Annotated in this window: 111 protein-coding genes, 3 tRNA genes and 2 pseudogenes (1 of these 116 running past the window's edge); 64 read left to right on the top strand and 52 right to left on the bottom strand. The window is 42.1% G+C overall.

Annotated features, from left to right (window positions below; all coding sequences use genetic code 11):
* The 6 genes from NSP_RS17750 to NSP_RS17725 all read left to right on the top strand — a co-directional run.
* Positions 1-559, top strand: the final stretch of a protein-coding gene (locus NSP_RS17750) for a CO2 hydration protein (protein ID WP_006194882.1). 575 nt of this gene lie to the left of the window's left edge; 559 of the gene's 1,134 nt are visible here — the last part of the coding sequence; its start codon lies off the left edge, out of view; its stop codon occupies positions 557-559.
* A gap of 462 nt (positions 560-1,021) precedes the next feature.
* On the top strand, positions 1,022-2,005 hold the full coding sequence (locus NSP_RS17745; protein WP_006194881.1) for an alpha-ketoacid dehydrogenase subunit beta: 984 nt from the start codon (positions 1,022-1,024) through the stop codon (positions 2,003-2,005).
* Positions 2,006-2,204: 199 nt separating this feature from the next.
* Positions 2,205-3,623, top strand: coding sequence for a protein translocase subunit SecD (secD, locus tag NSP_RS17740; RefSeq protein WP_006194880.1), 1,419 nt, complete (start codon positions 2,205-2,207; stop codon positions 3,621-3,623).
* The gene (gene secF / locus NSP_RS17735) at positions 3,620-4,597 is read left to right on the top strand and encodes a protein translocase subunit SecF (protein ID WP_006194879.1); all 978 of its coding nucleotides are present in this window, start codon (positions 3,620-3,622) and stop codon (positions 4,595-4,597) included. The genes secD and secF overlap by 4 nt, the downstream gene beginning before the upstream one ends.
* 111 nt (positions 4,598-4,708) lie before the next feature.
* Complete coding sequence (locus tag NSP_RS17730; RefSeq protein WP_006194878.1) at positions 4,709-5,122, top strand: hypothetical protein; 414 nt, start codon at positions 4,709-4,711, stop codon at positions 5,120-5,122.
* 103 nt (positions 5,123-5,225) lie between these two features.
* On the top strand, positions 5,226-5,699 hold the full coding sequence (locus tag NSP_RS17725; protein ID WP_006194877.1) for a GNAT family N-acetyltransferase: 474 nt from the start codon (positions 5,226-5,228) through the stop codon (positions 5,697-5,699).
* Here NSP_RS17725 and NSP_RS17720 read toward each other — a convergent pair.
* The 4 genes from NSP_RS17720 to NSP_RS17705 all read right to left on the bottom strand — a co-directional run bounded on the left by NSP_RS17720 (position 5,662) and on the right by NSP_RS17705 (position 9,244).
* A complete protein-coding gene (locus tag NSP_RS17720; RefSeq protein WP_006194876.1) occupies positions 5,662-6,582 on the bottom strand; it encodes a sensor histidine kinase in 921 nt (306 codons plus the stop codon). The two genes, NSP_RS17725 and NSP_RS17720, sit on opposite strands and share 38 nt — an antisense overlap.
* A gap of 219 nt (positions 6,583-6,801) precedes the next feature.
* Positions 6,802-7,392 (bottom strand): L-threonylcarbamoyladenylate synthase, encoded by a 591-nt coding sequence (locus NSP_RS17715; RefSeq protein ID WP_173403302.1) that lies wholly within the window; start codon positions 7,390-7,392, stop codon positions 6,802-6,804.
* A gap of 136 nt (positions 7,393-7,528) precedes the next feature.
* Entirely contained in the window at positions 7,529-8,443 is a 915-nt protein-coding gene (gene prmC, locus NSP_RS17710) for a peptide chain release factor N(5)-glutamine methyltransferase (protein ID WP_006194874.1), read from the bottom strand.
* A gap of 3 nt (positions 8,444-8,446) precedes the next feature.
* Complete coding sequence (locus tag NSP_RS17705) at positions 8,447-9,244, bottom strand: Tic22 family protein (protein ID WP_006194873.1); 798 nt, start codon at positions 9,242-9,244, stop codon at positions 8,447-8,449.
* A gap of 134 nt (positions 9,245-9,378) precedes the next feature.
* Between NSP_RS17705 and NSP_RS27030 the strand changes: the two genes are divergently transcribed.
* Positions 9,379-9,588: a hypothetical protein gene (locus NSP_RS27030; RefSeq protein ID WP_107806788.1), complete on the top strand. Its 210-nt coding sequence runs from the start codon at positions 9,379-9,381 to the stop codon at positions 9,586-9,588.
* A 144-nt stretch (positions 9,589-9,732) separates the two neighbouring features.
* Here NSP_RS27030 and NSP_RS17700 read toward each other — a convergent pair.
* Together NSP_RS17700 and NSP_RS17695 are read right to left on the bottom strand one after the other, a co-directional pair.
* A tRNA-Pro gene (locus tag NSP_RS17700) sits at positions 9,733-9,806 on the bottom strand.
* A gap of 353 nt (positions 9,807-10,159) precedes the next feature.
* Complete coding sequence (locus tag NSP_RS17695) at positions 10,160-10,711, bottom strand: GNAT family N-acetyltransferase (protein ID WP_006194872.1); 552 nt, start codon at positions 10,709-10,711, stop codon at positions 10,160-10,162.
* Between the two features lie 450 nt (positions 10,712-11,161).
* Here NSP_RS17695 and NSP_RS17690 point away from each other — a divergent pair, with 450 nt between their 5' ends.
* Together NSP_RS17690 and NSP_RS17685 are read left to right on the top strand one after the other, a co-directional pair.
* Complete coding sequence (locus tag NSP_RS17690) at positions 11,162-11,881, top strand: hypothetical protein (RefSeq protein ID WP_006194871.1); 720 nt, start codon at positions 11,162-11,164, stop codon at positions 11,879-11,881.
* A 259-nt stretch (positions 11,882-12,140) separates the two neighbouring features.
* A complete protein-coding gene (locus NSP_RS17685; RefSeq protein ID WP_006194870.1) occupies positions 12,141-13,049 on the top strand; it encodes an alpha/beta fold hydrolase in 909 nt (302 codons plus the stop codon).
* Positions 13,050-13,260: 211 nt separating this feature from the next.
* Here the strand turns inward: NSP_RS17685 and tsaD are convergent, their stop codons facing one another.
* Positions 13,261-14,298, bottom strand: coding sequence for a tRNA (adenosine(37)-N6)-threonylcarbamoyltransferase complex transferase subunit TsaD (tsaD, locus tag NSP_RS17675; protein WP_006194869.1), 1,038 nt, complete (start codon positions 14,296-14,298; stop codon positions 13,261-13,263).
* 177 nt (positions 14,299-14,475) lie between these two features.
* Here tsaD and NSP_RS17670 point away from each other — a divergent pair, with 177 nt between their 5' ends.
* The 3 genes from NSP_RS17670 (at position 14,476) to NSP_RS17660 (ending at position 15,938) form a co-directional block, all read left to right on the top strand.
* Complete coding sequence (locus tag NSP_RS17670) at positions 14,476-14,970, top strand: photosystem I reaction center protein PsaF, subunit III (protein WP_006194868.1); 495 nt, start codon at positions 14,476-14,478, stop codon at positions 14,968-14,970.
* A 40-nt stretch (positions 14,971-15,010) separates the two neighbouring features.
* Positions 15,011-15,163 (top strand): photosystem I reaction center subunit IX, encoded by a 153-nt coding sequence (gene psaJ / locus NSP_RS17665; protein ID WP_006194867.1) that lies wholly within the window; start codon positions 15,011-15,013, stop codon positions 15,161-15,163.
* Positions 15,164-15,416: 253 nt separating this feature from the next.
* Positions 15,417-15,938, top strand: a complete 522-nt coding sequence (locus tag NSP_RS17660; RefSeq protein WP_006194866.1) for a photosystem I reaction center protein subunit XI — start codon at positions 15,417-15,419, stop codon at positions 15,936-15,938.
* 176 nt (positions 15,939-16,114) lie between these two features.
* Here NSP_RS17660 and gmk read toward each other — a convergent pair whose 3' ends face one another.
* On the bottom strand, positions 16,115-16,714 hold the full coding sequence (gene gmk, locus NSP_RS17655; RefSeq protein WP_006194865.1) for a guanylate kinase: 600 nt from the start codon (positions 16,712-16,714) through the stop codon (positions 16,115-16,117).
* A gap of 74 nt (positions 16,715-16,788) precedes the next feature.
* Between gmk and NSP_RS17650 the strand changes: the two genes are divergently transcribed.
* Entirely contained in the window at positions 16,789-16,968 is a 180-nt protein-coding gene (locus NSP_RS17650) for a guanylate kinase (protein WP_231859492.1), read from the top strand.
* A 125-nt stretch (positions 16,969-17,093) separates the two neighbouring features.
* Here the strand turns inward: NSP_RS17650 and remA are convergent, their stop codons facing one another.
* Complete coding sequence (gene remA, locus NSP_RS17645) at positions 17,094-17,360, bottom strand: extracellular matrix/biofilm regulator RemA (protein WP_006194863.1); 267 nt, start codon at positions 17,358-17,360, stop codon at positions 17,094-17,096.
* 906 nt (positions 17,361-18,266) lie between these two features.
* Here remA and rnc point away from each other — a divergent pair.
* Positions 18,267-18,947: a ribonuclease III gene (rnc, locus tag NSP_RS17640; RefSeq protein WP_006194862.1), complete on the top strand. Its 681-nt coding sequence runs from the start codon at positions 18,267-18,269 to the stop codon at positions 18,945-18,947.
* Between the two features lie 54 nt (positions 18,948-19,001).
* Here the strand turns inward: rnc and NSP_RS17635 are convergent, their stop codons facing one another.
* From NSP_RS17635 to hetZ, 3 genes are all read right to left on the bottom strand, one after another.
* A complete protein-coding gene (locus tag NSP_RS17635) occupies positions 19,002-21,323 on the bottom strand; it encodes a transglutaminase TgpA family protein (RefSeq protein ID WP_173403301.1) in 2,322 nt (773 codons plus the stop codon).
* A gap of 425 nt (positions 21,324-21,748) precedes the next feature.
* The gene (locus NSP_RS17630) at positions 21,749-22,729 is read right to left on the bottom strand and encodes a hypothetical protein (RefSeq protein WP_006194860.1); all 981 of its coding nucleotides are present in this window, start codon (positions 22,727-22,729) and stop codon (positions 21,749-21,751) included.
* Complete coding sequence (hetZ, locus tag NSP_RS17625; RefSeq protein ID WP_006194859.1) at positions 22,722-23,942, bottom strand: heterocyst differentiation protein HetZ; 1,221 nt, start codon at positions 23,940-23,942, stop codon at positions 22,722-22,724. The genes NSP_RS17630 and hetZ overlap by 8 nt, the downstream gene beginning before the upstream one ends.
* Positions 23,943-24,151: 209 nt before the next feature.
* On the opposite strand from hetZ, the gene NSP_RS17620 reads away from it, so the two are divergent.
* Positions 24,152-24,625: a hypothetical protein gene (locus NSP_RS17620; protein ID WP_006194858.1), complete on the top strand. Its 474-nt coding sequence runs from the start codon at positions 24,152-24,154 to the stop codon at positions 24,623-24,625.
* An 86-nt stretch (positions 24,626-24,711) separates the two neighbouring features.
* Here the strand turns inward: NSP_RS17620 and sds are convergent, their stop codons facing one another.
* Positions 24,712-25,683 carry a solanesyl diphosphate synthase gene (gene sds / locus NSP_RS17615; protein WP_006194857.1) on the bottom strand — a complete coding sequence of 324 codons (972 nt, stop codon included), beginning with the start codon at positions 25,681-25,683 and terminating at the stop codon, positions 24,712-24,714.
* Between the two features lie 1,190 nt (positions 25,684-26,873).
* Between sds and NSP_RS26370 the strand changes: the two genes are divergently transcribed.
* Entirely contained in the window at positions 26,874-27,050 is a 177-nt protein-coding gene (locus tag NSP_RS26370; protein ID WP_006194856.1) for a hypothetical protein, read from the top strand.
* Positions 27,051-27,107: 57 nt separating this feature from the next.
* Here NSP_RS26370 and murI read toward each other — a convergent pair whose 3' ends face one another.
* The 4 genes from murI to NSP_RS17595 all read right to left on the bottom strand — a co-directional run bounded on the left by murI (position 27,108) and on the right by NSP_RS17595 (position 32,883).
* Entirely contained in the window at positions 27,108-27,962 is an 855-nt protein-coding gene (gene murI / locus NSP_RS17610) for a glutamate racemase (RefSeq protein ID WP_017804287.1), read from the bottom strand.
* Between the two features lie 385 nt (positions 27,963-28,347).
* Positions 28,348-30,273 carry an N-acetylmuramoyl-L-alanine amidase gene (locus tag NSP_RS17605; RefSeq protein ID WP_006194854.1) on the bottom strand — a complete coding sequence of 642 codons (1,926 nt, stop codon included), beginning with the start codon at positions 30,271-30,273 and terminating at the stop codon, positions 28,348-28,350.
* A gap of 609 nt (positions 30,274-30,882) precedes the next feature.
* The gene (locus NSP_RS17600; protein ID WP_006194853.1) at positions 30,883-32,373 is read right to left on the bottom strand and encodes a cation:proton antiporter; all 1,491 of its coding nucleotides are present in this window, start codon (positions 32,371-32,373) and stop codon (positions 30,883-30,885) included.
* Positions 32,374-32,469: 96 nt separating this feature from the next.
* Positions 32,470-32,883, bottom strand: a complete 414-nt coding sequence (locus tag NSP_RS17595; RefSeq protein ID WP_006194852.1) for an EVE domain-containing protein — start codon at positions 32,881-32,883, stop codon at positions 32,470-32,472.
* A gap of 240 nt (positions 32,884-33,123) precedes the next feature.
* Between NSP_RS17595 and NSP_RS17590 the strand changes: the two genes are divergently transcribed.
* Entirely contained in the window at positions 33,124-33,870 is a 747-nt protein-coding gene (locus NSP_RS17590; RefSeq protein ID WP_006194851.1) for an SIMPL domain-containing protein, read from the top strand.
* A gap of 55 nt (positions 33,871-33,925) precedes the next feature.
* Here NSP_RS17590 and NSP_RS17585 read toward each other — a convergent pair whose 3' ends face one another.
* Positions 33,926-34,288: a single-stranded DNA-binding protein gene (locus NSP_RS17585; RefSeq protein WP_006194850.1), complete on the bottom strand. Its 363-nt coding sequence runs from the start codon at positions 34,286-34,288 to the stop codon at positions 33,926-33,928.
* Positions 34,289-34,657: 369 nt separating this feature from the next.
* On the opposite strand from NSP_RS17585, the gene NSP_RS17580 reads away from it, so the two are divergent.
* The 4 genes from NSP_RS17580 (at position 34,658) to ribD (ending at position 38,793) form a co-directional block, all read left to right on the top strand.
* Positions 34,658-35,665 (top strand): rod shape-determining protein, encoded by a 1,008-nt coding sequence (locus tag NSP_RS17580; protein WP_006194849.1) that lies wholly within the window; start codon positions 34,658-34,660, stop codon positions 35,663-35,665.
* Positions 35,666-35,759: 94 nt separating this feature from the next.
* A complete protein-coding gene (gene mreC, locus NSP_RS17575) occupies positions 35,760-36,524 on the top strand; it encodes a rod shape-determining protein MreC (protein WP_006194848.1) in 765 nt (254 codons plus the stop codon).
* 45 nt (positions 36,525-36,569) lie between these two features.
* Positions 36,570-37,175, top strand: a complete 606-nt coding sequence (gene mreD / locus NSP_RS17570; RefSeq protein WP_071839328.1) for a rod shape-determining protein MreD — start codon at positions 36,570-36,572, stop codon at positions 37,173-37,175.
* Positions 37,176-37,698: 523 nt separating this feature from the next.
* Positions 37,699-38,793, top strand: coding sequence for a bifunctional diaminohydroxyphosphoribosylaminopyrimidine deaminase/5-amino-6-(5-phosphoribosylamino)uracil reductase RibD (ribD, locus tag NSP_RS17565; protein WP_231859604.1), 1,095 nt, complete (start codon positions 37,699-37,701; stop codon positions 38,791-38,793).
* Between the two features lie 47 nt (positions 38,794-38,840).
* On the opposite strand, the gene NSP_RS17560 is transcribed toward ribD, so the two are convergent.
* Together NSP_RS17560 and dpdE are read right to left on the bottom strand one after the other, a co-directional pair.
* Positions 38,841-39,053, bottom strand: coding sequence for a hypothetical protein (locus tag NSP_RS17560; protein ID WP_006194845.1), 213 nt, complete (start codon positions 39,051-39,053; stop codon positions 38,841-38,843).
* A 541-nt stretch (positions 39,054-39,594) separates the two neighbouring features.
* Positions 39,595-42,897, bottom strand: a complete 3,303-nt coding sequence (gene dpdE / locus NSP_RS17555; protein WP_006194844.1) for a protein DpdE — start codon at positions 42,895-42,897, stop codon at positions 39,595-39,597.
* A gap of 318 nt (positions 42,898-43,215) precedes the next feature.
* On the opposite strand from dpdE, the gene NSP_RS17545 reads away from it, so the two are divergent.
* The 5 genes from NSP_RS17545 to NSP_RS17525 all read left to right on the top strand — a co-directional run bounded on the left by NSP_RS17545 (position 43,216) and on the right by NSP_RS17525 (position 46,235).
* Positions 43,216-43,551: a hypothetical protein gene (locus NSP_RS17545; protein WP_006194842.1), complete on the top strand. Its 336-nt coding sequence runs from the start codon at positions 43,216-43,218 to the stop codon at positions 43,549-43,551.
* Positions 43,552-43,665: 114 nt separating this feature from the next.
* Complete coding sequence (locus tag NSP_RS17540; RefSeq protein WP_006194841.1) at positions 43,666-44,007, top strand: YtxH domain-containing protein; 342 nt, start codon at positions 43,666-43,668, stop codon at positions 44,005-44,007.
* A gap of 20 nt (positions 44,008-44,027) precedes the next feature.
* Positions 44,028-44,489: a hypothetical protein gene (locus tag NSP_RS17535; protein WP_006194840.1), complete on the top strand. Its 462-nt coding sequence runs from the start codon at positions 44,028-44,030 to the stop codon at positions 44,487-44,489.
* 217 nt (positions 44,490-44,706) lie between these two features.
* A complete protein-coding gene (locus NSP_RS17530; RefSeq protein ID WP_006194839.1) occupies positions 44,707-45,516 on the top strand; it encodes a TPM domain-containing protein in 810 nt (269 codons plus the stop codon).
* 92 nt (positions 45,517-45,608) lie between these two features.
* Positions 45,609-46,235 carry a precorrin-8X methylmutase gene (locus NSP_RS17525; protein WP_006194838.1) on the top strand — a complete coding sequence of 209 codons (627 nt, stop codon included), beginning with the start codon at positions 45,609-45,611 and terminating at the stop codon, positions 46,233-46,235.
* A 103-nt stretch (positions 46,236-46,338) separates the two neighbouring features.
* On the opposite strand, the gene NSP_RS17520 is transcribed toward NSP_RS17525, so the two are convergent.
* The 3 genes from NSP_RS17520 to NSP_RS17510 all read right to left on the bottom strand — a co-directional run bounded on the left by NSP_RS17520 (position 46,339) and on the right by NSP_RS17510 (position 48,696).
* Positions 46,339-47,028 (bottom strand): hypothetical protein, encoded by a 690-nt coding sequence (locus NSP_RS17520; protein WP_006194837.1) that lies wholly within the window; start codon positions 47,026-47,028, stop codon positions 46,339-46,341.
* A 128-nt stretch (positions 47,029-47,156) separates the two neighbouring features.
* Entirely contained in the window at positions 47,157-47,993 is an 837-nt protein-coding gene (gene dapB, locus NSP_RS17515; RefSeq protein WP_006194836.1) for a 4-hydroxy-tetrahydrodipicolinate reductase, read from the bottom strand.
* A 163-nt stretch (positions 47,994-48,156) separates the two neighbouring features.
* The gene (locus tag NSP_RS17510) at positions 48,157-48,696 is read right to left on the bottom strand and encodes a Uma2 family endonuclease (protein WP_006194835.1); all 540 of its coding nucleotides are present in this window, start codon (positions 48,694-48,696) and stop codon (positions 48,157-48,159) included.
* A gap of 108 nt (positions 48,697-48,804) precedes the next feature.
* Between NSP_RS17510 and NSP_RS17505 the strand changes: the two are divergent.
* Positions 48,805-49,580: pseudogene (locus NSP_RS17505) on the top strand (CobW C-terminal domain-containing protein).
* Here the strand turns inward: NSP_RS17505 and NSP_RS17500 are convergent.
* Positions 49,566-49,835: a hypothetical protein gene (locus NSP_RS17500; protein ID WP_006194832.1), complete on the bottom strand. Its 270-nt coding sequence runs from the start codon at positions 49,833-49,835 to the stop codon at positions 49,566-49,568. The pseudogene NSP_RS17505 and the gene NSP_RS17500 overlap by 15 nt on opposite strands.
* Before the next feature lie 138 nt (positions 49,836-49,973).
* On the opposite strand from NSP_RS17500, the gene NSP_RS17495 reads away from it, so the two are divergent.
* Positions 49,974-50,258 (top strand): DUF427 domain-containing protein, encoded by a 285-nt coding sequence (locus tag NSP_RS17495; RefSeq protein ID WP_006194831.1) that lies wholly within the window; start codon positions 49,974-49,976, stop codon positions 50,256-50,258.
* A gap of 121 nt (positions 50,259-50,379) precedes the next feature.
* On the opposite strand, the gene NSP_RS17490 is transcribed toward NSP_RS17495, so the two are convergent.
* The 7 genes from NSP_RS17490 to alr form a co-directional block, all read right to left on the bottom strand.
* The gene (locus NSP_RS17490) at positions 50,380-53,259 is read right to left on the bottom strand and encodes a hybrid sensor histidine kinase/response regulator (protein ID WP_006194830.1); all 2,880 of its coding nucleotides are present in this window, start codon (positions 53,257-53,259) and stop codon (positions 50,380-50,382) included.
* 293 nt (positions 53,260-53,552) lie between these two features.
* A complete protein-coding gene (locus tag NSP_RS17485; RefSeq protein WP_017804286.1) occupies positions 53,553-55,706 on the bottom strand; it encodes a methyl-accepting chemotaxis protein in 2,154 nt (717 codons plus the stop codon).
* Between the two features lie 281 nt (positions 55,707-55,987).
* Positions 55,988-56,485 carry a chemotaxis protein CheW gene (locus NSP_RS17480; protein ID WP_006194828.1) on the bottom strand — a complete coding sequence of 166 codons (498 nt, stop codon included), beginning with the start codon at positions 56,483-56,485 and terminating at the stop codon, positions 55,988-55,990.
* A 4-nt stretch (positions 56,486-56,489) separates the two neighbouring features.
* Complete coding sequence (locus NSP_RS17475) at positions 56,490-56,867, bottom strand: response regulator (protein ID WP_006194827.1); 378 nt, start codon at positions 56,865-56,867, stop codon at positions 56,490-56,492.
* Positions 56,868-56,936: 69 nt separating this feature from the next.
* On the bottom strand, positions 56,937-57,998 hold the full coding sequence (locus NSP_RS17470; RefSeq protein ID WP_042201719.1) for a response regulator: 1,062 nt from the start codon (positions 57,996-57,998) through the stop codon (positions 56,937-56,939).
* Between the two features lie 549 nt (positions 57,999-58,547).
* Positions 58,548-58,629, bottom strand: a tRNA-Leu gene (locus NSP_RS17465).
* A 79-nt stretch (positions 58,630-58,708) separates the two neighbouring features.
* Entirely contained in the window at positions 58,709-59,896 is a 1,188-nt protein-coding gene (gene alr, locus NSP_RS17460) for an alanine racemase (RefSeq protein ID WP_006194824.1), read from the bottom strand.
* Positions 59,897-60,245: 349 nt separating this feature from the next.
* On the opposite strand from alr, the gene NSP_RS17455 reads away from it, so the two are divergent.
* The 4 genes from NSP_RS17455 (at position 60,246) to NSP_RS17440 (ending at position 64,558) form a co-directional block, all read left to right on the top strand.
* A complete protein-coding gene (locus NSP_RS17455) occupies positions 60,246-60,743 on the top strand; it encodes an HNH endonuclease (protein WP_017804285.1) in 498 nt (165 codons plus the stop codon).
* Positions 60,744-61,301: 558 nt separating this feature from the next.
* Positions 61,302-62,585, top strand: coding sequence for a DHH family phosphoesterase (locus NSP_RS17450; protein ID WP_006199072.1), 1,284 nt, complete (start codon positions 61,302-61,304; stop codon positions 62,583-62,585).
* Positions 62,586-62,791: 206 nt separating this feature from the next.
* Entirely contained in the window at positions 62,792-63,286 is a 495-nt protein-coding gene (sixA, locus tag NSP_RS17445) for a phosphohistidine phosphatase SixA (protein WP_006199071.1), read from the top strand.
* Between the two features lie 135 nt (positions 63,287-63,421).
* Positions 63,422-64,558, top strand: a complete 1,137-nt coding sequence (locus NSP_RS17440; RefSeq protein ID WP_006199069.1) for a citrate synthase — start codon at positions 63,422-63,424, stop codon at positions 64,556-64,558.
* A 15-nt stretch (positions 64,559-64,573) separates the two neighbouring features.
* On the opposite strand, the gene NSP_RS25570 is transcribed toward NSP_RS17440, so the two are convergent.
* Complete coding sequence (locus NSP_RS25570; protein ID WP_144360562.1) at positions 64,574-64,825, bottom strand: hypothetical protein; 252 nt, start codon at positions 64,823-64,825, stop codon at positions 64,574-64,576.
* Between the two features lie 216 nt (positions 64,826-65,041).
* Here NSP_RS25570 and nuoH point away from each other — a divergent pair, with 216 nt between their 5' ends.
* The 5 genes from nuoH (at position 65,042) to NSP_RS17415 (ending at position 68,927) form a co-directional block, all read left to right on the top strand.
* Positions 65,042-66,160, top strand: a complete 1,119-nt coding sequence (nuoH, locus tag NSP_RS17435) for an NADH-quinone oxidoreductase subunit NuoH (protein ID WP_006199068.1) — start codon at positions 65,042-65,044, stop codon at positions 66,158-66,160.
* 86 nt (positions 66,161-66,246) lie between these two features.
* Positions 66,247-66,840 carry an NAD(P)H-quinone oxidoreductase subunit I gene (gene ndhI / locus NSP_RS17430; protein ID WP_006199067.1) on the top strand — a complete coding sequence of 198 codons (594 nt, stop codon included), beginning with the start codon at positions 66,247-66,249 and terminating at the stop codon, positions 66,838-66,840.
* A gap of 173 nt (positions 66,841-67,013) precedes the next feature.
* Positions 67,014-67,628: an NADH-quinone oxidoreductase subunit J gene (locus tag NSP_RS17425; RefSeq protein ID WP_173403299.1), complete on the top strand. Its 615-nt coding sequence runs from the start codon at positions 67,014-67,016 to the stop codon at positions 67,626-67,628.
* A gap of 66 nt (positions 67,629-67,694) precedes the next feature.
* Entirely contained in the window at positions 67,695-68,000 is a 306-nt protein-coding gene (gene nuoK / locus NSP_RS17420) for an NADH-quinone oxidoreductase subunit NuoK (RefSeq protein WP_006199065.1), read from the top strand.
* A 6-nt stretch (positions 68,001-68,006) separates the two neighbouring features.
* Positions 68,007-68,927: an NAD(+) kinase gene (locus tag NSP_RS17415; RefSeq protein ID WP_017804282.1), complete on the top strand. Its 921-nt coding sequence runs from the start codon at positions 68,007-68,009 to the stop codon at positions 68,925-68,927.
* Positions 68,928-69,238: 311 nt separating this feature from the next.
* Here the strand turns inward: NSP_RS17415 and NSP_RS24420 are convergent.
* Positions 69,239-69,655 (bottom strand): annotated as a pseudogene (locus NSP_RS24420) (transposase); the annotation flags it as partial.
* 36 nt (positions 69,656-69,691) lie between these two features.
* Positions 69,692-69,853: a hypothetical protein gene (locus tag NSP_RS26060; RefSeq protein WP_157133663.1), complete on the bottom strand. Its 162-nt coding sequence runs from the start codon at positions 69,851-69,853 to the stop codon at positions 69,692-69,694.
* A 155-nt stretch (positions 69,854-70,008) separates the two neighbouring features.
* Here NSP_RS26060 and treS point away from each other — a divergent pair, with 155 nt between their 5' ends.
* Positions 70,009-73,392: a maltose alpha-D-glucosyltransferase gene (treS, locus tag NSP_RS17405; RefSeq protein WP_006196903.1), complete on the top strand. Its 3,384-nt coding sequence runs from the start codon at positions 70,009-70,011 to the stop codon at positions 73,390-73,392.
* Positions 73,393-73,672: 280 nt separating this feature from the next.
* Here the strand turns inward: treS and NSP_RS17400 are convergent, their stop codons facing one another.
* Together NSP_RS17400 and NSP_RS17395 are read right to left on the bottom strand one after the other, a co-directional pair.
* Positions 73,673-74,515, bottom strand: a complete 843-nt coding sequence (locus NSP_RS17400) for an alpha/beta fold hydrolase (RefSeq protein ID WP_006196902.1) — start codon at positions 74,513-74,515, stop codon at positions 73,673-73,675.
* A 4-nt stretch (positions 74,516-74,519) separates the two neighbouring features.
* Positions 74,520-75,125, bottom strand: coding sequence for a CAP domain-containing protein (locus tag NSP_RS17395; protein WP_006196901.1), 606 nt, complete (start codon positions 75,123-75,125; stop codon positions 74,520-74,522).
* A gap of 362 nt (positions 75,126-75,487) precedes the next feature.
* Here NSP_RS17395 and NSP_RS17390 point away from each other — a divergent pair, with 362 nt between their 5' ends.
* Positions 75,488-76,012: a DUF192 domain-containing protein gene (locus tag NSP_RS17390; protein ID WP_006196900.1), complete on the top strand. Its 525-nt coding sequence runs from the start codon at positions 75,488-75,490 to the stop codon at positions 76,010-76,012.
* Positions 76,013-76,481: 469 nt separating this feature from the next.
* Complete coding sequence (locus tag NSP_RS17385; RefSeq protein WP_006196898.1) at positions 76,482-76,709, top strand: DUF2949 domain-containing protein; 228 nt, start codon at positions 76,482-76,484, stop codon at positions 76,707-76,709.
* A 290-nt stretch (positions 76,710-76,999) separates the two neighbouring features.
* Here NSP_RS17385 and NSP_RS17380 read toward each other — a convergent pair whose 3' ends face one another.
* The 3 genes from NSP_RS17380 to lpdA all read right to left on the bottom strand — a co-directional run bounded on the left by NSP_RS17380 (position 77,000) and on the right by lpdA (position 81,284).
* The gene (locus NSP_RS17380) at positions 77,000-78,154 is read right to left on the bottom strand and encodes a pyridoxal-phosphate-dependent aminotransferase family protein (RefSeq protein WP_006196897.1); all 1,155 of its coding nucleotides are present in this window, start codon (positions 78,152-78,154) and stop codon (positions 77,000-77,002) included.
* A gap of 385 nt (positions 78,155-78,539) precedes the next feature.
* Entirely contained in the window at positions 78,540-79,421 is an 882-nt protein-coding gene (gene trpC / locus NSP_RS17375; RefSeq protein WP_006196896.1) for an indole-3-glycerol phosphate synthase TrpC, read from the bottom strand.
* Between the two features lie 435 nt (positions 79,422-79,856).
* Positions 79,857-81,284, bottom strand: a complete 1,428-nt coding sequence (gene lpdA / locus NSP_RS17370; protein ID WP_006196894.1) for a dihydrolipoyl dehydrogenase — start codon at positions 81,282-81,284, stop codon at positions 79,857-79,859.
* Positions 81,285-81,641: 357 nt separating this feature from the next.
* On the opposite strand from lpdA, the gene NSP_RS17365 reads away from it, so the two are divergent.
* The gene (locus NSP_RS17365; RefSeq protein ID WP_006196893.1) at positions 81,642-82,979 is read left to right on the top strand and encodes a murein transglycosylase A family protein; all 1,338 of its coding nucleotides are present in this window, start codon (positions 81,642-81,644) and stop codon (positions 82,977-82,979) included.
* A gap of 199 nt (positions 82,980-83,178) precedes the next feature.
* On the opposite strand, the gene NSP_RS17360 is transcribed toward NSP_RS17365, so the two are convergent.
* Positions 83,179-83,376 carry a hypothetical protein gene (locus tag NSP_RS17360; RefSeq protein ID WP_006196892.1) on the bottom strand — a complete coding sequence of 66 codons (198 nt, stop codon included), beginning with the start codon at positions 83,374-83,376 and terminating at the stop codon, positions 83,179-83,181.
* A gap of 739 nt (positions 83,377-84,115) precedes the next feature.
* Between NSP_RS17360 and NSP_RS17355 the strand changes: the two genes are divergently transcribed.
* From NSP_RS17355 to NSP_RS17345, 3 genes are all read left to right on the top strand, one after another.
* Positions 84,116-86,413 carry a sensor histidine kinase gene (locus NSP_RS17355; protein WP_006196891.1) on the top strand — a complete coding sequence of 766 codons (2,298 nt, stop codon included), beginning with the start codon at positions 84,116-84,118 and terminating at the stop codon, positions 86,411-86,413.
* Positions 86,367-86,813, top strand: coding sequence for a response regulator (locus tag NSP_RS17350; protein WP_006196890.1), 447 nt, complete (start codon positions 86,367-86,369; stop codon positions 86,811-86,813). Before NSP_RS17355 ends, NSP_RS17350 begins: the two co-directional genes overlap by 47 nt.
* A 187-nt stretch (positions 86,814-87,000) precedes the next feature.
* Positions 87,001-88,161, top strand: coding sequence for a hybrid sensor histidine kinase/response regulator (locus tag NSP_RS17345; protein ID WP_006196889.1), 1,161 nt, complete (start codon positions 87,001-87,003; stop codon positions 88,159-88,161).
* Between the two features lie 77 nt (positions 88,162-88,238).
* On the opposite strand, the gene NSP_RS17340 is transcribed toward NSP_RS17345, so the two are convergent.
* The 3 genes from NSP_RS17340 to trmFO all read right to left on the bottom strand — a co-directional run bounded on the left by NSP_RS17340 (position 88,239) and on the right by trmFO (position 91,011).
* A tRNA-Arg gene (locus NSP_RS17340) sits at positions 88,239-88,311 on the bottom strand.
* A gap of 26 nt (positions 88,312-88,337) precedes the next feature.
* Positions 88,338-89,522, bottom strand: a complete 1,185-nt coding sequence (locus NSP_RS17335) for a murein hydrolase activator EnvC family protein (protein WP_006196888.1) — start codon at positions 89,520-89,522, stop codon at positions 88,338-88,340.
* A gap of 175 nt (positions 89,523-89,697) precedes the next feature.
* A complete protein-coding gene (trmFO, locus tag NSP_RS17330) occupies positions 89,698-91,011 on the bottom strand; it encodes an FADH(2)-oxidizing methylenetetrahydrofolate--tRNA-(uracil(54)-C(5))-methyltransferase TrmFO (RefSeq protein ID WP_006196887.1) in 1,314 nt (437 codons plus the stop codon).
* Positions 91,012-91,296: 285 nt separating this feature from the next.
* On the opposite strand from trmFO, the gene NSP_RS17325 reads away from it, so the two are divergent.
* From NSP_RS17325 to trpD, 3 genes are all read left to right on the top strand, one after another.
* Entirely contained in the window at positions 91,297-91,479 is a 183-nt protein-coding gene (locus tag NSP_RS17325; protein ID WP_006196886.1) for a hypothetical protein, read from the top strand.
* A 526-nt stretch (positions 91,480-92,005) separates the two neighbouring features.
* On the top strand, positions 92,006-92,278 hold the full coding sequence (locus NSP_RS17320; protein WP_006196885.1) for a DUF7219 family protein: 273 nt from the start codon (positions 92,006-92,008) through the stop codon (positions 92,276-92,278).
* Between the two features lie 443 nt (positions 92,279-92,721).
* Positions 92,722-93,798, top strand: a complete 1,077-nt coding sequence (trpD, locus tag NSP_RS17315) for an anthranilate phosphoribosyltransferase (protein WP_006196884.1) — start codon at positions 92,722-92,724, stop codon at positions 93,796-93,798.
* Here trpD and NSP_RS17310 read toward each other — a convergent pair.
* Complete coding sequence (locus NSP_RS17310; RefSeq protein WP_017804280.1) at positions 93,728-94,822, bottom strand: retropepsin-like aspartic protease family protein; 1,095 nt, start codon at positions 94,820-94,822, stop codon at positions 93,728-93,730. The genes trpD and NSP_RS17310 overlap by 71 nt on opposite strands.
* A 305-nt stretch (positions 94,823-95,127) precedes the next feature.
* Here NSP_RS17310 and carA point away from each other — a divergent pair, with 305 nt between their 5' ends.
* The 9 genes from carA (at position 95,128) to NSP_RS17265 (ending at position 103,641) form a co-directional block, all read left to right on the top strand.
* Complete coding sequence (gene carA / locus NSP_RS17305; RefSeq protein ID WP_006196881.1) at positions 95,128-96,270, top strand: glutamine-hydrolyzing carbamoyl-phosphate synthase small subunit; 1,143 nt, start codon at positions 95,128-95,130, stop codon at positions 96,268-96,270.
* Positions 96,271-96,511: 241 nt separating this feature from the next.
* Positions 96,512-96,907 carry an STAS domain-containing protein gene (locus NSP_RS17300; RefSeq protein ID WP_173403298.1) on the top strand — a complete coding sequence of 132 codons (396 nt, stop codon included), beginning with the start codon at positions 96,512-96,514 and terminating at the stop codon, positions 96,905-96,907.
* A gap of 309 nt (positions 96,908-97,216) precedes the next feature.
* Positions 97,217-97,735, top strand: coding sequence for a Mini-ribonuclease 3 (locus NSP_RS17295; protein ID WP_006196879.1), 519 nt, complete (start codon positions 97,217-97,219; stop codon positions 97,733-97,735).
* Between the two features lie 98 nt (positions 97,736-97,833).
* The gene (gene rlmB, locus NSP_RS17290; protein ID WP_006196878.1) at positions 97,834-98,805 is read left to right on the top strand and encodes a 23S rRNA (guanosine(2251)-2'-O)-methyltransferase RlmB; all 972 of its coding nucleotides are present in this window, start codon (positions 97,834-97,836) and stop codon (positions 98,803-98,805) included.
* A gap of 99 nt (positions 98,806-98,904) precedes the next feature.
* Complete coding sequence (locus NSP_RS17285; protein ID WP_006196877.1) at positions 98,905-99,207, top strand: DUF1816 domain-containing protein; 303 nt, start codon at positions 98,905-98,907, stop codon at positions 99,205-99,207.
* A gap of 630 nt (positions 99,208-99,837) precedes the next feature.
* The gene (locus NSP_RS17280) at positions 99,838-100,920 is read left to right on the top strand and encodes a class I fructose-bisphosphate aldolase (RefSeq protein ID WP_006196876.1); all 1,083 of its coding nucleotides are present in this window, start codon (positions 99,838-99,840) and stop codon (positions 100,918-100,920) included.
* A gap of 219 nt (positions 100,921-101,139) precedes the next feature.
* On the top strand, positions 101,140-101,460 hold the full coding sequence (locus NSP_RS17275; protein WP_006196875.1) for a hypothetical protein: 321 nt from the start codon (positions 101,140-101,142) through the stop codon (positions 101,458-101,460).
* Between the two features lie 262 nt (positions 101,461-101,722).
* Positions 101,723-102,385 carry a CAP domain-containing protein gene (locus tag NSP_RS17270; protein WP_006196874.1) on the top strand — a complete coding sequence of 221 codons (663 nt, stop codon included), beginning with the start codon at positions 101,723-101,725 and terminating at the stop codon, positions 102,383-102,385.
* A gap of 89 nt (positions 102,386-102,474) precedes the next feature.
* Positions 102,475-103,641 (top strand): pyridoxal phosphate-dependent aminotransferase, encoded by a 1,167-nt coding sequence (locus NSP_RS17265; protein WP_006196873.1) that lies wholly within the window; start codon positions 102,475-102,477, stop codon positions 103,639-103,641.
* Positions 103,642-103,814: 173 nt separating this feature from the next.
* On the opposite strand, the gene NSP_RS17260 is transcribed toward NSP_RS17265, so the two are convergent.
* The 4 genes from NSP_RS17260 to trxA all read right to left on the bottom strand — a co-directional run bounded on the left by NSP_RS17260 (position 103,815) and on the right by trxA (position 107,110).
* Positions 103,815-104,012, bottom strand: a complete 198-nt coding sequence (locus NSP_RS17260) for a hypothetical protein (RefSeq protein ID WP_006196872.1) — start codon at positions 104,010-104,012, stop codon at positions 103,815-103,817.
* A 77-nt stretch (positions 104,013-104,089) separates the two neighbouring features.
* Positions 104,090-104,926: an Rpn family recombination-promoting nuclease/putative transposase gene (locus NSP_RS17255; protein ID WP_006196871.1), complete on the bottom strand. Its 837-nt coding sequence runs from the start codon at positions 104,924-104,926 to the stop codon at positions 104,090-104,092.
* 102 nt (positions 104,927-105,028) lie between these two features.
* On the bottom strand, positions 105,029-106,252 hold the full coding sequence (locus tag NSP_RS17250) for a glycosyltransferase family 2 protein (RefSeq protein ID WP_173403297.1): 1,224 nt from the start codon (positions 106,250-106,252) through the stop codon (positions 105,029-105,031).
* Between the two features lie 531 nt (positions 106,253-106,783).
* Entirely contained in the window at positions 106,784-107,110 is a 327-nt protein-coding gene (trxA, locus tag NSP_RS17245; RefSeq protein WP_006196869.1) for a thioredoxin, read from the bottom strand.
* Between the two features lie 205 nt (positions 107,111-107,315).
* Between trxA and NSP_RS17240 the strand changes: the two genes are divergently transcribed.
* The 7 genes from NSP_RS17240 (at position 107,316) to NSP_RS17215 (ending at position 110,925) form a co-directional block, all read left to right on the top strand.
* A complete protein-coding gene (locus tag NSP_RS17240; protein WP_006196868.1) occupies positions 107,316-108,032 on the top strand; it encodes a cyclase family protein in 717 nt (238 codons plus the stop codon).
* A gap of 460 nt (positions 108,033-108,492) precedes the next feature.
* Positions 108,493-108,858: a VOC family protein gene (locus tag NSP_RS17235; protein ID WP_006196867.1), complete on the top strand. Its 366-nt coding sequence runs from the start codon at positions 108,493-108,495 to the stop codon at positions 108,856-108,858.
* A gap of 343 nt (positions 108,859-109,201) precedes the next feature.
* Entirely contained in the window at positions 109,202-109,570 is a 369-nt protein-coding gene (locus NSP_RS17230; protein ID WP_006196866.1) for a cyclic nucleotide-binding domain-containing protein, read from the top strand.
* Between the two features lie 168 nt (positions 109,571-109,738).
* Entirely contained in the window at positions 109,739-110,017 is a 279-nt protein-coding gene (locus NSP_RS17225) for a ribbon-helix-helix domain-containing protein (RefSeq protein ID WP_006196865.1), read from the top strand.
* Positions 109,956-110,126, top strand: a complete 171-nt coding sequence (locus NSP_RS26055) for a hypothetical protein (RefSeq protein WP_157133662.1) — start codon at positions 109,956-109,958, stop codon at positions 110,124-110,126. Before NSP_RS17225 ends, NSP_RS26055 begins: the two co-directional genes overlap by 62 nt.
* A gap of 53 nt (positions 110,127-110,179) precedes the next feature.
* The gene (locus tag NSP_RS17220; protein WP_006196864.1) at positions 110,180-110,497 is read left to right on the top strand and encodes a hypothetical protein; all 318 of its coding nucleotides are present in this window, start codon (positions 110,180-110,182) and stop codon (positions 110,495-110,497) included.
* Between the two features lie 5 nt (positions 110,498-110,502).
* The gene (locus NSP_RS17215) at positions 110,503-110,925 is read left to right on the top strand and encodes an HNH endonuclease (RefSeq protein WP_071839325.1); all 423 of its coding nucleotides are present in this window, start codon (positions 110,503-110,505) and stop codon (positions 110,923-110,925) included.
* 161 nt (positions 110,926-111,086) lie between these two features.
* Here NSP_RS17215 and NSP_RS17210 read toward each other — a convergent pair whose 3' ends face one another.
* Positions 111,087-111,470: a hypothetical protein gene (locus NSP_RS17210; RefSeq protein WP_017804278.1), complete on the bottom strand. Its 384-nt coding sequence runs from the start codon at positions 111,468-111,470 to the stop codon at positions 111,087-111,089.
* 478 nt (positions 111,471-111,948) lie between these two features.
* Between NSP_RS17210 and NSP_RS17205 the strand changes: the two genes are divergently transcribed.
* A complete protein-coding gene (locus NSP_RS17205; RefSeq protein WP_017804277.1) occupies positions 111,949-112,386 on the top strand; it encodes a helix-turn-helix domain-containing protein in 438 nt (145 codons plus the stop codon).
* 166 nt (positions 112,387-112,552) lie between these two features.
* On the opposite strand, the gene NSP_RS17200 is transcribed toward NSP_RS17205, so the two are convergent.
* The 3 genes from NSP_RS17200 to ahcY form a co-directional block, all read right to left on the bottom strand.
* On the bottom strand, positions 112,553-112,882 hold the full coding sequence (locus tag NSP_RS17200) for a XisI protein (protein ID WP_017804276.1): 330 nt from the start codon (positions 112,880-112,882) through the stop codon (positions 112,553-112,555).
* Positions 112,870-113,286 carry a XisH family protein gene (locus NSP_RS17195; RefSeq protein ID WP_017804275.1) on the bottom strand — a complete coding sequence of 139 codons (417 nt, stop codon included), beginning with the start codon at positions 113,284-113,286 and terminating at the stop codon, positions 112,870-112,872. The genes NSP_RS17200 and NSP_RS17195 overlap by 13 nt, the downstream gene beginning before the upstream one ends.
* Positions 113,287-113,397: 111 nt before the next feature.
* Positions 113,398-114,675, bottom strand: coding sequence for an adenosylhomocysteinase (gene ahcY, locus NSP_RS17190; RefSeq protein WP_017804274.1), 1,278 nt, complete (start codon positions 114,673-114,675; stop codon positions 113,398-113,400).
* Positions 114,676-115,343 lie beyond the last annotated feature (668 nt).

Here is a 115,343-nt window from a genome sequence, read left to right as displayed (position 1 = left end):
AGACCACATTAAACAAGCATTGGTAGCAGATGCTTTAAAGCCTATTACCTACGCTGTCAAAATTAAAGATCAAGTCTATGACATCATTCCCAAATCTGCGGGTTTAACTTTTTTAGCAGATACAGCCATCCCTTATGTCGAAGCGGTATTCTTTCGGGGAACTCCTTTTCATGGCACAGTTTCTTACAATGCCCAAGCATATCAAATCCCCCTAGACCAATCTCGATTTCAATATGGCGCACTATATGCCGATCCTTTGCCTATAGGTGGTGCTGGTATTCCTCCCACTTTGCTGATGCAGGATATGCGTCATTATCTTCCTGATTATTTACATGAAATTTATCGTCGCAGTCTTCGGGGTGAAGATGATTTACGCGTGCAAATTTGTATCAGCTTCCAAAAATCCATGTTTTGTGTAACTACAGCTACGATTTTAGGACTGATGCCTTATCCTCTGGATACTCAAGATGTATCTGAACAAACTGCTAATCAACTCTATTTACAAAAATGGATGACTCGGCTGGAAACTTCGCGGTTAGAGGATGTGAATCAGAATTGATGGAGTTAACGTTCGCGTAGCGTGCGCGCAGCGCATACCACACCAGGCACAGAGAACACTGAGAAATGAGGAAGAGAGCGGTTTTTTTTTATTTGTCGGTCTCTGATTCGGTTTTGATGTTGTAGCTGTATAAAATCAGGTTAGTTAGAAAATATTCCCAAAATCACAAATTTGGTAGATTGGAACAGCCAAAAAATTGGCTACACTCACTTAGATGATGGCTAAATTATGGCGGGACTTGGTATGACTTTCTGATAGCCATCAACCTGGAGTCAGAAATATTTCGGTTGTTTCTGGGTTGGGAGAACGACAAGAACAAGGGATAATTCTTTGACAATTCGCGTATCTTTGCCTAGAGGAATATCTGGCAAAAATCAATCTCTCATCTAGTGCGATCGCTAACGATATTTGCTACGGTGGCACGATAAGATTCTAAAACAATAGTTTTACTATAAGGTCTAAATGGCAGAAACACTATTTTTTAACGCTCTGCGGGAAGCCATTGATGAAGAAATGGCGCGTGATGCAACTGTATTCGTTCTGGGTGAAGATGTAGGACACTATGGCGGTTCCTACAAAGTTACTAAAGACTTATACAAAAAGTATGGCGAACTCCGAGTTCTTGATACCCCCATTGCCGAAAACAGTTTTACTGGAATGGCTGTGGGTGCAGCCATGACTGGGTTACGACCGATAATTGAAGGCATGAATATGGGCTTTTTGCTCTTAGCCTTTAACCAAATATCCAATAACGCGGGAATGCTACGCTACACTTCCGGCGGTAACTTTAAAATTCCGATGGTGATTCGTGGCCCTGGCGGTGTGGGTAGACAGCTAGGTGCAGAACATTCTCAACGTTTAGAAGCATATTTTCAAGCGGTTCCTGGGTTAAAAATTGTTACCTGTTCTACACCCTACAACGCTAAAGGATTACTCAAATCGGCGATTCGTGATGATAACCCGGTGTTGTTCTTTGAACACGTTTTGCTTTACAACTTAAAAGAAGATTTACCAGAAGAAGAATATTTCCTACCTTTGGATAAAGCAGAAGTTGTGCGTCAGGGCAAAGATGTCACAATTCTCACTTACTCACGGATGCGCCATCATGTATTGCAAGCCGTGAAAACTTTAGAAAAACAAGGTTTTGACCCAGAAGTTATTGATTTAATATCACTCAAGCCTTTAGATTTTGATACCATCGGGGCATCCATACGCAAAACCCATCGAGTGATTATTGTGGAAGAGTGTATGAGAACTGGCGGTATTGGTGCAGAATTAACCGCTTCTATTAATGACCGCTTATTTGATGAATTGGATGCGCCAGTGCTGCGACTTTCTTCTCAAGATATCCCCACACCTTACAACGGTAATTTGGAACGGTTAACAATTGTTCAACCAGAACAAATAGTGGAAGCTGTGGAAAAAATGGTAGCTATGCGAGTTTAAGAATTGGGGGGAGTGGGGCGTGGTCCGTGGTCCGTGGTCCGTGGTCCGTGGTCCGTGGGGAAGAGGAAAGGTTGTTAAAACCGTCCGTGTAAAGTAATTTCCAACTCTCCCTGCCCCCCTGCCCCCTGCCCCCCTGCTCCTTCATTCATAACTCGTGAAAATAACGCTATTATAGCCTTTGTCAGTTGCGAGTTATGGTATGCAAAGACAGCGATCGCTATTAGCTTTAATTTTTGTGTTGCTCATTGCCGCTATTGCGGTGATAGTAACAATTCCAGTCTCCTTGGGGTTAGACTTACGGGGAGGTTCACAGTTAACCATTCAGGTGAAACCAGCACCAGGAATGAGAGAAATTACTGAACGAGATTTAGAAGGCGTTCAGAAAGTTTTGGAAGGTCGAGTTAATGGCCTGGGGGTTTCTGAGCCAGTAATTCAAACTGTGGGTGCAGATAAAATCCTGGTACAGTTACCAGGGGTGAATGATCCAGAGCAAGCAGAACGTGTGCTAGGTGGCACTGCACAGCTAGAATTTAAACAACAAAAGCCGGGTACAGAAACTCAACTTTTTGCTTTTCAAGCATCACGAGCCGAGTTGAGAGCCAAGCAAGAAGAATTACGCAGCAGCGATGATGAAGCTTTAATTATTAAAAATCAAGAAGAATTACAACAAAATAATCAAGCGATCGCCGAATTGTTTGAAAGTACAGATCCACCACTGGATGGTAAATATCTCCAGGATGCCTACGGTGAACCGACTCAAAATAGTAGTAACTGGAACGTTGCTATTCGCTTTGATCAAAAAGGTGGTGAATTGTTTGCCAATCTCACCAAAAACCTCGCAGGGACTGGGCGGAGCATTGGTGTATTTTTAGATAATGAACTAATCAGCGCTCCTGTAGTAGGGATAGAATTTGCCGCCACAGGAATTACTGGCGGTGCCGCCGTGATTACAGGTAGATTTACCCTACAAGAAGCCAACGACTTGGGTGTGCAGTTACGTGGCGGTGCGTTACCCTTACCAGTGGAAATTGTCGAAAGACGGACAGTGGGCGCTACTTTGGGTAGAGACAGTATTCAAAGCAGCATTTATGCTGGTGTTGGCGGTCTGATTTTAGTATTAATATTTATGGTGGTGTACTATCGCCTACCAGGATTGATTGCGGATGTGTCTTTAGTCATTTACTCTCTCCTGACTTGGGCGAGTTTTGCCTTATTAGGGGTGACATTAACTCTGCCCGGAATCGCTGGTTTTATCCTCAGTATTGGCATGGCAGTTGATGCTAATGTGCTAATCTTTGAGCGCACGCGGGAAGAATTGCGCGCCGGAAAATCTCTGTATCGTTCTGTAGAATCTGGTTTTTTCCGGGCATTTTCAAGTATTTTAGACAGTAACGTCACTACATGGATTGCTTGTGCCGCTCTGTTTTGGTTTGGTTCTGGATTAGTTCGAGGCTTTGCCCTCACCTTAGCTTTAGGTGTCGCAGTGAGTATGTTTACAGCAATTACTTCTAGCCGCTCACTGATGTTTTTAGCAGTGACCAATGCTGCTGTCAAAAATAAGCGCGAACTTTTCTGTCCGAACCTGCCAGCATTAAATAAGGCAGAGGTGGCTAAATGAAACTGAGTATTAACAAATCGCGATCGCTATGGTGGACTATTTCTAGTGCCATTATTCTCATTAGTATCATCTCAATGGTGATTTCGTGGCAAAACCCCCAAATTGGCGCACCCCTACGCCCCGGTTTGGATTTCATTGGTGGTACGCGATTACAGTTTGAACGTGATTGTACAGAACTAGGTAACTGCGACCAACCAATAGACATAAACACAGTCCGGGAAGTAGCGCAAGCGCAAGGTTTAGGCGATAGCAGCATCCAAATAGTTGGTGAGAATGGCATCTCAATTCGCAGTAAGGACTTAGATGTTGATCAGCGCACCAATTTACAAACTGCTTTAACCGAAAAAATTGGCACTTTTGACCCGCAAAAAAACCAAATTGATACTGTTGGCCCTACCCTGGGAGCAGAATTATTTAGGTCTGGGATTATCGCCCTGATTGTTTCCTTTGCGGGCATTATTATTTACTTAACCTTCCGCTTCCAGTTAGACTATGCCTTATTTGCCATTGTGGCGCTGTTCCACGATGTCTTGGTGACTTTAGGCGTTTTCTCAATTTTCGGGTTAGTGCTAGGCACAGAAGTGGATAGTCTGTTCATTGTTTCCCTGCTGACAATTATCGGTTTCTCCGTCAATGATACAGTGGTGATTTATGATCGCATTCGGGAAACTATTAAAGTCAATCCTGAGCGCCCAATTGCTGACATTGTGGATGATGCTGTCAACCAAACATTAGGAAGGTCGATCAACACCAGCCTGACCACGATGCTGCCATTGTTTGCTATCTATTTCCTTGGTGGCGAAACTCTCAAAAACTTTGCTTTAGCTCTAATTATTGGCTTTACTGCGGGCGCTTATTCCAGTCTTTTTATCGCCAGTACCCTCCTAGCTTGGTGGCGAGAACGCACCGGAAAATCTCCAGTCTTAGTAAGTACTGAGGCAGTTGATACATCTGCTAGTTCCCAGGATGGTTAAAATGAGGTTAAAGAAATGCTTGCTGGTAGAAAATCTTTGGTTATATAAACCAAAACTGTCCTGAATGCGTCATTCCCATACCCCAAGGGTTTCATTGATTTGGAATTGGTTATGGATCAACCAGAAGAACCATCAGTAAATGGCAAAAATGCCCATAGCATTGATACAAATTTTACCCAACAAGTACAAAGGCTACATCAGCTGACTGTATGCGGTAGGTGGTTTTTTGTTGGCTGTTTATGGCTGACTATTGCACCTTTCTCATTGTGGAATTTACGGGGAGAATTTGCTCTTTTACAACAATATTTTACCTGGGCAGCAGTAAGATATGGACTGTTAGATCATCCACTGTCTACCCTCGGTTTAGCCGTTTGTATTGGTACTACCGTTTCTACTTTAGTTTGGCAAAGCCGAAATATTCTGCTGGGACTACCGCAGAGGGAACAACAACGTTTAGAAAAACAAGTTTTGAGAATCAGACAGCAAGGCCAAACTCATCCTCTGTGGAAGTGGATTTATGATTAAATCATGACAATTAAACTTGAAGATAGTGGCAGACAGATAGACGTATTCAAAAATTGCTAGCACAATATGACAGAAATGAACCTGCCAAATTGGGGTGTAAAACATGAACTATCCTCAAATTCAATTTAGCGAACATCGCCAGTGTGAAATAGACCTTGACAAACTCCAAGAACTATTCAATCTTGCAGCTTTTTGGGCAAAAGGACGTAGTATTGAGGAATTAGGTATAGCGATCGCTAATAGTGATCCAGTAATTAGCATTTGCGATGGAGACCGACTAATTGGTTTTGCCAGAGCCACTTCTGATGGTATCTATCGCGCTACGATCTGGGATGTCGTGATTCACCCAGAGTATCGCGGTACAGGTTTGGGGCGCAAGTTAGTCGAAACCGTTTTAACTCATCCCCGCGTCAGTCGGGTTGAGCGGGTATACTTGATGACTACTCATCAGCAGGAGTTTTATGAAAAAATTGGTTTCCAGTCCAATGTCAGCACAACAATGGTACTAAATAACCAATCTCACATTGAAAACCTTCCTGTTACTGAAGTCCAACTTCAGGAATCACTGGGGGGATAGAAACTTGTAATCGAGTCAACTCCTCAGTTGTTTCCTCAATGATTGGAGATGGCAAAATTTCCAGCTTTCCTCCCATCACTTCTAGTAAAGTGTGGTTGACTAATAGATTCATTCCTGGCGAAAAAGTCGTTTGATCTTCATTTACCTGAGAACTGTGAACCATTGATTTGATCAGATCAATGGACTCACTGGCAGTTAAAGTATGGGTAGGCACATCTAGCCAAATGTAAAGAGTATCATTTGTAGGTGAGAAGTTACTGGAAAGACAGATACTGCCGAACTGCATTTGAGCAATGGCAGTGTCTACTAAATTTACCAATATTTGGCGTAACCATCGGTAATCTGCCAAAACATAAATTTCTGGATCGGGAAGCACAACACGCAAAGGAAAATTGCGATTTGCTGCCAACATATAAGTTAAATTATTAACTTCCTGCAAAACTGTAGCCAGGGAGTGGGGTTGAATATCTAATTTATTAGTACCGTGTTCTGTTCTGGCGATTTTCAGAATTTCATCAATCAGGTGTAGTAATTTCAGCGCTCTCTCGTGAGCTTGAGTAATAAATTCTCGCTCTTCTTCGGGATTTTCACACAAATCTTCCAAAATTAACTGATGTAAGCCGATTAAACCATTCAGAGGCGATCGCAATTCATGGGTAGTCCGCGCCAAAAATCCCGCTTTAAACAGGCTCATTTCTTGCGCCATTTGGTACGCTAGCTGCGTTTGCTTGATCTGTTGCTGGAGTTCTAAAACTTGCGGTTGCTCTCCCAATTTGACTGGGGATAAGCTAGAGGAATTTTGTAATGACCGAGTAAATAATCCCCGAACACCCAACCCTAGTATTAGTCCTACCCCTAAGTATATAAAGTTGCTCCAATTCATAATTTGGCAATTATTAACTGATTAATTGACCACAATGGCGCAAAGTAAATTTACCGATTTACTCGTGAATTAGTTTGATTCATGAGGAAAATCTCTAATCTGATCCGGTGATTTATAGCCACCGCCAAGGAGGTTAAGACATAAACGGATAATAAAACTTAGACACAACAAGGGTTTTAACCCATTCCCCACTCCCTACTCCCTACTCCCCAGCTATATCTAAAAACTTAATTTAACTGTACCTTGGCGCAAGATTTCCCAGTTTCTTCCCGTCCATTTACTCACAGTGGAAGGTACACCAATTCCTGAAAATTCGCCGTTAAATTGTGTCGGTTCCAGAGTCAGAACTTCAGGAAACTGCTCGGCAATTTCTGCTAACTTGAGTAAGGGCTGTTGACCGGAAAAATTGGCGCTAGTGGTGGCAAGAGCGCCTGTTTGTGCCAAAATAGTTTGAGCGATCGCACTCTGAGGAACTCGAATCCCAATTGTACTAGGATCAGTGGGATTCATCTGTTTTGGAACTTTCTGGCTAGCTGGTAAGACCAATGTCAACGCTCCCGGCCAATGTCTATTTGCGACATCTTGCCAAATTTTCAACTCATTTTCACTACCCTGAACATAAGGCCATAAATCCTCTGCACTAGCCCCCATCAAAATTAGCGGTTTATCTTGGCTGCGCTGTTTAGCCGCAAAAATTAATCCGGCTTTTTCTGGTAGAGCTGCGAGTGCGGGGACGGTATCTGTAGGAAAACTGACTAATAAGCCAGCACGTGCGCCGGCGATCAAATCAACTAAAGAAACGTGAGTCATTTGTAATACCATTTCTGTGTAAAGCTGCGCTGAATTCCTTTCTTTCTTTCTTTCTTTCTTGCTTCGTGTTCTTCGTGTTCTTTGTGGTTCGTTCCTCCTATAATTCAGCGCATCCTCATAAAGAATTGGTATAAAGTTATTTTATAGAAGCGATCGCAAAGCGTTCAATCCCCGCTAAATCGGCGTGAATTTGAATATTACAGTAGCTACCTTGTTTTGCTAAAAGTGTCCGCACAGTATCCGCTTGTCCCGCCATCATTTCAATCAGCCACACACCACCAGGGCGCAAATAGCCAGGAGAGATTTCTATTAACTGGCGAATACAATCCAAGCCATCACTACCACCATCCAGCGCTAGATGTGGTTCATGCTTGACTACTTCTGGTTGCAGGGTAGCCACGGTACTGGTGGGAATATAAGGTGGGTTAGACACCATCCCACTAAACTCACCTTTTAGGGCTGCTAGCGGCTCCCACCAGGAACCTTGGTAAAATTTGATTTGGTTGTCAAAACCTAAATTACGAGCATTGTCACGGGCAATTTTTAAAGCTTCTGGGCTGTAATCAACGGCGTGAATTGTCGCTTTTGGGAAAGCATCTGCTAAACCCAAGGCGATCGCACCGCTACCAGTACCCAAATCAGCCCAGTGTCCGGAATTGAGGAATGGGGCTGCACCACTCTTAGTCGCAGCCGCCACAGCTAAATCAATTAAATACTCAGTTTCCGGTCTGGGAATCAACACCGCATTTGACACGGCGATTTTAAACTGTCGCCAAGGCGTAACTCCAGTAATATACTGCACCGGCAAGCGTTCATTTAATCGTCTTTGCCACAACTGTTCTAAATCCTCTAAAGGTAACGCCATTTGAATTTCAGGACTTTCTTTAAAAGATTCTAAACGCAGTGCCAAACGGTCTAACCCAGCTACTTCCAGAAGTAACCAATCTACCTCAGCAGGTGAAATGTCACAGGAAATGGCTTGGGCGATCGCACTATTACGCCACCGCCAAAGCTGTACACCGGAAACTACCTTTAGCTGTTTATCTGTCATTCCTTAACGTTGCTGGGGTCTCCCAGGCTTGGAATTATTCCCGTTCTCTGTAGGCAAAGTTTTGATATATTCTCTAGATTCTTGGGATGGTACTAAAACAACTTGGTTTAGCCAACTATCATTTTTATCCTGCAAAGTTTTAATCACCCCGTCTATGTCTATTACCTGAATATCCGCTTTGGGAAACTTTGGCTTCACTTGGGTTAACAAGCCTTGTGCATCTTGCTTACTTAAAAACAAAGGAATCAGTTGCTCTTTGTCAGATTTCAGTTGAATAGGCACATAACCCTGGTCTGGGGAAAATCTCACAGCAAATACAGGCACACTGGTAAACTGATTTACCTGTTGACCACTTTTACGCAGTAATTCCATTGCCCCCTTGATTTCCTGTTCTACAGGTTTAAAGGCAAATAGCAGGCGTTCTGACTGGTTTTTACTTTGTTGTAATTGCTGATAAATAACTCCTAGAGGCACTGCTGTTACTTGTAGGCTTTTCACCATTTGTTGCGTTTTCGGATCTTTGCCTTGGGCCCCTTGCAGTTCCTTAATAAAACTTTGAGCTTCCTGGCGACTCATATAAACACCTGTTACCGAACCACCAGGTTTTTCAGCATTTGGTAAGGGACGACTCAATGGTAAACCTTCTTTATTCGTAATTAGATATACAGGAACTGCATCCAATTTGATTTTTATTTGCTCTTCTGACAAAGCCAGCACTGGTAAATTCCCCACAAAAACCGATCCCACTAATGTACTTCCGACTAGCCCTAATGTTGCGCCCCAGCGCACTAATGCTTTCATGATTGCTCCTCGCCTCAATAGTTAAATTAAGCCAGACAAATGGTTGGATTAGCACCACACTAACTAGTTTTAGTTATATAGCAATCCATTTAAAATGTGAAAAATGTATTTTGGCGCTTCAATATTAACAATTTATGCTCAAAAAGCGCTGTTTTCCCACCCTTAACAATTTCTCTAGTAATGCGATCGCGGTGTGTTGTTTTCGATTTACCCTTGCTATTCACTGCAAAATGCTGTTAATACTTGCTGAGTTTGCTCTTGAGAACCAAAAACTTCCCCGGAGATTTGAGATGCTCAATGCCACGTTATTGGTTTTCTTAAATCTAGATGACGACATGACATAATTAATCGTTCCACCCGATGCTGCTTTAATCCGAAGTCCTCAAACTCACGACAGCAATGAGCCAAAAAAATAAACTTCTTGGCTAACAGCTAAATTTTGAAAGACTTTGATATTTCGGCTAATAGTTGGAAAACAACATTTTAAATCGGGATGACAGGATTCGAACCTGCGACATCCTGCTCCCAAAGCAGGCGCGCTACCAAGCTGCGCTACATCCCGGACAAATTAATCTCACTCCAGCTGGTTGGGTTTTAAATTTACCGAACAGCTAGGAAAATCAAATTATAGCCTAAATGGTAAAACTGTGTGGAATCTTTTCCAATTATTAACTTACCAGGGCAATAATAATACTATAGCAGGTTTAAGATATCTTGGCTAGCCAATTTTATCTTTTATCTAAGCAAAATCAATTGCTTGACAAAAAACATTTGGGCTGTGCGGCTGAATCGGCATTACAAGACAGATAATTGTTTGCCTATCAGCAGCTCATATGCTCCAAAAACATAGCAATATTGACAATTGCACCATTATAGGCGCTTTTTTGTAGCCAGATGCTCTCTTGTTGCTCAAAATTAGTGCGGATACCAAAACATACCTTTAATGCCTTCTGGGTCTGACATGAAACCCATACCCCGATAAAAATCGAGAACATGAGGGTCAGCAAAGAGAGTAACATTGCTAATTTCCTCACTTCTGAGTTTTTTGAGTACGTATTTCATCAGCGCCTTACCCAGTCCTTGACCTTGAAAGTCCGGGTGAACTACCACATCCCAAATAGTGGCATTAAACGCATGATCTGAAGTAGCACGAGCGAAACCAATGAGCCGTCTTTTGTTTCCTCGCACTTGCCACATAGAGGCTACAAGAAAACTATGCTCAATGGCTTTTTTTACTTTTCTTAAAGGACGACGCGACCAACCTACTGCATCACAAAGTTCCTCTAGTTCATACAGGTCAATATCTCGCTCCGTACTAAAAACGATGCGAGTTTCTTTCCCAGAAGCTTCACTAGCGCTATTACCGCTAGACTCGCCCGAAACAGAACCTGTACGTTCTTCAAAAGAGGTAGTTTTACTTGTTGCTACAGACTCAGGACTATTAAACCAAGTTTTCCAAAAACCCATGCCAACGTGGTTCGGGTAGTATAACTAAATTGGTTTCCACTTTCAAAGGAGTGTTGATTCACGTTTTACAAAGCTGAAACCTTAAATACCCTTCGCACGTAAATTTTTTTAGATGTTTCCGGGATTTTTAATGGCAACCGCTTTTTATGGCGTGTTTCAGACCAATCATTTTCAAGTCTAGCATTTTGTTGTGGAGCCTAGGAGAAATTTCCCAAAAAGCGAAAAAGATTAGGTAAATTGTCTGGGATTTTAAATTAGGAATTGGAGATTGGGGAATAATTACCTGCAAACCCCTATCTTTAAGATATGGGAAAGAAAAAATTGTGTGCCGCACGCTACGCGTCTCCACACAAAACCTAATTATCTCAGTCAAAGAATTTAAGTAATTTTTTGGGATTTTCTAGTCCCCAATTCCCTGGTGATGAAAGCAAGCGAGTCCTACACCCAACGATGGCTTCTGGTTTAAAATCTTCGACACTGGAACTTCTAAAGCGCTTTAACCGAGCCTTTCCCCAGTTTTATGAGCAATTTGTGAGTAGTGAGATTCAACTGCAAAATTTGCGGCTAGCCTACCGTCTTTATAAAACCAAACGTGCCGTTATCGAATTAAAGTCGGAAGGTAGCAAAAGCGCCCTGCATTTTGCTTACCGCAACCAGTCGTTTCTTCTGAGTGATATTTTTGGTGTCCTAGCAGCTTATGGGCTAACCATTCATGGTTTAAGTCTATATGGTCAAATCCGACCACCGATGTTGGTTTTTATCAAACTTCTGGTATCTCGTGGTAGTCAAGCCCTAACCGAGAAAACCGCCGAAAATGTCTGCCGCGCCATTCGTGAGGCTCTAGGTGGGCGGTTTGAGGTAGAAGAAATGCTGGCAGTAGAATTTAATTTAGATACTGGACTAGAACAAGTACAGACAGAGTTTTATGTTGATCCAGTATTTCATCTCCCCGCCCTGGTAATTGAAGCCGACAATCAACCGGGATTATTTTACAAAGTCATGCACACTATTTGGCAGGAAGACCTATTAGTGGTCAATGCCAATTTGCTGGTTTGGCGCGGACGCACCCGGCTCATCCTCTATTTGTTAGGGCCGAATGAAAGCCTGATTCCTGAATATTTGGGACACAAAATTGCTGAAGGGGTGAGATTGAGGTTGTTGGATAGGTAAATATACAATCAATTGGTTGCGGTGAGCAGTCCCCCACCAGATCAAAGGTTCGTGGTGGGAAAAACCCCGTTTCGGGACTGGGTAATGGGTAATTGTGAATAAATATGTCCGGAGTCACAGCCCTGGCATAATTTTTTCTTTGAAAACCCAGTCCCATTCCCCATTCCCCATTCCCCATTCCCCAGTCCTTTTGAAAAATTAATTGGTTTGCTCCATTCCGTATTTAGTCGCGTCCGTTCTTAAGGGTACGATATTAAGTATGGCAACCATTGAAATATTGGGCGTTCCACACGCATACGAGCTGACTGCTCCTACTTCCTATCCCCATGCTTTAGTGTTTATCCACGGTTGGCTAAATAGCCGTGGGTATTGGCAACCTGTAATTTCCCGCCTGTCAGTTGATTTGCAGTGTCTGTCTTATGATTTGCGCGGTTTTGGTGAGTCGAAATCCCAGCCAGAAGCAGATTTTAGTCAGGCACAAACCAATGTCACCTTGAGTTCTCACTCAATTGATGACTTGAGTTTGCCTTTTGATTCTATTTATACACCAGCTGTTTATGCTCAGGATTTAGCCGCCCTTCTCGAACAGATGAATATTACTAGTGCTTGGCTGATTGGGCATTCCTTGGGAGGCACAATTGCCCTTTGGGCAGCTGCTCAAATACCTGAATGTGTTCAAGGAGTCATCTGTATTAACGCCGGTGGTGGTATTTATCTCAAAGAGGCCTTTGAGCAGTTTCGTTCAGCCGGTCAAAAATTTTTGCAGGTCCGTCCGCGCTGGCTGTCTCATATGCCTTTAATTGATTTGTTGTTTACCAGAGCGAGTGTAGCCCGTCCATTAGATCGACATTGGGCGCGTCAGCGAGTGATTGATTTTGTGATGGCTGACCCAGAAGCTGCACTAGGAGCATTGCTAGATTCCACAACTGAGGAAGAAGTCAACCGTTTACCTCAGCTAGTGTCTCAATTGCAGCAGCCAGTTTATTTTTTGGCTGGTACTGATGACAAGGTGATGGAACCCAAGTATGTTCGCCATTTAGCTAGTTTCCATCGGCTTTTTCAATATACTGGCGACAATGTGATTGAAATTCCTGATTGTGGTCACTTGGCAATGTTAGAACAGCCCGATGCAGTTGCTGCTCATATTAGGTCAATAGTCAATGGTTGAATTGGGGAGTGGGGAGTAGGGAGTGGGGAGTGGGGAATGGGGAATGGGGAATGGGGAATGGGGAGTGGGGAGTGGGGAGTAGGCTGCGTTATAGATGTTAGTCCTAAAGCACTGAGAATCTGGGATGGTGCGTTGCGCTACGCGACAACACACCCTACAAAAAAAATAGACTTTTTCCTGCAATTACGAATTACGAATTACGAATTACGAATTAATACAATTTCATTATTTGGCTGAGTGGCAATCTAGACTCAACACCTAATGTTATGGGTGATGTATGACCAAGTTTTAGGTGATGAGAGGCGGCGCAGGCTATCATGGCGGCGTTATCGGTACAGTATTTGAGGGGTGGGAACAGAACACGCAGGTTATGCTCGGCAGCAGCTGCCTGTAAGATTTTTCTGAGGCTGCTGTTAGCTGCTACTCCTCCACCCACGGCAATGGTGTTGAGATTATAGTCGAGGGCGCAGGCGATCGCTCTTTTGGTCAGCGATCGCGCTACAGTTTCCTGAAAGCTAGCCGCTAAATCAGCCACTGGCAGTTGTTTTTCATCTTTCTCTAATTGCTGCACTAACCGCAGTACCGCCGTCTTTAACCCACTAAAACTGCTGTCATAGCGATGATATCCCCCACCAGGTAAAGAAACTTTACCTTCTGGCAAAGCAAAGGCGCGGGGATTACCCGTTTGTGCTAATTGGTCAATGACTGGACCACCGGGATAACCCAGTTTTAATAACCGTGCTACTTTATCAAAGGCTTCACCAGCCGCATCATCACGAGTTGACCCCAGGGTTTCGTAAATACCACAATCCTTTACATAAATCAAGCTTGTATGTCCACCGGAAACGAGTAAGCTAAGAAATGGGGGATTTAAAGTTGGCTCACTCAAATAAGTCGCGTAAATGTGACCTTCAAGGTGATGCACTCCCAAAAATGGCTTGTTGTGTAACATTGCTAAGGTTTTAGCAGCAGTTAACCCTACCAATAGCGCTCCTACGAGTCCAGGGGCGCAGGTGGCGGCGATACCATCGATTTGCTCCCAGTTCAGTTGGGCTTGCTCTAGTGCTTGAGCGATCGCCTCATTGATCGTTTCTAGATGTTGCCGGGATGCCACCTCTGGCACTACCCCGCCATATTGACTATGAACTAGGATTTGGGAAGCTACGATACTGCTATAGACTTGACGATTATTTACAATTGCGACGGCAGTTTCATCGCAGCTGGTTTCTATTGCTAAAACAGTTGCCATTGTCAGGTTGTGTTAAGTAACGATTTGTTGGAGAAGCTTTAACTTTTATTTACTTAAACTTTACTCGGTTCCCGGCCAAGAGTATGATTACTAGCTAGTTATGCAAATAAAGAAATGTACAAGCCGCTTCGTTTTGTACAAAGAACTTTTTGTTTTGTAATAAAAGGAAACAAATCTATGAGACGATTGTTTGCTTTGATTTTAGCGATTTGTCTTTGGTCTAATTTTGCCCCCCCAGCCCAAGCGCTTGGAGCTAACTTAGTACCCTGTAAAGACTCTCCCGCCTTTCAAGAGCTAGCAAAGAATGCCCGTAACACCACCGCCGATCCCGAATCTGGGAGAAAGCGGTTTGAGCGTTATTCTCAGGCACTGTGTGGTCCAGAAGGTTATCCTCACTTGATTGTTGATGGTCGCCTAGACCGGGCTGGTGACTTCCTAATTCCCAGCATTCTCTTTTTGTATATTGCTGGTTGGATTGGCTGGGTAGGCCGTGCTTACCTGCAAGCTATCAAAAAGGAATCCGATACCGAAGCCAAAGAAATCCAAATCGATCTCGGTTTGGCACTACCCATTATCGCCACAGGTTTTGCTTGGCCTGTAGCAGCGATTAAAGAACTCCTTTCAGGCGAATTAACCGCTAAAGATTCAGAAATCACTGTTTCTCCTCGTTAATTTTTCCTAACTCAATTCATTTGTTTTGGAGACTAAATTCATGGCAGAAGAAAAAGGCGCTCAATCGTCCTATTTCATGACATTTCTTTCTACTGCTCCAGTAGCAGCTACTATCTGGCTCACCATTACAGCCGGGATTTTAATTGAATTTAACCGCTTTTTCCCTGACTTACTTTTCCACCCACTACCATAAGTAGAAAATGGAATTTACTGCTGAATATTGTGTAATTGGATTACTGAATCTAATTAGGCGAAAGTCTCACTCAAATTAGCAGGAAATATAGGCTGTGAAACTCGTATTGCTGTAAATAGCTTGCGAGTTTCGTAGTTTAATAAAGCAGGTAAATTAATTTTTCTAAACTTCCCAGCTAAAAAACATCTTTGGCAACAAATAATATTAATAATATAAAAATGCCACCATTCTAATTTAGAGGCGAACAAAAAATATGGCGCAAGCAGTAAATTCAGCGAAAAATCGCCCCAGCGATCCCAGAAATCGTGAGGTTGTTGCTCCAGCAGGACGTGACCCCCAGCAAGGAAACCTAGAAACCCCGATTAATTCCTCTCCCTTGGTGAAGTGGTTCATCAATAACTTACCCGCCTATCGTCAAGGTCTCAATCCTTCTAGACGTGGATTAGAAGTGGGTATGGCTCATGGTTACTTGCTATTTGGGCCTTTTGCTAAATTGGGTCCTCTACGTAATGCAACTAACGCTAATTTAGCTGGGTTACTGGGAGCAATCGGTTTGGTTGTGATTCTCACCGCCTGTCTATCCCTGTATGCCAATAGCAATCCCTCTAAAGCACTTGCCAGTGTAACTGTTCCTAACCCTCCCGTAGATGCTTTTAACTCCAAAGAAAGCTGGAATAATTTCGCCAGTTCTTTCTTAATTGGTGGGATTGGCGGTGCAGTAGTGGCTTATTTCTTGACTAGCAATTTGGGAGTCATTCAAGCTCTATTTGGTTAATTTAATTTTTTGATAATTAGGCATTAGGCATTGGTAATAGCTTAATTTTAATTAAGTTTTATTACCCATGCCTAATGTTCTATTTTTTATTGCCAGGAAACAAGGGAAAAGCTTCGCTCTTCTTCTGTGTGCTTTTTTGTTTGGTGTAAAAAATGCTTAGTATCAAAGAGTTTCAACTATCCAAATAAAGTGGCTTCTATGGCTTTGAGAGCGGTTTCTAAATCGTCATTAACGATTTGAACATCAAATTCGTCTGCTGCTTGAATTTCTTCTTGGGCGCGGCGTAGGCGACGAGCGATCGCTTCTTCAGAATCTTGGGCGCGTCCACGTATCCGGCTCTCTAATTCATTCAGGGAAGGCGGTAAAATAAAAATGCTCAGAGCGCTAGGGAAGGAAGTGCGGATTTGTCTTGCCCCTTTGAGTTCAATTTCCAGCACCACCAAGTTGCCAGATCGAACTTGGTTAAGCACAGCTTCACGGGGAGTACCGTAATAATTCCCCGCAAATTCTGCCCACTCCAAGAATTCACCTTGGGAAACTAATTGTTCAAACTTAGTGCGGCTAATAAAGTAATAATTTTCGCCGTTAATTTCTCCTGGACGAGGAGAACGAGTCGTCACGGATACAGAATAGTAAAGTTCAGGATGACGTTTTAACAGCGCTTGCATTAAAGTGCCTTTACCAACCCCACTGGGGCCAGTTAAAACAATTAGCCTGCCTGGAGAGGGACTTTCTTTGGTGGGAGCATCACTGTGGATAGGTAAAACTTGCATCATCCGTTCAAACTGTGAATTAATTATTAGACATTATTCATGAGTCATTAGCTGTGTTTTCGTTATCAGAAAAACTTTTGACCAACGAATTTGTAGCACGGGTGACAGAAAACTTGTCTAATTCACATGGTACTGCTGATGTGGTGCAAATAGGTGTAGGGTTATTGACAGTACAAATTTTAGATTTAGGATTTAGGATTTTGGAATTGGTTTTTTTTCGGTTTGAGCAAGGCTGCTATGCCTACTCTCAAATCTAAAATACTCACTGCCCAGCGTCAGCAGCGCTCACGCTAATCTAAAATCCCCAAGGTATATTCCCCTGGTTGATGCAGTCAATCTAAAATTACAAATCTAAAATCCCAAATTCTTTTACCTATATGAATCAGTTCTCTACACTATGATGCTCGCGGGAAATCACAAACCGATTCGCTACTGTTTCCGGTTGAATCGCTGAAAGAATGACGTGGCTGGAATCAGTGATAATTACGGCCCTAGTCCGACGACCGTAAGTTGCATCCACTAGCTGACCTCTGTCCCGTGCATCGGTAATGATCCGTTTAATGGGGGCAGATTCTGGACTAACGATGGCAACTACTCGGTTGGCAGACACGATGTTACCGAAACCAATGTTGATTAATTGTATTTCCATAAAAAAAATTGACACCAAATCTGGTGTGACAAGCTGGTAAGGTAATTATTCCATGTTATCGCCAAAAAACGGTAGTTACAACGCTTTACGTTTAGTAAGCCTGAGTTTTTAAAAGACAAATGGTTTGTTTAGCTGGTAAATAGCTGGATATACTTAAAATATGCCCCAGGAGATATGCGAAATTATAAAAAAACAATCTAATTAACTGAGCCAATTTATTTTGAGTAAAATTTAGATTTAAATTAGACGTAGTGATAATTTTCCTACATCTGAAGATTGTCATCAGCAAATATTGTTTCTTCGACAATACATTAGGGAACACTAGAACATAAATTATCCCATATGGTGGGACATCCAGGTATAGCGACTTCAGACATCACGCCGTCCTTTCCCGTCCTTAGTGATTAGCGGGCAAGGTGCCTGTTCCACAAAACAAATTTGGAAATATTTTTTTATTTGTCAGTTTCTTACTGCGGCGATCGCATTTGTACTCTTGACAAAAATAGAACATTGCCGTTATTCTATACCAGGACTTACGCAAAATATCTCTCAAACCCTCTTTTCTTCTCCCAAGGGGAGACGCTACGCGAACGTGTTCTTCGTTCCTTCGTGTTTCGTTTTTTCATAATTTTGCGTAAGTCCTATATACATTAGAGCAGTTAAGATGTCAAAACAAGCGTAATGCTTGGGTTTTCGTCTCATGAGCCGCACCTTTAGGTACTGCGGATTTTGAGACGGTAATCGTTACCAAAATTAACCTTTCAGATGTGTCTGAGATTTCAGGTTGAAATATAGATTGATCTTCTGATACTGCCTCAGAAATAAATAGAGGCTTTCTATGAGCAAGCAAGCGGTTCAATCGTTTCCCGTGTAGCTATTTTTTGGTATTGACAAAATAGTAGAAAAATGCATGAATTGTTAAATTTTCAGAACGAAAAGCTTTTGCAGCAGGCGTTGACTCACCGTTCCTATGTCAACGAAAATCCTGGCGAAAAGCATAATGAGCGCCTAGAATTCTTAGGTGATGCCTTACTGACATTTATCAGTGGTGAGTATCTCTATACTCGCTATCCAGAGATAGCAGAAGATGAAATGACTCGCCGCAGATCGGCATTAGTGGACGAAAAGCAACTGGCTAAATTTGCGATTGAAGTAGGTTTAGATTTTAAAATGCGCTTGGGAAGAGGAGCCATTCAGGATGGCGGTTTTCAAAGTCCCAATTTATTAAGTAGCGCCTTTGAATCAGTTGTGGGAGCTTATTATTTAGATTGCGATCGCAACATTGAAAAAATTCGCCCAATTATCGCAGATTTATTTAACTCTGTCCCTCAAGCAATTATGGAAATCCGTTCTAATGTCGATTCCAAAAATCGATTTCAAGAGTGGGTACAGGCAAAATTCGGAACTTTACTACCTAAGTATATCACCGAACGCATCGGAGGGCAGGATCATGCTCCAGAATATCTGGCTCAGGTTTTTGTTGGTGAGCAGGTTTACGGATACGGAAAAGCGCGTGGTAAGAAGGAGGCTGAAAAACAAGCGGCGGAAAATGCCTTATCTAATCTCACAAAACAGGGCTTGATTTAGCTGGTGTCTTGGTGGTTAATATAATTTTTCTCACCACCAAGACACAAACAACACTCAATCTTTAGTTGTTTTTTTCAGTTCTTGCCATCTTGCTCGCAGTTGATTCAAGTTAGGAGTATGACCACCATAACGCCAATCTACATAAGCTTGGCAAATTTCATCTATTACCTGAGCCGTTGCTGGGGCGTGATGCTGGTGTGAGACGCTGGCATACTCTAGGGGTGTCTGTGCTGGGTGCTTACCCAAACCTTTTTCATCTACCCATTGCAGCATTTGCTGATACAGACTTTCCATTGGGGGTAACTTTTTCAACCAACGACGTTTCGACCATTCTCGCCACTGTCCCCAACCTAGCCAAGCGAAAAATGCTGTGGTTGTTGCCAAGATTAAGCCAGTTAAAACACCCAGCCATCCTTGAGAAAATAAAGCCAAAAACCGCACCAAAGCTCTCACTAACCAGCCAAATATGGTTCCAAAAAGAGTGTTTAAAAATCCTGTTACCGGGCTTGGTAACCAGCCAGCTACCCATTGCCAAAACTGCCGCATTACACTAAATGTCTGAATATCCTCAATAGAAGGAGGAATCAAAGGATGATTGGGAATGGGGTCAAAAGCAAACCAGCCATATCGGGGGAAATAGACTTCCGTCATGGCGTAAGCATCTGTGTTCCGGACAACGTACATCCCGGTAAAGGGATTAAACTCTCCCGCACTAAAACCAGCCACTAACCTGGCGGGGATACCAATAGAACGCAGCATCACCGTGAGAACTGTGGAAAAGTGGTCGGGATAGCCGCCTTGGTTTTTGAACAAGAAAGCCTCTACTAAGTCTTCGTCTTCGCTTAAAAAAGGCAGTCCTAGAGGATTTTCGGGAATAGAGTAGTTTTGCTTGAGGTACTGCGCTAGGTAGAGAGCTTTTTCATAAGCTGAATCGAGAGTTTTTTGAGAATTTGCTATGCGTTCTTGGTTGTAATTAGTCAGGATTTCTTCAGTCCGTTGACGAATTTTGTCAGTAATTTCCGTTGGAGTTTGTAAATAATAATCTTTAATTTCCGGGGGATATTTAGTAGAAGCCTGTCCTAATGAAGTGCGATCGCGGTATGGTACTTGGGAAACCACAGTGTAGGTGAGGCCTTCTGATAATCCTACAGGCGATCGCAGACCATTTTCTTGATCAACAGCAATAATCGGCGCGGGATAATAGACTTCTTTGGGATGAGCCATCGCCGGAATCAAGTTAGGCAAATCTGACACCACTGTGTAAGTTTGCACTATTTCTCGACTCAGACCCATAACTATTGGCAAAGGCAGACGAATTTGGTAAGACCAAGGCGCTCGCCTGTGGGTAGTAACGTCATCATTGCGGGAAATCTCCCATCCTTTCCCGGTGTAGCGGTCAAAAGCCAGCACTCGCCAAAATCCTTCAATTTGCGATCGCACCCGCATAACTATCTTGGGTGTCATTTCTCCCCGCAGGTTTTGGTTCATCTGGCTATTAAAACCGTAATAAAAATTATTATCAACGCTGCCTGGTTCACCGTTTTCGCCTTGTCCATCCCCAGTTCCAGTACCTTGATTACTGCCCCTACCTTGACGGACATAACCAGGATTAAGAATCGTCTGACCTGTAAAATCATCCTGGACACTAATGGGGGCGCTGACAGGAAAACTCCGGAGTTGATAACCAGGGAATCGGGGTAAAACTGCAAAAATTGCCAGACCCAGCCCGACAATCACCAAAAAATTGAAAGTTAAGAATTTAAAATTTAAAATTGCCGAATTTTGCTGCGGGAACTTTTTATTTTTTAGTTTTAATTCCTGAATACCGAGTTGAGAGCGATAGTTTAAGACTAAAGTGGGTAAAGCGATCGCTAGAAATAATAGCAGCATGGGCGCAAACTCCAGAGTTTGGCTGATTGTTGCGGCCACACCCAATAAAATCAAACCTATAACTATGGAATAACCCAAGCTTTTGCGGCGAGGCGTATCAAAGCTGTGGAGTATTTGTAGTTGAATTAATAACTCTGCTAAAGCCAGTCGCGTATCATGCAATTCTCCCACCAAGCGCCCAAAAAAAGCACCTAGCGCAATTAACATTCCGATGGCGATGCAGAACTTAACGGGAACATTAGCACTGAGACGATGGTAGTAACTCCAGGCCGTACCTACCATACTTAACGGTACCGCCCACAGACTGAATTGAGTCCCAGCCGCAATGTCAGTTGCTACAACTCCGACAATTACCAACCCTAGCACCAGTACCCGTAAGGAAAGGGCATTTTCCACTTCCCTTGACGCTGACCCCCGGACATTTTGCCGCCAGTAACGACCTATAGGTAGAAGCGAAACCTGATTGATCCTAGATAACTTAAACATTGAGAATATAAACAAAGGATGTTGTAGATGCCACAGACACAATATTGGGGATGTCAACTGATACCAATTTGAAAAAAAAATTCGACAGATACAATCATGTGGTCACCCAGATTGAGTCTGACTTTTTTAATTACAAATCATGAATGACAAATTGGTATGACTACCTTGCTTGTTCCTGGGTGATTTTTCCCGCGAATTCATCTCAAGAAAAAAAACTCCCCGAAGGCAAGCTATATCAGTTTTAGTATCTGAATAAATGTGTCATTTTCGCTGCGGTTTTGAAAGAAAAACTCATGAGCGGTTGTGAATAAAGTAGAAACCCTAATGATCGATGTTGCTAAAAGATCAGATTGAAACCACCATAACCATCTGATATATATATATCGGTGTTAATCAACCTCAAAAAATCACAGTGGTGATTTCAACTAAATTGTGGGACTAATGACAAACAGTAAAGGCTGTTGGTCTAGTTCAGGAAAATCAACTTCCAGAGTATAAATGGGAGTTGGCTGATTACAGTATAATTCTACACTCAAATTTCCCGGAGTGTGAGAATTTGCTACTGCTTGGTTGCCATTTCCTTGCAACTTCAAAATTCCTGGACAGGGTAACTTACAATTAACACTCAACTGTGTCAGCTGATTTTGAGACTGGTATTCTACCCTCAAAGTCAGAGTGCCAGCACTAGTGAGCCATTGTCTTTCTACCACTGGATGAGCGGATGATACGGGTAAAGTCAAATTATCTAGCAGTTGTTGAGCTGCTAGTAACGACAATGCCATCTGCTGGCGTGGTTGTAAATCTGAGTAATCCTCCTGAATCTGAGGCATAGTTTCCGGAGTATTCACAGACCGATAGGTGCTTCTCAACACCAATCCAGCGAGATCATTGATTGTCTGTGACTCATTGGGGAAGAAGCTCTCAACCACCTGAACTAGTTTTGCCCCTAGAGGTAGCGAAGATGTGATCAACCCTTGACATTTTGTCAACAATTCTTGGAAAACTTTCTCTGGCAAAGGAATAGGCAGATTCAGCTTTGTCTGCTGTGCTATCCATCCCCAGTTGGGACTTAATGCCGGCGATCGCTCTTCCACAAAATCTGAGTACTCTACTAATTGTGACTCCCAAGGAAATAAAGGAGGCTGCTTTTCGACTTCGAGTTGTAACCGACGCTTAAGGACGGCTTGGAAACGTTCTTGCACAGTAGGAATTTCTCCCAATTGAAAGGTTTGGGGCATTCCTCCCAATTCAGGCTCACCGCCTGTAAAGGCGGCTACCTCCTTGAGAGGGTCTTCTACCCCGTAAATTTCCTTACAATTTAGCAATTTAGCCTCATTGGTGTTAGCTTTATTTGCCAACAACCAATGGATTAAATTGGTTTGTAAAGATTCTGAGTCACTATTCATGAGTAGATGCACTTGATCCGGATACTAGGGAGTTACGAATTTCCCATGCTTGTTCGAGCATTTTAAACCACCGTTTTTGCAGTTGCGCTGTGGACAACCCTAAAGTTTTGGCAATTTTTTCATCTGGTTGTCCAAGTTGTTTCAATTCTAGTAACGAGCGCTGCTTGTCGTCCAATTGCGTTGTATAATCTTGCCATTGCTGGGGCGTTAAACCTAAATTAGTGTGCAGTGAGGCTTCCAACCACTCGTGAACTAATTCCCAACGGTGTAACAAGGCAAACCGAATCAGATGATATTTAAAGCGTTGCTGTAAGTAGTCGCGCTGACGGGGGGTTAAACCCAAAATTGACTCAATTTCCTGAGTTGATAAATCTTGAAGACGGAGAGCGAAATAATCAGCACAATCAGATTGTTGCCGTTGTGCGAGATAATCCATTAATTCTGTAATCACAACCGAACGCAGAGTATCTTCTTCTGGTTCCGGTTCTGGTTGCATGGCCATTGCTGAACGCAATTGCTGTACTGCTGGTTCTTCCCAAGAACCGTCATTATCGTTAGAACTACCTTCTGCGGCTTGTTCTATATCTACGCTGGTTTCCTGGGGTTGCTGTTGCGAAAAGGTTTGCGCCCGCAGGATAATTAGTTGCTGCTGTCGCCCTGGTAAGGGAATTCTTCGCTTACCATAGCGTTCAGTAAATGCCATGTACTCTGCTAATTCCAGGAGACTTTGGGGACGATAAGTGGGACCCATTTGGTTTTCCCGCCGGAAAGCATTTAAGGCTTCGAGATAAAAACCTTGGAGGAAATCTTCAATAATGGTTAATCGCCCTTGATAGCTCAACTGCCTTTGAGGAGGATTAATGTAGCGATAAATAATTGCACTCAGAGTGCTGTGTAACTCTACCCTACCCCGACTCGAACCCAACTGATAGTACCTGAAACACTGTTGTAGCCGATGTCTCGCCAGGGAAATAGCCGAGCTTTGGATATCACCCGAAGCCTGAATACGTTTACTTTCTTGGCAAATTCTGTATACTTCGGTGGTAATTCTGGTGGCGACATCATGGCAATTCTGCTTGGAAGCTTTAGTTGATTCCTGAAGTTCCTTGTATAGCAGTTGGAATGTCCCCTCAAAGCCGATAGAATTTTCTTCCTGAACGGTTGGGGTGGGAACTGTTGTGGTGGGAATTGTTGCGGTTGCGGCTGAATTCATAGTCTCGGTTTTCAAAAGACCCTAAAATACCTAAGTAAAACCTGTGACGACTGTGGGTGTTGGCTGGCTGTTTAAATTTGCGTATAAGCTAAACGCAGGCTATTCCAATGATTCGGATGTGCCTATTTTTATGTTTCCCACTGTGATGGGATAGTTCAGAATTTGATAGATGCTTTTGCCATTACCCACCGAGCCGTTTACAAGTCATTATGGATTTAAAAAAACAAATTCAATTGCTGATTAATAATGCACCCCGCGATGGCATAACACCACATCTTGTTTCAGCAATTAGCCCTGTATTGCTTGCGATCGCTAAAAGGTTACGCCATTCCCAGTACTATATTCTTCAGAGTTCGGAACAGAACTGGGTTTTAACTACATTGAGCAATCGGGCCAATCCAGGATTGGAAAGGCGTGTTATCTACGCTTTTCCTACCATACAGGATGTCTCCCTAAGTTCACCTGCTGGGCTTGACCCTCAAATGCTAGCTAAAATTGTTCCCGTCACCCATATTTTGTTCCAATTGGTGGCATTAGAACCCGTAGATAGTATCGTTTTTTTGGAAACGCCGGGTCAGACCACTCATACCTGTGAAATCCAACGTTCAGAATTGCTTCATCTCCTACAACAACAGATGAAACAACAGCAAACGGGTAAACAGATACCTCCGAATATTGCATAAATAAATTTTGCAGTTGGGATTCATTAGATACATCTCAAATCCCAACTGCAAAGACTAAAATTTTTAATTTAAAAATCTCAAATTTGTTAATAAAGCCGACTAAGTACGTAGTCAGCGATGTTAATTAGTGCCTCCCGTGATTCGGAGGGTGCAATCACCTGAAGATGATCAACTGCTAACTTGGCATGGTAAGCCGCTAATTCCCGCGCTTGCTGGATACCTTGACTGTCTTGAATCAGCTCTAGGGCTTGCTCTAAGTCTCCTTCTTGCTCAAACTTCCGTTCAATGAGCGCTTCTAGGTCTGGTTTTTCCCCTAAAGCAAATAAAACGGGTGCGGTGAGATTACCACTTTTGAGATCAGATCCGGCTGGTTTACCCAAAGTATCAGTTGTGCTGGTGAAATCTAAAATATCATCGACAATCTGAAATGCCAGGCCTAGATGACGGCCGTAGTCGTACAGATTTTCGGCAGTTTCTGGGGAAGCGTCACTGAGTAACGCAGCTGCTTTGGAACTGTTGGCAATTAAGGAGGCTGTTTTGTAATAGCTCTTTTTGAGGTAAGTCTCTATAGAGATGCCATTATCAAAACAATTTATTCCTTGCTGGATTTCGCCTGTAGCCAGATCCATAATCACTTCTGAGAGTAGTTTCACCACCTCCAAATTATCCAAGTTGGCTAAATACCAGGATGATTGGGCGAAGAGAAAATCTCCTGCTAGGACAGCAATGCGATTACCGAACAGACTATGAACAGTAGGCACACCACGTCGCATTTGTGATTCATCTACCACATCGTCATGCACTAGGCTTGCCGTGTGAATCATTTCCGTGATTTCTGCTAGGCGGCGGTGACGCAGCGTTATGTCTTCTTCTAACATTGTGGCCCGCGATATCAGCAGAACAATTGCTGGTCTGATACGCTTTCCCCCAGCTCCGAATAGATGTTCGGCTGCCATAAATAGGATGGGGTGGCGATTTCCAACTAGCTGCTTGAGGTTTTCTGCTAGTAGTCGCAGGTCTGCTTCCACAGGGGTAAACAGGGAGGTGGCTGAGGTCATGGATGGGCGGACTCTGGCTTAGGTTACGAAAGTTTACATATCCTACACTCATTTTAAGATAAGCCTGTGCCAGCGCAAAGTTTTGATTAGACACTATCTGCTTATTTGCTGTCTTTTATTTGCCAATTGTGCAGATGAGCGAGAACTACAAGTTGGCTGGAATCCTTACGGACAGGCTCTATAGCTATGCTTCGTCTTCAGAAAAATATTCTCTGCATCAGGCAAATATTTTTTTTATCTTTGTTGTCTATGTCATTCAAAGTAAAGAAATAAAACTTATAGCTGGGGAGTGGGGAGTGGGGAGTAGGGTAAAAACCTTTCGGTGTCTAACTTTTATGATCAGTTTATGTGCTAACGTCCTTGGCGGTTGCTATACTTAATATTTTTTGTATATTTTTGAGAGAACACTACCTCTTGTGTTTTATGTAAAGACTCTATTACCAGGATATTGCTGTTTTTTTCCAGAAATGAATTTTTGTTCATAAGTAATTTAAGTAACAAAGAATACAAAGTATTAAATATTTAATTTAAATCCAAGTGGGAAAGTATACACTAACTAATACCAAGGGATGGCTAAGTCCTCGCAGCCTGGTTTTGAGCTATCTAGAAATTTTCAAATTTAACCCCAAACTTGGCTGAAAACTCAGGATCATTGTGTTACGCTAAAATATAGGGATTTAAAATTTTTCATCACTCTTTTTCCAAAGGTAAATCGCCTTTAGGTAATTTCACTTATTGGGTATTGAGTGTCTAAAATAAGTCGTCGCTGTCAGTTAAGAATTAAGAAAATTATTTCTTTGTTCTTTCCACGGCAATTAAGCCTCCTGATGTGGAGCTTTGCGGTATCCTTATGGTTATTCGCTACAAGGTGTTAGTGTTTGTTGAACGCTAAGGCTGCTCTGGTCATAGAGGTATGCCCATAAATAATGCAGACTCAGTAGACTGCTGAGGAGTGCAGTTAATATTGCTGTTTAGCAATTTAACTGTTGTGGTGTGTGTGGTCTGCAAAAAACTCAATTCAATAATTATTTAGCTGACCGTAGATATTTGTAAATTTACGGGAGATTTTAGTATAGCAAACTACAGCCATCAAGGATCCACTTGGTTGGTTGAATTTTTTCTAATTAAAAAAAATTACATATTCCATTAAGAAGGGTGCTGGTAGAACGATGATTTACGGGAAGATGCCTATGTTGACTTTTATTTTAGCTGCTGGATATTTGTTTACAGTCTACTTATTATTAGCGCTGGCCAAGAGAACTGGCAAAAAATCTGCTCCTAGAAATTTACCTGGGACTAACCCAGGAAAACACGAGCTAGATGTTTCAGTAACTTCTCATGTGACTGAGGTAGTTAATAGTCAATAGGCTAGCACTACTACGCAGAAGGCAAAACTGAAAATAATCAGCAATGATGAATGGCGATTAAAATTGGGAAACGGCGGTATCAGTGAAATCCACATTCTCAACTGTGGGAGTGTGGCCTAGCCACTGTACACCAGATTTGGCAAACTTTTGTGGACAACCGCTAACAGCGAAGCGAGTTGGTAGTGGGGGGTGTGTATTAGTTAATCCGAGTAATTCTAACTCTTGAGTACAAGCGGCCACAACGTGAACAGCTGGGTCAACTAGTTTGACTTGAGAAGGGAGAAGCGATCGCAGTATTGGTGCAAGATGGGGATAATGGGTACAGCCGTAGACCAATGTATCGATTTCTTGCTGTATTAACGGCTCTAGATATGAGCGTGCTACTTCAGTAGTGTAAGGGTCATTGATGCGATTTTGCTCAATGAGTGGCACGAACTCAGGACAACTGACTTGCCAAACTTGGACATTAGCATCCATTTCGAGAATAGCATGGCGATAGGCATTACTTTTAGCTGTGGCTGGGGTAGCAATGACACCGATACGTTTTCCTTGCTGTACTGCTGCTTTAGCCCCTGGTAGGATGACTCCGATAATCGGCAGACTAAACTCCCTTCGGACTATTTCTAGTGCGAGGGCAGAACTAGTATTACAGGCCATAATTACCATTTTTACACGTTGCTGTTGCATCCAGTTGAGGATTTCGCGCACATACTGTAAAATTTCTACTTGTGTACGAATGCCATAAGGCAGTCGAGCTGTATCTCCAAAGTAAATAATAGATTCATTGGGTAAATGGCGATAAAGTTGTCGCAGTACTGTCAGCCCACCCACACCACTGTCAAAAACGCCAATGGGGGCGCGTTGAGGCTCTTTATCTGCAAGATGGTCGTCAAAGATCGATGATGAATACACAGGTAGATATTGATTGGTGTTTTGGGATATAAAATACAAAATGTAGCAGAAAATTTGTAATTCGTAACGCCTAAACTTCAGATTTGAAAAGAAAATTCTGACCTGCGGCTTTCACAGATCAGAATTTCCTTTGCATCCAAAAAAATGGTTTGCTGGTATTAAAGCTACAGCTAATGGCGTTCAAAATTATCACATTGTTTGAATTTTGTCATCCTAATTCAGGTCGAAACAACTTGTGATTCCAGGATGAGATGACACTAGACAGGAGTGAATGAGAATTAGCTTTCATCCCACGCCGAATCCAAGATTACAGACGTGGGGCTGACCGCCGACAAGTGAAACAATGAAATTCAATTAGCCAGGATATTAGTACTGAGTTGTTGACTTATCTTCGTTGTAGATGCTGGAGGATACCACGAGCGATCGCATCGGCCATTTGATTTTGGTAAGCTGTGGTTCTGAGCCTAGCCGCATCCTCTGCACCTGTAACAAAACCCACTTCCACCAGAACTGAGGGCATAGAGCTTTTTCTGAGGACATAAAATCTGGCTCGCCGCACCTTTCTATCTCTGATAGTCACATTTTGAGTAATGCTGCTATGAATCGAGCTAGCTAGACTCTGACCACTGTCGTAATAATATGTTTCCAAACCATTGACATCCGGACGACTCATACTGATAGCATTAGCATGGATGCTGACAAATAAATCAGCGTTAGCTCGGTCTGCCAAATCCACTCGTCCTTGCAGGCTGACAAAATAGTCTGAATCACGGGTTAATACTGCTTGTACACCATTTTGCTGCAAAATCGCGGCTATTCTTTTGCTAATTGGCAAAATTACATCCTTCTCACGCAGGCTGCCAATACCAATTGCACCTGGGTCTTTACCACCGTGTCCAGGGTCAATCATGACTATTGCTCTGGTTTTGGGTACTGGACGTGGCGCAGGCTGGGATCTGGGTGGGGGAGGAGCCGTTGGACTTGGTAGTTGCCCTTGAGTTGGTGGTGGTAGGGGTGGGAAAGCCACTGGGGGTGAAACCCTAGCCTGACGAGACCCTTGTAATTGTAGAGCCAAAAGCTGGTTGCTGACTTGGTTTAGTTCCCCAATTTGTACTCCCGTGGCTGCTTGCACCAAGACAACTACTGTATTGTCTTGAGGTTGCAAGCGTACTCGAAGGATGGGACTATTGGCACTAAAATTTGGGCCTGTAACGTTGGCAGCTAACTTAGCATTGGGAATAGTGATTCGGAACAAACCAGAGGATCTATCCCATCCACTCGTGGCATTTACTGTTTTATCGCCTCTAATCAGTAACTGCGTATCATTATTAGCCAATTCCACAGACTGAATTATGGCTGGCGAATTAATGGCAACTGGTAGGTTGCGAGTGGTTGGGGGTGGGGAACCGTTGTTCTGCGAATTGTTGGAATTGTTTCCTGGTAATCTGACCACACGAGAGGGTAAAACCACCAAACCGCCAGCGCTACTACTGGTTGCTTGCCAGTCTGGGCTGCGTTTGTCTACCCGCAAGGTCATGCGGACACCAGGTGGTTGGCTGTTTAAAGCAGTCAATTCGACGCGACTCACGCCATGTCTGTTAATTTCTTGATTTAGCTGCGTCAGACTAGGCGACAGACTCGCGTCGGCAATATCCATAAAAATGGTATTGCGATCGCGGCTGCGATTGATTTTAACTTGAGGATTGCCACCATTAGTCCTCAGAAACAACCCATCCCCTGTTACCTGTAAGTTCTCAATTTGAGTTCTTCCTGGTGTGGATTGGGCAACTTGATTAGAGAACTCCGGTTTGGTATTAGCATCAGAGTCCAGGGTGACTACATTGTAGATATTTCTGGCAGAAGATGCTGCTTGGGCCTGTGGGGGCAAGCTACGCGAAGGGCTACGCTCAACCCTAGCCTCTGGTGTTGGTGTTGGTAATTTTACCCTCCAGCGACTGGCACTCACGTTTTCAAATTGCACCTGCTGGGGGTCTAGGGTATAGCCAGGACTGAGTTCAACAACTAGGCGCGTTGTTTGTGGATCAAACTGCCCCACGCGGACAGCACGAACCGCACCACCTACGGGCTGTGTGAACTGCGGCAGCCCAAAGGTCGTGCTGGGCAAATCAATGACCAGACGCGTAGGGTTGAATATCAGTTGTGCTTGGGGTTGAACAGCGCTGTTTGTGTTAATTTCCAGACGATTTTGATTGGCATCAAAACGCCAAGATTCCAGTTTTGCTGCTACAGCCGGCGACGATAGTAAGACGATACTTCCTACAGTACTGGGTAGTAACCAGTGTAATTTCACAATCCTTTCTCCTGATTCGCGTTCATGGGAGCCATCAATATCTCAACATATTGGCTAATCGTCACACTGTTACAACCTAATCTTTCTCTTTGATACTTTTGTGACTTTTGTGCTGGTATAAAGACACAATTAATGGCTTAAATTGCTAGTATTCCCTCTAACTTTGCCATCCTATCAGGATATAATATTCACGAGAGCAAAGTATTTCAGATGCAACAAGAGTATCACCATAATTAACCAAACTCATTCAATCTTGGTCAGTGATGCTTCACTTAGCCTTATTATTGGGGAACAGTTGTGTAATGGCTGTCTGGCAATCAATGTTTTCAGTGAAAAACTGCAATGATGTGATTAAACTTGCTGTCACTGATGGCTAATTGCTTTAAAGTATCTAAATTAACATTATAAAGCAGGGTAAGACTGGCAAAATATAACATTTTGAATGCGAATAGTGGTGAGACAAAAACTCAAATTCACAGTCTCCAACGACGGAGCTTGAGGGATTATGTTTCCTGCGACTAGGGAATGGTCTGTGGGGATGGAAGATGAGAAACACACTTTGTGAGACCCTATAGACCCTAGACCCCAGTCCCTAGTCCCTTAATTTACTTAGGTTTTTGGGGAATTATCCCCATAATTTGGGTTGTCTTCCCGATCTTTAGCATCATTTACGGTAGACATTATCGATGCAGGTTTTTCGACCATCAACGGTGTCCCCGTAGCATTGTCTAAAATCAGTTTGTCTTGGTCGGGTACAAATTTGTCTGATTCTGGAAAGACGAACCGTAAAAGTGGGGGAGCTAAAAAGGTCGTAGTGATAACCATCATGATAATTGCCGCCCCCAGTGATTTAGAAAGAACACCACTGGCAGCACCGACTCCAGCAAAAACTAGCCCGACTTCACCACGAGGAATCATCCCCACACCAATTGCTAAACGGTTGATTTGGGGTTGACCAAAGACACTGAAACCTGTAATTACTTTACCGATAATAGCCACCGCGATCAGGAAAATTGCCATAATTAAACCTTCGCGATTGCTGGGGATGGCTGGGTTCAAGACTCCCAAGTCGGTTTTTGCCCCAACAGTCACAAAGAAAATTGGTACTAGCAGATCGGCAATAGGTATAACTTGCTTTTGCAATTCTTTGCGTTTATCGGTTTCCTCTAAAACTAAACCCGCAGCAAAAGCTCCCAAAATTGCTTCTAATTGGATAACTGAGGCCAAGTATGCCATAGCAAAGGCGAAGATGAATGCTGGTATCACCAGTTCACCACGTGTTTTGAGTTGGTTAGCGATCGCCACAAAGGTCTTGTTAAAAATATTACCTAGTACGACAGCACCGATCAGAAAACCACTGGCGCTGATAATTAGATAGATGACTTTGCTCACATCTACTGCACCATCTTTCGCTAGGCTGGCGACTACTGCGAGAACGATGATTCCTAATACATCATCCATGACAGCAGCACCTAGAATAATCTGCCCTTCTTTGGAGGTAAGTTTTCCTAATTCTGACAGCACCTTGGAAGTAATGCCAATACTAGTGGCAGTCAAAGCCGCCCCAGCAAAAATCGCTGGCACAGCACCGACACCAAACAAAAGCATCAATCCCACAGTCCCAGCCGTAAAAGGTGCTACTACCCCCACTACCGCCACTATGGCAGCTTGGGGCCCCACTGAGATCAAGTCTTTTAAGTTCGACTCCAAACCAATTTCAAATAGCAGAATGATTACACCCAGTTCTGCTAAAACGGAAATGACTTCTGATTGTGCCTCAAATACGGCAGGGGTAGCTTCAGGAGTTAAACCCGCAGTAATTTGCAGGAAGGTCATGATTACAGAGTTAGAACTGTCTGTACCACCTTCAGGAAAAACTAACAGATGCAAAACAGAGATGCCCACAACCACACCTCCTAAGAGTTCACCTAAGACAGGCGGTAAACCTACTCGGTTGGATAACTCGCCACCCAGTTTACTGGACAGATAGATTACCACTAAACTCAGTAATACTGCACCTATCACCATTGAACTGTCTGCTGTTTCTGTTGTACTCGCCAGCAGGGGAAAATATACGTTGCTTGCATCTAAAAACTGCATTATGTTGTGCAAAAATCCTAATGTGTTCTGCGAAAATCCTGCTTTTATTCTTACTCCTTTATGGAAAACAACATATATTTTAAGATATTTAATAAATTATTTTGTGCTGTCAGTCAATGAAATCAGGCGTTGCCAATAAAATTCGGATACTGGCACAACAGAAAGTCTAGGAAGCCGTAGCAAGTCAAAGTCTGTGAATTGTCCATTTTGCTTAATTTGGGATAGTGGGAGGGGTACAGAGACTCTTCTGAGTGCCTTGACATCCACAACTACCCGTTTGGCATCGTTTAAGGTTGGATCAGCATAAGGTTGACTTACCACCTCTGCTATACCGATAATTTGTCGTTCTTGGCCTGTATGATAAATGAATGCTAAGTCGCCAAGAAGCATATTCCGTAAATGTTTGAGCGCTAGAGCATTGTTGACCCCATCCCAAACTGTACTACCATCCTGTTCTAAATTAAAGTAGGAATATTTTTCTGGTTCAGTTTTCAGCAGCCAGTATGCCATCACAGAGTCTCCACAAGTTTTAATTGATTTTTTTTAGTTGCCAAAAATGTAACCGTTCCTACTTCTGACTATGGCAGTGTCAAACTAAGAACATATGGAAAGTGCTGCAACGCGGTAAATCGCGTCTGTAAAATAAAGTGCTGAGTTGATGATAGTTAAGAGATACCTGTTGAGTGTGAATTACACTTGATACGTTTTTTTCAAGCATCTGTAAATTCTGTTCAGAGGAGTGCAAATTTTATGTATGAAGCTGCTTTATCCGGTTGTCGGTTGCGGGTTGGTAACTGTGGGAAAATTTTACCATTAGCTTTACTGTTGTGTATAATTTTTATCCCGTCTGGGTTGGCTCAAGAAAAAGAAAAATTGTTGCGAACTCTGACAGTTAGCGGTCGAGGTGTGGAAACAATTCCTACCACTTTGTCACAAGTGAGTCTTTCCGTGGAGGTTCAGGGGAAAACGGCACAGTTAGCACAAGAAGAAGCGGCTCGTCGGTCATCGGCTGTGGTGGCTTTGCTGAAAAACCGCAATGTGCAAAAATTACAAACTACTGGTATCCGCCTCAATCCAGTTTATAGTTACACTGATAATGTGCAACGCATTACTGGATATACTGCTAATAACACTGTAAGTTTTCGCATTGCTACTGATAAAGCGGGTACGCTTTTAGATGAAGCTGTAAAGGTCGGTGCAACGCAAATTAACGGTGTTAGTTTTGTTGCTAATGATCAGGCGATCGCATCTGCTCAAAAAGAAGCACTCAGACAAGCCACCCAAGACGCTCAACAACAAGCTAATGCTGTTTTGAGTACCCTGGGTTTCCAGGCTCAGGAAGTGGTAGGTATTCAAATTAATGGTGCAAGTGCGCCCCCACCACCGATGTTGCAGCGTGCTGAGGTTGCTAAGTTAGCTAATGCTGATGCTTCCACCCCGATAGTTGGTGGTGAACAGCAGGTAGAAGCATCGGTGACACTACAAATTAGTTATTAGTCATTGGTCATTGGTCATTAGTCATTGGTTATTGATAATGGCCAATGATGAATGATTAAAAGTGTTCTGAAGACATATCTGCCATTCCGCTTTCTGTATCCCGCTTAGAACCTAATAAATCTAGTTGATCTACTCTAATAATTGGTGTAGAACGGTTGGCTCCTGTTTGGCGATCGCTCCATGTGTCAAACTTTAAGGAACCTTTGACTCCAATTAAGCTGCCTTTACGGACATAATTACCCGCTACTTCGGCTGTTTTGTCCCACAGTTCTAAGGTAAACCAGTCGGGCTTATCATCTTTACGCGATCGCCGATTAACTGCTAAGGTTAATCTACACTTCACCGCACCAGACTCGAAATATTTAATATCTGGATCGCCGCCGACACGACCAACAAGGGTAACAATGTTAATGCTCATGGCTCTGACCTTTTAGTACAAAAATACTGATATATTTTGATTTTAATCATAGCCAATTGTAAAGCTATTTAAAAATATGCTAAAAACTTAACAGTAAAACTGCGTAGAAAAATGAGATAAATGTATTGGACCCATTAAAAAACTATAGGGATATATTGAAATAGTTAGAGAATCTCAATAATATGGGCAGCTAAAACCTAGTAAGGATTGCTAAAGTTTCTCATAAAATAGCTAGCCTGCTAAACTCACAGTAAAAAACATAATAAAATGCAGCACTATTAACTATAACAGTTTTTAGCAAACAAGTATAGCAAATAAGGGACGTAGAGAAGCGTGGGGCTTTTTAGGAACTTTCGCTCATCATGGGACATGGGTATCGACCTCGGTACGGCTAACACCCTAGTTTATGTATCTGGTAAAGGCATTGTACTCCAAGAACCTTCTGTAGTGGCTATTGATCAAAACAGAAAGATAGCAGTGGCAGTAGGGGAAGAAGCCAAAAAAATGCTCGGACGGACACCGAGAAATGTGATTGCCCTCCGTCCCTTGCGTGATGGAGTGATTTCTGATTCTGATATAGCCGAGCTGATGTTAAAAGAGTTTATTCTACGTGTAAACGGGGGGAAATCACTGATTTCGCCGCGAATTGTCATTGGCATACCCAGTGGTGTGACAGGGGTAGAAAGACGGGCTATATCCAATGCAGCCGTGGAAGCTGGAGCCAGAGAAGTGTATTTAATTGATGAGCCAATGGCAGCAGCAATCGGAGCCGGGCTACCTGTTTCCGAGGCAACAGGCAATATGATTGTGGATATTGGTGGCGGCACAACAGAAGTTGCCGTGTTAAGTTTCCAGGGTACTGTAATCAGTGAATCAGTACGCGTCGCTGGTGATGAACTAAATGAATCAATCATTATGTATCTGAAAAAAGCCTATAACTTGGTGATTGGAGAATGGACTGCTGAAGATATCAAGATTCGCATTGGTTCGGCTTATCCGACTGAACATGATAATGAGGCCATGATGGAAGTCCGAGGCGTACACTTGCTTTCTGGTTTACCCAGAACGGTAACACTCAAAGGGGCAGAAATTCGTGAATGTATGTTGGAACCCCTATCAGTCATCATTGCAGCTGTGAAGCGGACACTGGAACGCACGCCTCCAGAATTGGCTTCAGACATTATTGATAGAGGAATTATGATAGCTGGTGGTGGTGCTTTGCTCAGAGGCATAGAGACCCTAATTAGCCATGAAACAGGGCTTCTCACCCACATTGCTGCTGATCCTCTCTGTTGTGTTGTGCAGGGGACAGGTCGTGTGTTAGAAAACTTTGAACAGCTAGAACGTGTTCTAAGTGGGCGTTATGGCAATAATTAGTCATAAAAAGCAGATATTGGCTTCTATTTTGGTTGAATTTTGGTTCTCTATAAATAGAATCTCATATCTTTTGAATTCATAAATTTAGGTATAGATGGTGACTGTAATTCGTTGGTGGAATCATAAATTACTAAAACTCGGTTTACTAACCGTAGTAGTCAGTAGTGCCTGGATGTTGAGACAGACACAGGGTCATTTACTGCTGGAAATGTACCAATTGGTCAGCCGTCCGTTGCAAATATTACAGACGGGGACAAGTCCAGAAGAACGTCTCAATGATGCCCGGTTTTTGGAGTTGCAAACGCGTATAGCTGATTTAGAAAGTCAAAATAAAAACCTGAAAAAATTATTAGGATACGTTGAGAAAGCTCCAATTTCATCACGCCCAATTGTAGCGCGGGTAGTGGGACGTAGTGCTGACCACTGGTGGCAAAAAGTTACCCTGAATAGTGGCTCAAATGCAGGTATTGAACAAGGCTTTATTGTCAAAACTGATGGTGGCTTGGTGGGTTTAGTAGAGAGTGTAACTCCTAATACTAGTCGTGTGTTTTTAATTAGTGACCTCAATAGCCAAGTGGGTGTAACAATTAACCGCACTTCAGCCCAGGGTGTTTTGCGGGGTGCTTCTTCGGCGGAAGCTGTGCTGGAGTTTTATGAAAAAGTGCCAAATGTTCAAGTAGGAGATTTAATTTCTACATCTGCCTATAGTCAGAAATTTCCTGCTGGTGTGCCAGTAGGGCGAGTTAAGTCGTTGGATTTAAAGAAATCTCCAGCATCAGTGGCAAAAGTTGAGCTTTTACCGCCGATACTATCATTAGATTGGGTAGCTGTATATCCGTTCGCGCAAGATGCCGATTAGAGATAGCCGACAAAACCAGAATTGGCAAACTAAAAATTTAATTAGATGAAAGTGCCTTCATGGAGAGGTAGCAGGTCTAGTAAGCCTAGAGCGCCACAGCGAAAATTCCAAATGTTCAATAGGCCTCTTGCTCACTGGCATCCCGGTATACGTACAGTGATAAATTGGGCAGTAACGTTTGGGTCTGTACTATTTTGTGTACTGATGTTACCAACCCGCTTTTTAGGAATGGAATTATTGGGAATTGGGCCTAATTGGCTATTAATTTGGGTGGTGGCTTGGAGTGTGAAGCGTTCGGTTTGGGAAGGAATATTCGCTGGTATAGTTTTGGGACTACTTCAAGATGCTATGACATCTCCTCATCCTACCCATGCAATTACTCTGGGTTTTGTGGGGTTGTTGACTGCTTTGCTGCAAAAGCAGCGTTTTATCCAAGAAGATTTTATTTCTATTGCCTTAATTGTCTTTGTGATGGCAATTGTGGCAGAAACTATCTTTGGATTGCAATTAAGTTTGATAGGTGGTCGCGAAGTGGAAGATATTTGGGCATATTATCAACGGGGCGCTTTGGCTTCTGCTATTCTCAGTAGTCTTTGGGCCCCTGTGGTTTATTATCCCTTAAATCTTTGGTGGCAAAAGTGTAAGTTGTGAGAATAATAGTAAAACACTAACTAGCTGTTAACCCCTAAATAGAATTTCAGGGGCTTTACGCATAACGACTCGTAATTTTGATTCAAGCTAGAGTTGAGTAAGATACCACATAGCCAGGACTTACGCAATAATTGCCAAAAATCTTGATTTATCGTTCGCGTAGCGTATGCCCCCAGGGCTTTAGCCGCCCGCGCGCAGCGATGCCCGCAAGGGCTGTAGAACGCCAAGAAAATGTAGAGTGTGCGTAAGTCCTAATAGCAAATAATAACCCTTGGATATTACTGTTGAAGTATCACGACAACAGCAGCTAGCGTCCAAAATATTGAAATTACAGCCCAAAATTATGGATAATTCGCGTGAAACCTCCGGTATTGTATCTCTACCCCATGATACTCAGGATAATGGGTTGATATTGCGAACTGACAAAAGCCCTCCGGGTATCGAAGAAACAGCGCTGGTGCGATCGCCTGTGGAATCTGATTCACCAAATAAAGATAAAATAGGTAGTGACTTTGACCAGGCGATGATGCAACGGTGTTTAGCACTGGCGCGCCGTGCTTTGGGACGCACTTCACCTAATCCGTTAGTGGGGGCGGTGGTTGTCAAAGATGGAGAAATAGTTGGGGAAGGGTTTCATCCCTGTGCTGGTGAGCCTCATGCAGAAGTTTTTGCGTTGAAAGCCGCAGGTGTGGGCGCGGACTCTACCCAAGAAAATCGCGCTTGTGGTGCGACAGTCTACGTTAATCTGGAACCTTGTAATCATCACGGACGCACTCCCCCTTGTTCGGAAGCGTTAATCGCAGCTGGTGTGGCGAAGGTAGTCGTTGGTATAGTTGACCCGAATCCCTTGGTGGGTGGCGGAGGTATTGCTCGTTTACGTGCGGCTGGTGTGGAGGTAGTTGTCGGCGTTGAAGCCCAAGCCTGTTATCAACTCAATGAAGCTTTTATCCACCGCATTGTACATAAACGACCTTTGGGTATTTTGAAATACGCCATGACTTTAGATGGTAAAATTGCTACTACCTCTGGTCACAGTGCTTGGGTGACAAACCAAGATGCTCGTAGTGAAGTTCATCAACTGCGAGCCGGGTGTGATGCCATAATTGTCGGTGGTAATACAGTCCGAAAAGATAATCCTTACTTAACCAGTCATCAGGTAGGAGCGCATAATCCTTTACGGGTGGTGATGAGTCGTCAGCTGAATTTGCCTGAAGATGCCCGCCTGTGGGATACTGCGGAGGCTCCGACTGTGGTGTTCACCGAAGAGGGTAGCTCTCCTGATTTTCAAAGTTTCTTGCGCCAACAGGGAGTTGAGGTAGTAGAGTTAACATCCCTGACACCAGAGTTGGTGATGACCAATTTATATGATCGCGGTTTTTGTAGCGTGTTATGGGAGTGTGGCGGGACTTTGGCCGCAAGTGCGATCGCTCAAGGTGCAGTACAAAAAATTCTGGCCTTTATTGCGCCTAAAATCATTGGTGGTAGTCATGCTGCTACGCCAGTAGGTGATTTAGGTTTTACCATCATGACCGAAGCCCTGACATTGGAACGAGTTAGTTGGCGTGTTGTCGGTTCTGATTGCTTAGTTGAAGGTTATTTGCCTCAAAAAAACTCATAGTTGATAGCCCATAGCCAATAGTTTTCACTATATGTCTGTGGGCTTTATTACTGGCGTTCATAAGCCAGATCACGGATGAGGGTGAGCCGGGATTGAACGTAATCACTCAGGTAATCAGTTTCGTTGGGATCTAACAATGCTTGCTTTGTGGTCTGTTTTACCAGCCATTGTACCAAGCTAGCATCGTCCATCTGCAATAGAATCTTGGTTTGAGAATTTTCAACTACAGACCAAAGCTGGCGCAGAATTTTAGGAGTCATTAAGACCTCAAGTTTATCATTAGCTTAGTTGTTTTTAGATTACACAATTTAGGCGACAGATTCCGTCTGCATATACAACCTGAGACAACTATTATTAAAAACTTAATAAAGGGATTTATAAGTTTATGAAGATTAAGTATTGCTTCACTACATTCATAAATTAACAAAAAGTTACTTAAAAACTTTCTTGAGTATGGTAACTGTGATTGATAGTTGTTTTAATCCGGTTTCTAGTTAATAAAGAATTATTTATAATAATCTCTTAATTTGTCGCATTTTACTCAACTATTAGATATTTGCGAAATATGTACTTCGATTTATTAGAGAAGTCTTTAACTAATACGGTTTAGTTCAGGCTATCACTCTTTTTTTTACGAACCGCAGAGGCACAGAGGACACAGAGAGAGAAGATAGAGATGGTGGTTTTTTTAGTTAACTATATTGAATTTTAAATAAGTGACGAAGGAAAAAAATATCCCCGACTTCTTGAAGAAGTCGGGGAAATGAGTTGCAGTTTTTGTTAGTAGGATTATGGGAAGGTTTACAGAGGATTATGTCCCGATATGACTATGAAACCGACTGAATCAAGTCGAATCTGAGGCTGGCGAATTCCGTCTAAAATTGCTGTACTCAATGCACTTTCTATTTGCAATTCTTCAGTAAGTACAGAATCTTCTTTTTGCCGTTTTAAACGCAGCTTTAATTGCTCTACTTTTTTGTTCAATTTCTGCTCGGCAACTTTAGCATATTGTTCGTGCAGTTCGATAAATTTAGGATGGTTTAAGAGCAATTCTCCAGAAGTACTACGGGCTTGAAGGCAGAAATTCTTCCACTCGCTAGCATCAACAAAAGCATCAATAATTCCTAAGCGCTCTTTGGCTAGATTAAAATCTCTGGCTCTATCACTGTTTCTATCTTTATAAGGTCGTTGGAGAATATTCAAGAGCGATTTATCTTCAACCAAACTCATGGGAGTAGAGCGACCATCAACAAAGATAGTTTCTAACATCGGGGGAAATAAAGCATCAACTCGCCGCTTCAAGGTTTTGAGTTGAGAATTATCGAGTTTGTGAGTTGTTAAAACTTGCTTGACGGCTTCTAAATGTGTTTCCACTACAAAATTGAATCGGAAACCAAACCATTCCTTACCTTCCTTCGCATCCCAAGTTTCATCTGTGCGCCAGACAGCAAAAGCTTTACCTCTATCATCCCAATTTATATGGCTAACAAGTGCTTCTATTAATCCTTCACCAATGCGGAAAAGTTTAGTACCAGAATTTTGGTTTGCTATCCGGCGATTGTAAGTACCAAATTGGTCTGTATTATTATTAGCAAAGTGAGTTTTTAACTCGTCTAGAGAAACCAAAGTGCGCGTTGTGGGTTGATAACGCTTAATTTCTGCTGAGTTGGGATTATTAACTGATTTAAATCCCAGTGCATCACACATCCAGCCTTCAACTGCTTGTTTAATTTCTACATGACTTGCATCATAATCATCGAGGTCTTGAAAATACTGGCTGGTCTCTTCGTCGAGAATATCAATTTCATCGAGTGCAGTTTGCTCGCTAATTTTCAAGGTTTCGGCGGTGATTTGTTGCTGAATTGGCGAAATCATAGACAATAATCCCGCAGCACCTGATTGAAACAAAGCTGTTTCTAATTCTTGCAGTTTTTCGTCTACATAAAATTGTAGACTGGCGATTGATCTTTCAAAGATGTCAAACCCATTTTTGAGAACTTGATACCAAGCATTTTGGGGACTGTCTTCTAAGAAGGGACCAAGCAAGGCATAAGATTGGACTCCGATTTTACTACCAATGCGGTCAAATCTGCCAATTCTTTGCTCTAATTTATTGGGAGACCAAGGTAGGTCAAAGTGAATGAAGCAGTCGGCAAATTGCAGGTTAAGTCCTTCTTCTCCAGAGCGATCGCATACTAAAATAAAGCAGTCAGGATTATTCTGAAATCTCGTTAAGTTTTCTGCAACTTTTTCTCGTGGTTCGCCCAATTGATGGCTAGCAATTGTCTCTGCACCGAAGGTATTAGCTAAACGTTGGACAATTTGTTTACCAGATTGGACAAAACTTGTAAATACGACAATTTTCGGCAGAACATCCCCAGGAATGGGTCTGCGAATTCTATGCTGTATTCTAGTGATTAATTCTGGCTTATTTCTGCGAACACTTGCGGAAATTTTGAAGTATGTAGCTAGCTGATTTAGCAGCACTGTAGTCAAATTTTCTGTGCGTTCGCCCTCATCTACAGGTTGACGCAGAATCTTTAAAGCCGATTGCAAAATCTCTTCTTCCCCTGGGAATTTAGGGGTTGTAGTTAAGATGCGAAGTTCATTTTCTTTGAACTCTGGGATAAGTTGAGATGGGGTTTTACCAGTTAAACGGGCGTTAATTACCTGTTCTAAAATGCCTAACCAAGTACCAGAAGCGAGGAATAACAGCAGAAAAATTTGCTGATAGGGCTGTTCTTTCGGGGCGGTGGTACGCCATTTTTCCATGAGTTCATGAAGATCAAGCGATCGCTCATCTAAATCATATTCTTCTTTTGGTGTCACATCCCGGTCAAATATGACATCTTCCACCGCAGCGCGACGGTTACGCAGCATTCGCCGATGTAGCCGATAGGTTTCGCTAATGTGGCTGCGAATTGCTGAGATAATTTGATTTTGCTCAGTGGATTTGGCTTTTAAAGACTTTTCTAAATTGTCCGCCTGAATGAGCAAATACTCATCCTCTGCAAACAGTTTTCGCAGTTCCTTGAGGTGAGTTTTGAGAACAGTGTCATTTGCACCTTCTTGAAAAGAAAGGAGAAATCTGCCGATTTCCTGACAATTTTGCACCCTGGCGCGAAAACCTGCTAAATCATGTAATTTATAAGTTACAGGATCGAGCAGATGCAACATTGCCAGAAAATCTTGCTCGTGGTTGAGGACAGGAGTAGCAGATAATAAAAGTAAGCGATCGCTTTTATGAGCCAAATTTTTACAAGACTCAAAACGCTGACGCACGGCTGCATCCCTAGAAGTCGCCATCGCTGCAATATGGTGGGCTTCATCTAAAATTAAGCAGCCAATACTCGCTTTCTGGTTGATTCTGTGGACATCTTCCAGCGCCAGCACCACCACCCGTTTACCAAAATGGGAGATGTAAAATTTATTTTCTAACTCAGCCCGCCATTGTGGGAGTAAATATTGCGGAACCAATACCACCGCACCTTTTTTTGGTTCATCAATTAGGAACTGACGGAGAATCGCACCCGCTTCGATGGTTTTTCCGAGTCCCACCTCATCTGCTAATAAATAGCGCTGAATTGGGTCTTCCAGTACCCGCCGAACGACTTCCACTTGGTGAGGATAAAGTTCAATGTTCGCCGAAATCAACCCTCTCATGCCGCGACTCATAGCGCGTTGTTTAATCAAAGATTTAACAAAAGTTAATCTTTTGTCATGAAAGTAGGGTGTTTCGTGACCCTTCATAGCCAGAGTTTCAATGGGGTCTGTGATGGGTATATTACAACGGACATAAATTTCTTGTTCCGTGGCAATTGTCGTCTTCTTATCTGGTAAATCAATTTGATACATTTCTGCATCTTCATCCCAGGTACAAATTCGGCCAATTAACCATGTATCTTGGGTGGGAGAGCTAATGTAGCATCGGGTTTGAGGTTGAAGTTTAACTTGAGAGAGGGAATCGAAAGGTAAAGTTTTGTGGAGGCGTTGCCCTCCTGAGCAGAAATACTCAACTATCACATCAGGTTGAGATATTTCAGTAACTTTTCCTATTCCCAAATAGTTTTTCTGGGACTGCACCAGTGAACCAAGCTCAATCATAGTTCCAGTTATCTGAAGATCCTAAGAGAAATTACTACGCCAAGGCAATAGCAGCTCTCCACACTAGCGTGATAACCCGGTTCTGGCAACTTGGAGAAGAGGCAGGGGAGAAGAGGCAGGGGGGCAGGGGGCAGGGTGCAGGGGGGAAGAGGCAGAGGGGCAGGGGAGAAGAGGTAAGGGGGCAGGGGAGAAGAGGCGGGGGGGGTTTGAAGATGTGCAATCAGATTAACTGTGAGGTTCTATCGCTATGATTAAGTCAGAACGAAATTAAAGCGATACAAAATAGTTTCCTAAAAATAATCTTGGTAAAGATAAATAATGGTAACGACAGTTGTCGTAATTAACACTCTCATTTCACTGATATTATTCTACATAGCTTGGCGAGTGTGGAAACTAAAGCAGTGGATAGGGTGCATAGCTGATAAACTAAACGCCTATGAACGTCATACTCATGCGGTTTTGTATAAAGCACCTGAAAATATTGAGATTAGCCAGCAAAAAATTCATAGCCTGCGCCAGGGAAACGAAAAGCTACAGGTACAAATCCAACAAGTACGTCAAATTATCAGCCTGTTATTGTTAGGAAAGCGATTCTGGGGAGGCTCTTTCGACTGGAAAGGTTTGAAATCAAGAAAAAAGACGGCAGCTAAATAAAAGCAACATTTTTGGCTGATATATTGTCAAAATAAATTAAATAGATAGAATTATTTCAATCTTGCTAGGGGAAATATCACGCCTAAAATAGGTGTAAGGAGAGAAACAATTAATATGTCTAATAATCGTTCTGGAGTATTTTTTGGCGGTTTCATGCTGGGAGCTACGATTGGTGCTTTAACTGGTTTGCTCGTAGCACCGCGCACAGGGCGCGAAACGCGAAAAATTTTACAAAAGTCTGCTAATGCTATCCCAGATTTAGCAGAAGATTTATCAACCAGTGTACAAATTCAGGCAGATAGACTTTCTGCCAGCGCTGTGAGAAATTGGGATGATACCTTAGAGAAACTGCAAGATGCGATCGCTGCTGGTGTCGATGCTAGTCAACGCGAAAGCCAAAACTTGAAGCAGCAACAAGCTCAAAAAGACTCCGATTCTGTTTCCCAGCAATTGTAACGCTCATAGATGCCATAACCGTGATTGATCCCCTGTTTTGGTTGGGACTGTCTTTATTATTAGTCGCCGCCAGTCTGACTGCTGTATTGGTAGCAGCTATACCCGCTTTGCAGGAGTTAGCTCGTGCTGCTCGCAGTGCAGAAAAGCTATTTGACACTCTCTCACGGGAGTTACCACCTACTTTAATTTCCATCCGCAAAACTGGGATGGAAATCACAGATTTAACCGATGATGTCAGTGAAGGTGTACAAAGCGCGGGTAACGTCGTTAAGCAAGTTGACCAAACCCTAGATAGTGCGAGAAAACAAGCTAAAAATGTGCAAATTAGCACTCGCAGCCTAGTTGTAGGTGTGAAAACTGCTTGGAAGTCCTTTACACGCCCAAAACCCGCGAGGCGAGTTGAACGCCTACCAATTAATGAAAAACCACCCTTAACGTTGCGAGAACGAGAAATTAAGAAGGGAGTAGGGAGCAGGGAGTAGGGAGTAAAGAATTTTAGATTTTGGATTTGGGATTTTAGATTGCAGTCTAATCCAAAATCTAAAATCTAAAATCTAAAATTGATTGACCAATGACTAAGCTTTGCTTAAATACCTTAGATTAGAGTAAAGTAAAGAAGTGTAAAGAAGTCTCACTTTTCCCATACTCTTTTAAAACAACTTGTTCACTTCTACCGTCTATATTTATATAACAACGTCCATGCAGTCTTGTTTTTGGCGACGCACTCTGGTATCTATTGCTGTATTTTTCTTGGCTGGGGCAATGTGGGTAATGCACTCACCCCCGGCATTGGCTTATGATAATCCTGACTTATTACCCAACTTTCAAACTCCAGTTATAGATTTAGCTAAAACTCTCACAGATATTCAAGAAGCAGATCTGGTAACAGATTTAGAGCAATTTGAAGGTGAAACTGGCTGGAAACTGCGAGTATTAACCCAGTTTGACCGCACCCCAGGTCGGGCAGTGATTAATTATTGGGGTTTAGATGATAAAAGTATTTTGTTAGTTGCTGATTCTCGTGGTGGTAACATTCTCAGCTTTAGTGTGGGGGATGCCGTTTATGAATTTCTACCCCGGACTTTTTGGATAGAATTACAAACCCGTTTCGGAAATTTGTATTTTGTCCGAGACGAAGGCGAAGACCAAGCAATTCTGCAAGCTTTAAGTTCAGTTAAAGGCTGTTTACTTCAAGGTGGTTGCTCGGTGGTTCCTGGACTACCGAAAGAACAATGGATACTCACACTGATTACCTCAGTTGTGGGGGGAATAATTTGTGGATTTGCAGCTCACCCCCAAAAAGAAGGACAAGGTTTTTCTTGGCAATGGGCGTTAATTTTTTCGCCTTTGTGGGGAATTTTGTTTATTGCCTTTGGTATTGGACCAGTAGTGACGCGTACCAACGATTGGTTGCCGCTAGTTCGTAACATCTCTGGTTTTCTCATTGGAGCTTTAGTTGCCTATCTGTCTCCTCTTTTGACTCGTCCTTCTTCTAATGCCGAGTCCTGAATTTATCCGTGCTGAGTGAAAATCAAAATACTCAGCACTGAGCGTTCCTGAAGCTGATAAGCTAAAAGCTGGTATCTCAGAGCTGAATAGCAATGGAATGGCACGTAACTGATGCTCAAAGTTTGGCAATCATTGATAGTGAAATAGGTGATCATATTTTTTCACCGGCAGAATATGAGATTGTCCGGCGGGTAATATATGCCACGGCTGATTTTGAATATAAATCTCTGATTCGCTTTTCTGAGCGTGCTTTACAAGCTGGTGCAGCAGCTTTAGCGGCACGTACTACAATTGTGGTAGATGTGCCGATGGTACAGGTAGGTATTGCCCAGGATATTCAGAATACTTTTGCTAATCCAGTCTATTGCAGTCTAGAAACTGTAACACGCCCCCAAAAAGAAAAATCTCGTGCAGCTTGGGGAATTGAAACTTTAGCCAAGCGTTACCCAGAGGGGATTTTTGTGGTGGGTCAAGCGCAAACAGCCCTGACTGCTTTGGTGGAGTTAATTGCATCTGAAGAAATTCAGCCGGCTTTGATAATTGCTACTCCAGTGGGATTTGTGAATGCGGATAAGGCTAAGGAAGGTTTGCAAGATTCTCAAGTTCCTCACATTATCATTGACAGTCGCAAAGGTAATGCAGTGGTAGCATCTGCGATTGTTGATGGACTTGTGGATTTGGCTTGGCAAGCTTATGGACAGGAGAGAGTTAACAGTTAACAGTGAACAGTGAACAGTGAACAGTTATCACGCCGATTTAGTCAGGAAATTCGATCCAATTATGTCTCTTGACTGATAACTGATAACTGATAACTGATAACTGTTATGCTTCTTCCATTCTCTGGCGACGGCGGGGTGGTTTTTCTGGTTGTTTTTTACGCAAACGGCGACTGACTTCATTAAAGAAGTCTCTTCTCAGATAAGGATAGTCGTTTACCCACAAGTCCTGGCTGGGAATGTATACGTCACTGAATTCTTCAATGCTGCTTAAGTCAGAACGGTTGGACATGACTATCATTTCGGCAACTTGACCCCGAACTATGACTTTATGAGAGTTACGTAGTGGTGCTTGTAATTCTACGGTAAATCCTGTATTATCTCCAACTTCTAGGTTGATTCGTTTTTCTCTGTTTTCAACAATTACCAACTCACCTTTGTTGTTAACTGTTTCTTGTTTTCCCATTAATTTGTCTGTAATCCACCAATCTAAAACTCGACCCCGAAAAAAGCCACTGTATTTATAACGGCGGCATTTTACATTCCGTAGACTTGCTTGAAACACGGGATACCACAGCCAAAAGAAAGCACCCATGACTCCAATTAAAAATGTAATGGGGCCGAATTCTAGTCTCAACAGGACTTCCGCCAGCAAAATTATTGCTATGGCGATGACAGAAATTAACAGTCGCTGCAAAAAATTTGAAAATTTCCCTGCGTAGTATTTATATTGCGCGCCAGTGGCAATGAAGGGGATGAGTTGTTCAAATTTTTTTCGAGTCAGTGGAACTAACATATAGCTGGGGAGTAGGGAGTAGGGAGTGGGGAGTGGGGAGTGGGTTAAAACCCTTTTGGTGTCTAAGTTTAATTATCCGTTTATGTCTTAACCTCCTTGGCGGTTGCTATAATTGCTGAGTTTGCCAGTTAAAGTATTTTTTCTAATCCATACACTAAGGACTTTAGCTGCGAGACTTTGCGAATTGCTAGCAGGACTCCTGGCATATAACAGGAGCGATCGCTTGTATCATGTCTTAATGTATAAATTTGACCTGGTGCGCCAAAAATAACTTCTTGATGGGCTATCAGTCCCGGCAGGCGCACACTATGAATTCTAATGCCTTCTTCTGCTAAACTACCCCTGGCTCCTGGGATTTTTTCTGTCTCTTCGACAATAGCTGTGTTAAAAGGTTTACCAAGTTCTCCTAGTAATTGTGCGGTTTGAATCGCCGTCCCACTGGGCGCATCGGCTTTTTGGTTGTGGTGGAGTTCAATAATTTCTACATGGTGGAAATATTGGGAAGCTGTGACTGCGGCTTGCTGTAAAAGTACCATTCCAATGGAAAAGTTGGGAATAATTAAACAACCTGTACTCGCTTTTTCGGCAAAGTCGGCTAAGTCTTGCAGTTGTTCTGGACTTAAGCCTGTAGTTCCAACGACTGGACGAATCCCATAGGCGATCGCACTCCGCACGTTATCATAAACTCCATCAGGGTGGGTAAAGTCTACCATTACCCCTGGAGGAGAGTTTCTATCGCCAGCTACATAACCCAGCATGGCTTCAAATTGGTTGGTAATTGGCACTTCTAAGGGTTCGCTTAAACCTGCCAATTCTCCAGCATCTTGGTCTTGATTTTCTGGACTGGTGTCAATTGCAGCTACTAAGTTTAAATCTGGTGCTTGGGCTACGGCTTTAATTACTTCGCGACCCATTTTGCCGGCTGCACCGTTTACAATAACTGGGATAAGAGCTTGATTTGTCATGGTTTGGTAATTTTTAATTTGTAATTTCGGCTGCGGGTTCGGGATTTCCTAGAAATAAATTGAAGGAAGAAACGAACCACAGAGGCACAGAGGACACGGAGTTAAGAGGGTTTGAGAGGTTTTTTGTGTTAAGTGGTTGAGTGTTCTTTTATTTGGAATTCCTTTACTCGAACACTGGCGACCAAATTTCGGCAATGTTCACTTCCCAACCGGGAAGTAAGTCGGGTAGGGTCAGCACATCATTATTTTGTAATACTATTTTCTCACTAAGTAGGTAAACTTCCATAGTTCTGGTTCTAGGGTCAATCAAAATGCCGATTTGAGTCCCCAGGCTGATAAATTCTTGAATTTTTTCCCGCAGTTTATCTAAGGAATCGGTCTTAGATTTCACCTCAACGACTAAATCAGGCAGCAGTTCGGCATAATCTTCTGTAGAACGTTTGAGCCTATCTGCTCGGATAAATGATACATCGGGAGCGCGTAAATCTTTGTTAGGTAATCTAAAGCCAGCACTGGAACCAGCTACACGTCCTAACTGGCGCGGTCTTACCCAATTCCTCAGCAGCGCTGCAAACTCAGTTCCTACTTCTTCGGATTCGTAACCTGATGGACTCATAACAACTACGTTCCCGTCTACCAATTCCATGCGATAGTCAGGATGAGTTGCTTGGATTTTCTCTAAGTCTTGGACAGTGAGAGACATAAGACCTCCTGAAATACCTAAATCTATCTTGGCATTTCTGGTGGCTCAATTTTAGATTTTAGAATGATTCATCGTTACAAGTGCTATGAAAATGATTATCATTTAATTATGAGTATACCGATGATTACTGTTGTTGCTGGCCCTGCTGGCTGTGGTAAAACCACCTGGATTTGCCAACACCTACGTAATGCTGCTTCTGCGGAAAATGTAATTTATTTTAGTCCTGGAACTGGTAATGTCCCCATTGACCAGATACGCCTGAGTTCAGAGTTTCCAGAGGTGAAAGTTTTTAGTGATGGCCAAGAAGCCAAGAAGTAGAATTTCTCAACCAGCTAGCAGGGGCGGAGAATATTTATATAGAACTAGGATTTTACTTAGAACTAAGAACAATTGAGCAAATAGTCGGAAATGTCCCATATCAGTCTGTTGCAGTTTTACCGTCACAACTGAAAGATTCGGAATATCACGCCTGGGCTGAGAAAATTGTCAAAGGGCTGGATATTGAGACTAGTATTACTCAAAATCAGATTTGGCGATCGCCTACCAATGGTCAAGTTATCGACGAAGACAGTTTAAATGAGTTTTGGTATGAACTATCTCACGGTGCTTATGGTCAAGTCAGCCGTGCAAAGGCAATTTTTGATGTTGCTGATGGTAGGGCATTATACGCCGATTTTGTCGCGGGTGTACCGACAACAGATTTTTTGGAATTAGACTTACCACGTCACTTAGAAGCAAGACCGCAGCGTTTGAGTGGTTTAGAAGTCTGGGGAGAAAACTTAGATGAGTCGGCCATTAGAAAAACATTACAAGATTGCTATTTGTCAGATAGTGCGATCGCACAATACCAAGAACAAGTAAAACAGATCCTAACAGACTGTTGAGGGGGTGCGTCCATCAGCCGATAATGGTGAGACGTATGGGAAAGTCAGCTTTTCGTCGGTTCCTAATGAAGAATAGACAATTTCATTTTTGGTAACATCGACGCGCCAAAATGGTTCAGTACCGAAAGCCCTAAATTCTGGCTTTTCGCTAGTAGGATTGCTGGAAATGACTTGATTATTGTCATTATTGGTGCTATTGGCTGGAAAGCAATTACCCAGTCCCAATAAAAGAGTGCAGAAAATTAATGTTTTCATGACATTAAGAATGTATAACAACTAATACAGTTTACCTACCGCTACTTAAGCCGTCAGGTTGAATTTTTGAGAAATACCGTGGCTTCAGCCTGTGGAGTGTCAAAATATTAGATGTAAACTTTATTTGCAAAGTCACTTATGCCGAAAGCTATTTGGAATGGTACTGTGTTAGCCGAAAGTGATAACACCATTGTTGTAGAAAATAACCATTATTTTCCAGCCGACGCTATTAAAAAGGAATACTTCCAAGAAAGTAACACCCACACTACTTGTCCTTGGAAAGGTGTTGCTAGCTATTACACTATCGAAGTTGATGGACAAACCAACAAAGATGCAGCGTGGTACTATCCCAGTACCAAGGAGAGGGCTAAAAATTTTGAAGGTTATGTTGCTTTCTGGAAAGGTGTAAAAGTCGAGGCTTAGTTTTTAGTTAATTTATACAGCACTTTCCCACTGAATAAAGTACACATTTTAATCTTATAACTGTTGTGGGGTGGGCAAAGATGCCCGCCCTTGTTTACGCTAATTACCCACAGCTTTTTGCTTAATTAGATGTTGCTGTGTTGGGAACATTATCAATAAGTTCTGCGATGGTTTGTAATAATTCTTGCTCGTTGTAAGGTTTAGAAAAATACGCCTGCGCTCCTAATTGCATGGCTAATTGGCGATGTTTGTTACTACTACGAGATGTCAGCATAGTAACTGGGATATGTTTCATTTCAATATTAGAGTTAATGCGACCTAAGAAGCCGTAACCATCCAGGCGAGGCATTTCAATATCACAAATTATGGCCGCAACTTTTAAACCACTTTCTAGTTTTTCTAAGGCATCTTGACCGTCTTTAGCTTGTTCTACTTGATATCCTCCTTTTTCAAGAGTTAGAGCTAAGAAGCGGCGGACATTAATGGAGTCATCAATGATTAAAATTGTGTTTTTGTGATTAGTGGGTGGCGCTGGTAGTTTGTTGTTTTTAAAGTCAATAAAGGGGGTTTTTAACCTGACTGATGGTAATTGATTGTGTTGAGGCGGACGCTGATTGGTAGCAATCCAATAGAGTAAATCGTTGGTGTTAACTAATGCTAATACTCGACCATCACCGAGAATTGTGCAGTTATTAAAACCTGCGGGTAAAGGTATATTACTCTCGACTTGGCGGATGGCTACTTCTTGTTCACCCCAGCAACGGTCTACTTGAATGGCGACTGTCTGATTATTCCCTTTAACTATTAAGACGCTGCTAGCATCTATGGCGGGGCGAGTTTCTAGTTCTGGGTTATCGTAGCGGGGACAATTAAACTGGAAGTAGCGACCAAGGCGAATTAGTGGTATTGTCGCATCTTGCCAATTAATTACTTCATTATCTGCTACTGAAAATACTTGTTCGTTTGGTAGTAAAAATATTTCGGAAACGACTTCTGTGGGAAATGCTAATAACATTTTATTGCTTTCTACTAGCAGAACTCGCGCTACGGAAAGTGTAAATGGTACTGACAAAGTAAAGGTAGTACCAACTCCTAATTCGGTGTTGACTGTAATATCTCCGCGAACTGATTTCAGGTTATTACGCACTACATCCATTCCGACACCACGACCTGATAAAGCGGTTACTTGGTCGGAAGTTGTAAATCCTGGTTCAAAAATTAGTGATAATAGTTCTTCTTCGCTAGCATTTGCGACTAAAGCAGCATCTAAACCCATAGTTACAGCACGGGAGCGAATTTTTTCTAATGAAATTCCTCGACCATCATCACGCATAGTAATGATTGTCCGATTACTGCTGTGGGTAGCTGTAATTTCAATTAATCCTTGTTCTGGTTTACCCAATTGGCGGCGCGTCACAGGGTCTTCGATACCATGATCAAAGGCATTTCTTAATAAGTGCATTATCGGCTCATTTAAAGCTTCTAAAATGCTGCGTTCAATTAATATCTTTTTACCTTCAACTTGTAAATGAACGTTTTTACCATACTCGATATTTAGGTCACGCAAGGCTCTAGGAAAACGCTCGATTAAATCGGAGAATGGACGCAACCGAATATGTGTAAGTTTGGTTTGTAATTGTTTGGATGTTTTATTCAGTTTACGAGTTATTTGGTCTGTATCTTCAATGCTTAATTGAATATCGCTTGTAATTTCTTGCACTTGGACGATGGTTTCCATCACTTCCTGCGATCGCACGTTTAATTTCTGATGTCCATCCCCTTCTAATGTATCAGATTCTGGTAGATTTTCGACATTGTTTGATTCTAGAAACTTCCCGCCAGCTGTCTTGGTAATTTTAGCGTATGCTGTACGTAATTCATAGTTTTCTCGGTCGAGTGTTTGCACTCGCTGATTGAGGTTACGCACGAGGTTTCGTAATTTTTCTATTTGAGAATTTAACCCATTGCGTTGGACGGTCAATTCCCCAAATAGATCATTAATTTCCTCCAATTTTTTACTAGGAACTCGCACAGTATTTTCTGAGTTTTCCCAATCTTTACCAAGATTAATTTGCTCATCTGTGGGGGAATTTTCTGGAGAAATTACGGGATTTTCTGCGGGAATGTCCACAGATGTGAAATCATCTGTAGGTTCTGTATCTTCCAGAAATTCGGCTCTTGCAGATGTTGTTGTCTGTGGTGGACTTGTGATATAATTAAATGGTGTATCTAAATCAAGTTGTGTGGGTAAACTATCTCGTTGATTTGTTAATATCAAAGCTTGCGATCGCCGCCATGTTTGCAATGCTAATTGAGCAATTTCCCGAAGGCGATCGCTGTTAGCATTACCTATATGATGTTCTATAGATTCACAAAGACTCGTAAAGGCAGTTAATTGCAACATTTCCCCCAAACCGCCCAATTCAGCCGCCATAATCACGACTTCTTCTTGTAAGCCAGGGTGAGCGCTATCGGCTAATATCGACTCTAGACGCTGCAAACATCCTTCCACTTCGGTTTCAAACAGCATCGGGACAATATCTTGTCCATCTTCTGGGGATAACATCGTGAAAGCATCTTCAGGGGTAGGTTCACCCAGGCGATCGCGCAGTTCGTCAAATACTGGATAACAAAAGCTACTTAAATACTGCTCTTCAATTTCATGTCCTTGTGATAAGGATTCTAGTATCTGCCGCAGCCAGTCAACTCCAGAAAGTAGTAAACTTGGTAAATGCGTATCAAGCTCGCGAGAATTTTTTCGGGTTTTTAAGACTTTAAAAGAATCTTCCAGACGGTGCGCTAAATCACTGAGTGTCCGAAATCCCATCATTCCAGCGCCACCTTTGATCGAATGCGCGGCGCGAAGTGCAGCGTTAATTCTATCTAAATCGATTCGGTTCGTATTGTCAATTTCCAGCAACACCGCTTCTAGGGTATTCAGGTAATCTCTCGCTTCCTCCAGAAATTGCATCTGGATTTCCAGTTCTTTATCTTTAGACATAGTTTGATTATTTATTAGTTATTAGCAGGATTTATGCAAAATTATGGAAAAACGAACCACGTAAAGCCTTCGGCATAGCTTCGCTTACCGCGAAGCGTCTCCCCTTCTCCCAAAGGGAGAGGCTAGCGCCAAGGGAGAAGAACACGAAGTTAAGAAGGTTTTAGAGAGTTCTTGCGTAAGTCCTAATTAGTTACAACTTGTTTCTTCTTTTCTTCCTGATTTTTCTTATCTAAAGTGATTAATTGGAACTCCCTAATTACTCCTTAATAACTAATAAATGGCGAATAACTGGCTTAACTAACTTTGAAAGTTTCCACAGTTTCTTGTAACTGCTGGGAAATCTCCACAGTTTGATGCAGAGATTCAGAAACTACACATGAAGAATCGCTGGTACGTTGTGAAATAGCAGCAATATCTTGCATCAATTCATTAACAGCTTGGGATGTTTGTAACTGAGATGCAGTTGCAGTAGAAATTGACTGTAGCAAAAAATTTATTTGTTGGGATACATCCAAAATTTGTCTCAGGCTTTGCTTCGCCTCCTCAACCACCTGAGTACCTTCCACAACTTGAGAAGTCCCTATTTCCATAGCTTGCGCCAGTTCGCTGGTTTCTCTTTGAATATTCTGGACAATTTGCTCAATTTCTTGGGTAGCTGAAGCACTACGCACGGCTAACTCCGCCACTTCTTCCGCAACTACAGCAAAGCCTTCTCCTTCTTCCCCGGCGCGGGCGGCTTGAATACCGGCGTTGATGGCGAGTAAGTTGGTGTGGGTGGCGATTTGGTTAATTAAGGACACCACACGCGAAATTTGTTGAGAAGATTCTCCCAGGCGTTTAACTTTCTTCGCAGTGTCATCCACGGTTTCCCGTAAACCCAGAATATTCTGTACTGTCAAATCCATTGCTTGTCCACTTTTAGTAGCAGTGTGGGCTGCACTATTGGCAATAATTGCCGCTTTTTGGGCGTTTTCGGCGACATTTTCCATGAAATCAGTCATTTTATCAACAGCGTCTAGGGTGCGGTTGATTTCCGCAGCTTGGGTAATTGCATCCTCTGCTAGTTGGCGGATAGCTGCTTCCTCAGCCCCAATGGCGCTATTTACTTGGGTGGCGGTTTGTTTCACTTGGGTGACAATATCTCGGAGGTTTTCCACAATGGAGTTAAAAAAGTCGGACACAGTGCCAATTTCGCCATCTGTCACTTCTGCACGTACTGTCAAATCACCTCTAGCAGCACCTTCTACTTGATTGAGTAGTTCTAAAAGTTGTATTTGTAGTGTTTGCTCAGAAACTGTTTCCCCTGTATTCCTGACTGTTTGTTGTTTTAAAACTTGTAATTGCAGGGCTATTTGATTAAACTTGTCACTGATTACTTTTACCTCATCTTCTCTGCTGGTATGCCAACGGATATTAAATTCACCTTGAGCCAGCCTTGATAAAGCCTCAGCCCCATTTAAAATTGGTTGGGTAGTAAGTTTGGCTAACCAAAGGGCGATCGCACCTGCAATTAATGCTAATAGTACTGTAGCGATCGCTATTGTTTGCCACAATTGTTTTTGAGGCGCAAATGCAATGGCTGTATCTGTAGTTAAAAGTAATTGCCAGTTTAAATCAGGTAAGCCCTCCAGTTTACCTGATGGCACATAACTAATCAGTTTTGGCTGTTGATTAATTGTGTGAATTGTGGTAAAATTGTTGATTGGGTTTGTTGCGATTAATTTAGCTAAACCGGGTGATTCTGCGCCCAATAATTCTGTTTGCGGCGTGAGGAAAACTTTCCCGGAACTGTCGAGCAAATAATATTCAGTGCCATTAGCTGTATAGTTCTTCATCACCTCTTCTAAAGATTTTACAGACATTCTGGCACTAACCACAGCAATGGGTTTTTCGGTGAATGCATCTTTAATGGGTGCTGTAATATTAATTACTGATTTTTCTGGCTGACTAATTACAGCCGCATCTTTTGCGAGAATACCCTCAAAATCCTCAGCATTTTTGCCATTATCTAGATTTGCGTCTGTGGATTGGACAATCAAGTTACCAGCAGGCTCAAAAATGGCGATGCTGCTATAAGCTTTGTGAGTCTTGACAAAGTTATCTAAAAATGCTTGCTTTTGGGAATTAGTTGTATTGCGATTAACTCTGCTATTTGTAAAAAATGGTGACTTAGCGATAATTTGAATATCTGCATATCGCCCCAACATCAAGCGGTTAATTTGTTCTGCTAATCTGGTAGCTGTGGCTGCATGAGATTGGTTCATTTGTCTAGTTACAGATTTATGAGCCAAGCTATAAGCGATCGCACCCATGCCAAATATTGGTAAAGTGGTCATGGCGATCGCTAAAATTGCCGTTTTCTTAATTAAACTTAGTCCTTGGAAATATCCCACCACATAATTCCGGTGATAATTGTTAGCTGTGTTTTTATTATACTTACTTAGCAATGCTACCTGACCATCAGTAACTTTTTGAGATGAAATAGCTGTCTTAGAGGATGTTTGAAAAGTTTTGGGCTAATATAATTCGCTACCACACAAAGGTCGTCTCGCCTGCGCGGACTAACGAGAAACTAAGGAATTTCAACCCACCTAGGTGGGTTTTCTTTGTGTAGCCGCGACTTCTAGTCGGTAGGGCTAGTAATAATCGATACTTTACAAACATTGTCATAGTGTAATTCAATTCAATAGGTAAATAAGCAAACTAAAAATCTGACTTCTAGTAGCACCTACTCACTGCGAAAAATAGGAGAATCAATAATAGACTGTGCATCTAAAACCAGCAATATTTCCTCTTCTTGAACCACACATCCGCTTAAATAAGGTACTAAACTAGATGCTACTTGTCCCACAGGAGACTCGATATCATCAGATATAAATTTAGTTATCCCTTTGACTTCGTGAACAACCAAGCCTAAAAGCAGCGATTCCACCTGAATCACGATGATATTATATTGTCTTAATCTACCATCTAAAAATTCTAAATTCAACATTCTTGGTAGATCAATTGCCCAAATTATGCGACTGCGCCAATTCATTAATCCTAATACACAAGGCAGCATATTTGGCATCGAAGTTACAGACTCAACTGGTAAAATTACAGCTTCTTGCGTGTAATTCATGGATAGAATAGCAGTAGTCTGTTGATTTAATTTAAACTGGAGATAGCCATTTTCCAAATTATTTGCACTTAGTTGTTCTTCAACTCTAATTCTAGAATTATTCATGGTTTTAAAGCACCACTGATTTAATAGCAGTCAATAGCTGTTCCCTTGTGTATGGCTTAGTCAGATAGACATCAGCACCTTGTTTCATTGCCCATAATCTGTCAATTTCTTGATTTTTAGAACTACAAATAACTATTGGTAATTTTTGCGTAGTGGAATTTTTTTTCAGTAAACGACATAACTCAAAACCGCTCATTTCCGGCATGACTACATCAGTAACAATTGCGTCTGGTTGTTCTGATAAAACTTTTTCTAAAGCCTCTTTTCCACTAGCAGCCTTAATTACTTTCCAACCAGTATCTTGGAGATAATAGCTCATTAGTTCTAATTCACTGGGTGAATCTTCTACAATCAAGATTTTGCCAACTAAGGTAACACTCATACTCAAATTTTCCACAAAAAATAGATTTTATATTAATCCAACTGATTTTTTATCCTGGAATGGCATAAATTAATCAAGGTATTTAAACACCATTTTCAGTAATTCCGCTTGTGTAAAAGGCTTAGACAAATATCCTGATGACCTGACAATTTTGGCTTTAGCCTTGTCGATAAATCCTGTTCTGCCTGTCACCATAATAATGGGGGTACTTTTTAAAGCTGAATGCCTCCTTAATAAAGAACACAATTCATAGCCGTCTAAATTGGGCATTTCCACATCTAATAAAATGAGGTCTGGTTTACTCCGCAGAATTTGCATTAGCGCTTTTACGGGGTCGTTAATTGTGACAACTAAAAATTTATTGCTATCCAAAAAAAGTTTGATCGAATTCAACACTGTTTGACTATCATCAATACAGGCAATTGTATATAACCCTTTTTTCCCCAAGGACTGATAATTTTGGGAATTATTGTTTTGAGCAGTTTCAAAGTTGTTTGGTTGAGAAAATTGTTGTGGGAATTCGGACTGAATTTGAGGCGAATTTTTCCGGGGTAAAACAGGGGAACCCTCACCAGAATTAACTTTTGGCTGAATATTTGGCTGTTTTCGTAATTTCTGTTGACAAAATTCCACGAGTAAGCACAAATCTAAATGACAGAACTTGGGTAATTTCTCCCAGGAACTATCAAGGGAAAATTCATAATTTCCTTCTGTTAAAACCAGAAATGTTTCTAGGACTTCTTTAGCTAATTCATCTATGAGGGTTTCTGCTTGGGTGGGGGTGATATATTTCTGCTTTATCAACCAGCAAATTGCTTTATAATCTGCGTATGGCATAGACTGATGTTCATCTTTGGGTTCAAACATCAGCCGCATTTGTCCGCGAGTGGCGCTATTAATACTGGGAATTTGTGGACTCAAGCGCTGTAACTGATAATCAAGACGGTCAAACAGTTGATCAGAATAAGAGGCGTAAGTCAGTTTACCATCCTCTAGATTAATTGACCAAGAAGCCGTTTGAGTAAATACGCGTAAGTTACCAGTAGCATTGCGGTTAGTTAGTTGTGCTAATAGAGATAAGGGATGTAGTTTCTGGGGTACCCAGTAGCCACTTGGAGGAGTCATGCTCATTTTGCTTTGATTTTTTCAGCTAAATTTGTACAGTAGCTGTGCCACAGTTCCCAATAAATTTGAATTCAGGGAAATAATACTGCTAAATTCACAAAATTAGACTGATTTTAGTCAATATTTATACGGCAATTGCATGGATTTGGCAAATCATAGCTGATTTATTCATTAAAATTACATAAAATTTATATAAATTAACTATAAAGCTGACGGAAGCGATTTTAGATTTTAGATTTTAAATTTTGGATTAAATGAAAATCTGAAATCTAAAATCGTAAATCCAAAATCCAAAATTAAGTGACCTCAGCTTGGTTTGAATGCAATTATCTAGATGATGCCCAGTTCTGGGAGTATGATTAAATTATGGTCTGAAATATTGCCAAAATTTTCTGAAACTGCGATCGCATCTATACGTGTTTTTTATACTTCTCGCACCCCTTGCAGAACAAAAACCCATTGTAGAGAAGTGCGATACACTAGAAACTATTAAATTAATATGCAAAATTGAACCCCCAGGCATTTTTTCCTGGAGGTTAATCAGAGTTTCAGAAGTGCGGATGAAAGGACTTGAACCTTCACTCCTTTCGGAACTAGAACCTAAATCTAGCGCGTCTGCCAATTTCGCCACATCCGCATCAGTTTTTAATAGTAACACAGAAAATATTCTATGGGAAGAGGAAAGGGAAAAATTATTTTTCCCATGCCCAATTCATCTACATTACCGCCACACGAGGCAAACGATGCTTAAACCCGCAGAGAATTTCCCAAGAAATTGTATTTAATTTTTCTGCCCAATCGTTAGCTGATATCTGTTCTCTGCCTTGTTCCCCCAGTAAGGTGACTATTTCGCCTTCCTGTAAATCTGGAATAGCACTAACATCCAGCATCAACTGATCCATAGTAATTGTCCCAACTTGTGGCACGCGCTGACCACGAATTAAAACTTGCATTTTCTGGGAAAGATTACGCGGAACCCCATCAGCGTAACCGATACCAACCACAGCCAAGCGCATTTCTTGGGGTGCAATAAATTGTTGACCGTAACTCACCCCAGTACCGGCGGCTATGGTTTTGACTTGAGTAACTCGCGTCTTCAGTTGCAAAACAGGCTTGAGGTGAATCGTATGTTGTAAATGAGTCGCTGGATAAAGTCCGTAAATAGCCAAACCGGCGCGTACAATGTCGTAATGTAAGGCGCGATTGGTGAGACTGGCGGCGGAGTTGGCTAAATGCAAGCATGGTGGATTGATGCCTGTGCTTTTAATTTGTGCGATCGCCTGCTCAAATCGTCTATGCTGTTCTTGCATGAAGGTGGTATCCAGGTCATCTGCTGTTGCCAAGTGGGAATAAATGCTGGCAATTTCAAGATGAGGCAAATTCTGGACTAACTGCACAAACTCCACAGCTTCTTTCCAGTTCGTTCCCAACCGAGACATTCCCGTATCTAATTTAATGTGTACGGGTAGCGGAGAACCATCATTGATAGTTTCTAAAATATTGGAAAAAATGAACGCTTGTTTGGGACTGCACAAACTTGGCTGGAGTTTCCAGTGAGCGATCGCTTGAATTTGCTCTGGTGTGTAGCTTGCACCTAAAATCAAAATGGGAGCTTTTATCCCACCTTCGCGTAATTGAATCCCCTCTGGAACTGTAGCCACTCCCAGCCAACCTGCTCCCGATTCTACAGCTGTTTGAGCCACTGTCACGGCTCCATGTCCATAAGCATCAGCTTTTACCACTGCCATTAACTGGGTATTTGGCGATAAAAACTGTACTAATTGCTGAACATTATGCGATAATGCCCCTAAATCAATTTCTACCCAAGCCCGTTGCGAGAACCAAGCATAAGTATCACGCTCCTGATTATTAGCAAAAGTCGGTGTCTGGTTACGACTTAACATTGCATTCCACTCCTATCACACCACTGCAAGATTTCCAGATTATTTATTTATTCTGGTGGTTTGCCACCTCAAAGCTATATCAATTTAATCAGGAAAGTTTACCGTAGATCCGGGTGTTTATAGAATATCCTGCTCAGGTCAACTTATGCTTTTTAGACTTTAGCTATCTGCAAGATAGTTCTTCCTTATCAAATTTATGATAACAAAAATTTTATTAAATGTCAACCCCTAAACCCTCTTTATAATCCACCTCTTACCAAAACATTACGAAAGTATAAATTGTACTCATCTGCCCAAAAGAGTAGACTTGTGTTAAAATATGTAAAACTAATACCTCGAGCGCTAACCAATGGGGAAGGTTTTAGTCCTAAACGCGTCTTACGAACCGCTCAACATCACCAGTTGGCGGCGGGCTGTGATTCTGCTGATTAAAGGCAAAGCAGAACGCATTGAACATAACGGTAAATTTCTTTATTCAGATTTTCCGTTACCGACTGTAATTCGGTTGCGTCATTATGTCCGCGTTCCGTATAAAGAAATTCCTCTGACTCGCCGAAATATCTTGCACCGTGACAGTCATTCTTGTCAATACTGCGGTTATACCGGGGATGAGTTGACATTAGACCATGTTATACCGCGATCGCGCCGAGGGGGTGATACATGGGACAATATTGTGACGGCTTGCGTCCGTTGCAATGTCAAAAAAGGGAACCGCACACCCTACGAAGCCCATATGCCTTTGCGTCAGCCTCCACGCCAACCTTATAGTAGTCTTTATTTTGAGGTAAGCAAACATCTCAAGAGCGGACTGCACAACGAGTGGCAAAAATATGTAATTGGTCTTTGACGCTCCAGGAATAATTACCAAAAGCCAAAGGAATTATCACCTGTGATGGGTGTTAATTTTTCGTGGTGGTTGAAATAACCCGGTATCAGCCAGAGGTTATCTTGATCGTGAAAGCCAAACTTTGGCTTTAATAAACTTGGACTAAAGAGCATCCAGGATGTTTAGTGGCATCTGATAGAGCATGGTGGCGAATTTAGACAAACGATATATAAGCTTTATATCTTACATCACAATATTGTAAAATAACGAAATCAGTGGGAAATATTCCCGCAAAATCAGGAATATGCTTAAAAACTCTGATAGCCGTTAAAAATACCAAACAACTTTAGTTAAAAGTCATATTGGAAACAAAAAATCTTGGTCTTCACCTTCTTGAAGCAATTTTGCTGATTTTAGCAGATTGCTGACTAATTTGATTGACCGAAAATAGACCCAGATAAGTATGCCAACAACGCTATATTTTTGCGAAGATCAGAATACGTCCCTAAATGAGTTCAGTGTTGGTTGTATTATTTCTTAACAAATCAATGGAGGCTCGCACTTATCAAGATGTCCCCTATGAAATTGAATCCTTCCTTGAAGCAATCAGAAAGTTTTTTATTGACCACAGAACCTAGCCCAGAGGATGCTGAAGAGAAAGAAGCAGTGGAAGTTTCACTCACCAGGCCATGCTTACCATCATCCAATGGCGAACTCAGAAATGGGCAATATTTAGGGCAACGGGGAAATTCCGTGGCTTTTCAGAAATCTGAAGAATTGCAGAAGACCCTTTTAGCCCACCGACATGAGCGACATCTGGTAATTCTACAAGATTTCCCCGACCCTGATGCTCTGTCTTGTGCTTGGACTTACCAGTTAATTGTGCAGCAATATGATATCAAATGCGAAATAATTTATGCTGGTACGCTGAGTCATCAAGAAAATATTGCTTTAGTTAAGCTGACGGGCTTACCCGCCCAGCGCTGGACATCGCAAGTCCTCAAAAGCAAAGACTTGTCATCTTATCAAGGTTGCATCTTAATTGATAACCAGGTAACTACAAGTCAACTAGTAACAGCCGTGCAGCAAGCGGGAATTCCCTTAATTGCAGTCATTGACCATCATACTTTACAGGCAGAACACAAATCAGAATTTGTTGACGTTCGTCCTGATGTGCGAGCCACCTCAACAATTTTTACACAGTATCTGCAATCGGGTTTACTAGCCTTAGATAGCAGCATCGGCCAACACGTCAAATGTGCTACGGCTTTGATGCATGGGTTGCGGTCAGATACCAATCGGCTGATGCAAGCCCAAGAAGAAGATTTCATGGCAGCAGCATATCTGAGTCGATTTTATGATGCTCAACTGCTGAACGCCATTTTACAGGCAAATCGTTCCAAGCGGGTAATGGATGTGATCGAGCGATCGCTAAAAAACCGCATCGTGCAGAATAACTTTTCCATTGCTGGCGTTGGTTATCTTCGCTACGAAGACCGGGATGCTATTCCCCAAGCAGCCGATTTTCTGGTGACAGAAGAAAACGTGCATACCGCAGTAGTTTACGGCATTGTTCACGACGAAGACGAGGTAGAAGTAGTCATTGGCTCCCTGAGAACCGCGAAACTCACCCTTGACCCGGATGAGTTTATTAAAGAAGCCTTTGGGCAAGATAACACAGGGCGATTTTTTGGTGGTGGACGTACAGGCGCAGGCGGTTTTGAAATTCCGATGGGTTTCTTGTCTGGTAGTAACGAAAATTCCGCCTATGCAAAAATGAAATGGGAAGTCTATGATTCTCAAATCAAGCAAAAGCTACTCAAATTAGTCAATCCTCAAGACAACCCCATTCAGTCTGAGTAGGCAGTGCATTTTTAGTACAATAATCCTAGGTAAAATCCGTAAAAGCGAACCTGAAGACAAGATTTAGTCAGTAGGGGTTGGCTCGCCTTTGGCAAGGTAGGCGGTAAGCGCAGCTATCCTCGTCAGGGCTTAACGGCTACCCTCATCCCCAAGAGCAATGTCAAACCCCTACCGATGAATTGTGCTTTAAACTCAACACTCAAAATATGGAATTATACTTAATTCGTCATGGTATAGCCGAAGACAAGCAACCAGACATCAAAGACGAAGAGCGATCGCTCACAAAAGAAGGACGACAAAAAACCGAAAAAGTTGCCCAAAAAATTAAAAAACTGGGTTTGCAGTTTGAGGTAATTGTCACCAGTCCCTTAGTCCGCGCCCGCCAAACGGCTGAAATTCTTGTAGCAGATGGACTCAGTACCCAATGGGAAAAATCTCCCCATCTTGCCCCTAACGGTCATATATCTAGTTGGCTAAATTACTGGTTAGAACCCAAAAAATATGCACAAAATACGCAAATCGCCTTGGTAGGACATGAACCTTGTTTAAGCAATTGGGCAGAAATTCTGCTTTGGGGGGAAGTCAAACACAGTTTAGTCTTGAAAAAAGCAGGTATGATCGGGATAAAACTACCAGAAATAGGTTCACCTCTGGGTCGGAGTCAAATGTTTTGGTTGACACCGCCCAAGTACCTGCTGTAACAGCTTTTCAACATTTTTCCCAAAGTGCTGTGATATCGGCTACTGTTATAGCGACAAGAATTTCTGGTAAGTTAGCGTGTTCGCGGAGCGTGTGCCTTGCACAATCAGATATTTCAACAAGCAAATGGTGTAGCCATGATGGTGTGCGAATACAAGCCTGGTTTAGAAGGCATTCCCGCCGCCCAATCGAGTATTAGTCATGTTGATGGGCAAAAGGGAATTCTAGAATATCGTGGCATCCGGATTGAAGAACTAGCAGAAAAAAGTTCCTTTCTGGAAACTGCTTATCTCTTAATCTGGGGTGAATTGCCAAGTCAAGAAGAATTGGAAACGTTTGAGCATGAGGTTCGCTACCACAGGCGAATCAAATACCGCATTCGGGACATGATGAAATGCTTTCCAGAAAGCGGTCACCCGATGGATGCTCTGCAAGCCTCAGCTGCGGCGTTAGGCTTATTTTACTCACGCCGGGACTTACACAATCCCGCCTACATTCGGGATGCCGTGGTGCGCCTATTAGCAACCATTCCCACAATGGTAGCCGCATTCCAGTTAATGCGAAAAGGCAACGACCCCGTAAAGCCACGCGATGACTTAGACTACGCCGCCAACTTTCTCTATATGCTCAACGAGAAAGAACCAGATCCTTTGGCTGCCAAAATTTTTGACATCTGCTTGATTCTTCACGTCGAGCATACAATGAACGCCTCTACATTCAGTGCTAGGGTAACAGCTTCCACCTTAACTGACCCCTACGCCGTGGTAGCTAGTGCCGTCGGAACCCTAGGAGGTCCCCTGCACGGTGGAGCCAATGAAGAAGTGATTCAGATGTTGGAAGAAATTGGCACAGTAGAAAACGTGCGTCCCTATGTAGACAACCTGCTGCAACGCAAAGCCAAGATTATGGGCTTTGGACACCGTGTCTATAAGGTCAAAGATCCACGAGCTACAGTCTTACAAAACCTAGCAGAGCAATTGTTTGCCAAGTTTGGGCATGATAAGTATTATGACATTGCCCTAGAAATGGAACGAGTAGTAGCAGAAAAACTGTCTGGCAAAGGGATTTATCCCAATGTTGACTTTTACTCTGGTTTAGTGTACAGGAAAATGGGAATTCCCACAGACTTATTTACACCAATATTTGCGATCGCTCGTGTAGCAGGTTGGCTAGCGCACTGGAAAGAACAACTCGCAGAAAACCGCATATTCCGACCTACCCAGATTTACAACGGTAAGCATGAGATTACTTATCTCCCCATCGATCAACGTTAACTGGCAGTTGGATTGTTAGTCACACTCATACCCAGTTATAAAGTCGATAACCGTTGCCATAAAGTCGGCGGAGGTTTTGCCTGGGGACAGAAGGAAGAGGCAAATATGCCCGCTAATTACTAAGGACGGGCAGAAGTTGGCATGAGTAGGGGCGGGTATGGCTACGCCACGCAAGCTATCACAGATATCATTCATCATCAACGGGGATGGTAAACCCGCCCCTACATCCTCTTCTAGCCAACCAAAAGAAATCCCAATCCTGACCATAAGTAGAAGTTCTTGTATAGCTTCAAGGGCTGAAAACCATTGGACGATATACTAGGCATGGGAATTGGCAAAAATCTATGTCTACGCCACGCAAGCTATCAAGCGTCTTCATCAAAGCATAAAAGGATGAAGGATGAAGGAGCCGAATTTTATACTTTATAACTTCACACTTCACACTTCATACTTCATACTTCAATTGACTTAAAGAGCAGAAACATGAATTCAGGAATTGACCTCCAAGGAACGTTTATTAAATCCGTCATGGATTTAGGGATACCAGCAGGGACAGCCAAAGCCATTTGGATGCCCTTGCCAATGATACTGATGCTGATTGGAGCAACAGTGGGGGTACTAGTCTGTGTTTGGTTAGAACGAAAGATTTCGGCATCAGTACAGCAGCGCATTGGGCCGGAATTTATTGGACCTTTTGGCTTACTAGCTCCAGTAGCCGATGGTTTGAAGCTGGTATTTAAAGAAGACATCGTACCAGCTAAAGCTGACGCTTGGCTATTTACCATCGGCCCCATTTTAGTCGTACTGCCAGTATTCCTGTCCTATTTGATTGTCCCCTTTGGACAGAATATTGTCATTACAAATGTAGGCATGGGAATCTTCTTGTGGATTGCATTTTCTAGCATTGCTCCCATTGGGTTGTTAATGGCTGGTTACGCATCAAATAACAAGTATTCCCTAATCGGTGGATTGCGGGCTGCTGCTCAATCCATTAGCTACGAAATTCCCCTATCGTTGAGCGTGCTGGCCGTCGTCATGATGTCTAACAGTCTCAGCACCATTGATATTGTTAACCAGCAATCTGGCTATGGTATCCTCGGCTGGAACATTTGGCGGCAACCAGTAGGGTTCCTCATTTTTTGGATAGCAGCCCTGGCTGAATGCGAACGCTTACCCTTTGACTTACCCGAAGCGGAAGAAGAAATCGTTGCTGGTTATCAGACCGAATATTCCGGCATGAAATTCGCGCTGTTTTACCTGAGTTCCTACGTCAACCTAGTGCTTTCTGCACTACTGGTAGCAGTTTTATACCTGGGCGGTTGGGACTTCCCGATTCCCGTTAATGTCATAGCTAATTGGGTGGGAGTCAGTGAATTTAATCCCGTCTTACAGGTAGCAACGGCTTCTTTGGGTATTGTCATGACCCTAATCAAAGCCTATTTGCTAGTATTTATCGCCATCTTGTTGCGTTGGACAGTACCACGGGTGCGGATTGACCAATTGCTAGATTTAGGATGGAAGTTTTTGTTACCACTGGCTTTGGTTAACCTTCTAGTAACCGCAGCCCTAAAACTTGCCTTTCCCTTTGCCTTTGGTGGATAAACCAATTTGAGATTTTAGGTTTTAGATCGAATCTGAAATCTAAAATCCCAGATCCAGAATTGAAAAGAGAGAGAAAAACACTAAAAATGCTAAAGTTCCTCAAACAAGTTGGTGATTACGCCAAAGAAGCAGTACAAGCCGGACGTTACATTGGTCAAGGGTTAGCCGTAACTTTTGACCATATGCAGCGTCGCCCTGTCACCGTACAGTACCCTTACGAAAAACTGATTCCTGGCGAACGGTTTCGGGGCAGAATTCACTTTGAGTTTGATAAATGTATCGCCTGTGAAGTCTGTGTTCGGGTTTGTCCCATCAATCTGCCTGTAGTGGATTGGGAATTTGAGAAAGCCAACAAAAAGAAAAAGCTCAAACACTACAGTATTGACTTTGGAGTTTGTATCTTCTGCGGTAACTGTGTGGAATACTGCCCAACTAACTGTCTATCAATGACAGAAGAGTATGAGCTATCCACTTACGATCGCCATGAATTGAACTATGACAACGTAGCCCTAGGTCGTCTGCCTTACAAAGTCACAAATGACCCAATGGTTACACCACTGCGCGAACTAGCTTACTTACCCAAGGGTGTCATGGACCCTCACGACCTGCCTGCTGATGCACCTCGTGCTGGTTCTCGTCCAGAAGATTTGGTAGAACAAACAGAAAAAACAAGTGGCTAGCACCGCAAAGCGGAGTTTAGACTTCAAATCAATCAAAAGCCGATTATGTAAACTTTTGACTTTTGACTTTTGACTTTTGACTTTTGACTTCCGCCTTGCGGCGGTGCTAGTGGGTAATCGTAATGAGCGATTACCAGTTACGATTTATTGGAAATCAAAAAGGATCGGAAAAAGTGAATCTAGCCGAAGGAGTACAGTTTGTAGCGTTAGGCATATTGGGCGTGATGATGATTGGGGCAGCTTTAGGCGTAGTGCTGTTCTCTAACGTTGTCTATTCTGCCTTTATGCTAGGGGGCGTGTTTATCAGCATGGCGGCAATTTACCTGTTGCTCAATGGTGACTTTGTAGCAGCAGCACAGGTGCTGGTTTATGTTGGAGCGGTTAACGTGCTGATTTTGTTTGCCATTATGTTGGTGAACAAGCGAGAAGATTTTGCGCCATTTCCCAGTACTGGGCTGAGGAAAGTCCTCACAGCAGTAGTCAGCCTGGGATTATTTGGCCTGTTGAGTGTGATGGTATTGGGGACTCCTTGGGCTTACTCAACACCTGCTGCTGTAGCTCCAGAAAGTTCTATCGTTGTGATTGGTGAGCATTTCTTCACTGACTTTTTACTACCTTTTGAACTAGCTTCAGTATTGTTGCTGATAGCGATGGTGGGAGCGATTATTTTGGCACGTCGCGAGTATTTGCCTGAACAACCAACATCCTCAGAGTTGCAACAAAGTGTTTTGACTTTGCCAGAACGCCCCAGAGATTTGGTATCGGCGGGTAGCGAAACCAAAGAGTAAAATTTGCGATATGATGCGATTCGCAAGTAAAAAGCCAGATTTTTTTGATAAGGGATACGAGAATCCATGCAACTCCAGTACTTTTTATTACTAGCAGCAGCTTTGTTCTGTATTGGCATTTATGGCTTAATTACCAGTCGTAACGCCGTGCGGGTGTTGATGTCAATTGAGTTACTGCTGAATGCTGTTAATCTGAATTTAATGGCATTTTCCAACTTTCTCGATTCAACTTTAATTAAGGGTCAGGTATTCACAGTGTTTGTGATTACCGTGGCAGCTGCTGAAGCGGCGGTTGGTTTAGCGATTGTGCTGGCCATTTATCGTAACCGCGATACCGTCGATATGGAGCAGTTTAATCTCCTGAAGTGGTAATTTTGCGTGCAACTCAAGCAGGTAATCATTGCTTATAAAGCACGAGATTCCCAGAGTAAACGCTGGGCTGAACTTTGTGCTAAACAACTAGAAAAGCGCCATTGTCACGTGTTGATGGGGCCTAGTGGGCCAAAAGATAACCCTTACCCGGTGTTTTTGGCTTCTGCAACTCAACCAATTGATTTGGCTTTGGTACTCGGTGGTGATGGCACGGTTTTAACAAGCGCCAGACATTTAGCCCCAGCTGGTATACCTATTTTGGGTGTGAATGTTGGGGGTCATCTGGGCTTTTTAACCGAGTCTGTAGATGAGTTTGAAGATACAGAGAAGGTTTGGGATCGACTATTAGAGGATCGCTATGCCATCCAGAGGCGGATGATGCTACAAGCGGCAGTGTATGAGGGTAATCGCACGAATTTGGAACCTGTGACTGAGCGCTACCTCGCTTTGAACGAATTTTGTGTGAAACCCGCTTCTGCTGACCGCATGATTACCTCTATTCTGGAAATGGAAATTGATGGTGAGGTAGTCGATCAATATGTGGGGGATGGTTTGATTATTTCCACTCCCACTGGTTCTACTGGTTATACTGTTTCTGCTAGTGGCCCCATTATCCACGATGGTATGGAGGCGGTTACTATCACTCCCATTTGTCCCATGAGTCTTTCTAGTCGCCCTCTAGTTTTACCTCCTGGTTCTGTGGTCAGCATCTGGCCCTTGGGAGACTATGATTTGAGTACAAAGCTGTGGATGGATGGGGTGTTATCTACGTCGATTTGGCCAGGACATCGGGTTGATGTGCGTATGGCTGATTGCCGGGCGAAGTTTATTATTTTGCGAGATAACAATTCATATTATCAGACGCTGCGAGAGAAGCTGCTTTGGGCAGGTACAAGGGTTCGCTACAGTAATAATCACCGTAATTGATTTAATTAGGTGTGTACGGAGCGCTTTTGTTGCAAGTTGTCTGTGAAATATAGCCCCCGGATCTTTTCGGGGGTTTTTCCGCATATCTCACGCAAAGGCGCATCAGCGAAGTGAAGCACGAAGTGCGTTAGGCGCAAAGGAAGAAAGAAATACAGATATCAGCACGTGGTCTAATTACATGAAAATTGCTGTTAACCAATTTTTGAGACTTAATTATGCGGAACCTCATACTTGTTCCGAGTTGGTTGCGGTTTTTAATTAGGGCTTGCTGAAAAAGTCGAGAAAAAACTTGAGGAGAATTGAGTGGGTAGTCAGGCAGGAATAAAGATAAGTTTTCGTTGTCTAAAACTCCCTAAGTTATCAATTTTATTAATATGAAATGGGGGAAAAGACGTAATTTTGAAAAATTGACATAAAAATCCCCAAAAAAGCCGTAATAACAGGGTGGAAAGATTCATGACTAAAAAAGTTAGGGCAATAGAAGTTAAAGAAGTATGAGGCAGTTGAGCCATAACTCTACCCAGGCTAAATCTGCGTTTACCCTGTCCAAATTTACCTTCAATAGAGTTACGAATCCGTTGATCTTCTAAAGCTTGTTTCTTTTTTTCAGGACTGACATTTTTAGGTGGTATACCTAGTGGTGGACCACTGATTCTAATTCCTCTTTCTTTACACCAAGCGCGATTTTCCCGTGTCCGATAAATTTTATCTACATGAACAGATTCAGGATTAGGACTCTAGCTTTTGGCTTTATTCAGCAAGCCCTAAATAAGCATGACTGGAATTGAATAATAGGCGATCGCTATCAGTGCATTACTCACCAAATGTAACGCTACCAGAGGCTTTTGCCAAAGATAGCAATGTCCATGAGGTATGTAGTTGTGAGAAAATAAAATGTTTTGTAATAATTCCAATATTGCTTGCATAACACCCTATCCCCTACACCCTCTGAATTATTGCTCCTACTTATGTTAGATGGACAAAGTGATAATTTTGGCTATTTTGTGAGATCAAGGCATGACTGCATCAAGTGGCGAACCTTAGTTTTAACTATAAAAACCTTTAATTTTCCATAGAGAAAATGCCGAACATAATTTTAAAAGATGACCCATTATGGTTTAAAAACGCGATTATTTACGAAGTACCTATTCGCGCATTTGCTGACAGTAATGGTGATGGTATTGGTGACTTGCGGGGACTGACAGAAAAACTGGATTACTTGCAAGACTTAGGAATTAATGCTATTTGGTTACTACCATTTTTCCCCTCACCATTAAAAGATGATGGTTATGATATTGCTGATTATACCAGTATTAACCCCATTTATGGAACATTAGAAGACTTTAAAAAGTTATTAATCGCTGCTCATCAGCGTAGTATCAGGGTGATTATTGAGTTAATTATTAACCATACATCTGATCAACATCCTTGGTTTCAACGCGCACGCCGCGCCCCAAAAGGCAGTCAAGAAAGAGATTTTTATGTGTGGAGTGATACGCCAGAAAAATACGCAGAAGCACGAATTATTTTCCAAGATTTTGAAACCTCTAATTGGGCTTGGGATGCAGTCGCTAAAGCATATTTTTGGCATCGTTTCTACTCCCATCAGCCAGATTTAAATTATGATAATCCCTTAGTGAGAAAAGCAGTATTTGAGGCTTTAGATTTTTGGTTAGAAATGGGCGTAGATGGATTACGCATGGATGCAGTTCCTTATTTGTATGAACGGGAAGGGACGAACTGCGAAAATCTACCAGAAACTCATGCTTTCCTGAAAGAAATGCGATCGCACATTGATGAGAAATATCCGCAAAAAATGCTTTTAGCTGAAGCTAACCAATGGCCAGAGGATGCAGCCCAATACTATGGAGATGGTGATGAATGTCACATGAATTTTCATTTTCCCCTGATGCCGCGCTTATTTATCGCTCTCCAGATGGAAGACAATTTTCCCATTGTGGATATTCTGCAACAAACTCCCCATATTCCTGATAACTGTCAATGGGCGTTATTCTTGCGTAATCATGACGAATTGACTTTAGAAATGGTAACAGATGAAGACCGAGATTTTATGTATCGAGTCTATGCTCAAGACCCGGTAATGAGATTAAATTTAGGTATTCGTCGCCGATTAGCACCATTATTAGGCAATGACCGCCGCCAGATAGAATTACTCAATAGTTTATTATTATCATTGCCAGGAACACCCGTACTTTATTATGGTGATGAGATTGGCATGGGTGATAATGTTTATTTAGGCGATCGCAATGGTGTAAGGACTCCCATGCAGTGGAGTTCTGACCGTAACGCTGGTTTTAGTCGCACCAATCCCCATCGCCTACATTTACCCGTAATCATTGACTCAGAATATCACTACGAAGCGGTCAACGTCGAAGCACAACGGGCTAACTTTAATTCTCTGTGGTATTGGATGAAACGGTTAATTGCGACACGTAACCGATTTCAGGCTTTGGGTAAAGGTAACTTGGAATTATTACACCCCAATAACCGCAAAGTTTTTGCTTTCAGTCGCACCTATGGAGAAGAAAATATAGTAGTAGTCGCCAATTTATCTCATTATGTGCAAACAGCAGAATTAGATTTATCAGACTTCAATGGATTAGTACCAGTAGAAATTTTTGGTTACACAGAATTTCCACCCATTGGAGAATCGCCTTATTTTCTCAGTCTTAGTCCCTACGGATTTTACTGGTTTGTCCTCAAACGTAAACCAAGCTTAACTCAACCACCGAAACCCCAAGCCGAGTTACCCACACTGGTTGTTAATGAACAGTGGGAAAATGTAATTTCACAACGAGATTTAAAAGGGGTTCTGGAATCAACACTGCGAGATTATCTATATACCTGTAAATGGTTTGGCGGTAAAAACCAAAGTTTGCAATCAGTACAAATTGTGGAAGCGATCGCCATACCGTACAATCAAAATTTAGCCGAGATAGTGTGGTTACAGGTAGATTACATCAACAGAAACCGCGAAACGTATCTATTATTTCTGGGTTATGCGTCAGGTAATCAAGCAATGCACCTGTTGTCAGAAATTCCGCAAGCTGTAATCTCACGTCTGCAAGTGCAAAGGGAAACTCCAGAAGCAGGGATTTTATTTGATGTTTTAGTAGACCAGGATTTTCTGACTGCATTATTAGATGCGATGTCTCCGACGGGCTGCGCCTACGCAGATCATAATTTATATCCAGGGATAACAGGAGAATTATTTGCCACAACCACAGATTTATTCTCACAGTTATACTCAGAAGACACAGACCATGAACCACATGACCTTAAAGAAGAAGAACAAACCAATACTTATATATTGTATGGCGATCGCCTGTGTTTGAAACTTTTCCGTAAATTTGAAGAAGGTATGCACCCAGATTTAGAAATTCGGCGTTTTCTGGGTGAGAAAAAACCCTTGCAACATTTCCTACCTGTAGCTGGGGCGTTAGAATACCGCCGTCCCCAGAGATTTGAGGATAGTCCAGCCCTACCGATGACAGTAGGTATATTACAAGAGTTAATTTTAGATACTCGCAGTGGCTGGGATTACACTCTCGATAGCTTGCGTCATTATTTTGATGTCGTCACGACAGAACAAGCAAATATTACCGAAGTTCCCATTCCATCAGGTTCTCTACTGGATTTACAGAGAACTGAGATTCCCGACTTGGTTACCCAAACCATTAATTCTTACCTTCCCAATGCGGAAATGTTGGGGAAATCCACAGCTGAACTGCATATTGCTTTGGCGACAGATACAGATAATCCTGATTTTGCGTCAGAACCTTTTACATCGTTTTACCAACGTTCTATATATCAAGATGCGCGCAACCTTACAGGGCGAGTTTTCCGATTGCTGAGAGAACGGGCAGAATATTTGCCATCTCATACTCAGGAGTTAGCAGGAGATGTTCTCAATAAGCAACAAGAGATTTTGGCACGTTTTCAGTTAGTGGTGAGTCAAAAAATTATCGCCAGGCGAACTCGTTATCATGGCGACTATCATCTGGCGCAAGTGCTGTACACTGGGAAAGACTTTATTATCACTCATTTTGAGGGTAAAGCGGCTCGCAGTTTGAGTGAACGCCGCCGCAAGCGATCGCCTTTAAGAGATGTAGCCCGAATGCTGGTATCCTTTAATTATGCGGTGACTCAAGCTTTGCGCTATGAAATGGAAACTGGGATGATTCGTCCGGAAAATCTGCCTCTGATGGAACAATGGGCGCAGTTTTGGTATACCTGGGTGAGTGCTGCTTTTTGCAATTCTTATTTAGAGACTGCTGGGGAAAATGAGTTTTTACCCAGGACGCAGGGGGAATTACAATTACTGCTTTTTGCTTATCTGTTGGAAAAGGCTATTGAGGCGCTTGAAGATGAACTTAATCATCGTCCCGATTATGTGGATATTCCTCTGCAATTGATTTTACAATTGTTAGTGGAGTCGGAGTAAGAGGAACGAACCACAAAGGGCGCAAAGTACACGAAGAGAAGAAAGAAAAGAAAGAAAGAATATAGGACAATACCGTTCAGTTAGCGTCAAAAATCTTAAAATGTGTAGGTTGGGTTGAGGAACGAAACTCAACATTTCCGGAGGCTGCAATTGATTTTACAATTGTTAGCGGAGTCGGAGTAAGAGGAACGAACCACGTTGGCGCTAGCCTCTCCCTTTGGGAGAAGGGCGCAAAGTACACGAAGAAAGAAACAAAGAAGGAAGAGAGGGGTTTATGGCGTTATGTATTTGTAACTTGTGGATGTGCTTCCAACCAAATATCAATGTCACTTAATACTTGTTGGGGAATTTCCCAAGGAAATAAATGCGCGGTATTGGGATAAGAATGGTATTGGTTATTTTTTAGGTGTCGCGCTGTTTCTAAACTCGACTCGGCTGTGATATGACGGTCTTGTTCTCCAGCTAGGACTAAGCTAGGACAGTTAATTTGCTCTAATTCTGCTAGTCGATTGTAACCGGATCTTAGAGCAGTATACAGGGCGCGAGTTGCGGGAGAGGAGGTTTGTAAGTAGGCTTGTGCTGCTTCTTGGGCAATATAATTGTATGCTGTAGGGGTATGTTGTTGAATTAAATAACGAAAGAGCGATCGCTTGCCAAATGTATCTATATTCCATTGCCAACTCGGTTGCAGATAATTCAAAATCCCCGCAATACCAGTATATAGATTATCCTGCCAACTAATGGGGGGATGATTCCCACGGGGTCGGGCTGCTGTCGCTACCAAAATTAAACCAGTAACCCGTTCTGGTAGTCGCAAGGCCATTTCCATTGCTAAAATTCCCCCCAGTGACCATCCTAAGATGAGACATTTTTCGATTTTTAAGCGGTCTAGGAGCGCTTCTAAGTCGGTCAAATGGTCTGTCATCTCAAAATTGCCATTACAGCGACTTTTGCCGTATCCGCGTAAATCTGGGGCGAAAGTTTGGTAACGCTGGGATAAGTGATTGGTAAAAACTGAAAGATTTCGACCAGAGCCAGGATGACCGTGTAAACCGAGAATCGGGAATCCTGCACCTTGGATGTAGACGTTGAGGTTTGTAGCTGTGGGGGAAATAGAGGACATGATTTTAAACTTTCTCGGTATATCCGCCAGCGTAGGTAATGACGCACATCTGCCTGTATTTGCTGTGAATGCCAAAGGCTACGCCAGTGACTTTAAATGCGGGGTTAAAAATATTGTGGCGATGACCGCGTGACGGTACGCCATCATCAACAATTAATTGCATGATAATATTTTCGGCTGTGCTGGAACCATAGCTGATGTTCTCACCGGCGGTAATTTGCCATGTCCCATAGCGGTTGATGCGGGTAAATGGGCTACTGCCATCACTACCATTATGACCGGTCATGCCTTTTGCGCCTTGGTCTTTAACGTGATCTCTCGCACCTAAAGACATTCCCACAGATATACTTAATGCTACCACAGGATCAGCTGATTTCAGAAATGCGATCGCCTCATCAACTGCTTTTACCCCTTCTTGAGTTTGCAAATAAACATGATCGGATATCCTCACCTGTGTGCCTTGAAATTGCCGTTTCCAGTCTTCCAGAATCGGGAGGTATGCCGCCGGATAGATCCGGACTTTGTTCATTTCTGCTAAAACTTCTTTTTCCAACTGCGAGAGAATATTCTCATGTGTTACATTTTCTATACCTGTTGGCAAAAGTTCCATAAATAACCTCTACTCTGGGAAGCTAAAATTCAATATACTTAGCTCCACCGTAGGGATAACCGTTTTCTGAAAAATTGACCGGGAATTTTTAGGCAATAATACTGGCGACAATCGTAACCGCTCACCTGATCAACATTTAATTTACATATTCCGGAGAAACAAAACTCTTGTGACGTTGAGCATTTTGCCAAGCCTGAATAAGTATATTAGCTGATCAACTGCTATAGGCTCACAGCGACCAAGAAATATTCATCTGATCCATCTACCAATTAACAATTAACCCCTGCATAGAAACAACAACTAAATTCCGTGTTTGATTTCTGTAAAATCGAAATTTAAATTACAAAAACCCAAAAAATTATATGATGCGTTGGCTAACTTTAGTCCCGATGCTACTGAGTGTTTTACTCATGGGCTGTTCTATGGAAACAACAGCAAAATCTACCACATCCACCCCAAGCACCCAAACCAAAGCATTCAATGGTCAAACACTCCCAATTTCTGCGGAGGCAATTGTGTCTAATGGTACGAGAATTCAATTAGAGGTGGCACGCACACGAGAACAGCAAGCACAAGGCTTAATGTATCGTCCGGCTTTACCAGATAACCGAGGGATGTTATTCCAGTTCCCTGCTGAACAACAGGTCAGATTTTGGATGAAAAATGTGCCAGTACCTCTGGATATGGTGTTTTTGCAAAATGGGGTAATTAAGTATATTGAAGATTCTGCACCTCCCTGCACCAGTGAGCCTTGCCCAACTTATGGACCAAACGTACCCATTGATACGGTGATTGAACTGCGCTCTGGACGCGCTGCGGAATTAAATTTGCAAGCAGGTCAGCCAGTCAAAATTGAGTTTTTAGATATGGAAAATCTCAGGCAATAAATATTACCCTGTTTTATCCGATAAGCGGCGGCGAATCCGGAATTAATGGGCTTTGTGTAAAAAAACTATCAAGTAGGTATAAAAAAGCAAATCGAGGGGCGAATATTTAGATGTTTTCGATCATAGTAAAATTTGCAGTTTCAAGGTAGAATCACATTTCCACGCTTTGGATGCCAAAAATATTCCTTTTGGCGTAAGTGTAAACAGACGTTGATCAGGCAGTATTAGCTATGGAATCTTTGTTACTAAATGTGTGATGCCATCAAACATCATAGTAAAAAAGATGAAACCAAATTAGACCTAAGTAGTCTGTAGCTTCAAAATTGATCAGTTCAGTGATGCTATCAAGTTGAAATTGTCTAGTTTGATCAATGAAATCGCTCTGCTTGATCAGTGTAAGCAAATTTTTTCAGGTGTTTATCCGGTAATCACCAGTTACCAATGAAATATTAGCTACGGGCTACTGAATATGAAAATACATTCAATCAAAGGAGGTGAGTTACAAATGCCACCATCAACATATTCGCGACTGATTCATTTTCTACAGGAAGATTTGTCAATTTCTGCCGCTTCTCTCGCTGTCGCCCTCCGACATCGGGAACAAGATCCGGGGCCATTACCGATGATTCTTTGGCAGTATGGGTTAATTACTTTAGAACAGTTAGAACAAATTTATGATTGGCTGGAAACGGCGTAATATAGATTGTATCAGTCTGATAAACAGCAATGGTTTTCCTGTTTACGCCGTGCATTACAATACCAACCTATAGCGTCTTTCAAAGAAAGTTGGATTTGATCAGTTTGTGGTTACAATCATTGTTCTAATTAGTATAAGTATGAGTTTCATACAGGAGAATTGAGGTATGTTACGTCCATTCTGCCTTGTACCGAGGCTGATAACCAGAGAATTGACTGTTACCATTTCTACTTATTTCAATACAGATTCAAAGAGCGAGTTAAATATTTAACTCGCTCTTTATATTTTAATCAGGACTGAGTGAATACTTGAGCGGCTGCTGCTACACCACCACCGGGAGTAAAGTTTTCGTGTCCCAGTTCCGTGAGAGTAACTTCTAAAGCTGCGATACAGCTAAGAATATCGCGATCGCTCACAAAACCCAAGTGACCAATGCGGAAAATTTGGTTTTTCAGATGGTCTTGACCGCCGGCTAAAGCAATATCAAAACGCTTGTTCATCAATGACCGGATTTTATCCGCTTCCATTCCTGGTGTGGCTACAGCCGTAATTGCTGGACTAGCATAATCATCTGACCCAAATAAAGGTAAATTCAAACCTTTCACCGCCGCACGGGTAGCATTTTTCAGCCGTTGATGGCGAGTAAATATGGACTCCAAGCCTTCATTTTTCATCATCCGTAAAGTGGTGTGTAAAGCCACAATCAAATTCACGGGTGGAGTAAAGGGAGTAGTATTTTTGGCTGTAGATTTGCGGTATTTACTTAAATCTAAATAATATTTGGGTAATTTTGCAGTTTTGTAAGCTTCCCAGGCCTTGGGGCTGACGGAAACAAAACCTAGTCCGGGAGGAATCATATAGCCTTTCTGAGAACCAGAGGCGACTACATCCAAGCCCCAACTATCTATGGGTAAATTGAATGCACCCAAGCTGGTCACTGCATCCACAATTATTAAAGCTTCACCATGTTCTTTGACTAGGCGGTTGATAGTTTCTAAGTCATTCAACACACCGGTGGAGGTTTCGCTGTGGGTAATAATTACGGCTTTGATTTGCTTTTCGGTATCCCCTTGCAATTTTTCCGCAAACAGCGCTGTGTCTAAAGGTTTACCCCATTCGGCGGTAACAGCTTCCACGTTCAAACCGTATGCTTCACCGATTTCTACCCAACGTTCTCCAAATTTACCATTGGAGCCAACTAAAACGCGATCGCCTGGAGAGAGAAAATTAATAATTCCCGCTTCCACCGCACCCGTTCCGCTAACATTCAGCATCAGGACATCATTTTCAGTTTGGTGCAACCATTTGAGGTTGGCTGTCACTTCCGCCATAATGTTGCTAAACTCATTGGTGCGGTGTCCAATGGGGTGCTTGGCTAACGCCAGTAAAGCAGCTTCTGGTACTGGTGTAGGGCCAGGAATCATCAGCATCAACTTATTGTCCATGTGTTTGTCCTAAAATTAAATAAAAGTTAAAACTGTAGGCGGATAGTTAAATTTTGGTGGCGAATTTTAGATTTACCTGCATATACATCCAAAGTACTTTGCTATATTCTGCAAATCTATAGGAAATCTATAGTAAAAGTATCATTAAAGCTAAACTATGGTCAGCTTGACTTTTGCAACAACTTATGTATATTGAAAATAACCTAAAATTCTTTTTTTAATTTAGCTAGCGACAAAGAGACATTAAATTTTTTACCCAGTTTATCTAAGTTCTTGAGTGGAGCTTATTTAGAATCTCACAAATTGGGGTACAGCTACAATGACTTAGGAAAAATTCTTCCCAGTGGGGCTGGAGACGCGATCGCTCGCGTCCATACAAAAGCGTTTAAGCAAATAGATGAGTAATGGCTAAACCTGGATCAGGTTGTTTAACTAAAGATTCGCCAATTAATACAGCTGCTGCGCCGGCTTGTTGTACTATCTGTAAATCTGCTGGAGTATGTAACCCTGACTCACTCACAACTAGAAGATTCCGTTCTTGTAATTGACTAGCTCGTGCTGCTAATAATTCGCAAGTAGTTTGCAGATCAACAGAAAAATCTTCTAAATTACGATTATTAATTCCGACGATAAATTCCCCAGTTAATACTAATACTCTGTCAAGTTCTGCCAAACTATGAACTTCAATCAAAGCCTTCATCTTCATCGCATTGGCAATTTTGAGAAAGTATTGTAAATCTTGATCACTGAGAATAGCTGCAATTAATAAAACCGCATCTGCGCCATGAATGCGGGCTAAGTACATTTGATAAGGATAGATAATAAAATCCTTACATAAAAGGGGTAAATCTACGGTTTCGCGGACTTTAGTTAAGTTCTCAAAACTACCTTGAAAAAACTTAGTATCTGTCAAAACCGAAATACAACTAGCACCACCTTTTTCATATGCAGATGCGATCGCTACCGGGTCAAAATCTTCTCGTAAAACGCCCTTACTAGGGGAAGCTTTTTTAACTTCAGCAATCAACGCCGGCTTGGTTTTACCTTCTCTAAGGGCGGCGATAAAATCACGAGTTGGCGGTGCTGAAAGCGCTTGCTTTTGCAATTGTGCCAAAGGTCGCCTTTCCCGCATTTTATCAATTTCGATTTCCTTATGCCAGACAATTTCTTCCAAAATGTTATTTGGTACTATATCTGGCAAAGTAGACTGATAACGTAAAAAAGAGACATTAATTGTTGTATTCGTGGAACGGCGGCGAATTTGCATAATGGGGAATGGGGAATCGGGAGTGGCGAGTGGAGATTGGGGAGTGGAGATTGGGGAGTAGGGAATGGGGAGTGGGGAATGGGGAATGGGGAATGGGGAATGGGGAATGGGGAGTGGGGAATGGGGATTGGGAAGAGGATTGGGGAATGGGGACTGGGGAATGGGGACTGGGGAATGGGGAGTGGGGAATGGGAAGAGAAGTTTTTTCTCCCCTGCACCCTGCACCCTGCCCCCCTGCCTCTTCTCCCCTGCACCCTGCACCCTGCCCCCCTGCCTCTTCTCCCCTGCACCCTGCACCCTGCCCCCCTGCCTCTTCTCCCCTGCACCCTGCACCCTGCCCCCCTGCCTCTTCTCCCCTGCACCCTGCACCAGTACCCCCTGCCTCTTCCCCCCTGCACCCTGCACCCTGCCCCCCTGCCTCTTCCCCCCTACTCCCTAAACCACGGCTCGTTTGTAAGCTTCATCTAGCACTTCTGAAAGTGTCGGATGAGCGTGTACTAAATGGGCGAGGTCTTGGACGGCTTGACGATGAGCGATCGCAGCTGATGCTTCGTGAATTAAGTCGGCGGCGTGCATTCCGAAGATATGAACACCTAGAACTTCACCAGTATCTTTGCGATACACCACCTTAGCCATACCATCGGCTTCATTTTCTGCCAAAGCTTTAGAGTTACCTTTGAAGTAACTTTTACTGGTGGCGACTTCAAAGCCTTCAGCTTGCGCCAATTCCTGCGCGGCTACTTCTGTTAAACCGACATAGCTAACTTCTGGGTGAGTAAAAGCAGCCGCCGGGATGCTGCGATAGTCTATCACCCGGTTTCGCCCTACAATATTGTCTACCGCCACGATACCTTGAGCCGAAGCGGCGTGTGCTAACATCATTTTGCCGTTAGCGTCACCAATTGCCCAAACATGAGGTACTACTTCCCCCCCTGACAAAACTGCCATGCGATCGTCTACGGGGATAAAGTTGCGTCTGTCTAGTTCTATACCTAAAGTTTCTAAACCCAAGTTTTTAGTGGCGGGGATGCGTCCTGTAGCTACTAAGCAAGCATCCACCTCAATCACATCAATATCTTCTTTGGTTTTGAAATCTGCCAATTCAATTACCACCGGTGAACCGGGGATAATTTTTTTCGCGTATATGCCGACTTTGGTTTCAATATCACGAGGAGTAATTAAAACTCGTTCTGCCAGTTTAGCAATATCCCGGTCAAATCCTGGCATTAATTGGTCTAGGGCTTCAATCATGGTGATTTCACAGCCCAAAGCCGAGTAAACATCCGAAAATTCTAAACCGATGTAACCACTACCAATAATTGCTACCCATTCTGGCAGAGATTCTAATTTTACGCCTTGGTCGCTGGTAAAAACGGTTTTGCCGTCTACTTCGATTCCTGGAGGTACAAAAGGTACTGAACCAGGGGAAAGAATGATATCTTTAGCTGTGATAGTTTTTTCACCACCATCCCCGGTGATTGTCACCTTTTGGGTTCCCGCGATTTTGCCCCAACCCCTGATAATATCGACTTTCAGACGTTTGAGGCTGTTGGTTAAATCCCCTTGAATTTTCGATACTAGATTGCCAGCATGATCTGCGATCGCTTGGCGGTCAAATGTGACATGATCAACTTGAATCCCCAGGGATTTCAAATGATGAGCATTACGTAATTCCCGCACACGTCCCGATGCTGCTAGTAAAGCCTTAGAAGGTATACAGCCACGATTGACACAGGTTCCTCCCATGTCCCCAGCTTCGATAATCGCTGTTTTCAAACCACAGCTAACGGCGTGTAGGGCTGCGCCATGTCCACCTACACCCGCGCCGATAATAACTAAATCGTAATCAAATCCAGAACTCACATTAGTTTCCCCGTGTGCTTCGCCTATTTATTCTCAACTTGACCTGCAATTTACGCAACTCCAGAAACTTTGGGCGTTGCTAGATCAAAATTAAATATTATGCTTTAAGTTAGCAGGCAAAGATGTAGATTTTTTTACTATTTTTATAATTATACAAAATAATGTCCAGCCTTTACTATTAAGTCTAGCAATTAGTTTGGTTGTATAATTAGTTACATTTTGTCTGCGTTGCCTCAGATAAATCAAACAGGTATGATGCCCTAATTGTATCAACAATTAAAGCCTTGAAAAATTGATATTGTTTCAAATCGAGAAATTAGCATTATTATTTATGATCAGAAATTGATTTTCCAGCTTATGCATATCTTCTCAACCCAAAAACTCCGCTTCACATTAGGTTTTGCTGCTTTATTGCTAGTGAGTGCGGCTAGTAGTGGTTTATATACGCAGTCAAAAATTCAACAACAAATTCCCGAACATCAACCTGAAAATTCTTGGTTAACGAAATCACAAATTTCACCTGCGACAATTCAACCTGTTTATAAACTAGCCACAATTTTTGATAATCCTTTTAGTCTTCCCCAGATATCTGATCAAAGTATCAGCCAACAAACCACCTCAACATTTGGGAAATATAAATATATAGCATCCATACCCGTAAGTTATCCAGTCATCGATGAGTGGCAAAAATATAAGTTTAGCATTCAAGGGAGTCAAGTTTTAAGTCCGGGAAAACTGCCAAAGTCTAATATTAAATTCCAGCAAGCAGATTTATTAATTGTGCTTGTGAACACGATAAAATATTTTCAAGATCACGCTGCTGAAGACCAGAACATTTTCCGCAAAGGGCTGCTGGATACTCAAGGAGTGACTGTAGAAGATATTATCAAAACCTTAGATTTCATGATTACTGTATTAAGGGAGGATATTACCAACAATCGTCCCACCAGGTTACAAAATACGGAATTTATTAATAATAATTTTCGAGTAATTAAATGGTCTGCCCATAATCCGAATAACCAAAAGCAGAATCAAGTGCGAATTACAAAATATGCTGTATTTGAGCATACAGGTTCTCGCACCAAAACCTCTACTTATAATATACCAATTTACAGTTTAAAACAAGACAATATTGTTGATAAATTCTACACGAGATACACAAAACAGGATGTTTTATCAGGTATTTATGAGCCTGGTGGTAAAGAACATGGTAGAGTCAAGCCCCTCGCTTATTTAACCCGTGCAGGCTTAGAAGAAGCCTTAATGCAGGGAACAATCCTGATTAATTTTACCGATGGTAGTCAAGCATTTTTCAATGTAGATAGAAATAATGGTATTTCGTATGTCCAGGGATTAAAACCCACAGCCCAAAAACGTTACTGGTACTTTCGACAAGTGGACGCTATCAAAGGTTATGGACATAATATAGATGCAAAAATTTCCATCAAGCCAGGGGTAACATTTGCGGGAGATATCCTAAATATTGGCTTAGGTAGAATAGTCGTAATTGAACATACGAGAAATGGGCAGAAACAGTTACAAATGGGAGTCATAGCTGATACAGGCGGAGCATTTTTACCTAATCTGCATCAACTTGATTTCTTAGCAGGAACTTTTAAGAATCGACAAGAGTTTACGCAGCATATTAGACAATTACCTGAGTACGCTACAGCCTATTTTCTTGTGAAAAAGTAAGGAATGTACAGAACCTCACCCCCAACCCCTCTCCTTACTAAGGAGAGGGGAGAATTTTACTTAAGTCAAAGGTGGGGTGAGGTCAAACACCAGAACTTGTCTGTTATTTAATTCATCTTCCTAAAATTTATCTGTGTTCATCTGTGTTTATCTGTGGTTAATTAATTCTTTTCGTATACAGACTCAAGGGATAAATCAATCAGAATGTACCTCTAAATGCAGCATACACCAGGGTAAAAATAATTGGGACTATAATCGGAATAATCACAATCAGTCCCGTTTTACCAAAGCGAATTTTTTGCCCATCTGCTTTTAAGAGAGCAATTACAGATACAGTAGCCATTACAATCCAAATAAATCCAAAAACAATAAAAATTGTAAATGTTGATTCATTCATAACTTTTCTATACTATAGGACTTACGCAGACTCTGCGTTTTCTTGGCGTTCTTCTCCCTTGGCGCTAGCCTCTCCCTTTGGGAGAAGGGGAGACGCTACGCGAAGGCGACTTGGCGGTTCAATAAATCAAGATTCTTGGCAATTTTTGCGTAAGTCCTGTACTATACAAAAATGAAGTACACATATTAATACTATAAATCTTGTGGGGTGGGCATCTTGCCCGCCGTTGGTTTAGGGAATTATATAGTATACTTGTACTATAAAGCTATGGTGAGTAAGTTACTCCTGGGAAGCACGTTGAGATGGAAAACCTTAAATCCTTACCCTGCAAGGGTTTTAAAATGTGTTTCTTAGTAATTAATATATCTACATATATACTAATATAATCAATCAGCAAATTTTTCATATTTCTTATCTTTATTTTAATGAATTGACTGTTAGACTGTTAAACGCAAGCAGCTTAAGAAACACTGCAAAATACTACTAAGAAATAAAAAAAAAGCTGTATAAAAAAATATATCTTAGGAATTGCTGATGAAAACAAGATTAAGTCAGAACGTTGACATTTGAGGAACTGGATTAAATTTCTCAATTATTGCTCATCAGTAATGTTTCGGAAAGTTGTTTGTTGCTTTGCAAAATATTACATAATAACATCTAAGTAGAGTAACTTATATATAATAAAAAATATCTACTCTACTTTTGATGCTCCCAAATAACAGAGGAGGATCGGATCATAATGACTATAGAATTAGAATTGCCAGGGATTAATGTCAATAGCTTAAAAGAGGCTCCTATACATCTTTTTAAGCATATTCAACCCCACGGGGTGCTTTTGGTTTTAGAAGAACCAGATTTAAAAATATTACAAATTAGTAACAATACTTGGAGTATTTTTGGGATTCATCCTGAAAATATTTTGCAAACAAAACTAGAAGACCTGCTAGATCCGTTTCAAATCGAAAGAATTAAAACAGGTATATCAGAAGGTAATCTGGAATTTATCAATCCTACAAAAATTTGGGTACGCAGAAAAGGTGATGAATATGCAGTTTTTGATGCAGTTTTTCACCGCAATTCCGAAGGATTTTTGATTTTAGAGCTAGAACCCGCAGTTTCTCGTGAAAATATTCCTTTTCTGAGCTTTTATCATCTAGCCAAAGCTTCGATTAACCAATTAGAAACAACGGCAAATTTGCATGATTTTTGCCAAATAATTGTCCAAGAAGTCCGAAAAGTCACCGGATTTGATCGGGTGATGCTATATAAATTTGATGATGACGGACATGGTTCAGTTATCGCCGAAGAAAAGCTAGAAAGTATGGAACCATACTTAGGATTACATTATCCTGAGTCAGATATACCCAAACCAGCCAGAAAATTATTTGTTGCTAATTCCATCAGAATCATTCCCGATTCTCATGCCCAGTCAATACAGATTATACCTGCTCAAAATCCACTGAGCGATCGCCCGGTTGATTTAACTGATTCCATTCTCCGCAGCGCCGCTACTTGTCATACAGAATACTTACACAATATGGGTGTAGGTGCTTCCTTGACTATTTCCTTAATTAAAGACCAAAAACTCTGGGGATTAATCGCTTGTCATCATCAAGTACCCAAATATGTTTCCTATGAATTGCGGAAAGCTTGTGAATTTTTAGGACGAGTTATATTTTCAGAAATTTCCGCCAGAGAAGAAACAGAAGATTACGACTATCGGATGAATTTGACATATATTCAAACCAAGTTAGTGGAATATATGTCCCAAGAAGAAAACTTCATTGATGGTTTGCAGAAAAATCAGCCGAATTTGTTGGATTTAACCAGCGCTCAAGGTGCGGCTGTCTGTTTTGGTGAAGAATGTACAGTAATTGGAGAAACTCCTCAACCAGAAGACCTAAATTTTTTAGTACAATGGTTAAAAAATAACGTTGAAGATGAAGTTTTCCACACAGATTCTCTGCCACAAATCTATCCAGATGCCGAAAGATTTAAAAATGTCGCCAGTGGTTTATTAGCAATTCCCATTTCCCAGCGCAATTATGTTTTATGGTTCCGACCAGAAGTAATTCAAACTGTGAATTGGGGTGGTGATCCTAATAAAGCCTTTGAAGTGAGTCACACAGATGGTAATGTGCGTTTGTGTCCCCGCAAATCATTTGAACTGTGGAAAGAAACAGTCAGCCTCACCTCTTTACCGTGGCGATATGTCGAAATCAAAGCCGCATTAGAATTGCGGAAAGCAATTGTCAATATTGTTCTGCGTCAAGCCGATGAACTAGCACAATTAGCTCATGATTTAGAACGTTCTAACGCCGAGTTGAAAAAGTTTGCCTACGTCGCCTCCCATGACTTGCAAGAACCATTAAATCAAGTGGCTAATTATGTGCAGTTGTTAGAGATGCGCTATGAAGCACAACTGGATGAAGATGCTAAGGAATTTATTACTTACGCCGTCGAAGGAGTCAGCTTGATGCAGACTTTAATTGATGACGTGTTGGTATATTCTAAAGTAGATACTCAGGCGATCGCCTTTCAACTGACGGAAGTAGAAACACCTTTAGAACGCGCCCTCAGCAACTTACGCCAACGCATTACTGAAAGTGGGGCTACTATTACCCATGACCCCTTACCCACCGTCATGGCTGGTAGCACCCAACTGATGCAGCTATTTCTCAACCTCATTGCTAACGCCATCAAATTCCGCAGCGATGAACCACCAAAAATCCATATAGGAGCCGAAAGGTTAGAAGATGAGTGGTTATTTTGGGTAAAAGATAACGGTATAGGCCTAGATCCCCAATTTAGCGATCGCATTTTTATCATCTTTCAACGCTTGCACACGCGAGATGAATATCCCGGCACAGGTATGGGTCTAGCCATCTGCAAAAAGATTATTGAGTGCCACCGGGGGCGAATCTGGGTAGAATCACAACTGGGAGAAGGTTCAACCTTCTATTTTACGATTCCCGTGGGAGGACGTGACCGTGAGCGTAGAAACGGAAGAAAAAGTCAAAACCATATTTTTGGTTGAAGACAACAAAGCCGATGTCCGCCTGATCCAAGAAGCATTAAAAAATAGCTCAATACCTCACCAAGTGGTAACAGTCAGAGATGGTATGGACGCAATGGCTTATTTACGTCAGGAAGGCGAGTATGCTGATGCACCTCGTCCAGACCTGATTTTGCTGGATTTGAATTTACCCAAAAAAGATGGTCGAGAAGTACTGTCAGAAATTAAAGCTGATCCAGCACTCAAACGCATTCCGGTAGTAGTTTTAACAACCTCCCGTAATGAAGATGATATTTTTCACAGTTACGACCTACACGTCAACTGCTACATCACTAAATCCCGCAACCTCAGCCAGCTTTTTCAAATCGTCAAAGGCATCGAAGACTTTTGGCTATCTACCGTCACGCTACCATCAGAGTGAAGAAGCAAGGGGGCAGGGTGCAGGGGGCAGGGGGGAAGAAACTTAGTCAGCACTCAGGACTTTCCCCACTCAACACTCCTGTAAGGGCGGGTTTACTCAGGATTTCGACGAACCACAAACTCACTGCTTAAACCCGCCCCTACCCACTCAGCACTCAGCACTAAAAAATAGGGGGTGAAACCCAAAGATGATGACTGTGAGCAACTTAGTAAAAGTTTTGTTAATTGAAGACAGCTTACCAGAAGCTAGGTTGTTGCTGGAATTTTTGCGGCAAGCGGACTCTAAAGAATTTCGTTTAACTCATGTGAAGCGATTAAATGAAGCACTTAACGCATTAACTAGGGAAAGTTATGATGTAATTTTATTGGATCTGACTTTACCTGACAGTCAAGGATTGTCATCCCTACCTGTACTGATGAATCATGCTCCCAGTACCCCAATTGTAGTATTAACGAATACTAATGATGAAGACTTAGCAATTGAAGCAGTACGCCAGGGAGCGCAAGATTATCTTGTGAAGCGACAGGTAAATGTTGATGTGTTAGTTCGTTCTGTATGTTATGCAATTGAGCGTAAGCAAGCGTTGGAAACATTACGCACAGTGAACCAAAGCTTAGAGGTACGGGTGGAAGAACGAACTGCGGAACTAGTAAAAGCTAATGAACTTAATCAGTTTAAATCTGAATTTGTTTCGATGCTTTCTCATGATATCCGTAATCCTCTAAATACGATTCTCTTAGCTGCGGGATTATTGCAAAATTATGATGACAAACTCACCAAAGAGACAAAATATAATCATTTAGAAATGATTCGTTCAGCAATCAAAAACATGGCGCAGCTATTAGATGAAGTTTCATTGATAGGTCAAGCCGATGCTGGAAAACTGCAATGTGAACTCTTTGGTTTAGATTTGGAATTATTCTGCCAACAACTAATTGATGAAGCTGAATTGAGTACACAGGAGAAAAACTTAACTATAGAATTTACTAGTGTAGGAAAATTAGGTGATGCAGTTTGGGATGAAATCCTACTGCGTCATATTTTAGGGAATTTACTAGGCAATGCAATTAAGTATTCCCAACCAGGCGGCAAAATTCAGTTTGAACTCATTTCTCAAAAACACACAGTAACTTTCCTTATTCAAGATTGCGGAATTGGCATTCCCAAAGAAGATTTACCAATGCTGTTTCACCCTTTCCATCGTGCAGCCAATGTTGGAGAAATTCCGGGAACTGGTTTAGGTTTGTCTATTGTTAAGAAGTGTGTTGAAGCGCATGGTGGAGAGATTTTAGTTAATAGTAAAGTCGGAATAGGTACAGCATTCACCGTAACTCTTCCTGTAATGTGAATGGAAATAGAACTATAAAATAGGCTGAAGTGAGAGAAAATCAACTTTCTGTTTTGTGGTTAGTCTTATAAAATCAACGAGCGTGGAGGGATTTGAACCCCCGACCCACAGAACCGGAATCTGTTGCTCTATCCACTGAGCCACACGCCCTAACTTTGCTTAATTATAGCACAGTTTTATAAATAATCCGCAGGGTTTACGGGAGTACCATTGCGACGTACTTCAAAATGCAGGTGAGGCCCTGTAGATAAACCTGTGGAACCGACAGATGCGATCGCTTGTCCTCGTTCTACAGATTGTCCTTCGGAAACATACAACTCGCTGGCGTGTGCATATAAGGTAGTCTTATCTTGACCGTGATCGATAATTACGGTTCTGCCATAACCACCGTACCAACCTGCAAAAATCACGTTTCCCGAATCGGCTGCTCTAATTTTACTACCATAACTGGCGGCAAAATCTAACCCGGAATGAAAGCGACGATATCCTAAAATCGGATGTATTCGCCAACCAAAGGCGCTGCTAGTACGTGCGTTGCTAGGAAAAGCGAGTATTCCACTTCCCCGAATCAGGATGTTGCTGCGGCTGTTGGCTTTGGCTTGGGCTTGTGCTACTTTGTTTTGAATCAAGACGGATATATTTTTAGAATCTCTATCAAGCTGGTTTTGTGCGGCTTCTAAAGCTAGGCGATCGCTATTTAAACGTTCAACCAATTCTGACTGTGATTCCGCCTGAAGTTGATAATCGGCTTTTTGTAGCAATAACTGCTGACGAATCAAAGCAATTTCGTTTTTTTGCTGTGCTACTGCCGTTTTTTGTTCATTTATCGAGTTTGCTTGGGCGTTGAGTTGCGCTAAAATCTTTTGGTCAGCCTGATAAACTAACTTCAGTTGACGACGACGGCGGATAAAGTCGCTGATATTTTGGCTTTGGAGTAAAACCGCCAATCCTTGCGAAGCAGGCGATCGCTGAAGATACCGCAACCTAGCCACTGTTGCTGTGCGACTTTTTTCATAATCACTTTCTGTTACCAGTAAAACTGCTTCTAATGCTTCCAGGTTTTCAGTAGCCAGTCGTAATCGTAACTCACTATCTTGAATATGAGTATTTGTCGTTTGCAAATTTTGATTTAAACCAGTCAACCGATTTTCTGCCGCTTCTTGCAAATCAGTCAAGCGATCGCGCTGCTGAATCGTCTTTTCACGCTCTTTGTTAATTTGTTGCTGCTGTTGTTTGAGAGTATCAATTGATGATGGGGTATTTGCAGATCCTGGCAGCCATCCTAAACCAAAGCACAAAACACAGCATAATGCAAGACATAACCAAAATAATTTTGTTTGGGGAAAAAATAGCGATCTCATGCTGTTGATTTAGGCAATTGCAGGCATCTACAGCATTATTCCCCAAACTCGGCAAAATCTAACATGATGAAATCAGTTAACAGTTAACAGTCAACAGTTAACAGTGAACAAGGCATGAAGTGGAGGATTTAGACCCAATTATGTCTCTTAACTGATAACTGATAACTGATAACTGTTAAAACTGATTTTTCCAACTTGCTAAATCAGCCAAAGAGCGATCGCGATAACGTCCATAACGCTCCGGCTTACTCTTAATTTTCACCCCCAAATCTGGTAAAATCCCAAAATTCGGCGGCATTGGTTGAAAATGCTTCGGTGAAGCCGAACTAATAAACTCCAATAACGCCCCCATCATCGTCGTTGGTGGTGCTGTCAATGGTTCCTTACCCAAAGCGATGCGCGCTGCATTAGTTCCGGCTAACCAACCATCTGCGGCGGCGGCGGTGTAACCTTCAGTACCAATTAACTGTCCAGCCGCTAACAAAGTGGGACGCTGCTTAAATTGCAAAGTCGAGTGCATTAACTGGGGCGCATTCAGAAAAGTGTTGCGGTGCATGACTCCCAGGCGGACAAATTCGGCATTTTCTAAACCAGGAATTAGGCGAAAAACTCGCTTTTGTTCACCCCAGCGCAGGTTAGTTTGGAATCCTACCATGTTCCAAAGTTGACCAGCTTTATCTTCTTGCCGTAATTGTACCACTGCATAGGGACGTTCCCCGGTGCGATTATCAGACAATCCCACGGGCTTCAGGGGACCGTAACGCATTGTGTCTTCTCCCCGGTGCGCTTGTTCCTCAATGGGTAAACAAGCTTCAAAAAATTTCGCGGTTTCCCGTTCAAAATCCTTGATTTCAGTTTGTTCGGCTTGACGAAGTTCTGTCCAAAAGTGCAGATATTGCTCTTTATTCATCGGACAATTCAGGTACGCCGCTTCACCTTTGTCATAACGCGATGCCATAAAAGCCACATCATGGTTAATCGATTCTCCCACAACGATGGGACTAGCAGCATCAAAAAAGCTGAGGTATTCGATCCCCGTTACGCGGTGCAAATCTGCGGCTAAATCAGGACTGGTTAAAGGTCCGGTTGCCAAAACTACGATTCCTTCAGGGATAGCTGGGACTTCACCCCGGCGAAATTCAATTAAAGGATGGTTAGATAAAGTTTCCGTCAAGTCTTGGCTAAATTTTCCTCTGTCTACAGCTAGCGCCCCACCAGCCGGAACGGCGTGTTCATCGGCTTTGGAGATGACAATGGAATTGAGTTGACGTAGCTCTTCGTGTAATAATCCGGTAGCGCGATCGCTTGCCATAGCCCCAAAGGAATTACTACAGACTAATTCCGCCAGATGTTCTGTATGGTGTGCAGGACTAAAGCGTTTTGGGCGCATTTCATGGAAAATCACCGGCACTCCAGCCTGGGCTATTTGCCAAGCTGCTTCTGTCCCAGCTAGTCCACCTCCAATTACTTGTATCGGTTGTTTATCCATATTATTTATTTATCCGCTCAGTTACCCAATTTAAATTTGCTGGAAGTGCATATAAATCATCATAAATGATCAAGTTATAACCTTTCTAGGACTGCTAAGGTACGGATTTATCTGTGTAGCCTACGACAAGCGGAATTTCGCGTCTACATCTGTGTTTATCTGTGTTTATCTGTGGTCGAATAATTCTTGTAGTACCTATTGAGATAGGAATCGCTATAATGAGATGTCGCGTGTAAAATTTTATAATAACTTAATAACTAGAAAAATTACTCAGAGGAAATACTAATGAACCGCTCGAAAATAGTTGCAGTTATTACAGGTGCAATTTCAATTCTTTTAGCGATCGCCTACTTAATTTTAGTGCAATTGCTGGACTACCGGGACATGAAACCAGCACCTATTAGTCAATTAACATCACAACAAGTTCTAGTAGCCGCATACAGTCATGGAGAAGAAAATTTCTTCTGAAAAGACCTCTGAGAGACACGAGTATTCGTGTCTCTACTATTTTTGAGGGAGATAAAAAGTTTTGACCGAAAAACGAGACGCAAGCCCCTGACTTTAGGCATGGGGAGAAGGCGGTAAGAACTTTTAAGTTCCGTCAAACGATTGCGTGGCTTTAGCCACAGTGTTAAAACAGATTAGCGAGAAAACAAGTAGGAATAACCTTCAGCGCATTGAAGTATCCTAGTACGGAGCAATCCCGGCAACGGACATATCCGACTCGATTCGGAATAGTTAAAGGGCGAATAAGGGCAGGATATGGAGCGTTCATCTTTAAAATATGAAGGACTCAGAAAGTATGCGCGAATGAGAGCAAAAGCTCTTTGAGTGAGTAGAGGGATACTTGAATGTCCCGTTGTCGCCTTTTTCAGGTGGGCAAGAATCCCCTGGCTTTAGACGTGGGGAGGTTCAAAAATTGGCAGAAAATTAATCACGCCAGTTGTTAGATTAATTAATTATTCATGAAAACTAATTTATAGGGGGTCAACTGATGGCAGAGGCGAATCAGGAAGATAAAAACAAATTTATTTACCCTCGCAGTCGCTACTATGGTCAATTTAAGCCAGAAAACTTAGTATTTAATGCTAATCTCCAAGAATTTGCTCAAAGAGTCAGCTACATTTCCAGTTTAGAAACATCTGGGAAACTGACTCCCCAAGAAGCTTATAAAAAAATTAAAACTCTTTGGAAACAGTTGAAACGCAGCAAAAAACAACTGAGTATTGCTAACGAAAACGAAGTAGAACCACCGACAACACCGTGAATTATTTAAATCGCGGGCTAAGTCCGGTGAAACTCATCCGGGGTGAGTGACACCACCATATTTTCCGATTCTATTTGGATAATCCAACGCGTGTTAGCTGGATTGTCCGAGTTTGATTCCAGTCCACAAACTACGCCCACTTTGCCGATTACGTATGCTGGACGTAGTATCAAAACTTTATCCCCTACTTTAACACTGTGTGAGGTATACAATATTCCTCCTATAAATTCTGCATCTTCAGAATGAAATTATATGACTGAAATCCGATAATTATTTTATTTTAACTAAATTTTGTGGTTCTTATAACCTTTTCTTAACTAAACTTGCCGGAAATAATGCATTGCTTCTGCCCCTTTCCTCTTATTTGACTGCTAGGTTCCCATTTTTCGGTAGGATAGCTCCCATATCTTCAACTGAGCGACACCCTACAAAGAAGTAAGACTATGGCAACTTCCCCAATTTCTGCTCCAGAATCCTCTGCTAACTGGCATCTGCTGCTGCAACAATTAATGGATAGTCAATCATTAAGCCGCATTCAAGCTGCTCAATTGATGCAAGGGTGGTTAAATGAAGCTGTGCCGCCAGAATTATCAGGGGCGATTTTAACAGCGCTGAACTTTAAAGGCATTTCCGCCGAAGAGTTGACGGGGATGGCTGAAGTATTACAGTCCCAATCAAAACTGGGGACTGGGAAAGAATCCACCCCATTCGTCATTCCCACTCTCATTGATACCTGTGGGACTGGCGGCGACGGTTCATCAACCTTTAACATTTCCACAGCTGTTGCTTTTGTTGCGGCTGCTTACGGTGTACCCGTTGCAAAGCATGGAAATCGCTCCGCGTCAAGTCTCACAGGCAGCGCGGATGTGTTAGAAGCATTGGGAGTAAATCTGAGTGCTGACAGTCAAAAGGTGCAAGCGGCAGTACAAGAGGTGGGGATCACTTTCTTGTTTGCCCCTGGGTGGCATCCCGCACTCAAAGCTGTTGCTTCTTTGCGTCGGACTCTCAAAGTGCGAACAGTATTTAATTTACTCGGACCATTAGTCAATCCCTTGTATCCTAATGGGCAAGTAGTCGGGCTATTTACGCCCAAACTTTTAACAACTGTTGCCCAAGCGTTACATAATTTAGGCAAACAAAAAGCCATTGTCTTACATGGGCGAGAAAGACTGGATGAGGCTGGGTTAGGAGATATAACTGATTTGGCAGTTTTATCAGAGGGTGAAGTGCAGTTAACTACTCTCAATCCCGAAGAAGTAGGTGTAACTACTGCTCCCATCGCGGCACTCCGGGGTGGGGATGTGCAAGAAAATGCCGTGATTCTCAGAGCAGTGTTACAAGGTCAGGGAACTCAGGCACAACAAGACGCTGTGGCATTAAATGCTTCCTTGGCTCTGCAAGTGGCGGGTGCAATTCCGTGGTTAGACCATGCTCAAGGTGTGAGTGTGTCTAGGGAAATTCTTCAGAGTGGTTCTGCTTGGGAAAAATTGTCACAGCTAGTCCAGTTTCTACAGGATTAACTTGTAAGCGTGATTGGTGGGGGCTAAACTCGACAACATCGCGTCTAATGGTGACATCATAGTTACCAAAAAAGTCGTGACCTAATAATCCAGTTTCTAGTTCTGGTCCCGCGATCGCCACTGCAACTCTATTCACCTTCACCCCACCAACGGCCATGGAATCAACATAACCAATGGGAAAATCTACTGTTCTGGCACTGGCAGTATTGGCCTTGACTGTTCCCACTTGCACAACTGCCAAGGCATTGGCCATTTCTTGGGTAATGACTGTGCCACTGGCTCCTGTATCAACAATCATTTCAAATTTCTGCTGGTTGTTGAAGGTGACTTCCACAATTGGCGTTCCCCCCATGCGTCGTTTGATAGGGGCAATAAATACCTGTTTTTCTGGGGTGAGAAATGCTGATCTCGGCGAAATGGGTTTTACTGGTGGCTGTTGTGTAGATGCAGGTGGAGTCAGGGTATAGTTAGACCCCAGGTTTGGCGGTTGGGGAACAGCGACGATAATCCTCTGATTACCTGTGTTTGCTGACTGGACGGGGCGAGGAATATCTCTTTCTCTGGCTATTTTTACATGGCTGCGGTATTCGTTAATTTTGGCTTGGGCGATGGTAAATTCTGGGCTGTGGCGAGGCACTTTTTCCATGAGAGCGATCGCATCTCGGTACTGACTGACTACCAACTGCCAATCATCTGGCGATTGAGCCGATTGACTGATACTCCAAGCCCCCATAGCTTTATCTAGACCCAGTTCAAAATAATTGATTGCGGGTTCTGATGGTGGTGTTTTGGACGCTGGCAATGTTTGTGGTGCGATCGCTTTCACAGGAGACGACGCAGCCAAATTATCATTTTCTCCCGCATTTTGATTGCTAATAGTCCCAGAAGTGTGTTGGCTTGTCTCAGGCACGCTACGCGAACGGCTACCCTCAGACCCAGTTTTTTGCTCACAAGCAACACCCAAAAGTGCCAGAGTGCTGGAGAGAAAAATCAGGGTTGCACGAGATAAAAACGACTGAAGCATAATTAACTTCAATTTTACATAGGTAAGGGACTTAGAGAGTTTGACATGGGATAATTAATATTTGCAGTATTAGCTCAATTAGGGAGTAAAGACTGCTTATTATTAATTGTTGACTGCTGACGGCGCATATAAATTTCAACAATCACCACAATCACTCTTCCACTATACCCAAAGTCAAGCTTTGCTACACTGTGCTAACGCCCCGCTTTGCTGACGTGGGGGTGGAGAAAAGAATTGCCTCCTTTGAAACCGGGGTTACGCCCCATGCTCAATATTTAACCCTAATCCTTTTGTTTTAATCACCTATGCCTCTGTCTGACACAATACCTGCTCTACTTGTCTTGGCCGATGGAACTACTTATCGCGGTTGGTCTTTTGGTGCAACGGGAACCAAAATCGGGGAAGTGGTATTCAACACCGGCATGACTGGATATCAAGAAGTCCTGACTGACCCTAGTTACTGCGGTCAGATTATCATTTTTACCTATCCGGAATTAGGGAATACTGGCATTAACGTTGAAGACGAAGAATCAGATCGGCCTCTGTGTGCTGGGGCGATCGCTCGCAATATTTGTCATCGACCCAGTAACTGGCGCTCAACACAATCCCTGCCTGATTACCTGAATCAGCACCAAATACCCGGTATCTACGGCATTGATACCCGCGCTCTCACGCGCAAAATTCGCACACTAGGAGCCATGAATGGCGGTATTTCTACATCAATTCTAGATGAAGCGGAATTGTTAGAGCAGGTACTAGCAGCACCTAGCATGGCTGGTTTAAACTTGGCGCGTCAAGTTACCACCCCCACGGTGTATGAATGGACAGAGGCCACAATTCCAGCTTGGGAATTCAACTCGGAATCTGTGGTCAATCAGGAAGAGTCTTTCACTGTTGTCGCCCTTGACTTTGGTGTCAAACGGAATATTTTGCGTCGCCTAGCAAGTTACGGTTGCCGAGTCATCGTTGTACCTGTAGATACACCACCAGAGGAAATCCTCAAATACAACCCAGATGGGATCTTTCTTTCCAATGGACCAGGGGACCCAGCGGCCGTGACGGAAGGCATTACAACTGCCAAAGCATTGCTGGAAAGTCAAAAACCGATATTCGGCATTTGTATGGGACACCAAATTTTAGGTCACGCTCTAGGGGCAGAAACTTATAAGCTAAAATTTGGTCATCGTGGTTTAAATCAGCCCGCCGGACTACAGCAGAAGATAGAAATTACCAGCCAAAACCACAGTTTTGCTATTGACCCAGATTCATTACCTGCTGAAGTTGTGGAAGTTAGCCACCTGAACCTCAATGATCGCACGGTTGCTGGGTTACGTCATAAGTCTCTGCCTATATTTTCGGTTCAGTATCACCCGGAGGCTAGTCCTGGCCCTCATGATGCTGACTACTTATTTGAGCAATTTGTCCAAGCCATGCGAACGAACCGGTAAAAAGAAGCAGGGGTGCAGGGTGCAGGGTGCAGGGGAGAAGACCCAGAGGTCGCTTGTACTCCGCCCCAGTTCAAGCGCCCTTCCCCTCTGCCTCTTCCCACACTCCCCTCTCTTCCCACACGGACCACACCCAAAAGCCAGTTTTATCAGGGCTTTGCGCTTAACTTCGTGCTATTCACCCATGCCCCTACTTCCCGTATCCCAACAGATTGTAGACAATTTGTGCTAAAACCATCTATACTTGAGCGTTCGCTTTAACCATGAGGAGGGAATTATTGCTGAGTCATTGAATCTAACCGTGAGCCTGAGAGGCACTCGCGAAGTCCGGGATAACTGTCAGCTATTCCGCCTCACAGGTTTGTTAGACGCATTTTCTGAGCCGACTTTTCGCAAGGTACTTGGCAATAAAATTGATGAGGGTCCCAAGCATATTATCCTGGATCTCTCACAAATTGACTTTGTTGATAGCTCCGGATTGGGCGCTTTGGTGCAGCTAGCTAAACAAGCTCAAACTGCCGAAGGTACTTTGCAAATTGTCACAAATGCCCGCGTTACTCAAACGGTCAAGCTTGTTCGCTTAGAAAAGTTTCTAGCCCTGCAAACTTCAGTTGATGCGGCTTTAGAAAACATCAAGTAGTCTTGATCGCTTTATCTAAACAGGTACAATCAGCTGACTGAAATTATATCTGGGTAGCTTAATTTATAGAAACGCTGACAAAAAAACCTCTCTCCTGGCGAGAGAGGTTTAAAAATTAGTTAAAATTTAATATAAAAAGCTGGTTAAGTTAGTCAAATAGCTTGATTATCTGATACACTTGATTGCTGCTCAAGGTAAACTACCAATCAAAAAAGGTTAAAATTAAGAAATAATATTTGACAGTTTTGATGAGGAACAGGTGTACCAACATGGCTGGTTTCAGAAATAACAAATAAAAAATCTCTGAAGATGCCTGCCAACTATAGCCGGTTAAGGAATGATGAATTTGTGACATCACAGGAAAAAGAGCTATTAGATGGACAAGATGAAACACTCACACCGGATTCGTCTTGGCATCAAGCATTGTTGGCAACCACCGGGACATTACCTCTAGATATTTCTCCATCACAAATACAACAAATGTCGCCTTTGGCTTTAGCCTATATAGGTGACGCAATTTATGAATTGTATGTTAGGATGTTCTATCTGTTGCCTATACAACAGACAAAAACCTACCATTGTTTGGTAGTAGCACAGGTAAGAGCCGAAACACAAGCGCTTCATTTGCGATCGCTTACTCCGCATCTGAGTCCAGCCGAATTAGAAATTGTCCGTCGAGGGCGTAATGCCGCTTCAGGACGACCTAAGCGAGTTGATCCCAAAATCTATCAACAGGCAACAAGTTTAGAAACTTTAATTGGCTACCTTTATCTCACCGATTTCCCACGCTTAACCGAATTGTTGCAAAAACTCCATCTAGAGAAATAGTGCGTGACTCAATCTCAGGACAGGAAAGTCAGCACTTGGGGGTTCAGTAAATTCACAGAATCACAACGTCCACCCAATAAACTATACCCAAAATTTATATGACAAGTAAACCCAGGAAAATCCAAACTCCTAGCGAACCTAATCGTGGTCAATCCCTCAAATTGAAGGGTAAGCGGATTATTCCTAGTTCTATTCGCAGTCCCCGCGTCGGCGAGCGCGATAAAAAGCCTGTGTCCAGAGGCACAAGCCCACATCGCATTGATCCCCATGTATCCCCAGTAGCCTCAAAACCCCCAGAAGATAGCGATTTAATTTACGGTCGCCATCCAGTTTTAAGCGCTTTAGAAGGTGAACGGGGACTAAACCGCATCTGGATTACTACTCGTCTGCGTTACGACCATCGCTTCCATCATTTACTGCTGCAAGCCAAGGAAAATGGCACAGTCATTGATGAAGTTGAGCCAAAACGCTTAGACCAAATCACCGACCGGGCTAATCACCAAGGGATCGCAGCCCAAGTAGCCCCCCACGACTACATGGAGTTGTCTGATTTAATTGCACAAGCGAAATCTGTGACTGACCCTGTAATTGTGGTAGCTGAGGGAATTACTGACCCCCACAATTTGGGAGCAATTATTCGCACTGCTGAAGCCATAGGCGCTCAGGGACTGGTGATCCCTCAAAGAAGGGCATCAGGAATCACTTCTACTGTGATGAAAGTGGCCGCAGGTGCTTTAGAAAACTTTTCTGTAGCCAGAGTAGTCAACCTCAGCCGCGCCTTAGAAGAATTGAAGGAAGCTGGCTTCTGGATTTATGGTACTGCTACCACAGGCAGCGAACCCCTGCATACAGTGAAATTTAGTGGCCCCATTGTTCTGGTTATCGGTTCGGAAGGCGAAGGACTGAGTATGCTCACACAGCGCTCGTGCGATGTCTTGGTCTCAATACCCCTGCTGGGCAAAACTCCTAGTCTCAACGCTTCAGTGGCGGCGGGTATGGCGCTTTATGAAATCTATCGCCAACGGTCGTTAAACACTTTGTACCTAGATAAATTACCAAAACCCCTTTAAAAAAAGACCGTAACAGAGTATAAAGAAATGTAAAAGAAAAAACGATACGATATCCTTTCCTTTAATATTCAGTACCACATTGATAAATCGGCTACAACCATGCAAACAATTTGGAATCACCTGAAGGAATCATTGATTAACACATTCCACAACCTAGGCCTAGCTTGGTGGGTGGAAATTGTGACGCAAAATCCCCGTTGTACCTACTACTTCGGTCCATTTTTGAGTTCTGCTGATGCGAAAGTGGCTCTCAAAGGCTACGTAGAAGATTTGGAGGTCGAAGGGGCGCAAGGAATACTTGTGAATGTCAAACGCTGTAAACCAGGTACTTTAACAATTGCTGAAGACTTGGGGGAAAGGATTGACCGCAAAGTAAAGCCTGCCTTTAGCGGTCAGATATAATCCAAATTCAAAGGGCCTCCATAGTTCTCAGGTTAAACTTGGGAACTATGGTATGAGTTTGGCTGGTCGCAACTGGATTTCTGTTTGGGATATCCATTCATTACAGCAATGCCAGCAAATAATTAATAATTCTTAATTCCTAATTACCGCGATTTTCAGGTAAATGAACCACATCTTTATATTGGGCTACGCCCCGCTACGCTAACACGCAAAGGCGCAAAGGCGCAAAGGAAGAAAGAAATACAGATATCAGCCTGTGTTCTAAATACATGAAAACTGCTGTAAAATCCTAAAAATTACATATTCTACCATGCAGAGATAGATGCCATGCTAAGAGGGTCTAAATTTTGATTTGTCTCTTAATTCTGGGATTTGTGTCTTTTGGTATATGACTTAGTATGGTGAAAATTTAAAATAGAGTCATGGCAAGAATCCTAATTATTACTTGTAACCACAGATAAAGCTCAATGTAGACGCATTCTCAAATACAGAATGCTTCCCACAAGGAATACATATGAGTTGTTCTGTGGTTTTTTGACGAGAATATTTAAAATTGCTAATTTATGAAAATTTAACTAATTACGAATTAGTAATGATTTTTGTCATGAACTGAAGTTAGAGGAAAATTCAATGACTACAACACTTTTAGAGGCTAATTCTATCCGGTCTTTGTTAGGTAAAGAAGGGGAAAACTTACTCACCTATAAAGCCAAAGTTTCTCAGGATTTACTACATTTACCAGGGACAGATTTTATAGATCGAGTTTGGTTAAATAGCGATCGCTCTCCCCAAGTCTTGCGTAATCTCCAGCAACTTTACTCACATGGTCGATTAGCAAACACTGGCTATCTGTCTATTCTACCAGTAGACCAAGGAATTGAACACTCAGCCGGTGCATCTTTTGCGCCTAATCCGATTTATTTTGATCCCGAAAACATTATCAAATTAGCCATAGCCGGAGGCTGTAATGCTGTTGCTACGACTTTAGGCGTATTAGGGAGCGTTTCGCGTAAATATGCCCATAAAATCCCCTTCATAGCCAAAATCAACCATAACGAACTGCTAACTTTTCCCAATCAATATGACCAGATATTGTTTGCTGATGTGGAACAAGCTTGGAACTTGGGTGCTGTGGCGGTAGGTGCGACAATTTACTTTGGTTCCGAACAATCTGCTAGACAAATTCAGGAAGTTAGCCAAGCTTTTAAACACGCCCATGAACTGGGTTTGGTGACAATTCTTTGGTGCTATTTGCGTAATAATACTTTCAAACAAGACCAAGATTATCACCTTGCGGCTGACCTCACCGGACAGGCTAACCATTTGGGTGTCACCATTGAAGCGGACATAATTAAACAAAAGTTACCTGAATGTAATCATGGTTATAGTGCAGTAGCGAAAGCGACTAATCAGAGTTACGGCAAAACTGATGAACGAGTTTACACCGAATTGACCAGTGATCACCCCATTGATTTAACTCGTTATCAAGTGCTTAATTGTTACTCTGGACGTGCGGGACTCATTAATTCTGGTGGTGCATCTGGTAAAGATGACTTAGCCCAAGTTGTGCGTACAGCAGTGATTAATAAACGGGCTGGCGGTACTGGTTTAATTTCCGGGCGGAAAACCTTCCAGCGTCCCTTTGAGGAAGGTGTAAAACTGTTTCATGCAATTCAGGATGTTTACTTGTCGCCAGATGTGACTATAGCTTAGGGAAGTGTGGGGAGTGTGCATCGAACAACTAATCACTAATGACAAATGACTAATGACTAATGACTAATGACTAATGACTAATGACTAATGACTAATGACTAATGACTAATGACTAATACTTTTTATATATACGTAACAAGTCTAGGGGAAGACGTTAAATAAGGAGAAATTTTCCTAACATTCAGGCATTTGATGAAGAGTTAGGAGACAATTTTCCTCATGTTGAAAAACCAGAAAATATTTACTCAATTGCGCCGCAAAATTACTATAGTCTTGCTGGCTAGTTTTGTTTGGTTGATCACCTTCCCTACTACTTCAGTTCAGGCAGATCGTTACTATTCGGAGAAAAACAATAAGGCAGTAATAAGTAAACCCTATTATACTAAAGAACGTCAGGTAGAAATAAAAGAAGTTCCGGCAACACCTTACTATTCTACAAAAGAAAGAAAGAAGACAAAAGTCATTATCAAGACACCAGCCACGGCTAATGATTATATCGAAAGTGGCAAGCGGGGGCAAGAAGTGATTCCTCAAGATTGAGAAACTGGAAGTAGCTAAAAGACGAGAGGCGTGATGTTTCACGTCTCTACAAGTTGGTAAATTTTATTACAAATCTTATAGAATTAAAAATTTACGTGATAATTTTATAGTTTGAGCAAAAATCCGCAGGAATTACTGAAAAGGATTGTTAAAAATATGCTATTGTGTTTTTATAGTATTAAATCTAACAATTGCCTATTTTTGCGTAGTTTATTGATGACGCAGATGTAGGAATAATTCAGTAGTTTGTGGTTTTCTGATTATGGAAACAAAAAGCCCCGTCAAAGGTTGGTGGAAATACATTCTATTGTTTACAGTGCTTTTGGCATCTGGACCGACTACCCAAGTCATTCATCAGGCATTACGGGGTTATCCATTAGATATTAACTATTTATGGACTGAACTGTCGCCATTTGGGATTTTGGGAGGGGGTCTTTACAATGGTAATGGTGGGGCTGACTGGAAAATAGGCAAGCCAAAAGCCACAATCTGGAATGCTGGAAATGTGCGATCGCTACCGGAGTTAAGAAGTTTTGCATTAGAATTGGCAAATCGCGATCGCATTCTGAATAATTTACCACCTTTGCAAGAAGATTCTACACTGTCCCTCGCCGCACAACTGCATGCACAGGATATGTTGGAACGGCAATACTTTGATCATATTTCACCTGACGGCAAAAGTCCGCGCGATCGCTACCTTGCAGTTAGTAGTCGCCCACTTCAGGGAGTTGGTGAAAATATTGTTCAGGGTGAAACTCAAGGTTGGGGATTAACTTACAGAGAAGCGGAAAAGTTTCAACGGGGTTGGATGTATAGTCATGGACACCGCGCCAATCTCTTAACGGAAAAATACACCAAATTTGGTTATGGAGTGGTAACTGGGGCGAATGGTCAGATTTATGCTGTACAAATGTTTGGGATGTGAACTACTCAGAGGAATTGTTAAAAAGACAAGTCTCGATAGGATTGTGAGATATCCTTAGATAAATGAGAGATTTGCCAAATAAATTAAGCATGAAGCTGGCAGCACGAGTAAGTAAGGTGACCCCTTCTTTAACCTTAGCGATCGCAGCTAAAGCTAAGGCCATGAAGGCTGAGGGAATAGACGTTTGTAGTTTCAGCGCTGGAGAACCGGATTTTGACACTCCAGCCCACATCAAAGCCGCCGCAGCGACAGCTTTGGAGTCAGGTAAAACCAAGTATGGCCCAGCAGCTGGAGAACCAAAGTTAAGGGATGCGATCGCCCATAAGCTAAAAACTGAGAACGGTCTTGATTATCAATCTGAGAATGTAATTGTCACTAACGGCGGTAAGCATTCTCTGTTTAACTTGATGTTAGCCCTAATTGATCCGGGTGATGAGGTAATTATTCCGGCTCCCTATTGGCTCAGTTACCCGGAAATGGTAACATTAGTTGGTGGGAAACCAGTAATTGTCACCACAGATGCGGCGACGGATTATAAAGTTACTCCAGAACAACTACGTCAAGCAATTACACCAAGAACAAAGTTATTTATTCTCAATTCCCCATCTAATCCCACCGGGATGGTGTACACGCCAGATGAAATTAAAGCACTGGCGCAGGTAGTAGTGGATGCAGATATCTTTGTCGTTTCTGATGAGATTTACGAAAGGATTCTCTACGACGGTGCAGAACATATCACTATTGGTTCTCTGGGTAAAGAAATTTTTGACCGGACTTTAATCAGTAACGGGTTTGCGAAAGCTTACTCAATGACTGGTTGGCGACTGGGTTATTTAGCTGGGCCAGTGGAGATTATTAAAGCAGCTAGCACTATTCAAGGACATAGTACATCGAATGTGTGTACCTTTGCTCAATATGGTGCGATCGCCGCTTTAGAAAGTTCTCAAGACTGTGTAGAAACAATGCGCCAAGCTTTCGCCAAACGGCGACAAGTGATGTTAGACAGACTCAACGCCATTCCGGGATTGAGTTGTGCTAAACCAGACGGCGCATTTTATCTGTTTCCTGATATTAGCAAAACAGGCCTCAAGTCCCTGGAATTTTGTAACGCCCTCTTGGAAGCACACCAAGTAGCAGTGATTCCGGGTATTGCTTTTGGTGCTGACCAAAACATTCGCTTATCTTACGCCACTGATATGGCGACTATTGACAAAGGGATGGATAGGTTGGAGAAATTTGTGAGTTCTCTTGTTTAGGAATGCGGATTTAATCAAGTACCAGGCGACTTGAATTAACGGCTACACAGGAACCAACCCCGCCTAAGCGGCTTGAAAACATTGATTTTCTATTAGTCCGCGCAGGCGGACTTTGTTTGTATAGCCGGGATTTCTAATCGCCAGGGCTGTAACTAAATTTGTTCTGGAGAATTTCACTCTGTTGCAAGTCTCACTTGTTCTGGGGTTAAACCCAATAACTGAGAAACTTCCTCTATTGTTAGACCACGCGCCAGCATCCGGGGTACAAGTTCAAGTTTAAGTCCTTCTCTGCCTTCCTCTCTGCCTTCTTCTCTCCCCTCAGCTTTAGCTTCTTGATAAACTCTAGTTTCTTCTAAATTGACTCCTAACATCGCCTCTACCTTGTTCTCACATTTCAGTAACTTACAGTAATTTTCTGAAAAATTTATTACAGTTGTTCTGTAGAATTTCACTCTGTTGCAAGTCTCACTTGTTCGGGGGTTAAACCCAATAACTGAGAAACTTCCTCTATTGTTAGACCACGCGCCAGCATCCGGGGTACAAGTTCAAGTTTAAGTCCTTCTCTGCCTTCCTCTCTGCCTTCCTCTCTGCCTTCTTCTCTGCCTTCCTCTCTGCCTTCTTCTCTCCCCTCAGCTTTAGCTTCTTGATAAACTCTAGTTTCTTCTAAATTGACTCCTAACATCGCCTCTACCTCTTCACGGCTTAAATTTGCAAACTTATAAACAGCGATTGTTGTAATTACATCTATTATGTCATCTTTGGGTAAAAAACTCAGTTCTTCTTGTTGCACTCGTTCGATTAAGCGTTTCGCCTGTTCCACCATTTGATTCTCTGACGCAATGGTTAATTGCATCAAACTAATACCCACAGGTTGCTGATCAAAGTTACCTAATTCATCCAGATAAATCCGTTGTACTTGTAAACTATCCAATAGTGACCTGTGAATAGTTTTATTTTCTGGTTCTAAACTGCGAGACTGGAAAATAATTACACCATACCAATCATCATAAACAAATGGGTTTCGATACAAATATAGCAGCGATTCTGAAAAAAAACGATGGTACAATAACTCGTCTTTTTGAAACTGCACCTCGGCAAAAAAGATAATTTGGGGTGTTGCATCTGGTGGTGGTAAAAATACCCCATCAATCCGAAATGTTGCTTCTTTGATTTCAACTGATTCAAAGCGATAATTTCTGGCTGTTGTTGGCGGCTGTTCTATTAATTCAAATAGCAAGCCAGGGGAACGTTGAAAAAGTTTATAAAAAATGGCATCACGTCTCACAAAGTAATCCTCTTCAGGTGTGGACTAACTAGAGTTGATAATAGCTCGTATAAAAATACATATCACAAAACTTCCCCGCAATTGTCGCTAAATATTCAGCATTCAGGATTTCAGCAATCCCATTTCCTGTAAACCTTGGCGTAGTCTGTTCGCTTCTTCGGGGTTTTGTTGTTCGTAAAGCAGGATGGCATTTTGAAAGGCTGTTAAACTTGCTTGAACGTTGCCAACTTTTAACTGTACTACCCCTAAATTTTGATAAGCTGGTGCATAGTTGGGATTACATCGGATGGCTTTTTGGTAACAGGCGATCGCATCGGTAAATAAACCCAAAGCTTTAAAGATCATTCCCAAGTTATAATGTCCCATAACGAAACTAGGGTCAATTTTTAAAGTTGTTTCGTAAGCAATTTTCGCCCCGTTAATATCACCAGATGCCTTGAGTAAGTTACCCAAATTGTTGTATGCTCCTAATTTGAGCAGGGGGTAAATTGGCAATTTAATAGCGGCTTGATAATGAGCAATAGCCTCTTGAGTATCTTGTAAATGACTGTGAGCAATGCCTAAATGGTAATGTAGTTCGTACAAAATCTCATAGTTTTGCTCTACTGGCGTTATTCCCTGATGCAGAGAATTTGCCTGGTTAAAACCTTTTTGTAATAACTTTAACCCTTGGGTAATTTTACCAGTTTGCACATACAAAGCCCCTAACTTACTGCAAACATAAGGATCATCGGGATGGGTAGCCAGAAACGCTTCCATTGTAGTTTGGGCTTTGGCATATTTATTATTTTGCGCGATCGCCTTTTTCTGATATCCTTTATGTAAGATACCCACCCCTTGCAAATAACCGATTTGCCAATGGGGTTCCTGAGTTAAAATTGCCGATACACTGTCATCCACTAAAGCATGATAGGGGCGTTGAAAGTGAATGTGGGGATGGTTGCGAAACAGTCGAGACACCAGAGAATAGGGAGATTGTTCCGCGCCTACTTCTTGACGCACCAGATTAATCAGCAGATATTCTTCACTTTCAATTGCTGACCTGATTTGTGGTACAATACTTGGGCTGAGAGTCTCATCAGCATCTAACACCAAAATCCAATCACCAGTTACATATTTTAACGCCGCATTCCGAGCAGCACTGAAATCATTACACCATTGAAAGTGATATACTTTCGCACCGAATTCTTGGGAAATCTCAGGAGTGCGATCGCTTGAACCAGTATCCAGTATGATCATCTCATCTACCACACCTTTAACACTATTTAAACATTTAGGCAGTGTGGCTGCTTCATTTTTAACAATCATGCAGAGACTTAATTTCATATCGCCGAAAAACTATGATTTCAGATTAATACGTTGATGTAATTAAATTTAATTATCTGCCAATATTGGCATTAGGTGATCATTCATAAATTTATCAGTGCTGTGATATTTATCACTTTTAAATCAGGTTCACTCATCATCAGGAAAATCAGACTAACTTGTTTATATAGTTATCCAGACAGAAAATATGATGCATTTCCTGTAATAATTATTCAGTTGTGTACATTGATAACAGGAATATTATTAAATTTATCCTAGTCTAATTTTCATCAATTGCCATGAAAAGCAAAATGTCATATTTGAAATATCAATCATTTCTAAATGCTTTTTTCAACAAAATTCCCGACCTATTAAAAAATCGGGAATCTGAGCCTGACAATGTTCACCAATTAAATTAACTTCCTAGAATAGCAGCCTTTTTATAGATAATTCAGGGTTATTCTATATTTTGGCGCAAAGGCTCATATAATGTAATGGCAAATTGTGGAAATTTCCAGGATATCTACTGATTCACCACTACTAATAAACAAGTTAAAGTAACTTATCAACAGCACCAGTGAACTGTTCGTAAGGAGAAACACCGACAATAGTTTCTGCTAACTCACCATCCTTGAACATTAAAACCGCCGGAATGCTACGCAGACCAAATCTTTTGAAAACCTGCTTGTTATTGTCAATATCTACCTTCACCACCCGAACGCGATCTTTATATTCTTCCGCAAGTTGATCCATTAACGGACTAACAAGACGACAGGGACCACACCAAGTAGCAGTAAAATCAACAACCACAACTTTTTCTGCACTTAAAAGAGGATCAAATTCACCTTCTTCAACATAAGCAACTGTGTCAGTAGACATTTATTTAAATCTCCAATCTAAAATTTTACTAAAAACCTAACTTTAGAAAGTATACTCCTTTCTGCGCGTCGGGAAATAATTATTTAGTTCTGGATAAATATTTGGAGATATAGCTGGGGAGTGGTCCGTGGTCCGTAGGGTAAAAACCTTTCGGTGTCTAACTTTTATGATCAGTTTATGTCCTAACGTCCTTGGCGGTTGCTATATGAAACAAAATCAAAACACGATAACTTACTCACGGATCATACATCTGAGCCATATAATAGACATAGATATTCCCCAATGGCCTGGTGATCCCCCGGTAGAAATTACCACCGTCGCCAACATCCCACAGGATGGCTATTACTTACGCCGTTTCAGCTTAGGAGAACACAGCGCGACTCATATCAACGCACCGAAGAGTTTTCACGATAATGGGGTAGGAATTGACCAATACTCGGCTGAGTCGCTGGTTTTACCTGGGGTAGTTATGGATATCTGCGACACCGCAACGGTAAATCCTGATTACTCCTTGACTATTGCCGATGTTCTCCATTGGGAGAAAGAACACGGTAAAATTACTGCTGGTAGTTTAGTGCTACTTCATACTGGCTGGGAAGATAAATGGTTAAATAAAACTGCGTTTTTTAACCGAGATGCTGAAGGAATTATGCACTTTCCTGGTTTTGGCTATGATGTAACTCAGTTTCTCTTAGAAGAACGGCAAATTGCTGGTTTAGGTATTGATACGCATGGGGTGGACTCTGGACAGGATAACAGTTTTACTATTAACAGTCTAGTATTGGCACAGGAACGAATTGTTTTGGAAAATCTCACGAATTTGCAGCAGCTACCACCAAAGGGTACGACTTTAATGATTGGTGTTTTGAGGTTGCGGGATGGTTCCGGTTCTCCTGTGGGGGTGTTGGCTTTAGTACCATGAATTTTTGATTAATAAAATACAGAACCTCACCCCCAACCCCTCTCCTTCTCCCAAAGGGAGACGCTACGCGAAAGCAAGGAGAGGGGAGGCTTTGATCTAAAATAGGACTTACGCACAGGTCATGAAGGAATGAACCACGTAAAGCCTTCGGCATAGCTTCGCTTACCGCGTTAGCGTCTCCCCTTGGGAGAAGGACACGAAGGTCACGTAAAGCCTTCGGCATAGCTTCGCTTACCGCGTTAGCGTCTCCCCTTGGGAGAAGGAAGGAGAGTTTTAGAGATATTTTGCGTAAGTCCTGTAAAATAGAGATACTACACCAAAATTAATCAATCTTTTGGCAATTACACCATAAATAAACATCAAGATTTCATCGGTAATCAATATGAGTGTTTATCTGTGGTTGTTTGGCAATTTATGCAGATTTGAGCCGAAGTAATACCAAAAAAAGGGAAGGTGTAATATGACAATTACCTTAGACCATACTATAGTCCCTGCACATGATAAGGAAAAATCGGCACGGTTTTTTGCGGAAATTTTTGGACTAAAACTTGATAGTCCAATTGGTCATTTTGCGGCTGTCCATGTCAATGACAAGTTAACTTTAGATTTTGCTGACAGAGAAGATTTTGAATCTCATCATTATGCTTTTCACGTCAGTGATGAAGAATTTGATGCCATTTTCACACGCATCACAGAAATGGGACTTGAATATAGTAGCGACCCCATGCATGAAAACAAAGGTGAAATTAATCATAGAATGGGAGGTCGTGGTTTTTATTTCTATGATCTTGATGGTCATAATTTAGAACTGTTGACTCGTGCTTAACTCTTCTCAAAGTTAATAAAATTGCAGAAGTAGTCCAGATAATTAATCTAGACTACTTCTACTACACCCCTTGCACATTTAAAAGATACCACTGACAAAAAATGTATGTCTGCCAAATTGCCAAATAAGCGTATTTTACTGAGTCAGCCTTTAGGTAAAATAGTTGGTTTATGAGCAATAACTTAATTTTAAGCTGTAATTTTCAGTTGATTCACTGATTTTTGGGGGAATTGTTGGCAATGCTACTAGATATCTATCTACAGAGTGTTGTATAGTTTTATCGGTTCTTGTATCGCTCACAGCAAGAATACCTTTAAAAACCCAGAAATTTGGCAGATGTATTATGTTAAGTCCTGTAGTTACACTGAAAATATTCCAGAAACAACCCGATCCTCAAAAATTTTCCACAGGTGAAGCCATCTTTAAGGAAGGACAACCAGGTGATTATATGTTTGGGATTTTAGAAGGAGAGGTAGAAATATTAGTCAATGATAAGACTGTAGAGATAATTGAGTCCGGTGAGGTGTTTGGTACTGGTATACTTGTAGGGATAAAAGCGAGGACTTATACTGCGATCGCTAAAACTGATTGCAAGCTGGCGTATTTGGACGAGTCTGGGTTTCTGTTTGCGGTTCAGGAAACGCCTGTATTTGCTATCAAGGTAATGAAAAGTTATGCAGAACGTCTCAGTCGCTTGCAGCATAAGCTATAAAATTTAAGTTAGTACGAATTCACCATGTTGCCTGATATCTGCTGGTTTAAAGCCGAAATTAGGTTTTTTTTATCTCACGCATACCGCTAAGGCGGAACCCGCAGGGTAGGCGCAAAGTCGCAAAGGGTAAGAGTTATTATTAAGTTAAGCTCAATCAGAGAATAAATTATGAATATCCAAATTAAACCTGAATTGGAGCAAATTATCCAAGCGCAAATTGCTACGGGTAGATATGCAAATCCTGAAGATGTGATTAGTAAGGCTTTGAAGTTGCTTTTGGAGTGGGAGAAGGGTTATCAGCAGTGGGTGGAAGAAACACGAGAAAAGGTTGATGTTGCTATTGGACAATTGGATAAAGGAGAAGGTATTGATGGGGATGTTGTGATTGAACAATTACGGGATAAGTTGCGTCAAGCCAGAGAGATACAAGGATGCAATTATTCATGAATGGCGTGAAAGTGCGATCGCGATCGCCAGTCCTGATTTAGCAGCAGCTTTTAATGATCAAACTGATGAAATCCCATTAACACAGCCATCTATTAGCGGTGGTGGGTGAATTTTTTTTCATGTAAAGCCTATACTAAAAATTAAGTAATTCTTACAAAAGTTATGAGTACCAAAACTAATTCGCCTCCTGGTGTTGATTATGCACCCCTAGAATTGCAAGGGGAATTAATCGCTATGCAGCAATTAATGATTGAGGAATTATTACCTATTGCTCAAAGTAAAATTCCTGAAAGTCAACAGGAATTACATTTACAGCTTTTAGAAAAAAATCAAAATAATCAATTAAATGAATCAGATAGGTTGTTGTTGAAGTCGCTGCGAGTGAGCGCTGATTATTTAATGTTGAAAAAAGCCTATGCTTATGCACTTTTACAGTGGAAAGGCTATTCTCTGCCAGATTTTGAGCAATTAGTAGATTAATATCAGTGTCATCCATCCCTAAATCTATTCGTCAACAAGTCATTAATGAGGCTGGATATAGATGTGAATATTGCCGCACATCTAGCCGTTTAATAGGTATGCCTTTAGTTATGGATCATATTTTGCCTAGTTCATTAGGTGGAAGTGATGAGCGAGAAAATTTATCTGCTTCCTGTTATCGCTGTAATGAATTTAAAGGGGCAAAAACAAAGGCTAATGATCCTGTAACTAATCAATCTATATCTTTGTTTAATCCTCGTCAACAAAGATGGTTAGAGCATTTTCAATGGGCAAATGGTGGTACTCATATTATTGGTATAACTGCTTGTGGAAGAGCAACGGTTCTAGTTTTAAGGTTAAATAATGAAGATATTTTACAAGCTAGGGCAATTTGGATTAGTTTAAATTGGCATCCTCCTAATAATTAATGACGCTGAGATTTTTGGGTTTTATTTAGAAGCCCTGGAACCCTTAGAAATCGCGGCTATACAAACGAAGTCCACCTACGTGGACTAAGAAACCAGATTTTGAACCCGCGCAGGCGGGTTTTTTCTGTGTAGCCGCGAATTATATTTGCCGAGTGCTATTTTTAGCTAGCTCTAATTTGCTTTTTATAAGGTTTGCTAACTTCTTCTAGGACTTCAATCGGGTAGCTATTTACTTTCCCATGACGCTCATCCTGAACTTTTCCAATGAGATAACCTTTTTGGCGACAAATTTTTGCAGCGTGACGGCCTAAGCTATTTGCCTCTCGTTCAGAAATTTTGATCCTATTGATATTGCAGTAACCACGAACGGTGCAATAATCAGATTCTCCGCTTAAAGAATCAAATTTTATTTCTAGTAGCTTTGTACGTTGTTTCTGTTCACTTATATCAGACTTTACGGAATTTAGTTGTATCCCATACTGCTGATTTATGGCTGTTAATTGGATGAGATTTTGAGTCAGTAATTCGAGAAATTTTGAAGTCATAATTTTGACCTTTTTTAAATTGTGAATTTCACAAAAGAAACTACCCACTCACCCAAGCCCATGATAAAATAGACTTAATACATTAACAAAACGGCTCGACAGCCCTAGCAGCATAGCTTGGGTAGTCGGGCTTGTTTCTTTGGCGAAAAAACGCTGTTTGATGAGCATCTTCAGAAATTATAGATCAAACCCCGATGATTTGGCTACTATGGGGCAAACATTTTTTTATGTAATATGCTGTGAAGTCAGAAATTATTCAGCTTGCAAGGATTTCACGCAAAGATTACAAGCTTTACAGGAATTAGCTTTCAGCGATTATATCTGCTCCCACGTGTACTGCTCGAAAATTTTTGATTCGCCCTAAGATATACCTTTAAGTTGCCTACCATTAAAAAATACATATAAATAATAACAGAGCCGTGGCATAAAGTGCGTGGGTTATGGCATAATAGGACTATCTAGGCGTAGTATTTGTTATATGTCAACTAAAGACGAGCTTATAGTCGAACAACCAAAAACTTCTGCAACACCCAACTCTTATCCCTCCTCAGTGGCATTTATCCATAATGTCTTGGATGAACATGGTTTAGATTCCTATGAGTTTCGCTTATATGCTCATATAGTTCGTAGAACAGGGGGTAAACCTGAAGGGGTATGTTTTGCCAGTCTTCGCAAGACAGCAGAGATTTGCAAAATGAGTATGCGTAAAGCTCAAGATGCAATAAAAGTTCTTATCAAGGCTAATTTGATAACACAAACAAAACGGAGAGGACGCACAGATGAATATCGTGTTACTCCTGTCAGTAATTGGGTTTCCAAAGACCAACTAGATGAAATACGCAAAACCATTAAAATTACTAAGGACTCGTCTGCTGATTCAGACATTAATACTGAAATAGCAGTAGAAAGCGAGTAGTTTATATCGCACCAAGACAAAAAAAGGGATAAGCTAAAAGCCTATCCCAAAAAATAAACTAATCAATTATCAATTTCGTGATGTTAAAGAATTGATATACTCAATTTCATCAAGTATCAAAATATCAATTGCAATGCCCAGCAACGAAATATAAAATACAAAAAATCTAAACAGATGCAAAATCAGTAAACTGTCTCATATAAGGTGGCTTAAAACCTAAAACAATATCCGTTTTTGGTACTCCCAAATCTACCAACTCACTAGCTACCCCTTCCTCAGTAAAGTCTCTCTGAATCCAAATTTTTCCATCTCTAATATCTACATGAATAATTGTCCCATAAGCTCTTTCGTTATTTTCCCATCCTACATGAACTACTAAATAACTATTTCTTTCACAATCAAAAATCAACTCTTTCTCTGTTCCTTTGGAAGCATGATTTTCTGTATGTCTTGCTAATACAGTTTTTACCAATTCAGGATAATTCATTCCTTCCATAAAACAATCTCCTGTTTAATAGCTTCAAATATCAGTAATTTTAATTGATGTTCAGCAATGATTTCTTGAATGAATGGGATAAGAAAAAACTCTTTGTATATTTCATTACCAATTGCTAGATATAAAATGCGGTCGGGTTCTTTTTTTCTTAAAACAGAACGGTAATTAAGTGTTTGTCCTAAAGCTGTATGAAATTCACTAACATCAGATGGACCTAAAAAAGATTTTATTTCAACCGCTATTTTTTGTCCTTCTTTTTCTGCTCCTAACAGTCTTTCTGCTGCTAAATCAATCCGAAAGTCAAGACCATCTACTGTAAATGATAAAGGATCATCAGTAATTAACCAACCATCTTTCTCTAAAGCTAACCTTACCGCATTGTGAAAAAAATCTTTTGCTGACATACAAACTCACCCTCTCCTCTATTCTATTAGATCCTCTCTCTGCGCCTCTGCATGAAAAAAAAGGGATAAGCCCAAAAGCCTATCCCCAAAAAATCAATTAATCAACAAAGATTAGGTTCCAGAAGTCCAGGAATTGATGTACTCGATTTGGTCTGCTGTCAGAGTATCAATGTGAATACCCATAGCTTCCAACTTCAAACGAGCGATTTCTTGATCAACTTCTACAGGAATAGAGTGTAAACCGGGTTCCAATTTACCTTTATTCTTCACCAGGTATTCAACAGCCAACGCTTGGTTAGCAAAACTCATGTCCATAACTGCGCTGGGGTGTCCTTCAGCCGCAGCTAAGTTAATCAAACGTCCTTGTCCTAATACCACAACTGACTTACCACTGGTCAATTTATACTCTTCAGTGAAAGGACGGACTTCCTTGACTTCCTTCGCTTGAGAAGCTAAGTATTTTAAATCAAGTTCTAAATCAAAGTGACCGGAGTTACAAACGATCGCACCGTCTTTCATGACATCGAAGTGTTCACCACGAACTACGTGCTTGTTACCTGTCACAGTAATAAAGATATCACCATAGGTGGCAGCTTCCGCCATTGGGAGGACACGGAAACCATCCATAACGGCTTCAATTGCCTTGATGGGGTCGATTTCGGTAACGATGACATTAGCACCCATACCACGGGCGCGCAGGGCTGTACCCTTACCACACCAGCCATAACCCACAACTACAACATTCTTACCAGCCAACAAAATATTTGTGGCGCGGATAATGCCATCTAGGGTTGATTGCCCAGTACCATAGCGATTATCAAAGAAGTGCTTGGTGTCAGCGTCGTTAACGTTGACTGCGGGGAAGGTGAGTACACCATCGTTGAACATGGCGCGTAACCGCACGATTCCGGTTGTGGTTTCTTCGGTTGTCCCAATCAAGTCGCTGATTTGGTGTTGACGGTTTTGCACCAATTCTGCTACCACGTCGCTACCGTCATCAATGATGATGTTGGGGCGATGATCTAGGGCGATTTGAACGTGGCGGTTATAGGTGGCGTTGTCTTCGCCTTTTTGGGCAAATACGGGAATTTCGTAATCGGTGACTAAGCAAGCTGCTACGTCATCTTGAGTTGATAAAGGGTTACTAGCAATCAATACAGCATCTGCACCACCGGCTTTGAGGGCGATCGCCAAATGTGCTGTTTCTGTTGTAATGTGGGCGCAAGCTACAAGGCGTAAACCAGCGAAGGGCTTTTCTTTCTCAAAGCGATCGCGAATTTGCGCCAATACTGGCATTTCACGTCCAGCCCAGTCTATACGCTGTCTTCCCAAGGGAGCGAGAGCGAGGTCTTTAACCTCGTGCTTTAATCGGGGAGAAGTTGCAGTCATCAAAAATTTCCTCTGAAAAATAAAAAGTTACGTAAAAATTACGCACCTTACTAGGGTATTGTACAACTGGTGATTTTGCATTGTAATCACCAATCAGCTTGTTTATTGTACTGCTATATAAAACCTAGACAAAACTAGACTTTACTTTCTACTTCAACGGGAGCATGGGAGCAGTTATCCCTCAGTAGACTTTCACGCCTTAGCCAGACGCGATTGTGTTCCAATTAAGTTTCTGAAAAAGACTACCACCATCATTGCTTGGTTTTCGCGTCGGCAATAGTCTCAATTCAATACTTGATATCACCGTATTATATATCAAGTAGTTGATTTTTTCCTAAAATATATATTGATTTTTGTCAATATAAGTATAGTTTTGTCTATGAAATTGTCAACTTAGGACTTGCTCTTTTCTAGCTTGACCTGGCAGAGGATTCAGGTTAACTTGATCACTGTATTTTTCTTTTTTGACTAAATTTTTGCTAAGAATATGATCAGGGCCAATCTATCTGTTACCCAGAGCCGATGAAGTAAATTGTCATCTATCGAAAGTTAGAAAGATTCCCTGACTTTAAATACTTTACTTTAGATAGGTACATTTACACAAGCCAGTCTTGGAGGATAACTCTGGAAGTAGCCGATGGTAAATTTTGTTCAAGGAGGTATTTGAG

This window comes from Nodularia spumigena CCY9414 (assembly GCF_000340565.2).
In the GTDB taxonomy this organism is placed as follows: Bacteria; Cyanobacteriota; Cyanobacteriia; order Cyanobacteriales; family Nostocaceae; genus Nodularia; species Nodularia spumigena.
The sequence above is the reverse complement of the archived record's forward strand: the minus strand, read 5'-3'. Positions and strand labels throughout refer to the sequence as shown.

Bases quoted from the DNA above. Each gene is read 5' to 3' on its own strand.
- NSP_RS17235 (WP_006196867.1), top strand. From the start codon at position 108,493: ATGACAATTACCTTAGACCATACTATAGTCCCTGCACATGATAAGGAA.
- gmk (WP_006194865.1), bottom strand. From the start codon at position 16,714: ATGATGCAAGTTTTACCTATCCACAGTGATGCTCCCACCAAAGAAAGT.
- NSP_RS17720 (WP_006194876.1), bottom strand. From the start codon at position 6,582: ATGAATTGGAGCAACTTTATATACTTAGGGGTAGGACTAATACTAGGG.
- NSP_RS17725 (WP_006194877.1), top strand. From the start codon at position 5,226: ATGAACTATCCTCAAATTCAATTTAGCGAACATCGCCAGTGTGAAATA.
- nuoH (WP_006199068.1), top strand. From the start codon at position 65,042: ATGAATTCAGGAATTGACCTCCAAGGAACGTTTATTAAATCCGTCATG.
- NSP_RS27030 (WP_107806788.1), top strand. From the start codon at position 9,379: ATGCTCAAAAAGCGCTGTTTTCCCACCCTTAACAATTTCTCTAGTAAT.
- NSP_RS17195 (WP_017804275.1), bottom strand. From the start codon at position 113,286: ATGTCAGCAAAAGATTTTTTTCACAATGCGGTAAGGTTAGCTTTAGAG.
- NSP_RS17475 (WP_006194827.1), bottom strand. From the start codon at position 56,867: ATGAGTGTTACCTTAGTTGGCAAAATCTTGATTGTAGAAGATTCACCC.
- secD (WP_006194880.1), top strand. From the start codon at position 2,205: ATGCAAAGACAGCGATCGCTATTAGCTTTAATTTTTGTGTTGCTCATT.
- NSP_RS17205 (WP_017804277.1), top strand. From the start codon at position 111,949: ATGTCAACTAAAGACGAGCTTATAGTCGAACAACCAAAAACTTCTGCA.
- ndhI (WP_006199067.1), top strand. From the start codon at position 66,247: ATGCTAAAGTTCCTCAAACAAGTTGGTGATTACGCCAAAGAAGCAGTA.
- NSP_RS17620 (WP_006194858.1), top strand. From the start codon at position 24,152: ATGGATTTAAAAAAACAAATTCAATTGCTGATTAATAATGCACCCCGC.
- sds (WP_006194857.1), bottom strand. From the start codon at position 25,683: ATGACCTCAGCCACCTCCCTGTTTACCCCTGTGGAAGCAGACCTGCGA.
- mreD (WP_071839328.1), top strand. From the start codon at position 36,570: ATGAAAGTGCCTTCATGGAGAGGTAGCAGGTCTAGTAAGCCTAGAGCG.
- NSP_RS26060 (WP_157133663.1), bottom strand. From the start codon at position 69,853: ATGCAAGCAATATTGGAATTATTACAAAACATTTTATTTTCTCACAAC.
- NSP_RS17355 (WP_006196891.1), top strand. From the start codon at position 84,116: ATGACTATAGAATTAGAATTGCCAGGGATTAATGTCAATAGCTTAAAA.
- NSP_RS17595 (WP_006194852.1), bottom strand. From the start codon at position 32,883: ATGGCATACTGGCTGCTGAAAACTGAACCAGAAAAATATTCCTACTTT.
- NSP_RS17200 (WP_017804276.1), bottom strand. From the start codon at position 112,882: ATGGAAGGAATGAATTATCCTGAATTGGTAAAAACTGTATTAGCAAGA.
- NSP_RS17470 (WP_042201719.1), bottom strand. From the start codon at position 57,998: ATGAGCATGACTCCTCCAAGTGGCTACTGGGTACCCCAGAAACTACAT.
- NSP_RS17320 (WP_006196885.1), top strand. From the start codon at position 92,006: ATGGCAGAGGCGAATCAGGAAGATAAAAACAAATTTATTTACCCTCGC.
- NSP_RS17525 (WP_006194838.1), top strand. From the start codon at position 45,609: ATGGAATGGCACGTAACTGATGCTCAAAGTTTGGCAATCATTGATAGT.
- prmC (WP_006194874.1), bottom strand. From the start codon at position 8,443: ATGACAGATAAACAGCTAAAGGTAGTTTCCGGTGTACAGCTTTGGCGG.
- rnc (WP_006194862.1), top strand. From the start codon at position 18,267: ATGCATGAATTGTTAAATTTTCAGAACGAAAAGCTTTTGCAGCAGGCG.
- NSP_RS17715 (WP_173403302.1), bottom strand. From the start codon at position 7,392: ATGACTCACGTTTCTTTAGTTGATTTGATCGCCGGCGCACGTGCTGGC.
- secF (WP_006194879.1), top strand. From the start codon at position 3,620: ATGAAACTGAGTATTAACAAATCGCGATCGCTATGGTGGACTATTTCT.
- hetZ (WP_006194859.1), bottom strand. From the start codon at position 23,942: ATGAATTCAGCCGCAACCGCAACAATTCCCACCACAACAGTTCCCACC.
- NSP_RS17210 (WP_017804278.1), bottom strand. From the start codon at position 111,470: ATGACTTCAAAATTTCTCGAATTACTGACTCAAAATCTCATCCAATTA.
- NSP_RS17325 (WP_006196886.1), top strand. From the start codon at position 91,297: ATGAACCGCTCGAAAATAGTTGCAGTTATTACAGGTGCAATTTCAATT.
- NSP_RS17385 (WP_006196898.1), top strand. From the start codon at position 76,482: ATGAAAATACATTCAATCAAAGGAGGTGAGTTACAAATGCCACCATCA.
- NSP_RS17285 (WP_006196877.1), top strand. From the start codon at position 98,905: ATGCAAACAATTTGGAATCACCTGAAGGAATCATTGATTAACACATTC.
- NSP_RS17495 (WP_006194831.1), top strand. From the start codon at position 49,974: ATGCCGAAAGCTATTTGGAATGGTACTGTGTTAGCCGAAAGTGATAAC.
- NSP_RS17360 (WP_006196892.1), bottom strand. From the start codon at position 83,376: ATGAATGAATCAACATTTACAATTTTTATTGTTTTTGGATTTATTTGG.
- NSP_RS17540 (WP_006194841.1), top strand. From the start codon at position 43,666: ATGTCTAATAATCGTTCTGGAGTATTTTTTGGCGGTTTCATGCTGGGA.
- NSP_RS17730 (WP_006194878.1), top strand. From the start codon at position 4,709: ATGGATCAACCAGAAGAACCATCAGTAAATGGCAAAAATGCCCATAGC.
- NSP_RS17500 (WP_006194832.1), bottom strand. From the start codon at position 49,835: ATGAAAACATTAATTTTCTGCACTCTTTTATTGGGACTGGGTAATTGC.
- NSP_RS17450 (WP_006199072.1), top strand. From the start codon at position 61,302: ATGAAATTGAATCCTTCCTTGAAGCAATCAGAAAGTTTTTTATTGACC.
- dpdE (WP_006194844.1), bottom strand. From the start codon at position 42,897: ATGATTGAGCTTGGTTCACTGGTGCAGTCCCAGAAAAACTATTTGGGA.
- nuoK (WP_006199065.1), top strand. From the start codon at position 67,695: ATGCAACTCCAGTACTTTTTATTACTAGCAGCAGCTTTGTTCTGTATT.
- NSP_RS17745 (WP_006194881.1), top strand. From the start codon at position 1,022: ATGGCAGAAACACTATTTTTTAACGCTCTGCGGGAAGCCATTGATGAA.
- rlmB (WP_006196878.1), top strand. From the start codon at position 97,834: ATGACAAGTAAACCCAGGAAAATCCAAACTCCTAGCGAACCTAATCGT.
- NSP_RS17440 (WP_006199069.1), top strand. From the start codon at position 63,422: ATGATGGTGTGCGAATACAAGCCTGGTTTAGAAGGCATTCCCGCCGCC.
- alr (WP_006194824.1), bottom strand. From the start codon at position 59,896: ATGTTAAGTCGTAACCAGACACCGACTTTTGCTAATAATCAGGAGCGT.
- NSP_RS17345 (WP_006196889.1), top strand. From the start codon at position 87,001: ATGATGACTGTGAGCAACTTAGTAAAAGTTTTGTTAATTGAAGACAGC.
- NSP_RS17295 (WP_006196879.1), top strand. From the start codon at position 97,217: ATGCCTGCCAACTATAGCCGGTTAAGGAATGATGAATTTGTGACATCA.
- ribD (WP_231859604.1), top strand. From the start codon at position 37,699: ATGATGCAACGGTGTTTAGCACTGGCGCGCCGTGCTTTGGGACGCACT.
- treS (WP_006196903.1), top strand. From the start codon at position 70,009: ATGCCGAACATAATTTTAAAAGATGACCCATTATGGTTTAAAAACGCG.
- NSP_RS17520 (WP_006194837.1), bottom strand. From the start codon at position 47,028: ATGTTAGTTCCACTGACTCGAAAAAAATTTGAACAACTCATCCCCTTC.
- NSP_RS17695 (WP_006194872.1), bottom strand. From the start codon at position 10,711: ATGGGTTTTTGGAAAACTTGGTTTAATAGTCCTGAGTCTGTAGCAACA.
- NSP_RS17600 (WP_006194853.1), bottom strand. From the start codon at position 32,373: ATGCAGTTTTTAGATGCAAGCAACGTATATTTTCCCCTGCTGGCGAGT.
- NSP_RS17280 (WP_006196876.1), top strand. From the start codon at position 99,838: ATGACTACAACACTTTTAGAGGCTAATTCTATCCGGTCTTTGTTAGGT.
- mreC (WP_006194848.1), top strand. From the start codon at position 35,760: ATGGTGACTGTAATTCGTTGGTGGAATCATAAATTACTAAAACTCGGT.
- trpC (WP_006196896.1), bottom strand. From the start codon at position 79,421: ATGCAAATTCGCCGCCGTTCCACGAATACAACAATTAATGTCTCTTTT.
- NSP_RS17585 (WP_006194850.1), bottom strand. From the start codon at position 34,288: ATGAGCATTAACATTGTTACCCTTGTTGGTCGTGTCGGCGGCGATCCA.
- NSP_RS17670 (WP_006194868.1), top strand. From the start codon at position 14,476: ATGAGACGATTGTTTGCTTTGATTTTAGCGATTTGTCTTTGGTCTAAT.
- NSP_RS17690 (WP_006194871.1), top strand. From the start codon at position 11,162: ATGGCTTCTGGTTTAAAATCTTCGACACTGGAACTTCTAAAGCGCTTT.
- NSP_RS17400 (WP_006196902.1), bottom strand. From the start codon at position 74,515: ATGTCCTCTATTTCCCCCACAGCTACAAACCTCAACGTCTACATCCAA.
- NSP_RS17250 (WP_173403297.1), bottom strand. From the start codon at position 106,252: ATGAAATTAAGTCTCTGCATGATTGTTAAAAATGAAGCAGCCACACTG.
- carA (WP_006196881.1), top strand. From the start codon at position 95,128: ATGCCTCTGTCTGACACAATACCTGCTCTACTTGTCTTGGCCGATGGA.
- NSP_RS17390 (WP_006196900.1), top strand. From the start codon at position 75,488: ATGATGCGTTGGCTAACTTTAGTCCCGATGCTACTGAGTGTTTTACTC.
- NSP_RS17530 (WP_006194839.1), top strand. From the start codon at position 44,707: ATGCAGTCTTGTTTTTGGCGACGCACTCTGGTATCTATTGCTGTATTT.
- NSP_RS17240 (WP_006196868.1), top strand. From the start codon at position 107,316: ATGAAACAAAATCAAAACACGATAACTTACTCACGGATCATACATCTG.
- NSP_RS17365 (WP_006196893.1), top strand. From the start codon at position 81,642: ATGCATATCTTCTCAACCCAAAAACTCCGCTTCACATTAGGTTTTGCT.
- ahcY (WP_017804274.1), bottom strand. From the start codon at position 114,675: ATGACTGCAACTTCTCCCCGATTAAAGCACGAGGTTAAAGACCTCGCT.
- NSP_RS17260 (WP_006196872.1), bottom strand. From the start codon at position 104,012: ATGTTAGGAGTCAATTTAGAAGAAACTAGAGTTTATCAAGAAGCTAAA.
- trmFO (WP_006196887.1), bottom strand. From the start codon at position 91,011: ATGGATAAACAACCGATACAAGTAATTGGAGGTGGACTAGCTGGGACA.
- NSP_RS17490 (WP_006194830.1), bottom strand. From the start codon at position 53,259: ATGTCTAAAGATAAAGAACTGGAAATCCAGATGCAATTTCTGGAGGAA.
- tsaD (WP_006194869.1), bottom strand. From the start codon at position 14,298: ATGGCAACTGTTTTAGCAATAGAAACCAGCTGCGATGAAACTGCCGTC.
- NSP_RS25570 (WP_144360562.1), bottom strand. From the start codon at position 64,825: ATGGTCAGGATTGGGATTTCTTTTGGTTGGCTAGAAGAGGATGTAGGG.
- NSP_RS17265 (WP_006196873.1), top strand. From the start codon at position 102,475: ATGAAGCTGGCAGCACGAGTAAGTAAGGTGACCCCTTCTTTAACCTTA.
- remA (WP_006194863.1), bottom strand. From the start codon at position 17,360: ATGGAAATACAATTAATCAACATTGGTTTCGGTAACATCGTGTCTGCC.
- NSP_RS17590 (WP_006194851.1), top strand. From the start codon at position 33,124: ATGTATGAAGCTGCTTTATCCGGTTGTCGGTTGCGGGTTGGTAACTGT.
- NSP_RS17310 (WP_017804280.1), bottom strand. From the start codon at position 94,822: ATGCTTCAGTCGTTTTTATCTCGTGCAACCCTGATTTTTCTCTCCAGC.
- NSP_RS17220 (WP_006196864.1), top strand. From the start codon at position 110,180: ATGAGTACCAAAACTAATTCGCCTCCTGGTGTTGATTATGCACCCCTA.
- trxA (WP_006196869.1), bottom strand. From the start codon at position 107,110: ATGTCTACTGACACAGTTGCTTATGTTGAAGAAGGTGAATTTGATCCT.
- NSP_RS17480 (WP_006194828.1), bottom strand. From the start codon at position 56,485: ATGAATAATTCTAGAATTAGAGTTGAAGAACAACTAAGTGCAAATAAT.
- NSP_RS17545 (WP_006194842.1), top strand. From the start codon at position 43,216: ATGGTAACGACAGTTGTCGTAATTAACACTCTCATTTCACTGATATTA.
- sixA (WP_006199071.1), top strand. From the start codon at position 62,792: ATGGAATTATACTTAATTCGTCATGGTATAGCCGAAGACAAGCAACCA.
- NSP_RS17510 (WP_006194835.1), bottom strand. From the start codon at position 48,696: ATGTCTCTCACTGTCCAAGACTTAGAGAAAATCCAAGCAACTCATCCT.
- trpD (WP_006196884.1), top strand. From the start codon at position 92,722: ATGGCAACTTCCCCAATTTCTGCTCCAGAATCCTCTGCTAACTGGCAT.
- NSP_RS26370 (WP_006194856.1), top strand. From the start codon at position 26,874: ATGTTGACTTTTATTTTAGCTGCTGGATATTTGTTTACAGTCTACTTA.
- NSP_RS17560 (WP_006194845.1), bottom strand. From the start codon at position 39,053: ATGACTCCTAAAATTCTGCGCCAGCTTTGGTCTGTAGTTGAAAATTCT.
- NSP_RS17705 (WP_006194873.1), bottom strand. From the start codon at position 9,244: ATGAAAGCATTAGTGCGCTGGGGCGCAACATTAGGGCTAGTCGGAAGT.
- NSP_RS17395 (WP_006196901.1), bottom strand. From the start codon at position 75,125: ATGGAACTTTTGCCAACAGGTATAGAAAATGTAACACATGAGAATATT.
- NSP_RS17685 (WP_006194870.1), top strand. From the start codon at position 12,141: ATGGCAACCATTGAAATATTGGGCGTTCCACACGCATACGAGCTGACT.
- psaJ (WP_006194867.1), top strand. From the start codon at position 15,011: ATGGCAGAAGAAAAAGGCGCTCAATCGTCCTATTTCATGACATTTCTT.
- NSP_RS17275 (WP_006196875.1), top strand. From the start codon at position 101,140: ATGTTGAAAAACCAGAAAATATTTACTCAATTGCGCCGCAAAATTACT.
- NSP_RS17660 (WP_006194866.1), top strand. From the start codon at position 15,417: ATGGCGCAAGCAGTAAATTCAGCGAAAAATCGCCCCAGCGATCCCAGA.
- dapB (WP_006194836.1), bottom strand. From the start codon at position 47,993: ATGACAAATCAAGCTCTTATCCCAGTTATTGTAAACGGTGCAGCCGGC.
- NSP_RS17225 (WP_006196865.1), top strand. From the start codon at position 109,739: ATGAATATCCAAATTAAACCTGAATTGGAGCAAATTATCCAAGCGCAA.
- NSP_RS17380 (WP_006196897.1), bottom strand. From the start codon at position 78,154: ATGGACAATAAGTTGATGCTGATGATTCCTGGCCCTACACCAGTACCA.
- NSP_RS17635 (WP_173403301.1), bottom strand. From the start codon at position 21,323: ATGTTTAAGTTATCTAGGATCAATCAGGTTTCGCTTCTACCTATAGGT.
- NSP_RS17630 (WP_006194860.1), bottom strand. From the start codon at position 22,729: ATGAATAGTGACTCAGAATCTTTACAAACCAATTTAATCCATTGGTTG.
- NSP_RS17270 (WP_006196874.1), top strand. From the start codon at position 101,723: ATGGAAACAAAAAGCCCCGTCAAAGGTTGGTGGAAATACATTCTATTG.
- NSP_RS17580 (WP_006194849.1), top strand. From the start codon at position 34,658: ATGGGTATCGACCTCGGTACGGCTAACACCCTAGTTTATGTATCTGGT.
- NSP_RS17455 (WP_017804285.1), top strand. From the start codon at position 60,246: ATGGGGAAGGTTTTAGTCCTAAACGCGTCTTACGAACCGCTCAACATC.
- NSP_RS17230 (WP_006196866.1), top strand. From the start codon at position 109,202: ATGTTAAGTCCTGTAGTTACACTGAAAATATTCCAGAAACAACCCGAT.
- NSP_RS17335 (WP_006196888.1), bottom strand. From the start codon at position 89,522: ATGAGATCGCTATTTTTTCCCCAAACAAAATTATTTTGGTTATGTCTT.